Raw genomic sequence first — 115,343 nt, forward strand, 5'->3', positions numbered from 1 at the left:
GCATCCGGTTTCGTCCAGGGAGTCTGCAATCCAATGTCCACACCGTTCGACGGGTCTTTCCAGGATTTCCTGGCAACCACGCCCGATGCGCGCTTTACCGCCTGGCTGGCCGCAAGAGCGGAACCCTACTGGTCCGAGGCAACGAACCATGTCTTTACACGGGCGATCGGCGACGGGTCGATGCCGGAGGCCGCCTATGCGCGTTATCTGATCGAGGACTACACCTTCATCACCGATCTGGCCTCGACGCTCGGCTACCTGGTCGCCAAGGCGCCCTCCATGCAATCCAAATCCCGGCTCTCCGCCTTTCTCGCGCTGCTGACGTCGGAGGAAAACGACTATTTCTTCCGCTCTTTCAAAGCTCTCGGCGTTGCACCTGAAATCTATGAGACCGCCGCACAGGGCCCGGTCACACGCGCCTTTGCCGACCTTTTGCTGACGGCATCCGGCAAGGGCATCTACGCGGAAGGCCTCACCTGCCTGCTCTGCGCCGAATGGTGTTATCTCACCTGGGGCCGCCGCGAAGCTCAAAAACCGCGCCCGGGAGCATTCTACCTCGCGGAATGGATCGATCTTCATGCAGTCCAGGGTTTTGAAGACTTTGTCAGCTGGATCCAGGAGGAAATGAACCGGATCGCACCGGTTCTTCCCAACGAAACCCAGGAAAAACTGGCTCAGCTCTTCCGCCATATGAGCGCGCTGGAAGCCGCGTTTTTTGAATCCGCCTTCAGGGGAACCGCAGCGCCTCTCCCCAATGAATTTCAGCGGCCTTGACCCGCATTTCTCAAATCCGCATGCGTGCACCGGAGCCAGCGTCTCCGAAGCATCGGTCTTGAGAATACCCGGACCAATCGAAATTCAGGTTTCACTCAAATCCGGCTTCCTTGGCAGGTCGGTCACCCCAAGTTCGCTTCCGGCCGCACCGGTTCGAATTTTCCCGTTTCGGGATCCATCACCCTGAACTCGCCCGACCCGATGTCGAACCAGGCCCCGTGCAATTCCAGAACGCCCTGCTGCACCGCCTGCTCGATGAAGGGAAAGGTCAGCAGGTTTTTCAGCGACTGGCGGATCCCGGCATATTCCATCGCGAGCTGCGGATCGTCCGCCTTGTCGATCGGCATGCAGGCCATGGCGATCGCCGCCGGCTCAAGAAGCTTGATCCAGCGGCCGATGAACTTGCCGGTCGCCAACGGCGCATTGGCGTTTTCGCGGAAGGCCTTCACCCCGCCGCACTGGCCGTGGCCCATCACGACGATATGCTTGACCTTGAGCCCCTCGACGGCGAATTCTATTGCCGCGCTGGTGCCGTGCTGGCCTTCCGTGTCCTCGTAGGGCGGCACCAGATTGGCGACATTGCGGACGACGAACAGTTCCCCCGGACCGACATTGAAGATGCCTTCCGGCGTCACGCGGCTGTCGCAGCAGGAAACCACCATCACTTCGGGCGTCTGGCCGTAAACCGCGAGACGCTCATGCGTTTCCTTGTAACGGACGAAGCCCTTGCCCAGATAGCGGCCGTAGCCTTCCAAGAGATGTGCCGGAAATTTCAAGATGCCTGTCTCCATTCGCGCCGAAGATCCCCCGCGCTAGCCCGGGATCTTCCTGACGGCCATAGATAAGGGTTAGCACCCTGCGCGCCAAGGACTTTCGGAGACGGAAAACCGGCTGTGCGAAGTGACGCAATACCACCCATAAGTCAGGTGGCCACATTTATCTCGTGCGGCGCTTCATCTTCGCCGTGGTCTTCATAGGCGTGACGGACATTGCCTGCCGGAAGCCGGTCGACCGGACCGCGAAGCGGATTCACAGGCCCGTGGTCTATGCCGGGCTCAAGCACCTGCAAGGCTGTTGCCCGGTAGGCGGCAACACCGTCCAGCGTGTGGTTCACTGTGTGATGTGAGTCGATGAGAACAGCCGGACTGTCATCGGACTGTCCGGTATCGGGTTCCTGGCGCTCTGCGGAGTCACTCTTTTTTCTGCGCTCGTGGCCGGTTCCCTCACCGTCCCGATCCGCTGGATACTCTGTCGCATGCGCCACGACTTGGGCCGAGAGCGGCCTTTCGATCGTCGCCATTCCGGCCTCCTGGCCTTCACAGAATTGCCGCCTTCTGGCGGAACCCTTCCAGTCTCTCAACAAAGGGTTAACAAAGCTTTACAGAAGGTTAACCCTTTGTTTTGGGGAAGAAAAAACCGCGCCGGATCAGGAAAGCGGTCGGGCGGAGACAGCAGATGCATAAGGTTGCGGAAGCAAACCAGGAGCGCGATACGTTCTCAAAGCTGTTCCGGAGATCCGAACAAGTGCTTTGAGGTCAGGTCTGTACCTTAGGCCGCTTGCTCGGCTTTGCTTCCGACGATCCTCACCACGTCCGCCATGATATCGGTAAGCTGGAAATCCTTCGGCGTATACACCGCCGCGACGCCCATCGCCTTCAGCCGGCCGGCATCTTCATCGGGAATAATGCCGCCGACGACGACCGGGATATCGTTCGCGCCGGCCGCCCGCAGACGGTCCATCACGTCGCCCACAAGCGCCAGATGCGAGCCGGACAGGATGGACAGCCCGATGACGTGCACATCCTCCTCCACCGCCGCGTTGACGATCTGCGCAGGCGTCAGGCGGATGCCTTCATAGACGACCTCCATACCGCAGTCGCGCGCCCTGACGGCGATCTGCTCCGCACCGTTGGAATGCCCGTCGAGACCGGGTTTGCCGACCAGGAATTTCAACCGCCGGCCCAACCTGCCGCTGACCGCTTCAACCTCGCTGCGAACCGCCGCCAGATCGCCCGCATCGTTGCGCACCGCCTGTCCGACGCCCGTGGGAGCTCGGTATTCGCCGAAGACCTCGCGCAGGACGCGGCCCCATTCGCCGGTGGTGACCCCGGCCTTCGCCGCCGCGATGGACGGTTCCATGATATTGCGGCCTTCCCGCGCGGCGCTTTCCAGCCCGGTGAGCGCTGCCGCGACCGCCGTTGCATCGCGCGCTTGCCGCCAGGCCTTGAGCTTGCCGACCGCTTCTTCTTCCACGTGTTCCGCCACGGTCAGGATCGCGCCGTCCTCTCCGCCGGAAAGCGGCGAAGGCTCGCTATCGGTCCATCGGTTGACGCCGACGACGACCTGCTCTCCGGCTTCGATAGCAGCCAGCCGCGCCGAATTGGCTTCCACGAGCTGGCGCTTCATGTAGCTGGAATCGACGGCCGCGACGGCGCCTCCCATGGCGTCTATCCGGCCGAGTTCCTCGCGCGCCTCCGCCTTGAGGGCCTCGACCTTTCTGGTGATTTCCGAAGAGCCCTCGAAAATATCGCCGTATTCCAGAAGATCGGTCTCATAGGCGACGATCTGCTGCATCCTCAGCGACCACTGCTGATCGAACGGCCGGGGCAGGCCCAGCGCCTCGTTCCAGGCCGGCAATTGCACGGCGCGGGCGCGGGCGTTCCTGGATAGCACCACGGCGAGCATTTCGATCAGGATACGGTAGACATTGTTTTCCGGCTGCTGTTCGGTCAGACCCAGCGAATTCACCTGAACCCCGTAGCGGAAACGGCGATAGCGCTCGTCCTCGACGCCGTAGCGCTCCTGGCAGATCTCGTCCCACAATTCGGTGAAGGCGCGCATCTTGCACAGCTCGGTGATGAAACGCATGCCCGCATTGACGAAGAACGAAATCCGCCCCACCGCCTTCGGGAAATCCTCTTCCGGAATGGCGCCGCTCGCCTTCATGGAATCCAGGATGGCGACCGCTGTCGCCAGCGCGAAGGACAACTCCTGCACCGGTGTCGCGCCCGCTTCCTGCAAGTGGTAGGAGCAGACATTCATCGGATTCCATTTCGGCATGTTGGAATAGGTCCAGGCGATCACGTCCGTCGTCAGCCGCAGGGACGGCGCGGGCGGGAACACATAGGTGCCGCGAGACAGATATTCCTTGATGATGTCGTTCTGGGTCGTGCCGGAAAGCAGTTTGCGGTCGGCGCCCTGCTCGTCCGCCGCGGCGATGTACAGCGATAGCAGCCAGGGCGCGGTCGCATTGATCGTCATGGACGTGTTCATGCGCTCCAGCGGGATCTCGTGAAACAGGGCGCGCATGTCGCCCAGATGCGCCACCGGCACGCCGACCTTGCCCACTTCGCCGCGCGCCAGAAGATCGTCCGGATCGTAACCGGTCTGCGTCGGCAGGTCGAAAGCCACCGACAGGCCGGTCTGACCCTTGGCAAGATTACCACGGTAGAGCTTGTTCGATTCAGCGGCGGTCGAATGGCCCGCATAGGTCCTGAAAATCCAGGGACGGTCCCGTCCCGTACCGCTGCCACCTTCTGAACTCATGCCGCTCCTCCTCCTAAGGCCTTCTGCGGCCTGTTTTTTTGTGTTTCAGCGCACCCTTTGAGCCGGTTCCTCACCTTCAGGCGAAAGTGTGCCGGAGTTTGCACAACTGCGAAACCCCTAATGTGCAATGCAAAATATGCTTGGAGTCAAAACGCAAGTTAAGCAATAGTCGTATAGAGTGTAGAGCTATTTTGAACAATAGTTGCGCAAAACCGGGTTCAAGCCCGGCAGAGCCTTGTGCACTTGCGAAGGAGTGCGGCCGACAACAGCCCTGGGAGGGGGAGCAGAATGACAGCAGCAGCCGGAACCAATGACAACCGAACACGTGAGGACGCTCCGGTGAAAGACCTTTATGAAATCGGTGAGATCCCGCCTCTCGGCCACGTTCCGAAGAACATGTATGCCTGGGCCATCCGGCGCGAGCGTCACGGCCCGCCGGAACAGGCCATGCAGCTCGAGGTCGTGCCGACCTGGGAGCTCGACAGCCACGAGGTTCTGGTTCTCGTGATGGCCGCCGGCGTCAACTACAACGGCATCTGGGCCGGTCTCGGTGAGCCGATCAGCCCGTTCGACGGCCATGGCGCGCCCTATCACATCGCCGGATCGGACGCCGCCGGCATCGTCTGGGCGGTCGGCGACCGGGTCAAGCGCTGGAAGGTCGGCGACGAGGTCGTCGTGCACTGCAATCAGGACGACGGCGACGACGAGGAATGCAACGGCGGCGACCCGATGTTCTCCACGTCCCAGCGCATCTGGGGCTACGAGACGCCGGACGGTTCCTTCTCGCAGTTCACCCGCGTGCAGGCCCAGCAGCTCATGCCGCGGCCGAAGCACCTGACCTGGGAGGAAAGCGCCTGCTACACGCTGACGCTCGCCACCGCCTACCGCATGCTGTTCGGCCATCACCCGCATGAGCTGAAACCGGGCCAGAACGTTCTGGTCTGGGGGGCTTCCGGAGGTCTGGGCTCCTACGCCATCCAGCTCATCACCGCCGCCGGCGCCAATGCCGTCGGCGTGATTTCCGACGAGGACAAGCGCCAGTTCGTCCTCGATCTTGGCGCCAAGGGCGTGATCAATCGCAAGGACTTCAACTGCTGGGGTCAGCTTCCGAAGGTCAATTCCACCGAATATGCCGAATGGTTCAAGGAAGTCCGCAAGTTCGGCAAGGCGATCTGGGACATCACCGGCAAGGGCAACAATGTCGACATCGTCTTCGAGCATCCAGGCGAGGCGACGTTCCCGGTCTCGACCTTCATCTGCAAGAAGGGCGGCATGGTCGTGATCTGCGCGGGCACTTCCGGTTTCAACTGCACCTTCGACGTCCGCTACATGTGGATGCACCAGAAGCGGCTGCAAGGCTCCCATTTCGCCCATTTGAAGCAGGCTTCGGCCGCCAACAAGCTGATGATCGAGCGGCGGATCGACCCTTACATGTCCGAAGTCTTCCCCTGGGACCAGATCCCCAAGGCGCATACCAAGATGTGGAAGAACGAACATGCGCCGGGCAACATGTCTGTCCTGGTCTGCGCGCCGACCACCGGCCTGCGCACCTTCGAGGATGTCATGGAGGCCGCCAACCGTTGACCCCGGGGATAGTCCCCTCATTGCGGTAACGGATGCTCAAAAGCTCCCGAAAGGCTGTCCTGCAGCCGGACCAGCCCGCTCCGGCGGGCTGGTCATTTGTTTGAAAGGTCCCGCCCCGGCGCTCTTGAGCCGGTGAAGGACGGCATTTGCGGCTAATTCGCGTAGCCGACCCAGCCCTTGAACGTGAAAGCGCAATAGAACAGTTCGACGTCGGAAAAGCCCGCCTCGCGCAGCAGGGCGGCGTCCTCTTCAGGCGGGAGAACCGGCAACCGCTCCTTCATGGCCGCGATGCCGTTTTCGCTCTGCATGCCGGGCATGCCCGATGCCGCCGCGAAGGCCGCATAGCGGGCGAGCCACCTGTCCTTGCCCGCAGCATCGTTGGGAAAACTATGATGCGCGGCAACGAAGGCCGCGCCGGGCTTCAGGCGGCGGTGTATCTCGCGCAGTGTCCGCAAACGCTCTTCCTCAGGCAGGAAATGAAGGGTGAGAAGACAGACCGCACCGTCGAAGGGATCTTCCGGCGCGTTTTCGATATATCCGTTCAGAAGCTGCACCCGCGCAGCAAGGGTCCCGAGTTCGGTCCGCGCCTGATCCAGCATTTCCGTCGATGGATCCACACCGCAAAAACGCCAATTCGGATACATCCCTGCGAAGGCTTTCAGTTCGAGCCCGCCACCGGCGCCCAGAACCAGGATGCGTGCCTCTTCGGGAGACCGTTCGGCCAATAAAAGCGCCGTCATCCGATGCAGATCCGTGAGGCCCGGCACGAGCCGCGCCGTCCGTTGCGCATATCCTGACACCGAGACGGGGTTCGAAAATGACGTCATGGAGGTTTCCCCTGGCCGCCCTGATTGGGTCAGTTGCACAAGTGCCGCGAAAGAATGTCGTCGCACATCACGTTACTTTATATGTTACGAATCTTTTCCCCGATCAAGGATCGCCGGAGATTTTTTCGAAAGACGATACACCGGGGGCTTGATCGCCACTTTCACCGGATCGCCGCAATTCTGCTTACTTGTCGTCCCATCACCTTTCCGGCGGGGCGAATCATGTCCCTGATAAAAGCGGGAAATTCCAGACCTTGGCTGACAATCCTATCGGTTATCGATCCTTGACCCTCGCGGCAGCCGGTGCGCTGGCGCTTGCCGCAGCCGCCTGCACGGGCGATCGCATACAGACACCGTCCTTCTATCAGGACCTTGCGCGGGTTGACGGACAGGTGGATGCCGCCACCGCCGCGCAGATGATTTCCCAATACCGGATCAACAACGGTCTTGCCCCGGTCACGCCAGATCCGCGGCTGTCCGCGATCGCTGCGTCGCAGGCCGACGCCATGGCCGCCGCCGGGTCAGTCAAAGCCTCCCTTGAGCCCGGCCAGCAGCTCGCCACGCGCATGACCTCCATCGGCGAACCGAAAACGGCCGCCTCCGAAAATGTCAGCGCGGGCTACCGCACGTTCGCGGAAGCCTTCTCAGGCTGGAGGGAGTCGCCGAAACACAACGAGGTGCTGCTCAGCAAGGACGCCACCAGGCTCGGCATCGCGACCGCCTATGCGCCCAATGCCAAGCACAAGGTGTTCTGGTCGCTGGTTATGGCAGCCCCGAAACCCGCGCAATAAATCGGCAGGCACTCGCTGCTAATAAACCTGATGTTCGAAATAGCGCGGCGGATAACCCGGATAGCGCGGCCTGTAGGGAGCCGGGCGCACCGGCTGCACCACGACCGGCGGACGGCCGTAGATCGGATAGTTCCGTTCATAGCGCGGCACGCCTATATAGACGCCGGCATTCGGGATCGGACGGCCATAATAGATGCCGTCGCCGCCATAGCTGAGATATTTTCCCGAAACCCAGCCCTTCGCGTTGGTGAAGGCGGCATCGCACCATTTGAAATCGGCGGTACAGCCGAAAACCGTCACGCCGCCGCCACGCGGCACGGTTGTGATGACCGGGTAGTTGGTGCCGGGACCGGCGCGCATGTTGAGATTGGCGGTCGTATAGGCGATCGCCGGACGAGACTGGGCGGCTGCCGGCAGGGCCGTCATGGCCACCGCGACCAACGCCAGCGACAAGCGGATCAACATATTCAAAACTCCGAAAACCTGCGCCCCGACACCACCAAGAAGTGAGTATACAACGTGGCGAAAATATAGCGCTGCATTGTTTCTCCCACCTGTCTTCCCCCACATGATTGCTCACCTGGCTTGCGTCCGGCTTGCGTTCGCGGCTTGATGGGGCCGGATGCGAAGCGTTTCCCGGACCGGAAACGGTTTTCATTGATATGAAACGGGAAAGGTTACGGGGCAAAGTAGCATGCAACGAATTCAAGTGATCGCGGCCCTTTTTGCCGCGTCGGTGCTGGGGCTCACCGTCATCACCTTTCCGGCTGCCGCTTTCGACGCCCATGCGGGATATTATTATCCGGTGCCTCAAACGCGGGAAGTCTATGTCTCCGAGCTCGCCCCGGCGCCGGATACCGGCAAGAAGTCGCGGGCCGCGTTCGTGATCGGTCTGGCCGGCCAGCATGAAGAGCGCAACCGCGTTATCGGCTACCATCTCTTTGCGAAGGGCGCCGAACTTGAAAAACTGATCATAGTCGCGACCGGCGACGGTCAGTACGACACGCTGTACCGGCTGCGCGCCCTGCTGGCTTCGCTGACATCCATGGCGCGCTCAACGGAACTTTTCGCACGCTCCAACCAGCCGCAGGAACTGAATTTTCTCGATTTCTGCAAGTTGATCGGTTTCACGCAGGTCACCGTCAGCGACGGCAGGAACATTGCCCACCAGATCACGGTTCGCTAAGCCGGATCAGCGTTATCAGCGTTTGAGCTTGCCGTTCAGCCAATCGCGAAATTGCGACTTGGTACCGAAAAACGCGTTCCGGTCAACCTCGCCGCGAATGCCGGGCACGGACCCTTCCGCCGTATACTGCCAGAATACCCAGTCTTCGCGCTGCTCGTAGATGTTGTTCGGATAGGTGGCGACGGAGCGCAGCCAGAAGTGCTCGCCCTTCAGCGCGCCGACAAGCCGGTCGCGGTGGAAATCGACGGAGGAGTAAATCACCGGCCGCTTGCCATAGTGCTTTTCCATTTCGTCCAGAAAGATCTTCATGTCGCGAATGACCTGCGGCCGTTCGGGCCTCGTCCGGCAAGTCTTGGAATGGGCGTTCCATTCCATGTCCAGAACCAGGGGCAGTGCCTGCGGATCGACGGGAACGATTTCCTTGACCCAGGCAATCTGTTCCTCGACCGGCCGGCAGAAATAATAAAAGTGATAGGCGCCGCGCGGCATCCCGGCCTGGCGGGCGGTAACCCAGTTTTCGACGAAGCGCGGATCCACATGGTCGCCGCCTTCCGTCGCCTTGATCCAGGCGAAGGCGACACCGGACTGTTTGGCCCTGTGCCAATCGATATCCCCCTGCCAGCGCGAGATATCGATACCGTGGACGGCAAAGTCCTCCGGAGTCGGGTCGGGAAAGTCGTAAGCCGAACAGGAGCCTAGAAATATAAATCCAACGATTGAACAAAACGTCTTTATCAGGGGCAGCACAGCGTCCTCGACAAGGTTAAGAAAAGCTTGTTTAACGGCTCAAAATGCCTGTGATTTCCTAACGGAGCGTGGACAAAACCGCTTTTTCCCGGCAAAGGCACCTGTCCATTTGTGCCAGGAGCGCTGATTAGGGCGCGATTGCGGCCGATCAAAGACGTGGCCGATCAAAGACAAGTTCCTATCTCACTCGACATATCGCTCATATTAACTACATAGAGCGAAAATAGTTTTGAGTTTAATTGATTGCCCCACCCCAATAATCAGACGAATTTCCCGTTAAAAACGTCGTTGACAATTGTTTCAAAACGCATTTACCTATTAACCTTATGGTTGTATTGGAGGGCGATATTGATATGTGTGTTGACAAAGATGGCGAAATCCGTGTCCGAAATTTAGTCAATCATGTTAGGCAAGAACGCGTAACTCATAGACTTATTTCAGATGAAAACAATGAAGAATTCGCAGCTGCAATTATTCAAGCAATCAGCGACTTAAATTGCCCAAATAGCTCTTTAAATAAAGGAACGCCCCAAAAGTAATGTTCTAAATATACAAAAAGGGACAATTAACATGAGCGCTAAAGTCGAAAAATTTAAACAAACAAAGAAATTAATTAGGCCCGTTGTTGAAAATTGGTATTTAGAAACTAAAAAAAGTGATAAATCTTTTAAAAAAATACGTCAAAATGAAATAAGTAAAGTAGTTCGACGAGCTGCTCGATTGTACCTAGCGAGCGAAAGCAGATGAGTTACAATGAAATATTTTCAAATTTTGTTCCGAGCTGGAACAGTATTGAAAAATTTAGAAATACAATTGGGCCCAGATCGCTTTATGTAACCTATGCCGCACCCTTTTTGGTGAACGCTTTTAAAAATTCTGAAGATTGGCAATCAAATATCGAGAAAAATTCAACGATAGTCTTATCAATTATATTGCTTATTTTGTCGGATCGTATTCTCTCAACTTACAAACCTGAATATTTGAGAAGTATTAATGACAGAAATTTTAACACCCTTAAAGAGAAAAGTGAAGCCGTTGAATCTACTATGAAAAACATTATATCCATCGATTCGCACTACAAAAAATACCTTGACGAACTTGTTGAAGACGCTGTTGATCAGCCACACCATGAAGAAATGAAGAAAAAAATTCGAGAATTTAGAATAAAAGCAGATATATCAAAATTGTTAGCTGGTTTTTTGGTCGAAATATCACCAAAAGCACAAAGAACTCTAAATAAAGAAAATCCTACCCTAAGATTAATAATCTTATTCGGACTAATATCTAGCATAGCGTTAGCTACGATGGAAGCTTTGAACGCTACCGGTTATGTTCTAAATTTTTTGATTGATTTTTTTCAGAATAACTAGAAAATAACTCACCGTCTTCTGCAATACTAAGTAAATCTTTCGCGCTCTTAACGAAAAGCTCCGCGAAGTTTAGATCGATTGGCAATCCTGTTTTTTTGGAATACGCAATCGCCTCATTCACGTCGTCTGAATGCTTCAACTCGGCCTCCACACATTGGTGAGCGTAAATCACGCTAGTTGAAACTTTTCCGAAGTCAACCTTAAACTGCAGCGCAACACAGAACTATCACCGCCTATGATTCGCAAAATCATCTTACGAATCATAGGTTAACAAAATTTAAACCTGGATATCTAGTTAATTATTTAGCGATTCAATTTTTCCTGTGGAGTCAATAGATCTGATTGCGGCCAATCAAAGACGTGGCCGGCAAAAGGCCTCATGAACGCGTTATGGAAACCGCCTACATACTGATGGCCGTGGGCGCTCTGCTGCTGACCGGCATGCTGGCAGACGAAATCGGCCACAGGACCCGGCTGCCGCGGGTGACCCTTCTGATCCTGTGCGGCCTTGCCGCCGGGCCGGCATTTCTCGACCTGCTCCCTCTCAGCCTCACCGGGCTCTATGACACCCTGTCGGTGCTGGCGCTTTCGATGGTGGCGTTCCTCTTGGGCGGCAAGCTGTCGAAGGTACATCTGAAAAACAGCGGCCGGTCCGTCGCCATCATCTCCGCGTGCGCCGTGGCGGTTACGGCCGTGATTGTTTTCGCCGGCCTGTCGGCGATGGGATTTCCGGTTGCTCTTGCCCTGATCCTGGCCGCCCTTGCAACGGCGACCGACCCGGCGGCGACAAACGACGTCATCCGTCAGGATCGGGCGGAGGGGCCGTTCACCACCATCCTGTCCGGCATTGTGGCGCTCGACGACATATGGGGCATTCTGGTGTTCGCGATCTGCCTGACCGCGGCGCAGACATTCCTGGGCACCGCCGGTACCGGCGCGCTTTACCACGCTATCTGGGAAGTCATCGGATCGATCCTCCTCGGCGTCGCCATCGGTCTGCCCGGCGGTTTCCTGTCGGGACGCCTGAGGTCCGGCGATCCGACGCTCGCCGAAGCCCTCGGGATCGTCTTCCTGACCGCGGGACTGGCCTTGTGGCTCGACCTGTCCTTTCTCCTGGCCGGCATTGCCTGCGGCGCCATGGTGGTCAATTCCGGCCGCCACCATTCCCGGCCGTTTCACGAGATCGAACATATCGAATGGCCGTTCATGATCTTCTTCTTCGTCCTGGCCGGCGCGTCGCTGCAGGTGGACCTGCTTGTCGAACTCGGCGCGCTGGGAACCGGCTACGTTCTGCTGCGGATCGCCGGACGCCTGCTCGGCGGCTGGCTCGGCGGCAGGCTCACCGGCTCCCCCGGGACAAGAGACAGCTATCTCTACGGCCTGTCTCTTCTTCCCCAGGCGGGGGTCGCGCTCGGCATGGCCCTTGTCGCGGCGGAAACACTTCCGCAATTCCGGTACGAGATTCTGACCGTGGCCATCGGATCGACGGTGGTGTTCGAGCTTCTGGGCCCGGCGCTCACCCAGCAGGCCTTGCGTCTTGCCGGCGAAAGCGGCAAGGCAGCGGAAGACACTCGCGAAGACTGAAATCCGTTGCACTCCCCGGCCGAATCCGTATGACTTGGAAAATTGCAAATCTCCCCGGCAAGGACCTCATGACCGACCGTCTCAAGCTCGTCACCTGGAACATCAACTCCGTGCGCCTGCGCATGCCGATTGTGGAGCAGCTGATCGAGGAAACCGCGCCGGATGTGATCTGCCTTCAGGAAACCAAGTGTCCGGACGCCAATTTCCCGGAAAACGCCTTCCGCAAGGCCGGCTATGAGCACATGGCCATCAACGGCCAGAAGGGCTATCACGGCGTGGCGACGCTCTCCAGGCTGCCCTTGAGCAACGTCGAAAAACGCGGTTTCTGCGACATGGGCGACAGCCGCCATATTGCGGTGGATATTCCCTTCAACGGCGCCAGCCTGCGCGTGCACAATTTCTATGTGCCCGCCGGCGGCGACGAGCCGGACCGCACGATCAATCCGAAATTCGGCCACAAGCTCGATTTCATGGCGGAGATGCAGGGCTGGCTCAAGGACGAGGAAACGTCCAGGCCGGCCGTTCTCGTCGGCGACCTCAACGTCGCGCCCTTCGAGCACGACGTCTGGTCCCACAAGAAGCTGCTGAAAGTGGTCTCCCATACTCCGGTGGAAACCGAGCTGCTGGAAGAGATCCGCAAGTCCGGCGGCTGGCTGGACGCCATGCGCCAGTTCACGCCGCTGGACGAAAAGCTCTACACCTGGTGGAGCTACCGGGCGAAGGACTGGTCGCAGGCCGACAAGGGCCGCCGTCTCGACCATGTCTGGGTCTCGGCGCCGCTTGCGCCACATATCAAGGGCACGACCGTCCTGCGCGACGCCCGCGGCTGGGAAAAACCGTCGGACCACGCGCCGGTGATCGCGGAATTCTCGGTCTGATCCCCAGGCCGGTCCGTATCCACCTCAGGGCGTGACGATCACCTTGCCGCGCACCCGGCGGGCGGCGATTTCCTCCAGAGCTGCGGCAACCTGTTCCAGCGGATAGACCGCGTGGACATGCGGTTTCAGCTTGCCCTCCCGCACCCAGTCCAGCAATTGCGCCATGTTTTTCCGATGACCGTCCGGATCCCGGTTCAATGCCTCGCCCCAGAAGACGCCGCGTATGTCGCAGCCCTTGAGCAGCGGCAGGTTCAGCGGAATTTTCGGAATATCGCCGGATGCAAATCCGACCACCAGGAAACGGCCTTCCCAGGCCGTTGCTCTCAACGCCTGCTCCGACAGGTCGCCGCCGACGGGATCGTAGACCACATCCACGCCCTTGCCGCCGGTCAGCTCCTTCAGCGTGTCTTTCAGGTTCTGCCTGGAATAGTCGACTGTATGGTGGGCGCCGAGCGATTGCGCGAAAGCCAGTTTCTCTTCGGACGACGCGCAGGCAATCACCTTCGCCCCCATGATCGCGGCAATCTCGACCGCCGCCTGGCCGACGCCGCCGGAAGCCCCGAGCACCGCCACGGTTTCCCCGGCACGAAGGCCCGCCCTGTCGCGATAGGCATGCAGCGTCGTGCCGTAGGTGACCGTGAGACCGGCGGCGGTTTCGAAGGAAACGTCCTCCGGCAGCCGCACGAGATCGTCCGCGCGCACGGCGACCTTTTCCCGGGCCGCCCCCCAGCGCATATAGCCCATGACCCGGTCGCCGGGAGACAGCTCCGTCACGCCTTCACCAACCGATTCGACGATCCCGGCGAATTCGGCGCCCGGCGAAAACGGCAGGTCCGGCTTGAACTGATACTTTCCCTGAATGATCAGCGTATCGAAAAAGTTCAGGGCACAGGCCTTCACCCGAACAACCGTCTCGCCTGGCCCTGCCACCGGCTCGGATATATCCTCGACGACGAGATCCGAAGCCGGACCCGGGGATTTGCAAAGACAGGCTTTCACGGCGACCTCTTGAAGCAGCGGCAGGGCAGTCAGGTTATCAATGCCCACCCACCGCAGATATTGGCTTTCCGGATAAGGTCCGGGTTGAACGCGGCGGACATTTCCGCGGCGGACCTTTCAGCACCGCCGACTTTCCGGTATGAGGCTTTCTGAAGAAAAACAATGGAATGAGAGAATGCGCGGATATTTTGCGGTCGGGGCGGAAGGCCTCTCCAAACGGATGAACCTCGGTACGCTGATGCGCTCCGCCCATGCCTTCGGTGCGAATTTCTTTTTCACCGTCGATGCCGACCGCAAACTCCGCAAGGCACCGCCTTCCGACACCTCCAAGAGCCCCGGCCATCTGCCGGTTTTCACCTGGGACAGCGTCGAGACCATGGACCTGCCCGCGGGCTGCCAGCTTGTCGGCATCGAGCTCACCGAGGAGTCGATTGACCTGCCGAGCTTCGGCCATCCGTTGCAGGCGGCCTATGTGCTCGGTCCAGAGCGCGGCTCCCTGTCGCCGCAGATGCTGGAGCGCTGCGACCATGTCGTGAAGATCCCGACCAAATTCTGCATCAACGTCGCCATGGCGGGCGCCATCGTCATGTATGACCGCCACAGGGCCCTCGGCCGTTATGCGGACCGCCCGGTCACCGCCGGTGCGCCGAAGAGCGAACGTCCCAAGCACGTCAGCGGTGGCCCCGTGATGCGCACGGGCAGAAAAGTACCCGGAACCTGAATCGGAATCCGGACTTCACCATTTGAAAATGTTTCTCAGCGCACTGGTGGGTGAATCGAGCGTCTTATAGCGGTCGCTTCTGCTCAATTCCTCGATGATCATGTCCTGCCGCTGAACATCGAGCCCTTTGGCCGATTCCCTCAGTATCAACACCTGATTGTCCACGGACCTGCTGCTGCTTTCTTTCACAGCGTCCAGGCTGGACGAGACAGAGCGGGGGTCTTCCAGCAAATACAGGAACTCCGCCGCCTGGTAACGGATGGTCTTGTCCTCATCGGCTGCAGCCTCGACAAAATACGGAAATTCGTCGGTTGTCAGTTCATTCGAGATATCGGTTCTCAGGGTCTCGTCGGTCCGCAGCATTTCCGAAAGTATATACGTCACGCCAACCCGGATGCGGTAGTCGTCCACGCTCCCGCCGCTTGCTGCCACGAAGGCATCGGTCAGTTGATTGACGGCGGACGGACCTGCCCTGACCAACAGATCGCGGGCGTTTCGCCGCCGGTAGATTTCCTCGCTTTTCAGGTCGTCTATCAGTGTTCCTATTTCCGTTGGGTTCAGATCGAGGTTTTCCGGACCTACAGCAGCTGCTTCGGCCCGCGCGGATATCCCGAAAAGGCTAAAATCCGCTGACTGCGGTGCCTTGGGAGAAGAATCCCTTGCGAGCGTGTCTCTTTCCTCGAACAGCACGACTTCACCATCCATGACCACCCGGTTTTCGTAATCAAATGTCAACTGCAGAAACTCGTCTCCGGACGAGATGTGGCCGAGCATGCGCTCTTCGAACAAATCCGAATTCGCATAAAGCTGGTAAAATTCTCTTCCGGAATTTTTCTCGATGGTATCGACCTGCATCCTGACCCGGCGGCTCTTCAGATCCCTGCCGACATTCAAAAACCGGATCGTCGAGGTGGAGCGGTCTCTGTAGACATACATCGGATGCTCATCGATTATCCGCAGGTCCGCGACCTTTGAAAAATCTCCTTCCAGGCTTCCCTTGATAAAGTCATTGGGAACCGGAACGTCAGTGAATTGCTGGAGAACCAGAAAGAGCAAGACTGCGGTTGCGCCGGCTCCCGTGGCCGACCAGCCCGCCCAGCGTCCGGAGACCTGCGTTCCGAACATCGCCAAAACGATGCCGAAGCCCACACAAATTGTCAAAGACGAAGCGACCTGATTGCGGCCCATGAACAGGATCGTGGTGCCAAGTACGACGAGAAAAAGCCCGACGAACACGCCTGCCAGCATCTGCCGTTCGGAAATCAGCTTAGAATTCAATGCAGAGCCGGCCGCCGACGGCAGCCCGTTTGGTAAATTCGGATTATGTAAACCAGACATCTTTCCCTCCCAGAAGAAATTAAATGGAGGTCTTAATCAGCAATCCATGAACTTTACTTGCATTTCTGATTTTTTGCAATCTTTACTAGCATCGAGGCGGCCGGAAACCGGCGTTAATTGGCCCAAGTCTCCGGCATGATTTCAGTCTTCGAGACCACTACAAAGCAAATGTCTCTTGCCTTAACCGGTGCCAGAAGGTTTTCTTGGCGCATTGCTGGAGACCTCAAATGAATTTCATTTTTCAAATTGTGAACCGCTGCTGGTTGATGGCATTGCTGTTTTCCCTGCCTTCGGCCGCGATTGCGGCCGGCAAGGTCGCACTGGTCATCGGCAACGGCGCTTACCGATCGATGCCCGCGCTGGCGAACCCTTCGAATGACGCCAACCTGATCGCAGGCAAACTCACCGGGCTCGGCTTTGACGTTGTCCGGATTATCGATGGCGACCGCCGGGACTTCCATGACGGCCTCACCCGGTTCGGGCGCAGGGCGCAAGGAGCGGACGTCGCCCTGGTATTTTACGCCGGCCACGGCGTCCAGGTGAACGGCCGCAACTGGCTGTTGCCGGTGGATGCGGACATTCTGGCCTCGACGGACCTGCCGGGCCAGGCGGTCAAGGCCGACGACCTTCTGGAAATCATGGACGTTTCGGGGGCGCGGTTGAAGCTGGTCTTCCTGGATGCTTGCCGCAACAATCCCCTGCCGCGCTCCCTGTCACGGGGGACCACAAACGGCCTGGCCCGGCTGGAAGCCAACGCGGCGGGCATGATGATTGCCTTTGCCACCTCGCCCGGCGATGTCGCGCTGGACGGATCGGGTTCCAACAGCCCCTTCACCGAAGCGCTGGCCCGTCTTATCGGCACGCCCGATCTGGAAGTCCGCCATCTGATGGGCCGCGTGCGGGAAAGCGTCTACTCATCGACGGGCGAACGCCAGCTTCCCTGGCTGAACGAGGCCCTCATCGGCGAATTCTATTTCGGCGGAAAGTCGCAGGACGGCCCGCAGTCCGTTGCCGTATATACACCGGCGAACACCCCGGGGGACACGGGGTCGGAAAGCAAGAGGACCGAGAGCCTGGCGGCGACCCGTCACAATCCCCTGCCGGAGTACGCGGCGACAAGTTGCAGCCCGGCGCGCTCGGGAAGCGGCGCCTTGCAGGTCTGCGCCAGTTCCGTACTCGACCCGCAATACGGCAACCGTTACGGCCCGGGCAACCTGCTCGATGGCGAGACTTCGACCGCCTGGGTCGAGGGCGTTTCCGGAGATGGGTCAGGGGAAAAGGTCCTGTTAGCCTTTGACCGGCCGAGATGGCTCCAGGGCTTTGAAATCGTCAACGGTTACGCCAAGAACCAGGACATCTTTCACAAGAACGCCCGCATAAGGACCGCCAACATCACCCTGTCCGACGGCACGAGCCGGACCCTCAGCCTGAGCGACACGATGGACGCCGAGCGCTATGTCTTCGACGCACCTGTGGAGGCCGCATGGCTGGAGTTCGAAATCGGTTCGGTGTTCCCCGGATCCAAATACAAGGACACGGCCATCTCCGAGGTGATCCCCCTGTTTGACGAGTGATCCCAACTGTCGTCAACAGGGACCCGGATACGGCCGCCGCTACCGGCGCTCGATCGCAAAATCGAAGGCCGTGCCGGGAAACGGTTCGCCTTGAAGAGTGAAATGCCACCACTCGCCCGGATAATTCCGGAAACCGCCGCGTTGCATCAGTGCGACGAGTTTCCGCCGCAGTATCTGCGCGGAAACCGCAACCGCCGTCGACTCTGTTCGGCTGGCAGGGTCGAAGCAGTCGAACGGGGTCCCGAAATCGGCGGTCTCCCGATCCTTGCGGGCGCAGGCTGCCCGGGCATCGGGCTCATGCGCCGGGCCGGAGAGCAGTTCCAGCGCAACATCGACGGTGGACCCCCGGGCGTGGCTGCTTTTCGCGCCGATATAGCCCTGCCGGATCAACTGCGCCCTTGACACATTCGGGTAATACGCAGGGTCCGTCCCCTTGCCGGCATTGACCCAGGCCACCATGGCGTTGACGGCTCGCTGCGGCCGGTAGCAGTCGAAGACGACGAGCGAGTAACCCGCGCTCACGGCGGCGCTCTGGGTCCTGCCGAGCGCCCTGGCCGCGTCTTGCGTCAATACGCATTCCGGTGCCCCGTAGCCGGGCAGACGCTTGCGCATGAAATTGTCGCGCCCCGCGTAACGCATGTCCTGGCGGATATCGGGAACGGTATCGCGCAGATAAACGAACCCCCGCGGCAACGGGTCCGCCGCGGCGCTGGCGCCCCCTGCGCAGAAAATCAGACCGGCAACGGCAAACCGCCTAATCCACATCGACGGCCTCGTCGGTTTCCAGAAGCTGGCGCAGCCTGCCGAAGGCGAGGCGTATTCGGGATTTGACCGTGCCGAGCGGCAGTCCGGTCCGCTCCGCGATTTCGCTGTGCGACTGTCCGGTGAAAAAGGCCAGCCGGACCACCTGCCGCTGTTCCTCGGGCAATTGCTTGAGCGCGGCCCGGACTCGTGTTTCCCGCAGGCGCGCATCCATCTCGTCGACGACATCCGGCAGAGGGACCGGCTGCAGCGCCGGCTCGTCCGGGTTGAGTTCCGCGGTCTTTTGCCGCCGCAGGCGGTCAATGCGGCGGTTGCGGGCGATACGGAAGAGCCAGGTGCTGGCGGAGGATTTACCTGGATCGAACAGCTCCGCCTTGCGCCAGAGCGTTACCATCACATCCTGGGCAACGTCCTCGGCAACGGCGTCGTCCGCTCCCTGCTTCATCAGGTAACCCTTCAGGCGCGGAGCGAAATGATCGAACAATTCAACGAAGGCAGCCCTGTCCCGCTCCGCCGCAACCTTGACGATGAGGTTGGAATAATACTGCGCATCCGCCAATGGCTGCCAAACTCCCTGCCGACCTTCCGGTCATGACAAATCTTTAGCACGTTCGCCGGTTTTCGAAAGGGGGTTGAGCCACACCGCCACACTGTTGCCGTGATTAACCGCAACAGGCTGTGGGACGATCCGGGAAACGGACCCGTTCCGGCGGCCGTGCCCCGACATGAGAAAAAGAGCGTCAAAAACTCAAAAAAACCAATTGCCGTGGCTTCAACCCTTTCGTAACCCGCTTTAAGTTATCATTAAAGCAAGGTTTATATGACAAACGGCAATTGAATTGAATTTGACGGAAACTCAAAGCCAAACGGTGTGGAGATGATGAAAGCAAAATCGCTGGTTCTAGCCCTTGCAGGCCTGGCCGTTTCGAGTGCAGCGGCTTTCGCACAAACCCCGACGCTCCTGAAGCAGCATAACGACTGGGCGGCTTATGCGCTGACCAGCGGCGGCGGCAAGGTCTGCTACGCGCTGACCAAGCCGACCACCTTGCTTCCCGGGGATCGCAATCACGGGGACGTGTTCTTCTTCGTGACGTCCCGTCCGGCGGAAGGCGTCAGCTCCGAACCAAGCCTGCTTGTCGGATACCCGTTCAAGGACAAGTCCTCGGTGACGGTCGATATCGACGGCAAGGCCTTTACGCTGTTCACCAACAATGACGGCGCCTGGGTGGAAAATGCCGCGACCGAGGCGCAACTCGTCGCGGCCATGAAGGCAGGCCGGGAAATGAGCGTCAACGGCGAATCCAGCCGCGGCACCCGGACGACCTACAAGTTCTCGCTTTCCGGCGTGACGGCGGCGATCAATACCGCCGGCCAGGCCTGCCAGTAACCGGCGAAGCCTTACCCGCGATCACGACATTGACCCGGCAGGGCGCTTCTGGCGCCTTCGCCGGGCTTTTCGCTATGAATGGGCTCACTGGCCGCATGGCACCAATGCAGCCGGAAAACTTGATTTTTACCCGCGTTTGTGGTTTTGGAAACGGCTTGAGCATGCCGCGTTCGATTGAGCGCAGACAAGATGCTCCGACACTTTAAAAATCGATCAACTTTTTGACTTCCGTTTCCTGCTGGTCGGAGGTCTGTTGATCTGGAGTTTCAACCTGACGATCAGGTGACCGGCTGCCGCATCCACAAAGCTGGATACGTCACGAAAAGCGCCGGACAGGAAAACGGATCACGACATGGCGATTACGCTCGATATCGCGCGGGACAATCCGAACGCGCCGACGGTTCCAGCCGCAGCCTCCCTGCTGCCGGGCGAGGAAAAACCGGGATTGATCGGCCTCAACCGCGAAGAACTGGGCGAAGCGCTCGGCACCATAGGCGTACCGCAGAAACAATGGCGGATGCGGGCGTCCCAGCTTTGGCATTGGCTGTATGTGCGCGGCGTGTCCGATTTCGCGCAGATGACCAATATCGCCAAGGACCTGCGCCAGAAACTCGACGAGAATTTTTCCATTGCCCGCCCGGAAATCGTCTCCGAGCAGATTTCCGTCGACGGCACGCGCAAGTGGCTGTTCCGCTTTCTCCCGCGCGGCGCCGGCCGCCCGGTCGAGGTCGAGACCGTCTATATTCCCGAGGAAGGCCGGGGAACGCTTTGCGTCTCTTCCCAGGTCGGCTGTACCCTCACCTGCACCTTCTGCCACACCGGCACCCAGAAGATGGTCCGCAACCTGACCGCGGAGGAAATCCTCGCGCAGGTCCTGTTGGCGCGCGACCGTGTCGGCGACTTCCCCGACGCCCACACACCGCAGGGCGCTATTGTCCCCTCCGAGGGCCGGCTGGTCACCAACGTCGTGATGATGGGCATGGGCGAACCGCTCTACAATTTCGAAAACGTGAAGAAAGCGCTTCTGATCGCCTCGGACGGCGACGGCCTGTCACTCTCCAAGCGCCGCATCACGCTGTCGACCTCCGGTGTCGTGCCGGAAATCTTCCGCACCGGCGACGAGATCGGCTGCATGCTGGCGATCTCCCTGCATGCGGTCCGCGACGAATTGCGCGATGTTCTGGTGCCGATCAACAAGAAGTGGAACATTGCGGCCCTGCTGGACGCCTGCCGGAACTATCCGGGCCTGTCCAACGCAAAGCGCATCACCTTCGAATACGTGATGCTGAAGGGCATCAACGACAGCAACAAGGACGCGCTGGATCTGGTCCGCCTGCTGAAGGGCATACCGGCCAAGATCAACCTGATCCCGTTCAACCCATGGCCGGGCTCCGAATACGAATGTTCCGACTGGGAGCGCATCGAGGAATTCTCCGACATCGTCAACCGCGCCGGCTACGCCTCCCCGATCCGCACCCCGCGCGGCCGCGACATCTTCGCCGCCTGCGGCCAGCTCAAATCCGCGTCGGAACGCATGCGCAAGAAAGACCGGGACGCGCTGACCGCCGGTTGATGCGGTCCCGGCCGGTTCAACTTTTTCAGAGCGTGTCCCGGGCATCCATTCGGGTTCTCCTGGAAGACTTGAAGTGTGGTAACTCCAGTTTCCTCGCTCAGGCCTGAATGGACAACCTCTTGAAAGCTCACATCTATAGCGTGTTGCGTTTAAGCGGATGCATGGATTTGGGAAGACGCCCGAGGCAGCATTTGCACTGCAAACGCGTTCGGGCGATCTCCTGAATTCAATTTAACGCGAGACGCTTTGGGTCCCGAGCGTCTTCCAGACGTCCACTTGCGACCAGTCTTCCAGAAACCCGTAGGGATATGCGGGCAGGCCGGGCGAGGACACTTTCGTCAAGGTCTCCAGCTCTGACACCTCCAGGACCAGGTCCCTGGCCGCGAGATTGTCAGCCAGTTGCTCTTCGGTGCGCGCACCCAGCAGGATCGAGGCAACGCCGGGGCGGCTGCCAAGCCAGGCGAGCGCCACGTGGGCCGGAGGCCGGCCGTGACGGGAAGCGATGGACCTGAGTGCATCGAGAACGGCATGCGTCCGGCTGGTGTTGCGGAGGTCGTATGCTTCCACGCCCCGGTTCGGATCCTCTCCCAGCCGGGTCGCTCCGGTCGGCCGCGCTTCGGCGGTATATTTGCCGGTCAGCCAGCCGCCCCCCAGAGGCGACCATGGCGTCAGTGACAATCCCGCCTCCAGGCAGCAGGGCAGGACTTCCAGCTCGATCCCGCGGTCCAGAAGATTATATTGCGGCTGGACGGCCACGGGAACGGGATACCCCTGCGCCCGGGCTGTGGAGACAATTTTCTGGATCTGCCAGCCGCAGACATTCGACCAGGCGATATTGTGGATCTTCCCCGCACTCACGAGGTCGTCCAGCGTGGCGAGGCTCTCGGCGACATCGGTGTGGCGATCCCAGCCGTGAATGAAATAAACGTCGATGGCCTCGACCTGCAGCCGCGTGAGGCTGGCATCCACGGATCGCACGATAGCGCGCCGCGAGGCGCCGTGGCTTCCCGGAGGAGGCGCGAACCGTCCCTTGGTCGCCAGGATAAGATCTCCCATGCCACCGCGCCGGCGCCCCCATTTGCCGATGATTTTTTCCGAAGCCCCGCCGCCATAGACATCGGCGGTATCGAGGAAGGTTCCGCCCTGGTCGACGAAAAGATCGAGCTGCCGGAAAGACCCTTCCTCGTCCGTCTCCGCGCCGAAGGTCATGGTACCCAGTCCCATTCGGGAAACCAACGGCCCTGCCTGTCCCAAGGCGGTCGTCGCCATGCCTGGACTGCTGTTCTTGGCTTGCGTCATACATGCTCCTGTTTCGACACCGCTGAGGTTTGCGGACCCGCGTGTCTCACGGCCCGCAGAATTTTGACAATCCGCCGCCACAAGGGGTCCCCGCCCGACGCGATCCCTTCGACAATTTGAAACAGCACGACGCAACCGGCGCCGCCATGCACCTCCAGAAAGGCGTCTTCGTCACGTCGTGCCTGCGTCATCCGGGCTTGGGGAAACGGCACTTCAGCCGGTCCCAGGTTCGGGGGGCTCTTCATATCTGTCTCCGTCTATTCTCGGGCCGGTGAACATCGCTCCGTCCTTTTCTCCCGCAGAGAGCCTGCCGGAGGACGGGCGCCGCACTTGACCTGCCCCTAAAATAAAGGCCTTGTCGAAGTGTCGAAATGAAATTGTTTGAACGGATCTTTTCATGGATGAAAAGGATTTGGACTGGAGCGATCTGCATCTCTTCCTCGCGGTGGCCCGCGATGGCGGCCTTTCGGCGGCTGCGAAATCGACCCGGCGCAGTGCCGCGACCCTGGGGCGCCGAATGCACGCGCTGGAACGGACGTTGAAGCGCGAATTGTTTATCCGGCACGACCGCGGCTACGAATTGACCGCCGAGGGGCGCGACCTGATGGTGGCGCTCGCCGAAATCGAAACCCGCATCCTCCGATTGGCGGCGACGCCGGATCAGACGGAGCGGCCGCTGATCAAGATCTCCGCCGGAACGTGGACAACCCTGGCCTTGCTGGAGTGCCTCGACAGCATCACTGGCACGCCCCCGGACATCCGGCTGCGGTTCATCTCGGCGGAAAAGACCCTGAATATTCCGCACCGCGAAGTCGTGATCGGTTTCCGCAATCACCGCCCCACCGGAGAAAACCTCGCCGGCCGCAAGCTCATGCAAGTCGAGTTCGCTCCTTATGCCGTGCCCGGCGCGCCCGAACGGTGGATCAAGGTGCTGGCGGACACACCCTCGGCGCGCTGGCTGGACAGGACCGTCGGGAATGATGCCCTGTGCGAGGTCAATGCGCCGCGCAACAGTCTGGATCTGGCCCTGGCGGGCAAGGGTATCGCGCTCCTGCCGACGTTTATCGGCGATGCGCAACAGGCCCTGCACCGGACCGGAAACACGGTACAGGAATTGTCCCATGACCAGTGGCTCGTCACGCATCAGGACGACCGCCATCTTCCCGAGGTGAGGCGCGCGATCGACCGCCTCTGCCGCGTGCTGAAAAGACCCGGCCCGCCGCGTCCGTGACATCGTTCCCGGACCCGCATACCCGGCCAGGATGTGAGCTTTCGCGGGCAGGGTGTCATCTGGCGGGCGCATCTTCCGGCTGATCCGTGAGCGTCAAACCGACAAATTGCGCAAGGTGGTCCGAATTCCCCTGCGGGTCCAGTTGTTCAAACCGGTCAACCCGGATGTCGTTGCGGATCAGGAACCAGTCGTTGCGCCACAGTTTCGGCAGTTGCCCTCCGACCCGCCAGGTGGCCGGGTACACAATCGAACTGAAGGCGGCTGCGTCCTGGCTCACGGCCAGAAGTCCACGATTGTCTCCCATTGCCGGGCTGGTATTGAAATCTCCGGCGACGACCAGCGGCGATTGATTTCGCGAGACTTCCGCCGTCAGAGCCGCGAACTCGTCCTTGCGGATGGAATGACGCCGCCTGATTTCGTTGTAGAAATCCCATGACAACCAGTTTTTCTCGATGATGATCTGGATCGGCATGTGGATGTTATAGGTGGACAGGACCCGGCCGCCGACACGCACATCAACTTTCAACGCGTAAGGCGGCGGCGGCAGTTGCAGGATGGACGGATTGTCCGAACGCACAACGGCGTGTTCCGACACCGGCAGCCGGCTCAGTGTCAGCAGCGTCCCCGCCGCGATCGCCTGATATTCGGGAAAGACTTCCGCCACATCCGACAGGTCTGTCACTGGGGGCGCCGTATCGCCCACCCGCTGCATATGTTCCTGCAACAGGTAGACATCGGCATCAAGGGACCGCAGGTAAGCCAGCATGGCGTCCCTGTCTCTCGGGTCCGTGAGCGTTCCATCACGGAGCTGGCCCCAGTAGTCAGTGTTCATCTGAACGACCGAGACCGCAAGGCCGGGCTGCACGGCTTGCGCCCGGTGTGTCAGCACCGAGAAGTTAAGTCCGGTTGACGGCATCGAAACAACAAACGCGGCCAGGGCGGTCAGAAAAACGGCACCCCTGTAGGATCTGATGAACACGGTCAGGATCGCGAGAACCAGGGGAACCGCGGCAAACAGAATTGGCGGCGACACGCCGGGAACAACCCAGAGCCAGAACCTCCCGGTCAGGATTTCGTGCGTTATGGCGAAGACGAGCCAAAGAACGGCCAAGGCAAGGACTGTTTTCGACAAGGTCCCGCCCCGGCTACGCCTGTCCTTTTTCCTGTGCCAGAACTGTTTCACCCAAGATCCAACGTGGCGTTCAGACATACCGATTGCCTCAAATTTCCGGATTCAAAACATACATTTGGCCAGACCGAGCGCGCCCTGTTTCCACGGCTCCCGGCTCGTGCGGCCCGTCTGCCGGCTGGCCAGTTTCGACATGTTCTGCTGCCGCCACCACTGAAACGTCCTCAAGATGGCATGCTTGCTTGAATGTCTCGGACGGAACCCGAGGGTGGTTTCCGCGTGTTCGGTGCTGACATAGGCATCGCGGCTCAGTTTGTAGATAAGCCGCTTGTACACCGGCGAGACCCCCGAGATTTCCAGAAGGCGCAGCAACCCGATTGCCGGGCCGACCGGAAGCGGAATGACTTTCTTGCCTTTGCCCGCAGCGTCAAGAACAGCCTGGAAATCGTCGTGCAGTGTCGTGAATTCAGTCGCGGCGATGTTGAAATTATCGTTCACCTGAGCGTCCGGCAGGGTCATCGCCGCCACGATGGCCTCGACCAGATCGTCGACATCGAGCAACTGGCTCCGGTAATGGCCGCCTCCGATGAGCGGAAAATTACGTCCCTCCGCGGCCCATTCGAAAAGCATCGAGAAGATGCCAAGCCGGTGAGGCCCCAGAAACGTTTTCGGCCGCAGGATGGGAACGCACATACCCTTGGCCCGATACGCCTCGCAAATCAGCTCCGCGTCGATCTTGGCACAATTGTACGGATCGACCCGCTCTCGCGGGTGTTCTTCACTCGTCGGCACCACATCGGGCAGCCCATAGACCGCCGAAGAGGAGATCTGCAGAACCCGGCCGATCCTGGCCGCATGGCACGCATCCATGACGGTCTGCGTGCCGCCGACAGAGATGGAGCGGATGTCCTGCGGACGGTAGCTCGGCAATGCCGCGGCCGCGTGGATCACAATGTCCGCACCCGAAATGGCCTGCGCCACGGTTGCTTCATGCCGGATGTCGCCGACGATCTGCCTGCAGTTCTCGACTTCCGGCATGGGGGAAAGATCCAGGCTGGTGACGCGATGCCCCAATGCGACAAGCCGCTTTGTCAGATTTCGGCCCAGGACACCCGAGCCGCCGGTTAACGTGACTTCCATCTTCATCTCCTGATCATCGACTTTGCGGTTCGCGCCGCCGGCACGACCGGTTTGCAGGACAGCGCCACTGTGTCTCGCGCTTCGAAGTCATTCCTCGACGGCCATGGGAAGGGCGCGCCGGATATCGACGGTTTGCCTGCTCGAAAGACGCGAAAACAGCGCGGCATACCGGTCGATGCAGCTTTCCGCGCTATAGAGCGAACGTGCCTTTTCAGCCAGGGACCGCTTCTGCGCCGCGGGAAAGCCGCGCAGATCGGTCAGCGCGGCGGCGATACCCGGAACATCGCGGGGCCGGGTGAGGATGCCGAAGCCGGTCTCCACGACCGGCACCCGCCCGCCCGGCAGATCGGAGCCCACGACCGGTAGCCCGCACATCATCGCTTCGGCCTGGACGATACCGAAGGATTCGGCGACCGAGGTCAGCGCGAAAGTGTCGATCGAGGCATAGAAATCCCGCGTCTCGTCCCGTTTGAGCGGCCCCAGGAAGCGGATGCGCGGATCGCCGTCCACAAGTTCATGGAGCCGTGCGATATTGCTGCCGCCCGCAACGGTGTCGTGCTCGCCCCCCAGGAGCAGCCGGTCCTGAGGCCGCGCTGCACGGCGGAATGCCTGGATGAGAAACTCGATGCCCTTGTCGGGCACGATCCGGCCGAGGAAACCGACATGGTGCCCGTCACCGTCCCGGTAGACCGGTTTGCCGCCGCGCGGGTCCAGACACGGCGCGGCAATGGACGACCACGGGACCGAATTGATCGACGGCCAATGCAGCGAATGATGCGCCTGGTCGTCGCTGTTGACCACCACGTGGCTGCTGCGGCGAAGCGCGATCCGTGCCGACAGGTTGACCGCGGCGATCTGCAAGCGGCTGGTAAGCGATGGCGCCAGCCAGAGATCGATATGATAGGTCGAGACAACCGGAATGCGCGGAGCGATTGCCGCGATTGCTCCTGCTTCCAGCATCGGCAGATGCAGGTGCAGGGCCTTCGACCGCACCGCAATCCGCCGGGCCAATGTCAGAAAGCCCGGGCTGACCGGCCCCCGTCCGACCTTGAAGAGAACCGGTGCCCGGAAGACGTGCACACCGCCAATAATCTCTTGCTCGGGGAGGCCCGGCTCGTGGCGGGTCGCCACCACGGCCACTTTCCAGCCCCGCTCCGCCAGCCCCTCGGCCACGACACGGGCGGTCTCCGTCAAGCCTGAAACATAGGGGGCGTAATAGTTCAGCAGGACCGTGACGTCGAAATCTTGCTGCGGCATGGGAGGGTCCTTTCATTCAGGTGTGAGCATTGATCCGGCGCCCCAGCGCCAGGGCTGCGAGCCCGGTTCCGATGACGTCTCCGGCGATGATCAGGGCCCGGCTCAGCAGAGCCAGCATCAAGGCATCCGCCGGCGCCATCTGCAGGGAGAGGATCGCCAGCAATGCGCCGTCACGGATACCGACCGCGCCAGGCAGCACGGCGAAAACGATGCCGGCGATGGCCGAGAAGCTGTAGGCGGACACAAGGAATACGGCGCTTGCCCCGGTGTGCAGACCCAGTACGGCCATATGCAGTCCGGTCAGGGTCCACGCGCCCGCCATGATCGCCACCGTTGCCGCGAAAGGGACCGGAGCGGGAACGCCGATGCGCTCCAGGATCCGTGGCACCACCGGCCATTGCCGTCTCCAGCAGGCAAGCCCCAGCACCGCCGCTGTGGCAAGGACGATCGGCACACCAAGGACCCAGATATTGACGCCGATCAGGGCGCACACGGCGGGCACCCCGATCAGAGCGGCCGCGAGACAGGCGGCCAGAGCCGTGCCCATGAAGACGCGCAGCAGTAGGATGCTCCCGGCTTTCTCCGCTTGCAGAAGCCGATGCTGAATCGCGAATGCCAGCACACCCCCCGGCGTGTATTTCCCGATCCCCGAACGAAGATAGACCAGAATTCCGCGCGCGGCCGGCACACCGGGCAGCTCCCGGGCCAGAAGCCGCTGCCAGGCCAGCGCGCCCGGCAGCAGGCCCACCAGGACCCAAAGCATCGCGCTGCTCAATTCGCCCGGGTCGATTTCCGCCAGGGCCAGGACCAGTTTCTCGCGATGCTGGTTGAAGAAGGCCGCGATCCAGACAACCGCGACGAGAGTGAGCGCGGACCGGACAACGGTCAGGGCGAGACGGGCATTCAACACGGCGTCCTCCTCGCGGCCAGCGGCCGCTGCTGCGCTGCCGTCCCGCAATACCGTGGCCTTTGGCGGCCGACAGGCGCGGAACGGCCGGGCCGGTCGTTCCGCTCAGTGCGCGGCATGTGCGGCCTCCAGCGCGGCGATCCCGTCGAAGGTCCCGAAACTGTCCAGAAGCGCGGAAGACCCCAGCACCACGGCCCAGAAGACAAAGGCGACGTGGATCGTCCTGTCGGAAAGGAGCAGACGTGTGGGGTTGCCTGTCCCGGTACCGGCGAAAGCAAGCAGTAGATAGCGTTTGAAGAGATAAACCGCGAATGGCAGGCTGATGAAAAACAGCACCCGCTGGTCCACCGCGTCGAAGAACTGGATCATGGTGGCCAGGCCCGTGCCGAGACAAGCGACCGCGGCGACCAGAAGATACGCATCCAGAAGCGGCTCGGAATAGTGCCTCAACACCGGCCGGTGATCCGCGGAAGTCTTGACGCGGCGCAACTCGTCCCGCCGCTTCCCCACGGTCAGAAGCAGGCTCCCCGACAGCACTGTCGCGATCACCCAGGGGTCGGGGACAACACCGAAGGCCACGTAGCCTGATACCGTCCGCAAGGCGAAGCCGGCGGGGACGATCAGCATCTCGACGATCGGCACGTGCTTGAGCCAGAAACTGTAGCTCAGATTGCAAAGAAGGTAGAGGATGACGATTGCCGTCAGGAGAGCCGGCAGGACAAGCGCCAGAAGAACCAGAACCGCGAGCAACCCGGCCAGCATCCACAGGGCCGCCTGCGGCGTCACGACACCCGAAGCGAGCGGCCGATTACGCTTGCTCGGATGCGCACGGTCCCGGTCGATGTCCGAGAGATCGTTGACGACATACACTGCTGCCGAGGCGAGACTGAACATCGTGATCGTGCCGGCCAGGGCAAGCAGGGCGGGCCCTGTCGCATCGCCGATCATCAGAGCGGGTCCGATCGGGATCGCGATCAGCGACTTGCACCAGTGCGAGGGGCGCAGGAGTGCAAGATGCTGCCAGAGACGCCTCACCAGATGATCGGATGAAGGGCGGAAAAGGCCAATTTCATGTGTCATCTCAAAAGGCTCCGGTTAATGGTCACGAAAGATGCAAAAATCCGCTCACCGCTGCGTTGCCGCCGCGCGTGTTTGAAGTCATTCTGGCTTGGGCTTTCCGACCGGATGTCGGGTCTCGGTGTGTCGCGTACCGGTCCGTGCTAGGCCGTGTGGACGAATTGGAGATGCATTTCGCCGGGAGCCGCATCGTTCAAGATCAAGTCAATCCGGCGCAGGTGATGCGGGCGCATCATCAAGACGGATTGGCGCGGGGATTGGGCGCTGCGGGCCCGGCCGTTCGGGTGAGACAAGAGACTTCGACCTGACGCCAAAAGACCCTTGAACGTATCGCCGATATGCGCCGCGGATCTTTCGCCGCCATCTCTCGTCTCTTTTTTCACGTAATGCGTCTCCAATTCGTCCACACGGCCTAGTTCAGCAACAGGGCTTCGAAAGTCTTTCCACGGGCCTGGTCGTACGGGTAGTTGAGGTAGATTTCGATGGGGCCCTGGCGAGGCGGTTTGGCCGTCTCCTGAAGGCGCGCTTCCTCAAGGAGGCTGTAGCAGCCCTCAAAACAGCCGTAATTCCCGGTAACGCCCTGTGCTTTCACCGCGTAGTAAAGATCTTCGGGAATGAAATACTGCTTGTATTCGTCCAGGGTGGACGGCATGGCCTCCGGCGCTTCCTTGAAACAGGTTACCTTGACGACGTTTTCTTTCTCGTCCGCGTAGCGCGCCGCGAATTCGCCGGTATCCAAACCGCATTCACGGATCTGCATTGCGAAGTCGGTCACAAAATCGGCGACGCTTTTCTTGTCGACGACAGCTTCTGTTCCCAGCGCCCAGTAACCGCCATGACGCAGTTTCCGCACCTGCTTTGCCTGACATGCGAAGTATGTGTCCAGTTTCCGTAGCGCGTCGTGTGTACTCGCGACGGAGGCACGCAACAGGTCTCTTATCGCGTCGACTTCCTTCAGGGGCGCGGCCGAGCCCGGACGCAGAACCTCTTCGATTTGCGCGATCGGGACGCCGGCCTGACGCAACGATCTGATCAGAATGGCTGACTCGACGTCTTCCTCGCGGTAGACCGCCTGCCGTTTCGCATTCAGTCCCTGGACCAGCAGTCCTTTTTCCTCGTAGATGCGCAGGGCTTTTCGCGTAAGGCCTGCTTGCAACTGCAATTCCGATCTGGTCAGCATGTTCTTGCCTATCGTGAGTTCGGAGACCCATCTCCAGTAGATGCTGCATAGCACAATTTCCATTTCAAGTTGAACCGGCCCCTAGGGCCATAGCAAGAGGTTCAATGCAAAATTTTTCGACCGAGAAAGTGCCATACGTCCGCGATCCACCCACGAAACATTTGATTTAAAATATGAAATTCTCCGGAACGCCGATGCTGAAGCCCACTCCAATTTCCCCGCCGGCGACAAAAAAAGCCGCCCGGAGGCGGCCTTTTTCATTTCGCAGAGCACAAAAAGCCTACACGACACCCGTCCTGGAGAAGGGCAAGCTCGTGATCCAGTCGCCCTTCGCCGCGGCGATCGCATTGGCGACGGCCGGGCCGATCGGCGGCGTGCCGGGTTCGCCGATGCCGGTCGGCGGCTCGTTCGAGGCGACGATATGCACCTCGACCTCCGGCATGTCGGACATCCTGAGCGGCTCATAGGTGTCGAAGTTGGTTTCCTCGACAACACCGTCGACCAGTGTCACCTGGTTGCGCAGGATCGCGCCCAGGCCGTAGCCGATGCCGCCTTCGACCTGGGCAACGATGTTGTCCGGGTTGATCGGCGTGCCGCAATCCACCGCGGCGGTCACCTTCTCGACCTTTACCGTGCCGTCGTCGCGGAACGAGACTTCAGCGACTTCCGCCACATAAGAGCCGAACGACTTGTGCACGGCAACGCCCCTGAAACGGCCATCGGCCAGCGGCTTGTCCCAGCCGGCCTTTTCCGCGGCCAGTTTCAGCACATTCGCCTTGCGCGGATCGTCCCTGATCATCTCCAGGCGATAGGCGACCGGGTCCTTTCCCGCTTCCTTCGCCAAGCGGTCGATCATGGTTTCCATGACATAGGCCGTGTGGGTGTGCCCCACCGAGCGCCACCACAGAACCGGAACCTGCGTTTCCTGATACGCCTGGTCCATGTTCATGAGCGGGAAGGCATAGGACGTGTCATGCGCCCCCTCGGTCATGTTGTGATCGACACCGTCCTTCATGAGCATGGCTTCGAACGGCGTGCCCTTGACGATCGATTTCGCCGCGATGTTGTACTTGAACGCCGTGACGTTGCCCGCCGCATCGAGGCCGACCCTGATCCTGTGCGCCGACATCGGCCGGTAATAGCCGCCAGCCATGTCGTCCTCGCGGGTCCAGACGATCTTCACCGGTGCGGCTGCCATGCCGGCTGCCTGCATCGCCTTGGCCAGCGAAGCGATTTCGGCAACGGGATGGGCGTCGGCCTGGGCGCGCCGGCCGAAGGAGCCGCCTGCCCAGAGCGTGTTGATCTTCACGTTCTGGAACGGAATACCAAGCACGGCGGCCGCGACATTGTGATCGATGGTCTGGATCTGGGACCCGAACCACAGCTCCGCGCTCTCCCCGTCGAAATAAAGGGCAATGTCGAGAGGTTCCATCGCGCCATGCGCGAGGAAGGGAAAGTCGAAATCCGCTTCGATGACCCTTGCGGAGGCGTCCAGGGCCGCGTCAATGTCGCCGTCCTCGCGCACCTTGATGCCCGGCTGTGCCGTCATCTCCTTCAGTTCGGCGATCATGGCATCGCTGGACCGGGTCTCGGCCTCGCTGTCGTCCCACTCGATTTCCAGCAACGACCTGCCCTTGATCGCCGGCCAGGTGCTTTCAGCGATCACGGCGACCCCGTTCGCAATCTGCAGAACGTTGACAACACCGGGAACCTTCATGGCTTCGCCCGCATCGAACGATGCCACCTTGCCACCGAACCGGGGAGACCTGGCAACCGTTGCCACCAGGAGACCGTCCCGCTGGAAATCCATCGTATAGGTACCCGGCGCGCCGAACGTCTTGTTCTTCACGTCGAGGCGCGGGAAGGACTTGCCGATATAAACCCACTGATCCGGCGTCTTCAGCACCGGCTCGGCCGGAACCTCTTCACCGGCCGCAAGGCCCGCCAGCTCGCCCAGCGTCGCGGACTTGCCGGAACCGTGCGAGACGACACCGCCGGAAACGGTGATCTCGGAAGCCGGGACGCCCCAGTCCTTCGCGGCGGCGGCCACGATCATGGCCTTGGCCGCGGCACCGGCCTGACGGTACTGCATGAAGGAATTCGCCATGGCGGTCGAGCCGCCCGTGCCCTGTACACCGAACATCGTGTTCGCATACAGCTGCGGATTGGATGGCGCGAAGTCGACCCTGACCTGATCCCAGGAAGCATCGAGCTCGTCGGCAACCAGGGTGCTCAGGCCGGAAGCGGTTCCCTGGCCCTTGTCGAGATGCTTGGAGAGCACCACAACGGTGTTGTCCGGGCGGATATGCACGAACGGCTGGGTGAATTCGCCCTCGGCCGCCGATGCGGCGGCTCGCGGCAGGTTCATGGCCAGAACGAGACCGCCGATGGTGCCCGCGGACACCTTCAAGAAGGTCCGGCGGCTCGGTTGTGCAGCCTCGAGCGGTTTTTGCAGCATATGAAGCATGGCTCAGCCCTCCATCTTGTCTGAAGCAAGGTGGATCGCCTTGCGGATACGGGCATAGGTGGCGCAGCGGCAGACATTGCCGTCCATGGCGGCGTCTATGTCTTCGTCGGTCGGTTTTTGCGTTTCGCTCAACAGCGCGGTCGCGGCCATGATCTGGCCGGACTGGCAATAGCCGCATTGCGGTACCTCCAGCTCTTGCCAGGCGGTCTGCACGGCTTCGGCGGCCTTGCTGTCGATACCTTCGATTGTGGTGATTTCGGCGCCTTCCAGATCTCCAACCGAGGTCTGGCAGGATCTGATCGGCATTCCGTCCAGATGGACGGTGCAGGCACCGCAGGCGGCAATGCCGCAACCGAATTTTGTGCCGGTCAATTTGAGTTCGTCGCGTAACGCCCACAAAAGCGGGCTGTCGGGATCGGCATCAAGCGTGCGCGTTTCCCCGTTGATTTTCAATGTAACGGACATGAGGAGACATCTCCTTTGGCTGGCCTGATCTGGCTAAAGGGAGTAAACTACACCGTGCAGTGTAATGATTGTCTGCGCGTCTGTAAACGCCATAGTTTACATAGGGCGGAATTTTTGGGATGAAAGGGAGCGGGACCCGTCCCGCGGAAAAAATTCAGCCAGGAGAGAATTCGGGTAAGGCATGTCCGTATCAGACCGGAAGAAAAAGCAGATCATTGAAGCCGCAATCGCGGAATTTCAGGAAAAAGGCTATGCGGGCGCCAGCATGGACCGGATTTCCGAGCGGGCGCAGGTCTCCAAGCGGACGGTCTATAACCACTTCGAGAGCAAGGAAGTGCTCTTTCACGAAATCAACCAGTTCCTCGTCGACCAGGTGAATTCCGCGCTTGAAATTCCCTACGACAACACAAAGCCTGTCCGCGAAATGCTGATCGAACTGGGTTGGGCGGAAGGCGCGCTGCTGATCAATCCCTGCTTCATGAACCTTGCCCGCATGGTGATGAGCGAAACGATCCGCGACCCCTTGCTGGCGGCGGACATGGAAGCGCGCATGACCCTTCAGTCCGATTTCGAAGCTTTCCTGAGGCGGGCAGCCGAAGAAGGCCGGCTATCCGTGGACGACCCGGCGGTCGCGGCAAAGCAGTTTCTCGGCCTGATCAAGTCGCGCGGGTTTTTCCCCAACCTCTACGCCGCCCGCGTCCCGGACCGCGCGGAAGTCGACAAGATCATCACCGAAAGCGTGGACATGTTCATGGCGAAATACGGCAAAGAAGCGAACCGGGCCGGCTAGGCATCGGTCCGAATGCGGGCAGCGTCAGCTTTTTCCCTGGTCCTCAACCGGTTTTTCCAGCAGCAGTCCCCAACCGCTTCGCTCCGTCATCTGCTGACGGGTCTTCTCCGAAATAAGCCCATCGACATTTTCCGGCATCCAGCCGCCGCCGAGCCCCTTGTAGACCGCGATCAGGTTGGTCAGCACATCGGCTTGGGCCGCAATCAGCCGCTCTTCCGCAACAAGCTGCTGCCGCTGCGACTGGACCACCCGGTTATAGGGGGCGGTGCCGTCCTCAAACTGGGCATCGACTTCGCTTACGGCATTGCGCGCGGCCGTGACGGACCGGCGCAGATAGACCGCTTCCTGTTTCGATCTCAGGAACCCCGTCAGGCCGTTTTCCACTTCCGCATAGGCCGCCAGAACGGTTCGCTCGTAGTTCAGCAGGGCTTCCTGGAACTTGGCGTCCTGAACGCGGACATTGTTCTGGATCCGGCCGTAATTGAGGAAATTCCACGAAAATCCCGGATTGATGAAACCCGCCGCCGTGCCGTTGCCGAAGAGATTGGTGAAATCGTCCGCCCTGACACCGATCGCCCCGGAGATCGAGAATGCCGGGAAGAGGTCGGCCCTGGCCACGCCGATCTGCGCCGAGCGGGCCGCCGCCCTGTATTCCGCGCTGCGGATATCCGGGCGCCGGCGCAGCATGTCGGCCGGAACCCCGATGGCCACTTCCGCGGGAACGCGCGGGAAGCTCGACCTTGACCCGAGCCGGGACTTCACGCCGCCCGGCGGTTCGCTCAGGAGCAGGCTCAGCGCATTATAGGCCTGCGCCAGTTTCGCCTCGTAATTCGGGATGCTCGCCAGAGTGTTGTTGTAGAGAACCGTCGCCTCGTTCACCGCCAGTCTCGTCGCAGTTCCGTTCTCGAGACGCAACTGTGTGAGATCGAGCGACTTCTTCTGGAGCACGGCATTTCTGCGCACGGTGGCGATCAGTTGCTGCAGTTCCCGGATGGTGACGTAGACGGCCGCGATATCGCCCGTCAGCGTCACGAGCGCATCGTCATAGGAAGCGAGCCTGGCCTTCAGATCGGCATCCGCCGACTGGATGTTCCGCCGGATCTTGCCCCACAGGTCGATCTCCCAGCCGGCGTCGAAACCGGCCGACACATCGGTGAACTGATTGTCGACCAGCCCGACGCGTTCAAGGTCGCTGATAAAGGGATCCTTGGTGCTGAAGCGGGTGGTTCTGGAGCTCACATTCGCCTGCTGGACCTGCGGGAACAGGTTTCCGCCGGCGATGCCGAGCTGCGCGCGCGCCTGATACACCCGCACGCCCGCAGCCTGCAGCCCGATATTCTGGCGATAGGCCTCGGCGATCAGGCTGTTCAGCGTTTCGTCCCTGAAAACATGCCACCAGGGCACGGAATTCGCGCTGCGGCTGGTGAAACCGGTGCGGCTGTCTATCGGCAGGTTCGCGCCGCTGCTCCAGCTGTCGAGCACGGGCGCATCGGGCCGTTCGAAATCCGGTCCGACCATGCAGCCGCCGAGCATCAACAGCCCGCTCAGAACCAGACCGTGACGGAATTGCCTTGAACGCCCCATACCCGCCCCTACTCACAAATCAAACGGAATAATGAAATTCATCCAACTGTAGAGGCGCAGGTTTATTCGCCGCAAATCGGCCACCCATCCACCGCCCCCGCCGGTATAGATCGCCACCGCGCCATGCGCGCCGGCCGGATAGCGTACGAGGGCAGGATCGTCGTCCAGATCGATTTCCACGGCGAAACGGCCCTGCGGCTTCATGAACATGAATTCCGGCACAAATCCGCTTGGCAGGATCTGTCCCTGGCCCGTCCCTTCCCAGATGTTCTTCACCCTGCCCTTGAAGATCCGGCCCGGATAAATGTCCAGCGCCACTTCCACCGGCTGGCCGGATTTCACGAATTTCAGATGTTCCTGGTAGAAGGTGGCCAGAAAATAAGGATCGGCGTCGGCGATGAATGCCGCGATTGCGGCTATGCGAAGTCCGCCGACCACAAGCCCCGGCCGGGCCTGCTGAGAAATGATCGTCCCGTCTTCAGGCGCATGGATCGTTGTCTGATCGAGATAATACTGCGCCTGATCGACCTGCGCCTGGGCCGAGACAACCTGGGAATTCACCCCGTCAATCTGGGCGCCGACCGCCAGTTGCGCCTTGTTCAGGTTCGCCTCCGACTGCGCGACCTGCGCCGTTGCCGTAGCCAGCTCGGAATTCCACCTGTCCAGTGTTTCCTGTTTGGCCCCGCCCTTGGGAACCAGGTCCGCGTAGCGCGTGACCTGTTCCGCGGTGTACTGCTGCCTTGCAACCGCCTCGTCGCGCGAATCCTGGGCCAGGTCGACATCTTCCTGCAGGCTCAGCGCATTCTGCCGATTGCTGACCAGGGTCGCCATCGCCTCCTGAAGCTGCGCGACGTAAAGCGTCGTGTCGAACTGGTAGAGCTTGTCGCCTTTTTTCACCCTTTCGTTCTGCGCCACATACACCTCCTCCAGGAGCGTCGGATGAGGCAGGCGCGGGGTGATCTGGATGGTCTGCCGGATGACATGGCCGTCGATTGAAAAGGGCGTGTAGAACCTCAGGAAAACCACCAGCAGGAACAGGACATGAATGCCTACCCAGAAGGTGACGACGCCCCAGGCGATGTTGAACTTCAACCAGCGGAACTTGTAGAACACCAGCCACATGAAGATGGCGTAGGCGGCCAGAATGAGAATGGCGATTGTCATGCCCCGGCTCCATCTCCAGATGGAGCATTCGACGCCTCGCCAGAGGGAGCCTGCACGGGGGAAGCCTGTACGGGTGTAGCCGGACCCGGCCCACTGTCCGCTGCCTGCGGATTGTCACCTTCCCGCAATGGCTCCCCGTCGCTGGGATGCTTGCGGATATCGACCGTGAGGGAGTCGTGATAAGCCCAGATGAGTGCGTGGATCCACGGGAACACGGTGAAAAGCCCGATCCAGCCGCCAAGTTTCACGGACTCGGCATGCGGATGGTTCCGCTTCTCCGCGAGCTTGCCGGGCAAACCGCCCACCGTGATCATCGCATAAAAGAATGCAACGATAATCAGCACAAGGATCAGGAAGGTCAGATAATCGTAGGTGTCCAGTTCGAAGTCGATGAGGTTCATTCCGCCCCCGGCTGATTTAATCACCACATTGTCGATTTGCAGTATTGTCAAAAGCATCAACCGTCCCGCGCCCAATTGCAAGTACGCGATGCAGTGCCCGGCGCGGCTTGCTCCCTTTTCGGACGGCAACACGGCCGCCGCCGTTTCGGCGAACGGGCCGCTCTGCCGACAAATGAACGCGGGCGGAACCGCAAGGGCTTGCGCCGGGAAGAGAACCGGCTAAATTGCCGCAAATTTTCAACGCGCGGTCAAACCGCCCGGGAACTGGCCAGGAAATGGAATTTGACCCGATTTCGGGACAACTTCACCTTCCCTGCGGACCCGGAACAGCAAACTGGACCTTCCTTAAATGGCGTATGGTGACATCAAGAAAGTCGTGCTGGCCTATTCCGGCGGCCTCGACACGTCCATCATCCTGAAATGGCTGCAGACCGAGCTCGGTTGCGAAGTGGTGACCTTCACCGCCGACCTCGGCCAGGGCGAGGAACTGGAACCGGCGCGCAAGAAGGCCGAGATGCTCGGCATCAAGCAGATCTACGTCGACGACCTGCGCGAGGAATTCATCCGCGACTTCGTCTTCCCGATGTTCCGCGCCAACGCGGTCTATGAAGGCGTCTACCTGCTCGGCACCTCCATCGCCCGTCCGCTGATCTCCAAGCGGCTGATCGAAATCGCCGCGGAAACCGGTGCCGACGCCATCGCGCACGGCGCCACCGGCAAGGGCAACGACCAGGTCCGTTTCGAACTGGCCGCCTATGCCCTGAACCCGGACATCAAGGTGATCGCCCCCTGGCGCGACTGGACTTTCAAGTCCCGGACCGACCTGCTGGACTTTGCCGAAAAGCATCAGATCCCGGTTCCGAAGGACAAGCTCGGCGAAGCCCCGTTCTCCGTCGATGCCAACATGCTGCACTCTTCCTCTGAAGGTAAAGTTCTGGAAGATCCGGCCGAAGAAGCGCCGGGCTACGTCTACCAGCGCACGGTCGACCCGACAGAGGCCCCGGATGTCGTCACCGAGATCGAGATCGGCTTCGAAAAGGGCGACGCGGTTTCGCTCAATGGCGAAAAGCTGTCTCCGGCGACCCTCTTTGCCAAGCTGAACGATTATGGCCGCGACAACGGCATCGGCCGCCTCGACCTGGTCGAGAACCGCTTCGTCGGCATGAAAAGCCGCGGCATCTACGAAACGCCGGGCGGCACGATCCTGCTGACCGCGCACCGCGGGATGGAATCCATCACCCTCGATCGCGGCGCAGCTCATCTGAAGGACGAGCTTATGCCGCGCTACGCGGAGCTGATCTACAACGGCTTCTGGTTCTCGCCCGAGCGCGACATGCTGCAGGCCCTGATCGACAAGAGCCAGGAGCACGTCACAGGATCGGTCAGACTGAAGCTCTACAAGGGCAATGTCATCCTGACCGGCCGCTCCTCGCCCTATTCGCTCTATTCAGAAGAACTGGTCACCTTCGAGGACGACCAGGGCGCCTATGACCAGAAGGACGCCGCCGGCTTCATCAAGCTGAATGCCCTGCGTCTGCGCACTCTGGCCAAGCGCGACAGGCTCGGCTGAGACCCTTGCGATGACCGGACCGGCGGCAGAGTTGACCGAAAACCTCGCCGCCGCCGGGTTCCTGCGTCTGGGCGGATTTCATCCCGCCCCGGATCTTCCTGTCCCGGTGCTTTCGGCTGGCCGTCCGGCACAAAGCCTCGTGTTGATCGGCAGCACGGGTCCGGCCGTGTGGCCGGTCTTCATGAAAAGTCCGGAATATGCCGACGGCAAACCCGATCCGCTCGACCGCTACACGAAACGCGTTCTGAGCGAATGCGCCGCAAGGCACGGTTTCGAGGCGCTGTTTCCTTTCGAAGGCCCGCCGTATCATCCGTTTCAGCAATGGGCGCTGAAATGCGGCGGCTTCTCTCCGAGCCCCCTGGGCGTGCTTGCCCATGGCACCTTCGGGCTTTGGGCTGGCTTCAGGGCCGCATTCCTCAGCGCCGCGAGGCTACCAGAGGCCTCGGCAATGGCAGAAGACGGCCCCTGCCCGACCTGCGCGGACAAACCCTGTCTGTCCGCCTGTCCGGTGAACGCCATAACACTGGAAAACGGTTACGACGTGCCCGCATGCCGGGCTTATCTGGCGGCCGATCCGGCGAGCGATTGCTGGTCCGGCTGCCTGGCCAGACGCGCATGTCCTTTCGGCGCACCGCACCGGCAGGCCGCCGAAACGGCCGGTTTTCACATGAAGAGTTTTGCCGGTTAGGGTCTAAGCTATTCGACCAGTTTCACCACACCGTCCCGGTCCGGACAGGTTTCCAGCGCGTCCGCCGCCGTCCGGCCGTCACCGAGCGGCGCATCGGGCCAGATTTCCGCCAGCGGGATCAGAACGAAGGCCCGGTCGCCCATGCGCGGATGCGGGATTTCGAGATCGCTTTCCACCACCGTTTCAAGGCCATAGATCAACACATCGATGTCGATCGTCCTTGGCCCCCAGCGGACATCGCGCACCCGCCCGAGCCCGGCCTCGACTTCAAGGCAGCGCCTCAACAGTTCAATCGGGCTGAGCAGCGTATCGATCACCACGCAGCAATTGCGGTAGTCGTCCTGCGGCACCGGGCCCCATGGCGGCGTGCGATAGTCGGAGGAGCGCAGCACCAGCGTGATGCCGTCCGTCTGCTCCAGACGCCCTATGGCCTTGTCCAGGATAGCCTTCGTATCGCCGACATTGGAACCGAGCCCCAAAGCGCAGCGGGTAGGCGCGCGGCGCCTCGGTGCGCTGCCGGTTTCATCGGAGTCCGGCGTCCGGTTGGAGGATGTCATCTCAGTTGGGATTCCGTTCAAGCAGGGTCGCCTCAAGCATGCGGGCGCATTGCGCGTGCGGACGGACGTCATGTGCCCGCACGATCGCCGCACCCTTGACAAAGGCGGTCATGTGGACGGCGATTGAACCAAAAAGACGGTCTTCAATCTCTGTACCCAGCACGGCGCCGATCATCCTCTTGCGGGACGCTCCGGCAAGAAGCGGCAGCCCGTGTTTCTTCAGGGTCTCGAAGCGGTTCAGAATAATGAAATTCTGGTCGATGGTCTTGCCGAATCCGAAGCCCGGATCGAGAATCTGCTTTTCCCTGGCGATACCGGCCCGGTTCGCGAGTTCCATCGAGGTTTCAAAGAACCTGTCGATGTCGCTGAGAATATCGAGGCCGCCGTCGGCTTCGGGGCGATTGTGCATCATCACCACATGCACCCCGGCCTCCGCCACCGCATCCGCCATTGCCGGATCCTTCTGCAGCCCCCAGACGTCGTTGACGAGGACCGCCCCCGCAGCACAGCCACGCCTGGCGATTTCAGCCTTGTAGGTATCGACGGAAACCGGCGTTCCGAGGCCGATGACGTCTTCCAGGACGGGAGCAAGCCTTGCCCATTCCTCCTCCTGCGCGACCGGCACCGAGTTCGGCCGTGTGCTCTCCGCGCCAATGTCGAGAATATCCGCGCCTTCGGCGATCATCGCCCTCGCATGGGCGAGCGCGGCACCGGCCATCGTGTGCCGTCCACCGTCGGAAAAGGAATCCGGCGTCACATTCAATATGCCCATCACATGCGGGCGGAGCGTCGGCAGATGATATCCGGCGGCTTTCATCATCAGGGATCCCTCGTTCTTCGGCACTCTGATGCCCGCTCGCCCGGCAAGGGTCAATCTTAATGTGTCGAAAGGGGAAACCCTGAATGAAGCGGCTTTATTCCGCCGCCGCCGTCGGCCTCGGGATCAGGTTCCTGAAGATCAACGAGGAGACGATGCCGATGACAAGCATGGCGGGCGGAATGATCCCCATGCCCAAAAGAGGACTGCCGACGCCCGCGATGGCCAGGCTGGCCAGGAAGCCGCCGCCGAACTGCAGGAATCCAAGCATGGAGGAAGCGGCTCCCGCCATATGCGGAAACGGCGCCATGGACTCGGTGAAACTCGCCGGCAGCACCAGGGTTATGGCGAACATGAACAGGCCCACCGGTCCCATGATCGTTGCGATGGAGGGTGGCTGTGTGAGCGACATGTAACACATCAGCCCCGCCGAAATCAGCCAGAGCACCAGGCCGTAGGGAACAAGCCTGCGCGCCTCGACGACGCGCAACAACCGGCCGGTTAAAAGAGTGCCGACAATGAACGAGCCTGACTGGATGATCATCGTCAGTCCGAATTCGGATGGCGACAGGCCGACTTCATAAATCAGAACAAAGGGCAGGACGGTTGCCAGCGCATAAATGTTTCCGAGCCCTAAACCCACCAGCAGACCGGGTGCCAGAAACCGGGGATCCTTCAAAAGGGTCCCGTAGCTCGCCGCCACTTGTTTTGGATTGAGGTGACGTTTTCCGGGCTGGGGATTGGTTTCCACCTGGAAAAGCGCGACGGCGGCCATCAGCACGACTCCGTAGATCACCATGCACCAGAAAACTTCCCGCCAGCCGAACAGTTCCAGCACGATGCCGCCGATGGTCGGCGAGATTGCGGGTCCGATCGCCAGCATCGTTGCGATGGCGTTCATGACCCTCGCGGAGGTCTGGCCGGTAAACTGGTCGCGGACGATGGCGCGCGAGACGGCGATGCCCACCGCCGCGCCGATCCCCTGAAGGGCGCGGGCGACCACCATCAATTCCACCGTCGGGGCGAGGCTCGCCAGCACGCTGGAAACGAGATAAAGGGCCAGGAACATCTGCGTCACCGGCTTGCGCCCGAAAGCATCCGTCAGCGGACCGCAAACGAGCTGCGTCACCGCGAAACCCGCGAAATAGGCCGTCACTGTCAGCTTGACGGCCGCCTGCGTCGTCCCGAAGGCCTCGACAAGAGCCGGCATCGCCGGTGTATAGAGCGCCATGGATATGGGACCGACGGCAACAAGCCCGGCACCCAGCAGCGATGTACGCCGCGCACTCATGATTGAACTTTCGGAAGTCATTTTTGTTTCCCTCTGGAAACCTCCTGCAGCAGGCTGTCCTTCATCGTCTGCAACAGATCTTCCAGAACGTGCTGTTTGTCTCGCGGGATCTCTTCGACCGCTTGCGAGCGCACCGAGTGAAGCGCCAGGCCGATGCGCTCAAGAAGCGGATCGGCCTGCGGCGTCAGCTTGATCAGCTTTGCCCGTTTGTCCGTCGGGTCGGAACAGCGCTTGATCAGTCCGGCCGCTTCCAGAGAATCCAGATATCCGACCAGGGTCATCGGTTCGACGTACATGTTCTCGGCCAGCACAGCCTGCCGCTGTCCGGGACTGCGCCAGACATAAAACAGCGTTCGCGCCTCGCCAACCGTCAGTCCCGTATCGACTTCTGAAAGGGCTGCTTCAAAGCGCCGCCGGATCAATCGCGCCAAATCCACGACCAGCATGGTGACACCGACGCCAGGAAGAGGAACAGACATCGCCACTCCAATTTAGTAAGGTTACCTTACGAATTACGCCTTCCGCTACGTACTGTCAATGCGCACTTGTGACATTGCGTTGCACAATCCGTCCCGGCCACGTATAAAGGCGCCAAATTCGGCACGGTAGCCGACCTGTAGCAATCTCACATCCAGACACGATCCGGGTCCTCGAAGGGCCCGCTCTGTCTTTTGGAGCCACTCATGAACCTGCGCAATATTGCCATCATCGCACATGTCGACCATGGCAAAACAACACTTATCGATGTTCTCCTCCGGCAGTCCGGCGCGTTCCGCAACAACCAGCGCACGGAAGAACGGATGATGGACTCCAACGACATCGAGCGTGAGCGCGGGATCACCATCCTCGCCAAGGTGACGTCGCTGGTCTGGAAAGACACCCGCATCAACATCGTCGACACGCCCGGCCACGCCGATTTCGGCGGTGAGGTCGAGCGTATCCTGCATATGGTCGACGGCGTGATCCTTCTGGTCGATGCCGCCGAGGGCCCGATGCCGCAGACGAAATTCGTGCTCGGCAAGGCACTGAAGCTCGGCCTGAAGCCGATCGTCGCGATCAACAAGATCGACAAGCCCGAACAGCGGGCCGACGAAGTCCTCGACGAGGTCTTCGACCTGTTCGCCGCGCTCGACGCCAATGAAGACCAGCTCGACTTCCCGGTTCTCTATGGCTCCGCCAAACAGGAATGGATGGCTCTGGAACCGGACGGACCGCAGGACAACATGGACCCGCTGTTCGACATGGTTCTGGACCGGGTCGCCGAGCCGGAAGCCGAGCCGGGCGAATTCCGCATGCTGGCGACGACCATTCAATCCGATCCGTTCCTGGGCCGCATCCTGACCGGCCGCATCGTCTCGGGCACCGCCGTGCCGAACATGGCCATCAAGGCACTGGCGCGGGACGGCAGCGTCGTCGAGACCGGGCGTATCTCCAAGGTCCTCGCCTTCCGCGGTCTGGAACGCCAGCCTATCGAACAGGGCGAAGCCGGTGACATCGTCTCCATCGCCGGCCTGACCAAGGCCACCGTCGCCGACACGCTCTGCGCGCCCGCCGTGAACGAGCCCCTGCAGGCCCAGCCGATCGACCCGCCGACCCTGTCCATGACCTTCCGCGTCAACGACAGCCCGCTGGCCGGCACCGAAGGGGCCAAGGTCCAGTCGCGCGTCATCCGCGAGCGCCTGAAGAAGGAAGCCGAAGGCAACGTCGCGCTGAAGGTGGAAGACACGGCCGAACCGGACGCCTTCGTGGTCTCCGGCCGCGGCGAACTGTTGCTGGCGATCCTGATCGAGAACATGCGCCGCGAAGGCTTTGAACTCGGTGTCGGCCGTCCGCGCGTCGTCTACCAGTACGACGAGGCAGGCAACCGCCTGGAGCCGATCGAGGAAGTCATCATCGACGTCGACGATGAGCACTCCGGCGCGGTCGTGCAGAAGCTGCAGGAACGCAAAGCCGATCTTCTGGAAATGAAGCCCTCCGGCGGAGGCCGCACCCGGCTGGTGTTCCACGCTCCGACACGCGGTCTGATCGGCTATCAGAGCGAGCTCCTGTCCGATACCCGGGGCACGGCCATCTTCAACCGTCTGTTCCACGGCTACGAGCCCTTCAAGGGCCCGATCCAGGGCCGCCACACCGGCGTGCTCCTGTCCAACGGCACCGGCGAAGCGGTTCCCTACGCCATGTTCAATCTGGAAGACCGTGGCCCGATGATGATCGACCCGGGCACCAAGGTCTATCCGGGCATGATCGTCGGCGAGCACACGCGCGGCAACGACCTTGAAGTCAACGTGCTGAAGGGCAAGCAGCTCACCAACATCCGCTCCTCGGGCAAGGACGACGCGGTGAAACTCACCACGCCGAAGAAGCTGACCCTCGATGCGGCACTTTCCTACATCGCCGATGACGAGCTGGTGGAAGTGACCCCGCAGTCCATCCGCCTGCGCAAGGCCATGCTCGACCCGCACGAGCGCAAGCGCGCCGAACGCGCTGCGAACAAGGCAACCGCGTAAGGCGACTGCCGAACCCGCCAATTGTGCCGCCCCGGCCTCGCGCCGGGGCCTCCACCGTATTGCACGGCAGGTTCCGGATCACATCCGGGACGGCGGAAAACCGGGTTGTGAAAATTCCGGAACGTCCGCCTGCTACGGTCCGCTCCCTTGCGGGCGGGGCCGTCGCGAATGACCGGGACGTTGCGCCAAACACCCGCGTCACCCCGTGCGAGCGAAGCGAGACCCGGGGCCAACTCATTTCCAGAGAGCACGTGAATTGCACAAGCACTGCTCCCTGAAACTCCCCTGTTTCAACGAACCGCACGGCAAGTAGACCCCGGATCTGCGCTTCGCTTGTCCGGGGCGACACTCGGAGGGTCACGTCCCCGACACAAGTATCTGGTGCGACGTCCCGCTCAACTGCGACCGCCCTTTCCCGCGCGGGGAGGCCCGGTGCCATCCGCAAGCATTGCCGCAAGCCCACATCGCCCCCTTCCGCAAAGGTTTGCCAGCGAAACCACTCGCGTTGGATCAAAATATCAACCGGCTGGACAAATTTGAAACGCCATCCCTGTCTCCCGCCCGGCAATGCTCATAAATTCAGCAGCACTCAAACAGACGCGCCCGGCTGAAAGCCGGACTGCCGCTGACCAGGAAAGCTGATCCCATGAAACACTTCGCGCTCGCTTTGGCGATGGCCGCAGGTCTTGCAACCTCTGCCCATGCCGCCACCTTCGGTCCGCTGGTGGAAGCAGCCGAGCTGTCCGCGGCGCTGGAAACAGCGCAACCGGTCCTGCTCGACATCCGCAACGCGGGTTATGAGGACGGTCATGCTGACGGTGCCCTGTTCGCGCCCTATCGCATGTTCCGCGGACCGGCTGAAAATCCCGGTGGCCCCGTCGATGTAGAAAAGCTCGAAGCGGAACTCGAGGAACTCGGCCTGGAGCAGGACATTCCCATCGTGATCCTGTCCGAAGGCAAGACCGACACCGATTTCGGCGCAGCGGCCAGGGTCTACTGGACCCTGAAATCCACCGGCTTTACCGACCTGTCGATCCTCAATGGCGGCCTGGCGTCCTGGCAGGCAGCCGGCCTTCCGGTGAACAAGACCACGGAATCCGCCATGCCGAGCGACCTGGAGCTGACCTTCAACGACGCCTGGCTGGCAACGACCGCCGATGTCGCGGCCGTCGCGAACGGCGAGAAGAACGCGCTTCTGGTCGATGCCCGTCCGGCCGATTTCTTCAACGGCCAGAAGGCCCATGACGCAGCCAGACGCCCCGGCACCCTGCCGACCGCGACCAACCACGTCTATACGTCGTTCTTCGACAAGGGTTCGCCGGCCATATCGACGGCCATCGACCCGGCCGCCCTCAAGGCCACATTGGGCGTCGAGGACGGCAAGGACACGGTTTCCTTCTGCAACACCGGCCACTGGGCGGCGACCCACTGGTTCGCGGTATCGGAACTGGCCGGCGTCAAGAACGCCAAGCTCTACGCCGGATCCATGGTCGAATACTCCAATTCCGGCTATGAAATGGCCAATACGCCGGGCCTTTTCGAGAACCTGATCGTCCAGATCAAGCATGTTATCGACTGACGTGACGACGCTGACCGAAACCCATGAGGCCACCGCTGCGCCGCTCCTGCGCCGTGGCGGTCTTGTTCTGGCCGGGTTTGCCGCCGTCTTCGCGGCAGCGCTTGTGGCCGGAGGCCGCTTCGGCCTGATGCTCGCCATCGGGCTGGGTTTCGGCATCGTTCTGGAGGGTATGCGCTTCGGTTTCGCCGGCCCCTGGCGCGCCATGATCCTGCGCCGCGACCCGGCCGGCATCTGGGCGCAGCTGTTGGCAATCGGCCTGGTCACGCTGGTGGCGCTGCCGATGATTTCCGCCAGTTCCGGCGAATTGGCGGGCGCGCAGGCTCCTGTCGGCTTTGCCATGATCGCCGGGGCGTTCATTTTCGGGGCCGCCATGCAGGTGGTGCTCGGCTGCGGCTCAGGCACCCTGGTCAACGCGGGCTCCGGCAACGCGGTTGCCCTTGTGGCCCTGCCCTTCTTCGCCATCGGCAGCTTTGCCGGCGCCTATCACCTGATCTGGTGGACGGACCTGGGCGCGCTGCCGATCATCAAATTTTCCGGCTGGCAGGGCGTGGTGCTCACGCTGCTCGGTCTTTCGGCAATCGCCGGCCTCTTGTGGAAACTCGCGCCGCCCGAACACCGACGCCTGCCGCGCCGGCTGATCGTCGCCGCCGTTCTGCTCGCGGGCTTCGCCATCCTCAATCTTCTCGTCGCCGGACAGCCCTGGGGCGTCGTCTACGGGCTGGGCCTCTGGGCCGCCAAAGCGGCTTCCGCCGCCGGCGCCGATCTCTCCGGTTCGGCGTTCTGGAGCGCCCCGGGCTCGCTCGACCGCTTGCAGGCCAGCATCCTGACGGACTACACCTCGCTGACCAATATCGGCATCGTGCTCGGTGCCTTTCTTGTTGCCAGCTGGCGCGTCGACGGCCTGTCACAGAAAGTCCCAGGCCTTCCGGCCCAGGCCTGGCTGGCGGCCATCGTCGCCGGCTTCCTGCTCGGCTATTCCTCGCGTCTCGCCTTCGGCTGCAATGTCGGCGCGTTCTTTTCCGGCATTTCGACGGGAAGCCTGCACGGCTGGGTCTGGTTCGCCGCCGCCTTCGCCGGTTCGGTCTACGGCGTGCGGCTGCGGCCGCTCTTCAAGCTGGAGCCAAGACCATGACCCGGCTGGTGACCGCCACGATCGCGGTGGCGGGGATCGCCGCTCTGATAGCCCTCGACGCATCCGCGACCCCGCCCAACCCCTACAAGGCCCCGCCCCTGCTCGCCCTCGGCTCCGGCACCGCCCCCTCCGGCGGCTTCTGCGGCGCGCTGCCGGACCCGGCGGGGAAGTAAGTCTGAACTTTTTTATCTTCCGTCAATCCGGATCAGGGCCGATATCCTCCGCAAAAGGTCCAGCTTGCCTGCGTGCGCCGCAGCAGGCTTAATGCGCGCCAGTGGAATCGCAACCGGGAGACGGCGTTGAGCAAGACCGATCAGGGCAATTTTTTCGAGGATTTTGAAGTCGGCCAGGTGATCCGGCACGCGACGCCGCGCACCGTCACCAGCGGCGACCAGGCGCTTTATACCGCGCTTTACGGCTCGCGCTTCGCCGTGCAGTCCTCCGATGCCTTCGCCAAGGGGCTCGGCTACGCCCATGCCCCCATCGACGACCTGCTGACCTTTCATATCGTCTTCGGCAAGACCGTTCCGGATATTTCCCTCAACGCGGTCGCCAATCTCGGCTATGCGGGCGGCCGCTTCCTGGCGCCGGTGTTTCCCGGCGACACGCTCTCCACCGTCTCTGAAGTGATCGGCAAGAAGGAAAATTCCAACGGCAAGACCGGCGTCGTCTATGTGCGCTCCACCGGCTATACGGACAAGGGCACGGAAGTGCTGGATTACGTGCGCTGGGTGATGGTCAACAAGCGCGTTGCGTCCAACCCCGCGCCCGAACCGGTGGTGCCGGACCTGCCGGCCGCCCTCGACCCGCAGTCCCTCGGCATGGCCGTGCCCCTGCTGGACAGCGCCAAATGGGACAACGACCTGTCCGGATCGCAATACCGCTTCGGCGACTATGAAATCGGCGAGAAAATCGATCATGTCGACGGCATGACCGTGGAGGAAGCCGAACACCAGATGGCCACCCGGCTGTACCAGAACACGGCCAAGGTTCATTTCAACAAGCACACGGAAGCGACAAGCCGCTTCGGCCATCGTCTGATCTATGGCGGCCACGTCATTTCCATCGCCCGGGCGCTGTCCTTCAACGGGCTGGCCAACGCCTTCCACATAGCCGCCATCAATGGCGGCCGTCACGTCGCTCCGCTGGGTGCTGGCGACACGGTCTATGCCTGGTCCGAAGTCCTCGACAAGGCCGAAATCGACGGGCGCACGGATGTCGGCGCATTGCGCCTGAGGCTCGTTGCCACCCGCGACCGGCCCTGCCACGACTTTCCCGGCAGGAACCCTGACGGCGCCTACGTCGACAACGTCATCCTCGATTTCGATTATTGGGCTTTGATGCCGAAATAGCTTTTACGGCCTATAGCGTGTTGCGTTTAAGCGGATAGATGGTTTCAGGAAGACGCCCGAGGCAGCGTTTGCATTGCAAAAGCGTTCGGGCGATTTCCTGAATTCAATTTAACGCGGCGCGCTTTATGGCTTGGCGGCCGGCACCACTTCCGTGGTGATCGGTCCGATTCCATCGCCTTCGTCAGAGGCCTTGGGACCGAACGGCACCCAGCGCTTGAAGAAGCCGCCGACCGAACCGCCGCGCGGCTTTTCTTCAGCCACATAGGCCGTTTCAACCGCGGCTCCCGGCCGTTTCTGCGCTTCCGGAGCACCTTCGGCGTCCGCCGTGGCGGTCTGCGCCGGCTGCTCGGGGGACACAGGAATTGCCCCGGGATTAGAAGCTGCATCGGAAGCGGTCTCGACGGCGGCGGTTTCGGTTGCCTCTTCCTCCTGCCCGCTGCCGAGCACTTCCGCGATGCGGTTGGAGCGTTCTTCCCAGCGTTTCTGGCGTTTCTCGCGCGCATCGAAGCGCGCGGCAAGCATCTGGAACTTCTCGTCGTCCTTACGCTGCTTCGCCGTCACGGCGGCCTCGATCCGCGGGCTGATCCGCAGGTCCGGGCATTTCGCGCTGGCGCGGAACGGCACGCCCTGAACCAGCGTGGTCGCGTCGAAAACATATTTCCGTTCGCAGACCGCGATCTCCGGCGGTGTCTGCGTGACGTCGAAATGGTCGTAACCCGTCTTCAGCATCTTCCAGAATTCCAGATGCTCGCTGTCGCGGTGGCGCGCCATGTTTTCCGGGGTCATGCGGAACGGAAAGGCCTGAACCTGGAAGGAGCGCTGCCCGCCCTTGAAGCTGTCGCGGGCCAGCGCGTAGATATCCTGGACCTGTTCGTCCGTCATGGCGTAACAGCCGCGCGACGAGCAGGCGCCGTGCACCATGAGATGGGAACCGGTGCGGCCGTGCGCGCGGTCATAGGCGTTCGGGTAACCGAGATTGAAGGCCAGGTGATAGCTGGAATTCGGGTTCATCAGCGCCGGGGTGATCTCGTAGAACCCTTCCGGCGCCTGGCGGTCGCCTTCCTTGAATTTCGGACCGAGGTCGCCCGACCACTTGCAGATCTCGAATTCTTCCAGAAGCTTGTATTTGCCGCTGCGGGTCTGTTTCCAGACCTCCAGCGCGGAGTCTTCCTTGAAGATCCGGATCATGATCGGCGAGGTGGCGCTCATGTTGAGATCGGTCATCTTGCGCTTGATCGAGGCGCTGACCGGGCGTTGCTCCTTCGGACCGTATCCGAATTCATCGCCCTGGCAGGCGGCAAGAAAGCCGGCGGCAAGCAGGACGCAAGCCAACCTGGCGGCGTTGCCGCGCAGACTTTCCAGACCCGGCCGGATACCGATCCGCATCTGCATAAAGCGCCGAAAGACCATGATACTATCCCAAACTCGCCCAAACCCGACGGAAAACGATAACAGTCCTTCAACCGTCCGCTAAGACGGCCCGCTCGCATTTCCAGTCACTCGCCCCCGCGCAAGGCTAGGGAATGATGGTTGACGATAAGTTACTGAATTGCGTTCTTACCTGCGAACCAAATTCCGGTGATTGCAACAATTTTCGCAGGAAGACGCGATTCAAACCTTGTCCATGGCAGACTGATTGAGGGAAAAATCTGTCCAGACAATGGCAAACCCGGACGCTTTTCGCCAAGATCCTCGAATTTTCTACTGAAAATTCAGTGAATTGGCGCGGTCCGGCGGCTTCAACGGTCAGGGAGAGGCCTTTACAGCTCAGCCAAGGGTGCGGCCGATGGCGATGAATTTCTCGCGCCGCTGCTTACGCAGCTCCTCCGCGCTCAGACCCGACAATGCCTTCAGGGCGGTGTCGATGGCCTTTCCCGCGGTATCGATCACGATCTCGCGGGCACGATGAGCGCCGCCGACCGGTTCCTCGATGATCCCGTCGATCACGCCCAGCTGTTTGAGATCCTGAGCGGTGATTTTCAGCGCGGTCGCCGCGTCCTGCGCCTTGGTGCTGTCCCGCCACAGGATGGAGGCCGCGCCTTCCGGCGAGATCACCGAATAGATGGCATGCTCCATCATCAGCACCTTGTTGGCGGTGGCGATCGCGATTGCGCCGCCGGAACCGCCTTCGCCGATCACGAGGGAAACCGACGGCGTTCCAAGGCCGAGGCCGGCATCCGTCGACCGTGCGATCGCCTCCGATTGTCCGCGCTCTTCCGCGCCGCGGCCCGGATAGGCTCCGGAGGTATCGACGAAGGTGATCAGCGACAGGCCGAAGCGCTCCGCCATTTCCATGATCCGCACCGCCTTGCGGTAGCCTTCCGGCCGGACCATGCCGAAATTGTGCTTCAGGCGCGTCTCGGTGTTGTGACCCTTTTCCTGCGCGAGGACGGCCACCGACTGCCCGCGGAACCGGCCTATCCCGGCGATCATCGCGTGATCCTCGGCGAATTTGCGGTCGCCGGCCAGCGGTGTGAAATCCTCGATCAGGCCGGCGATATAATCGACGGCGTGCGGCCGGTCCGGATGACGGGCGACGAGCGTCTTCTGCCAGGGTGTCAGCTTGGAATAGAGTTCCTTCAGCGTCTGCGAGGATTTCGCTTTAAGCCGGTCGATTTCATCCTCGACATTGACTGCTTCGCCACCGACGGCGAGCGCCCTGAGCTCCTGGATCTTGCCTTCGATGTCTGCAACGGGCTTTTCGAATTCCAAATAGCTGCGCATTTACTCGGTTACCTGAGACAAGCCGGCACCGCCTGGATAGAGCGGCCACTCCGGAAAACAGTTACATGGGCATTCTTGGCCCGGACGGCATGACGTGGTGGGCTGTAACAAGAGACGCAGGGACGCGCAAGCCTTCGCTTTGCCATCCCGTCTTCAAATTCCGGCCGACACGGGACGATACGTCCACGCGCGAAGGCGCTTTCCGCTTCAGCGGGACGCCTGGTCGCTGCCGGCGCCGTCGATGTTCAGCTTGGAGGCTTCCACGACCAGACGGCCGTTCTGCGTGTCGATCGAGATCCGGTAGGGGATCAGCACGTTTTCCCGGCCCATCGGCGCGACCCAGACCTCCATATTGGCCTTGGCCATGTGCTTGACCGACTCCTTGGACGGGCGGTGACCGGCGACCGGAACCCAGCGCGCCTTGCACACCACCACCGGTCCGTCATAACCGCGCCCGGACACGTCCTTGGTGCCTTCATAGCTCAGCTTGATGTCGAACCGGGTCCAGCCGTCGAAAATCGGCAATTTGCGCGAACAGGCCTTCGGACCCAGGCTGTCCTTGGCGCGGCCGACAGGCATCAGCGCCGCGCTCAGCGGGTCGATCGCGTTGCTGGTGTGACGGTTGGTGACCTGGATGCGTTCGGCATTGGGTTTGAACTGCGGCGCCACATCCATGGAGCGGATGCTGCCGGAGCCCTGGTTCAGCTTGACGTGGAAATCGATATTGGCCGCATGGGAGGCCATGCGGTACTTGGAGGGCACGACCCGGGAGCCCACCAGCCAGCCGGAAGCTTCCGCCCCGCCTTTGCCGGTCGAAAACAGCGTCCCGATACCCGCCGGCTCCAGACTGACCTTGGCGGAATAGGCGTTGCCCTGCATGACGAGCGAGAGCGATCCCCGGCCGACCTTGAAACCTGCGATGGAGATGGAATAAAGACCGCCGACACTGCTCTTTTCCGCGTGAGCCGGTGAAATCAGCAGCGCTCCGGCAAGCATCGGCGGGGCAACCAGCCGTCCCAGGGTCAGAACCGATGAAAACATCAAACCAAACACCTCAAAACCTCCGCACTGCCTGATCCGGCAGAGAATTGCGCCCCCGCGCCAAAAGTGTTCCCTAACGGCAACGATATCACGAATTCCGCCGGTGAACGCCACCAATCATTCTAAATTATGGTAACTCACTGGTTAACGTCCGGTATCGAGATCTGTTGAAAATCGCGATAGCGGCGATGATTGTTCGTTCGATGCACATCCGGCGGACCTTACCGCGGAGAAAAATCACAGAATCTTGCCAAATCGCCGGAGATGTCTTGACGCTGGCGCGCGCTGCCAGTATAGCGGGGCAACTTTTTTCCGAGAATTGCCGGAGACGATGTCGCCGGACCTAAGGTCCGCGCCGGTTCCGGTTTGGACTTGCCGGGTTCCATGTAACGGCCCGGCCACGAAAACAAAAGGTGATATCATGGCACGCCGTTGCGAACTTTCCGGTAAAGATGTGATGACGGGCAACAACGTCTCGCACGCGAACAACAGATCCCGCCGCCGGTTCCTGCCGAACCTGTGCAACGTGTCCCTGATGAGCGACACGCTTGGCGAAACCTTCAAGCTGAAAGTTTCCGCCCATGCCCTGCGCTCCGTTGAGCACCGTGGCGGCCTCGACGCTTATCTGAGCAAGGCTTCCGACGCGCAACTCTCCGACGCTGCCCGCAAGATCAAGGTCAGCATCAAGCGCAAGCAGGCTGAAGCCGCAGCTTCTGCAGCCGCCTAAGTTCCAACCCCTTGGGGTAAAATCATGACGGATACCCGGAATTTTTCCGCGGGCCATCACGCCATCGCGATCCTCGCGATGGCGATTGTCGTTGTGGCCTCCAACTATCTTGTCCAGTTTCCCGTCGAACATATTGTCGGCGGCGTCAATCTGGCCGACACGCTGACCTGGGGTGCCTTCACCTATCCTGTCGCGTTTCTGGTCACGGACCTGACCAACCGCCGCTTCGGACCGGCCGCCGCCCGCAAGGTGGTGCTCGCCGGCTTCCTGATCGCGGTTGTCCTGTCCGTCTGGCTGGCAACCCCGCGCATTGCGATTGCCTCCGGCTCAGCATTCCTGGTGGCCCAGCTCCTCGACGTCACGATCTTCGACCGCCTGCGCCGCTCCACATGGTGGAAAGCGCCGGTCGTGTCCTCCCTGATCGGCTCCGTGGTCGACACGATCCTGTTTTTCGGCATCGCCTTTTCCGCGAGCTTCGCCTTCATCGATGCCTTTTTCGGCATGGAAGACGGTTCGCTCGCCTTTCCGGTCCCGTTCCTCGGCATTACCGAAGACCCTCAGGCATTGCTGTGGGTTTCCCTTGCAGCCGGCGATTTCCTGGTGAAGATGCTGGTCGCGGTCGCATTGCTTGCGCCCTACCGGGTTCTGCTCGGCATCTTCCAGCCTGCGCCGAACGGATCGGCGGCCTAACGCTTCCCGGGACTTCAAGCACACGAAAAAGCGCCCCGCGGGCGCTTTTTTTATGGGTACCGCTCGCACCGGCGGCAACATCTTTTCCGTTTGACGACAGCAGACTGAGGAACCGAAAACACCCCCCTCGCCTAATCCTCCAACCGGAACCTCAACAGGATCGTTCGTTGAAGAAACGATCTGTTATCGTCGGAAATCAGGGTCAGGATGGTTTCGCCGGCCTCGTTCCGGTGCACGGCCAGCGCTTCCATATTGTCGATCTGATAGCCGAAATCCGCCTCGAGCAGCAACTCGCCCTCCAAAAGGGCATCTGGCCGAATGGACTCGCCCGGGAAGCGGCGCAGCCGCAGGCCGATCAGGTCGAGCAGCGTGAAGCGGCGTTCCAAAAGCAGCAGATCGCCACCGGGCAGATAGGCGGCGTCCGTCGCGGCGAAGCCGTCCCGTCGGCGGATCCGGAACCGGTCCGTCCCGTCCGGTCCGATGATATAGCCATAAAGATCATCCCCGTCGCTGGCCGAGGTTTCGGCAACCGCAATCAGCTTTCCCGCCAGGGAACTGTCGCCGGGAGCGACCGCCAGCGCCTCCAGCCCGGCGTTGCGGGGAAGCGCGCGGATATCCTCCGCAAGCGCCACGTCGCCGAGCATGCGTTCCCTGCCCGTTGTCAGCGGCCAAGGGTAACGGTAGATCGCGTTTTTGGTTTCAGCAGTCACGTAAAGATCGGAGCCGGCCAGCGCCAGAGCCTCCGTATCGTGCCCCCAGCGGGCCTTGAGGGTCTTGCCGTCGGCTCCAAGCAGTGGCGCCATGCGGACGCCGGAAATATCCAGCGGTGCGCCGTCCGGTGTCTGCGCGATCCGGCCGCTCACCCAGTGGCCGTGATCGGTCACCGCAAGGAATGCGTTTCCCTCTTCAAGGGTGACAAGGCCGGAAAGACCGCCGATCTCCCGGTCGGACGCGAGCAGTTCCAGACCGCCGAGAAACGTCAGTTTGCCGAATTGCCGGTCTTCATGGCCGATCCGGAAGGTCTCTATTACCTTTGCCCGGACACTCACCGGCTGTCCCTGGCTCAACAGCTCGCCGGCAACCCCGGTGGCCGGTGCCGCAAGCACTGCGGCGATCGCGGCCAGGACGGCGGCGGGTTGCAGTATATGCCGGAACCGTCCTCTCGCCATGCCGCGTGCCGTATCTGTTAACGGCGGCCGGCGCGGCGGCGCCCGCGCGAATGAAGCTCCTGCTGGACATTGTCGTCAAAGAGATTGGCCAGCTGATCGGTCATCGCTCCGGCCAGTTCCTCCGCATCGACAATGGTCACCGCGCGCTGGTAGTAGCGCGTGACATCGTGGCCGATGCCGATGGCGATCAGTTCGACCGGTGATCTGGTTTCGATTTCCTCGATCACATAGCGCAGATGACGCTCCAGATAATTGCCCGGGTTCACCGACAGCGTCGTGTCGTCCACCGGCGCCCCGTCCGAGATCATCATCAGGATGCGGCGTTGTTCGGGACGCGCCATCAGCCGGTCGTGCGCCCACAGCAGCGCCTCGCCATCGATATTCTCCTTCAGCAGCCCTTCGCGCATCATCAGTCCGAGATTGCGCCGGGCCCGCCGCCACGGCGCGTCCGCGGATTTGTAGATGATATGGCGCAGATCGTTCAGCCGTCCTGGTGTCGGCGGTTTGCCGGCTCCGATCCAGCTTTCCCGCGACTGTCCGCCTTTCCACGCCTTTGTGGTGAAGCCGAGGATCTCCACCTTCACGCCACAGCGTTCCAGCGTCCGCGCCAGAATATCGGCGCAGGTCGCGGCAACGGTGATCGGCCGCCCGCGCATGGAGCCTGAATTGTCGAGCAGCAGCGTCACGACCGTATCGCGGAAATTCGTGTCCCGCTCCTGTTTGAATGCCAGGGGCGCCATGGGATCGGTCACCGCGCGGGTCAGCCGCGCCGTATCCAGAAGCCCTTCCTCCAGGTCGAAATCCCAGGCCCGGTTCTGCTGCGCCATCAGCTTGCGCTGAAGCCGGTTGGCAAGCCTGGCAACGGCGCCCTGAAGAGGGGTCAGCTGCTTGTCCAGAAACCCGCGCAGCCGGTCCAGCTCCGCCATGTCGCACAGCTCTTCCGCGGTGACGGTTTCGTCGAATTGATGGGTGAAGACCCGGTAATCGGTTTCCGGCCGGTTGCTGAAAGGAGAGTTGGACCGGTCGCTTTCGCCCGGCTCCTCGGAATCTTCCGCCATGTCCTGTTCGGCGAAGTCTTCCATATCGGATTCGGCGGCTTCCGTGTCGCCGCTGTCCTGCTCCTCGCCGGAAAGTTCCATTTCCTGGGGGGAGGCTTCCTGGTCGCCGCCATCCTCTTCGCCCTCGTCGCCGCTTTCCGCGTCGTCGTTGTCGCCCTGATCCTCGTTCTGATCGGGGTCCATGTCCTCGTCGCGGTCGCCGATCTCGTCGGCCATGTCGAGGGATCTGAGGACGTCGCGCAGGCGGGAGGCAAAGAGGTTCTGGTCTTCCACTTCCGCTTCGAGCTTGTCGAGATCGGCACCGGCCTTTTCCTCGATCCAGCCGCGCCACATATCGACGAGCTTTTGCGCGCTCTCCGGCGGCTTGGCTCCCGTAAGACGCTCGCGCACCATGAGCGACAGCGCGTCCTGAAGCGGGGCGTCCTCGCGGCTGGCGATATCCGGCGCGCCGGATTTCCGGAACCGGTCGTCCAGCATCACCGCCAGATTGTCGGCGACCCCCTGCATCCGCCGCGCGCCGACAGCCTCGCAACGCGCCTGCTCAAGGGCTTCGAAGATCGCCCGCCCTTCCGCGCCCTGCGGCATGTTCTTCGCATGCATCGCCTTGTCGTGGCAGGCGATGCGCAGCGCCATGGAATCGGAAAGACCCCGCGTCACGGCGATCTCGTGTGCGTTCACCTTGCGCGACGGTTCAGGCAAACGGGCGGAAAGCCCGCTGAGGCCGGGACGATCGCCGGAGAAAATCACCTCCAGCTCCCCTTCGCCCGAAATCGCGCGCATGGTGCCGCTCACCGATTGCTTGAAGGGTTCGGTGGTCGGTGCGGGCTTGTTGCCCGGAAGGGAATTGTTGCCCGGCCTGGCCCGTGTATCACGCAATTCCTAAGCCCTCACTTGCACTGGGTGCCATGGGACCCTCAGCTCATCACCACGTTGACGGACGATTCCGGCAGCTCTTCCCCGAAGCAGCGCTGATAGAACTCGGCAACGAGGGACTGCTCCATGTCATCGCATTTGTTGAGGAAGGTCAGGCGGAAGGAAAAGCCGATATCGCTGAAGATCTCGGTATTTTCCGCCCAGGTGATCACCGTCCGCGGGCTCATCACCGTGGAAAGATCGCCGTTGATGAAGGCGTTTCGGGTCATGTCCGCAAGACGCACCATCTTGGAGACGGTCTGACGGCCTTCATCGGTCCGGAAGTGCTTGGCCTTGGCCAGCACGATATCCACCTCGTTGTCATGCGGCAGATAATTCAGCGTGGTGACGATCGACCAGCGGTCCATCTGCGCCTGGTTGATCTGCTGCGTGCCGTGATAAAGGCCGGACGTATCGCCGAGACCCACCGTATTGGCGGTGGCGAACAGACGGAAGGCGGGATGCGGGCGGATGACGCGGCTCTGATCGAGCAGCGTCAGCCGGCCCGAGGATTCCAGAATACGCTGGATCACGAACATCACGTCCGGACGGCCGGCGTCATATTCGTCGAATACCAGCGCGACATTGTGCTGGTAGGCCCAGGGCAGAATACCGTCCCTGAATTCGGTCACCTGCTGGCCCTCCTTCAAGACGATCGCATCCTTGCCGACAAGATCGATTCGCGAGATGTGGCTGTCCAGGTTGACGCGGATACAGGGCCAGTTGAGACGGGCGGCAACCTGCTCGATATGTGTCGATTTCCCTGTGCCGTGGTAACCGGTCACCATCACGCGGCGGTTATGCGCAAAGCCGGCGAGGATCGCCAATGTTGTCGCCCGGTCGAACAGGTAATCTTCGTCTCGCTCAGGTACATGCTCGGACGGCGCGGAAAATGCCGGTACCTTGAGGCCGGAGTTGAATCCGAAAACCTCTTCCACGGAAACTTCAGTATCCGGCATGGCGATGGCCGCAGTCGTCGTCTCTGTCATCAGTCCTCCGCAGTCCCGTCATTTCCGGGAAGGGTCGATTGGGGAAAGCCGGCAGGAGCCTGCAGGCTTAAAGGAAACCGGCTTTTTTCAGGACGTTGTAGGCCTGAATGATCTCCCGCAGGCGGTCTTCGGAAGACCTGTCACCGCCATTGGCATCCGGATGGTTCAATTTCACAAGCTCCTTATACCGCGCTTTTATCTCGGTGCCACGGGCTGTGTAGGACAGATTGAGCACATCAAGCGAGCGTTTTTCAAGCGCCAGCAGCTTTCTCTGGCGCGGACGGTGCGCTTGCGCGGCCCTGCGCTGCGCATTTGTCCGCGTGTCGGCGCGGGTGTCATGCCCGTCCGGTCCTTCGGCCGCCTCCCGGTTCACGCCCATCTTCCAGGTCGGGCGATGGCCGGTCAGGCTGTCCTTGTGATAGGACCGCACGTCGTCGTCGCCCATCCCGTTGAAATAATTGTAGGACTTGTTGTATTCACGAACGTGATCGACGCAGAAATGAAAATACTGGCCTTCCCGGTCGCGCCCTTTCGGTGCCTTGTGCGTTCCGGGCCTCTTGCATCCCGGATGTTCACAGACCGGATGACGGTCCTGCGTCGCCCGTTCCTTGTCCGGCTTGACCCGAATACTGTCGAAGAGTTTGGATTCCAGTTTCATGCGGTGGGATATTAAGATCCATGAGGCTGCGGACACACCGCAAGCGATTGCGTTGAACCGGAGGCCGGAGCCGAAGTGGCGCCGCGACTCCCGGAAGTCGAAAAGCCCGTTACTTTATCAGCCACAAATGGACCAGCAAAGACTTGAACTTTGAAAACAGGGGCTCCACGTTAAAAACATGAGCACAAAAGAGATTATTGTCGGCAAGCTGACCTCAGCCTTCGCGCCTTCCTACCTGAACGTCATTGACGAATCCGAAAAACACCGCGGCCATGGCGGCTGGAAAGAGGGTGGGGAGACCCATTTCCGCGTCCAGATCGCCGCTTCCGCGTTTGAAGGCCTGAACCGTCTGGCGCGCCACCGCGCCGTCAACGACGTTCTGGCGGAGGAACTGGCGAACGGCGTCCACGCCCTGGCGCTGGAAATCCGTGCCGACAGCGAACCGGACCCCCGCTCGGCGCGTGCCGCCGGCTGACAGCGCTGACTTTCGAGGTTTCCCGCTCACGAAGGTGAGACCTGCGCGGGCGCGCGAACGGCCTCGCTGCCGGCCAGCGCACGCGTCTGCCCGAGCGGCATGATCCTCAGCCGGGTGATCCGGTTTTTCTCCCGTCTGAGAACCGTGAAACGGAAACCGTGGAAAGTGAAGATCTGCCGCTCCTCGGGAATCATCCGCGCCTCGTGAATGACCAGACCGGCGATCGTCGTCGCCTCGTCATCCGGCAGGTTCCAGTCGGCGGCGCGGTTGAGGTCGCGGATCGGAACGGACCCGTCGACGATCACCGAACCATCCGCCTGCGGGCGTAGACCTTCCAGTTCGACATCGTGCTCATCCGCGATCTCCCCGACGATTTCCTCCAGAATATCCTCCAGGGTCACCAGACCCATCACCTCGCCATACTCGTCAACGACGAGCGCGAAATGCGACTTGTTGCGCAGGAAGGCATTGAGCTGGTCTTTCAGGCTGGTCGTGTCCGGCACGAACCAGGCAGGGGTCGCGATATCCAGAATATCGATCTTCCCGGCGTCTCCGCCAACCGCGTGCAGGGCCCGCAGCAGGTCCTTGGCGTGCAGGACGCCAACGAAATTGTCGCTCTCGCCCTGCCACAACGGAATGCGCGTGTAAGGCGACGCCAATATGGCGTTCACCAGATTTGCGGCACTGTCCTCCGCGCTGAGCGCCACCATGTTGGTCCGGTGCACCATCACGTCGGACACTTCCAGCTCGGCGAGATCGAGCAGGCCGCCGAGACGGTCGCGCTCGCCCTTTTCGATAGCGCCTTCGATATGCTGCAGATCGACAGCGCCGCGCAGCTCGTCAAGGGCGGAGAGAATGGACTTGTCGTCGCCGACATTGACCCCGACGAGCTTCAGGAGATGGCGGACGATCCACTCCACGCCGATCACCACCGGTCCGAAGACCGCGACGACCAGGCGCACAATCGGCGAGACGGCCAGGGCGAACCGCTCCGGGTTGGAAATCGCCCAGGTTTTCGGCAGAACCTCCGAAAAGACCAGCACCAGCACGGTCATGACCAGGGTCGCAAGCGCCACCCCCGACTTGCCGAACAGGCTCAGGAATACACTCGTTGCCAGGGCCGAGGCCAGAATGTTGACGAGGTTGTTGCCGAGAAGCAGCGCACCGATCAGGCGCTCCCGCGACGCCATCAGCCGGTTCGCCACGCCCGCCCGCCAGTCGCCGTTTTTTTCAAGCTGATGCAGCCGGGCACGCGACGCGGCGGTCAGCGCCGTTTCCGAGCCGGAAAAGAAACCGGAAAGAACCAGAAGCACAAAGATGGCGGCAATCGCCAGCCAGATAGCTGTTTCCATCATCCCGCGAGTTTCTCCTTGAGAAAGTCCAGAACCTGCGCGGGATCCACACCCTTTTCGACAAAGGCCTCGCCGATGCCGCGGGTCAGGATGAAGGTCAGCGCGCCCCGGCTCACCTTCTTGTCCTGCGCGATGATATCCATGAGCGTTTCCGCGGGTGGCAATTGCCCGGGAATCTCCCCGGTCCGCACCGGCAGGCCGACATCCGTCAGATGTCTGCGCACCCGCATGGTCGTCTCTTCATCGAGCAGACCGAGCCGCTCGGAAAATTCATGCGCCAGCATCATGCCGATGGAAACCCCTTCGCCATGGACCAGGCGTTCGGTTTCATAGGAGACCGCCGACTCAAGCGCATGGCCGAAGGTATGACCCAGATTGAGCAGCGCCCGGCGTCCCGATTCCCGTTCGTCGGCGGCAACAACGTCGGCCTTGGCCTGGCAGGACCGGGCTACCGCTTCTTCCCGCTCGCTACTTCCGGCAAAAACCGCCTGCCAGTTGGTTTCGAGCCAGGCAAAGAAATCCGCGTCGCCAAGCAGGCCGTATTTCGCGACTTCCGCATAACCCGCGCGGAACTCGCGGAGGGACAGCGTATCGAGAATGGCCGTGTCGGCCAATACGAGCGCCGGCTGGTGAAAGGCGCCGATCAGGTTCTTGCCGTGCCGTGAATTGATGCCCGTCTTGCCGCCGACGGAGCTGTCCACCTGGGCCAGAAGTGTCGTCGGCACCTGAATGAAGGCCATGCCCCGCCGTACCGCCGAGGCCGCGAAACCGGTCAGATCGCCGACCACGCCGCCACCCAGCGCGACAACCGCATCGCCGCGTTCCAGCTTCGCGGCCAGAATTTCGTCGCACAACCGCTCGAACTCGCTGAAACACTTGGTGCTCTCGCCGGGCGGAACGACAATCACCGAATGCTCCAGCCCGGCGGCGTTCAGGCTTTTCGTGAAATCCCTCAGGTGCAGTCTTGCGACGGTTTCATCAGCTACGACCGCCAGGCGCGCTCCGGGAAGAACAGAAGCGATATCCGCTCCTGCCGTTGCCAGCAGGCCGCGCCCGATTTTGATGTCGTAGCTGCGTTCGCCAAGATCGACGCGGACGACATTCGCGTCCTGCCCGGAACCTTTTTCTGCGTCTGCTAGTGCCGTGTCTGCCATACTGTCACGCTTTGAAATTCAGGAATTGGAAGTCTTCGAAATGGCGCCGCCCACATCCTGCAACAGGTGGTCGGCAAGAGTGAGGACGATCTGGTCCACCACAGCCTCGTGCGGAACGTCTCTGGACCGCACCGTCATCGCCGCCCTTGCATAGACAGGTTCCCGCTCGGCCAGCAGTTTGCGCATCGTCATTTCCGGATCCGGGTTCTGCAGCAGCGGCCGGGTCGCGCGGCGCCGCACCCTGGCCATGGCGGTCTCCAGATCCACCTTGAGCCAGATGGAAAGGCCCTGTTCAGTGATCGCCGCACGCGTCGCCTCGCTCATGAAGGCACCGCCACCCGTCGCCAGTACCTGGGGACCTTCGCGCAAAAGCCGGGCGATCACCCGCTCCTCGCCGCTGCGGAAATAGTCTTCGCCGTGCTCGGCGAAAATCTCGGAAACCGTCATGTTGGCGGCGCGTTCGATTTCGCTATCCGCATCGACGAATTCCAGTCCGAGCCGGTGCGCGAGTCGCTTGCCGACGGTCGATTTCCCGCACCCCATAATGCCGACAAGAACGATCGACCGGCGCCCGAGGGCCTGAACGAGCCGGGCGCGGTCAACGGATTGCGCTGTCATTCCCGCGTCGCCTTCTTCATGGCTCCGCATCCTGTCGTTTTCTCTCATTGCGGCGTTGTAGCATATTCGACGGAAAAGACACGGGGGGAACGCGGGAAGTTGTCGTTATCTGATCCCTTGCATCGTCCTCTCGCTTGCTGAGACAATTCGGCATCCGATTCGCCGAATGTTACGATCCGGGAGATCCGACGTGCCGACCCTGACACGATTGCTGTTTGCGCTCCTGCTGCTGGGCGCCCTCGGATACGGGGCGATTTATTCGCTGGCGAATTTTGTCGATCCGCGTGAGCGGGAAATAACGGTTCGTGTCAAGAAGGACGGTTTTGGCCGCTGATGGCTACTGGCTTCGATCTGGAAAATTTTCTGGAAATGCTGGCCGCCGAACGCGGCGCGGCCGAAAACACCCTTGAGGGATACCGCCGGGACCTGGAGGATTTTTCCGGCTTTCTCGGCGGCGGAACCCTGGCGGCCGCCCGCTCCGAGGACATCTCCGCCTATCTGGGCGACCTCGTACGGCGCGGGTTTGCCGAAACCTCCCAGGCGCGCCGGCTTTCCGCGCTGAAACAGTTCTACAAGTTTCTTTATGCCGAAGGCAGCCGGGAAGACGATCCGACCCGCACCCTGTCCGCGCCCAAGAAGCGCGGCAGCCTTCCCAAGGTGCTCTCGATGGACGAGGTCGACACATTGATCGAGACGGCGCGGGCCGAGACGGAAAAGCCGCAGAAGAGCGCGGCCGCCCGTTTGCGCGTCCAGCGCATGTACACGCTGATCGAAACCCTTTACGCAACCGGCCTCAGGGTGTCCGAACTGGTCGCCCTGCCGGTGTCGGCCGCCTTGCGCGACGCCCGCCTGATCGAGGTCAGGGGCAAGGGCGGCAAGGAGCGGCTGGTGCCTCTGTCCCGGGCGGCTCAGGCGGCCATGAAGGATTACGTCGGGCTGCGCGCCGCCGAAGGCGCTCATGAAAAAAGCCCCTGGCTTTTCCCTTCACACGGCGGCAGCGGACATCTGACCAGGCAGCATTTCGCACGCGACCTGAAGGACCTGGCAGCCGCCGCCGGGCTCGACACCGCGAAGGTTTCCCCCCACGTCCTGCGCCACGCCTTCGCCTCGCATCTCCTGCAGAACGGTGCGGATCTGCGCGTGGTGCAGCAGCTCCTGGGGCATGCGGATATCTCCACCACGCAGATCTACACCCATGTTCTCGATGAGCGCCTGCGGGAGCTTGTGGAGAGCGCGCATCCGTTGGCCAAAAGGTGACGCTCCGCATCTATTGCGCTGCAGCATTCTCCGCACTAAACTCCGCTGCCTAATTTTTTAGCACTGGAATCCGATCTATGCTGCAGCCCGCCGGCGACTATGACTCGCTGAATGCCCGTTTCCGTTGGTCCTTGCCCAATACCTACAATATGGCCGGCGCCGTGAGCGACCGGTGGGCCGCAAGGGACCCGCACCGGCTGGCCATCCGCCATGTGCTTTCCGACGGCTCGCAGCAGGACTGGAGCCACCAGGCCCTGAACCGGGCGGCGAACCGGTTTGCCAATGCGCTTCAGGGGCAAGGCATCCGGCGTGGAGACCGGGTGGCTCTGCTCCTGCCGCAGATCCCGCAAACCGCGATTGGTCATCTTGCCGCCTATAAGCTCGGGGCGGTGGCTGTGCCGCTGGCGTCCCTTTTCGGACGGGAAGCCTTGCGCTACCGCCTGTCGGATTCCGGGGCCAGAGCGCTTGTGACCGACAGCGCGGGCCTGGCCAAGCTGGCGGAAATTCACGACGACCTGCCCGGCCTTGAGCTGGTTGTCTCGGTGGATGGGCCCGAAACCGGGGTTCAGGCCTTCGAAGAGCTTCTGGCCGCGGCCTCCGACAGCTTCGACACTTTGCAAACCACGCCGGACGATCCGGCGCTGATGATCTACACCTCGGGCACGACAGGCCAGCCAAAGGGCGTTTTGCATGGCCACCGCGTGTTGCCCGGCCATATGCCGGGCATCGAACTGTCGCAGAATTTCCTCGGCCGGAGCGGCGATATCTTATGGACACCCGCCGATTGGGCCTGGGCCGGAGGCCTTTTGAACGCGCTTTTCCCCGCGCTGGCGCTCGGCGTGCCGGTGGTTTGCCATGCCACCAGGAAATTCGATCCGGAATTCGCCTTTCGTCTTCTCGAAAAACAGGCCATCCGCAACGTGTTCATACCCCCAACGGCCTTGAAGATGCTGCGCGCCGTCGACAGCCCGAAAAGGCGGTTCAAGCTCGCCTGGCGCAGCGTCGGCTCGGCCGGCGAAGCCCTCGGCCGGGAAACCTATGACTGGTTCGCCGAGGAATTCGGTTTTCCGGTCAACGAGTTTTATGGCCAGACCGAATGCAACGCGGTTCTGGGATCGGCGTCGGAGATCGGCGTCAGCCGGTCCGGCGCCATTGGCAAGGCGACACCCGGCCACGAGGTGGCGATCGTCGACGACACGGGAACGCCCCTGCCGCCGGAAACGCCCGGCCAGATCGCCGTCAGACGGCCCGACCCGGTGATGTTCCTGAAATACTGGAACAAGCCGGAGGCGACCGCCGAAAAGTTCATCGGCGACTGGATGATCACCGGAGACCAGGGCGTGATTGATGAGGATGGCTATGTTCATTTCATCGGCCGCGACGACGATATCATCACCTCGGCCAGCTACCGGATCGGACCGGGTGAAATCGAGGATTGCCTGATCAAGCACCCGTCCGTGGCCCTCGCCGCGGCCATCGGCAAGCCGGACCCGCTGCGCACGGAAATCGTCAAGGCTTATGTGGTATTGAAACCGGGCGAGACCGGCGGCAAGGCGCTGGAAGACAGCATCCGCGCATTCGTCCGCGAGCGTCTGTCCGCCCACGAATATCCGCGCGAGATCGCATTCGTGGAAGCCTTGCCGATGACCACCACCGGCAAGATCATCCGCCGGGAGCTTCGCGAGCAGGCGAGGCTGGAACGGTAGCTCCTTCGGACACTCAGGTCCTTGCAAGGCGTTTCTTGATCGCGCGGACGCTGCGGCGCAGTCCGCGTTTTGCCGTCAGGTCCGCTTCGCCGAGGACTGTCATCAGACGTCCCACGGCGCCCTGCGAGGCCAGCAGCGTTGCGGTTTCCACGCGCCCCCGCCAGAGCGGCTCGATCATGGAATGGCCTGGAACCGCCAGGGAATCGGCTCCCTTGAACCCCGGCATCGCGAGATTTTCCCGCAGCGCATGCAACGCGATCTGTGCACCTGGAGAAAAGCGCGCCCTGTTTTCGTCAAAGGCGATCTTCCAGGAAAAAACATGACCGCGGTCCTGAATGAGCACAAGGGCCGCCACCAACGTGTCGCCCGCCCGGAGCTGATCGATGCGCACGCCGTTCCCGGCCGCGAGATTGGCGATCGCGGATCTGGCGAAGGCCTCGCTCTGCGGCCCGCTTGACAGAGCCGTTCCCGACCGGCCTTTCCACCCCGAAACTTCCAGGCGGAGAAAAGCGTCGAACGCGGCCGGCACGTCCGCACCGGTCACGCTTTCGAAGCTTGTTGCATGTTCATCGCCGAGGCGGCGCAACAGCCGGCGCATCTCCTTGCGCCGTTTGCCGCTGAAGGCTGCCTCCAGTTGCTGCTCGCCGGCGGGACCCGCATCGTGACCGGACCGCTTTTCCCGCGCCGCGACCGTGATCCGCGCTTCGGTGGCCCCGCGCAGGCGCGAAGCTGTTTGCGTGGCGAGCGGCAGATAGGGAATGGCAAGCAGCGCCCCGGATCCGGCAGCGCCCTTGAGAAAGGCGTCGACGGCATCCGGCCCTGCCCGCGGATGCATGAGGGGCGTGCCGAGCGGGGAATAATCCGTCGCCCAGACCGTGGCGGTTGGAAGCGCGACGCCGAGACGGCGCCGGCCCACGGGGGCCGCCAGCAGCCAGACACCCGTCTTGCCCTCACGGACGACGGCGAGACGGACCTGCCGGTGTTCCATGTGCCTCAGGTAAGGACACAAAAACGCCGGGCTGAAAAACGGGTTCGGATCAAGGGCGGCATCGCACAATTGCTGCCAGGCTCCTGCCGGCAGATCTTCATTCAAAGGATCGAGGAAACAGAACTCCGGCCCCGCGTCTGCGTTCGGTTCACTGGTCAACCGGCCGCTCCCTGGATGCGAAGAGAAGGGGCACGATGAATGTCGTGATCTGGAGCTTGCGTTTTGCCGTCAGCGCTAGCGCAGTCGCCTCGAAGAAGATGGCGCAACTTGTGGCGATTGCCGCGCCGGCAAGACCCAGGAGCGGGATCAGAGCCAGATTGAAGACGACGTTCATCAGGAAGGTTGCCGCATAGATCACGGCACAGGATTTCTGATGTCCGGTCATGGTCAACAGCGCATCCGCCGGACCGACCGACGCCCGAGCGAGCACACCGATCATCAGGAGCGCGATCAGCGGATAACCGCTTTCAAATCCGCCGCCGAACAAGCGCAGCAGCAGCGGCGCGATCAGCAGCAGCCCGGCCCCGGCGGCAAGAGACGGCCAGAAGGTCCAGTGTGTCGCCTTGCGGACGTAGGCGGCAAGACCGGCCTGGTCCTCATTATGGAGGTAGCCGGAAAACCGGTGCGCGGAAGCCGATCTCACCGCGAAATAAACGAAATGGACAAGGGCAAGCGTTTTGGAGGCAGCGAAGTAGACCGCCACCTTGTCCGGATCCTGAAAGAAACTGATCATGATGACGTCGGCGCTGGTGATCAGTTGCAGGAAACCGTCCACCAGAAGCATCGGCGCGGAGATTGCCAGCCAGTATCTCAGGTCTACCCTGCGTGGACCGGATGGAACCCTCGGCGCCAGCCGCCCCTTCAGGTGAACATATTGATAAAGGGCGATAACGATGGTGGCCGATACGACCGCGAACGTCGCCGTCAGGGCATCGGCGCGCCACCCCGCGAGCACAGCAAGGACAAGCAGCAGCAGAATAGCCAGAGGCCGCCAGATGTAGGTGGGCACCATCGCCAGCGACGGCCAGTCATAGCTGCGGGCGATACCGTCCTGCACCTGGCCGAAGGTGAAAAACGGCAGGGCGAACAGAACGACGATCAGCGGCAGAACATAATCGGCGTCGATGGCCGTTCGGAATACAAAAACAAGGCCAATCCCAAGCACCCCGGCCAAAGTCCCGAGGAAAAAGGCCGTTTGCCGGCTCACGCGCAGAAAGCCGCGCAGGCCGTCCATGTCGCCTTTCTGGAGATATTGCGGGATGAACCGGCTGACGGAAGTTGAAAATCCGCCACATGTCATAGCGCCGATGACGATCAGGAAGGTCCAGGCAACGGAATAGATACCGTAGTCATGCGCGCCCAGAAGCCGCGCCAGAACAATCTGCGAGAGATAGGCAAGCGCCGCGCCGCCAACACGGATCGCGAATGTCGAGACCGCCATGCGGCCCGCGGTGCCCTGGTCCGTCCCATCGCCCCGCAGCAACCCGGCAGCGTTCGCTGCCCTGCCCAGAGCCTGAGACAGGGCGGTGCTTTGGAAAGGTTTTTCCCAGAAAGCGGAAAATCGCAAACACAGATCCTTTTTGAAATCCTGTCCGTATTTGTGACATGAAGGCCTTAATATTCAATGGCGATCGGAATGCCGAAAGCTCTATCGATTCACAGATGCGTGAAATCGGCAGGCTGGCGAATATGACGTCCTCTGTTCAAGACCGAAAGACACCGGACGCGGATTGAGATCCCGGCTTGACGTGCTTTGTCGAATATGGAACAAATAGTGAACATTGATTCGAACGACCTGCCGGCTACACAGTATCGGCCCTGTCTGTTTGAAAAAAGTGCAACAGCATTGCGGATGTCGAGGGCTGCCTCCCCTTCTATCCGCAGTTTGGTCCGGCCCCTGCTCCCGCCGCCATCCGCAGGGGCCGGACATTTTTCTCCAAGGAAATTCGAAACGGTCTGCCGGTCCGTTACTCCGGCACGGCCTCCGCATAATACCAGCGTCCGGCTTTTTTGCGGAAACGACTGAGTTCCCGGTGCGTACGCAGCGTACCGCCGGAAAGGTATCTTGCTTCGAAAAGCACCGTGCCTTCACGGTCGCCTTTCGCGCCTTTTTCCGTTGCCAGGACGCGCAAGCCGGTCCAGTGGTTTTCAGCCGCCCATCTGGCGGTTTCCAGTTCGTCAAAGCCATCCTGGTGTTTCGGCCAGAGCGTCTCTTTCAGGTAGGCAATGTTCTGCCGGACATAGGCGGCGTAACGCGAGCGCATCAGCGCCTCGGCGGTTTCGGGAACCGCCGCGCCACCAAGAAAACGTCCGCAGCAGCGATCGAACGGTTCACCGCCACCACACGGACAAGGGTCATCGGCCATGCCGGTCTCCTGAAATCAAACTTTTTGTTCTCTACCACTGGTTCACAGAACTGTCCCGCCGCTAAGGTGTCGGTCCACGTTCCATACGGTCTGGCCCGGCACAATGAAACTTGCAACCTTCAACATGGAATCCTTCGGTGCCGACCGTTTCGAGGCGGAGGCTCTTCAACCCCGGCTGGACGCCTTGCGGCCGAGGCTCCTGGAACTGGATGCCGATATTCTGTGTCTTCAGGAAGTGAATGCGCAAAAGGTAAAGGGAGCCTCCAAAAGGCGGTTCCAGGCGCTCGACCTGCTGCTGTCGGCGACGCCCTACCGTGACTACCACTTTGCCGCCAGCGAACGGGCGCCCGGCAAGGGGCCGGGCGACAGGCACAATCTGGTGGTTCTGTCACGCTTCCCCATCGCATCTTCGAAAAGCCTCTTTCAGACCCATGCCCATCCGCCCTTGTGGCAGCCGGGAACGGCCGACCCGGCATATGATGCACCGCAGGCGATCGAATTCGACCGGCCCGTGCTGAAAACCGAAATCGATATCGGCGCCGACAAGCCGCTGCATCTTTTCACGCTTCACCTGCGCGCACCGATTGCCGCGAATATCCGGGGCGGCAAGACGGACAGCCGTACATGGAAAAGCGTTTCGGCCTGGGCGGAAGGCTATCAGCTCTCCGTCCTGAAACAGATCGCGCAGGCCCTGGAACTGCGTCTTGCGGTCGAGGCGCTGCTGGATGCGGATGAGGAAGCGCTGGTGATCCTGGCAGGGGACTTCAATGCAACGGGCGAGACCGGAACCATGCGCCTCCTGCGCGCCGATCCGGATGACACGGCTTCGCCTGACCTCGCCCCGCGCCGGCTTTTTCAGCTTGATGCCTCGCTACCGCTCGAACGGCGCCAGACCATCCTGCACAAGGGAAAGGGTCAGGCGCTCGATCATATCCTTGCAAGCGCCGCGATGACCCACAGGACCGTTGAGGTCCGGGTCTTCAACGACGATCTTCCCGATGAAATCTTCGACGCCGGCGACCCAAGCCTTGCAGGCTCTTTCCACGCCGCCATGCGTGCGGAATTCAACATATGAGACCGCGTAAATCCTACTGCTTCAGCGAAGTGATATAGGCCGCGAGATTGGCGATCTCGATATTGCCCAGGCTCATGTCAGGCATCGCGGGATGCGGATCCACGAGGAACGTCGCCAGACTTTCTTCGGTCCACTCCGGGTCCCCCGCTATGTCGTAAAAGCTCGGTAGCGACGTGCTTGAAACGCTCGGCTGATCCTCGGCAACCAGATGACAGGCGGCACACCAGCGCAGCGCCAGCGTCTTTCCGGCCAACTCATCGGCCGCCTGCGCGGATGTCACCCCGCCGGACGGAGCCAAACCAAACACCGCAGCGCCGCAAACGGTAAACAGCGCCCACAGCAGTGCGGCAGAAGCCTTGCGTAAAAATATGCGTCCCATGAAGCCTCCTTGTGACACACCGAATCCGCCGGAATCCCCGGCCCACGCGGCGTCAGTGCCGCCACTTTGCGCGTTTTGCGGAAGTCCGGCCTTGCGTTGAATCAATAGCAGCAGTCGCGGACAATCCGTTTCACTTTCTCGTTTGTCTATTGCCTCCTTTCCCGGCCTTCTGCACACTTGCCGTCTAGCAAAAATGCCGGAGAAAATCATGCGCCGCCACCTAGAATCCGTTGTCTGTACGCTCACGCTGGCCGCCGCACTCGCCTTTGGACAGGCAGCCCCCCTGACGGCTCAGGAAGCCGCTATCTACTCGCTGAAGGACCGGTTCCAGCCGGTCGTCGCGCAAAGCGGCATGGTGGCGAGCCAGGAAGCCGTGGCGACCGGTGTCGGCGTCGAAATCCTGAAGAAGGGCGGCAATGCGGTGGATGCCGCCATCGCCACCGGCTTCGCCCTTGCGGTAACCCTGCCGCGCGCCGGTAATCTCGGCGGCGGTGGTTTCATGCTGGTTCACATGGCCGAAAGCGGGAAGACCGAAGCGCTGGACTACCGGGAAAAGGCGCCTGCCGCCGCCTTCAAGGACATGTTTCTGGGAGAGGACGGCGAACCGGACAACACCAAATCCCGGTTCTCGGGTCTGGCCATCGGTGTTCCGGGAACCGTCGCCGGATTCGCCGAAGCCCATCGACAGCACGGCAGCGGAAATCTGACCTGGGCGGAGCTGATCGCTCCGGCAATCGAACTGGCCGAAGAGGGCATCACTGTAACGCCCGGTCTGTCGGCTGCCCTGACGGCGGCCATGCCGCGCCTGACCAAAGACCCGGCAACCGCGGCCGTTTTCTACAAGCTGGGAATGATCCCGCCTCTACCCGGCGAGGTCTTGAAGCAGCAGGATCTGGCTTCAACCCTGCGCCTGATTGCGGACAAGGGAGCCGACGGGTTTTACCGGGGCGAAGTTGCACAAAGGATCGCCTCCAGGGTTCAGGAAGGCGGCGGCGGCATGACGGCCGCGGATCTGGCCTCCTATCGACCGGTCTGGCGCAAGCCCGTCACGGGCATCTACCGGGGCTACGAAATCGCATCCATGCCGCCGCCGTCCTCCGGCGGCGTTCACATCGTCCAGATCCTCAACATGCTGGAACGCTTCCCGGTTGCCGAATACGGCCTGAATTCCGCCGACAGCATCCACGTCATGTCCGAAGCCATGCGCCGTGCCTATGCGGACCGGTCAAAATATCTCGGCGACCCGGATTATGTCAGCGTTCCCGTGACCGGCCTCACCTCGCCGGACTATGCGGCGGGACTGGTGAAGACCATCAGCATGGACTCAGCAACCCTTTCCGAAGAGATCGGCCCCGACAATCCGCTTCCCTACGAGAGCAACGAGACAACGCATTTTTCCGTCGTCGACAAGGACGGCAACGCGGTTTCGAACACCTATACGCTGAATTTTTCCTATGGTGTCGGCATGATGGCGGAGGGGACAGGGGTTCTGCTCAACAATGAACTGGATGACTTTTCCGCCAAGCCGGGTGTTCCCAACGCTTACGGACTGATCGGCGGCACCGCGAACGCCGTCGAGGCCGGCAAGCGTCCATTGTCCTCCATGAGCCCGACGCTCGTCTTCAAGGACGGTGAGTTCTTTCTGGCGACCGGTTCGCCGGGCGGCAGCCGCATCATCACCACCACCTTGCAGATCATCCTCAATGTCGTCGACCACAAGATGAACATCGCCGAGGCGACGGCGGCACCGCGCATTCATCACCAGTGGCTCCCGGACGAAATCCGCATCGAGGAAGGGATTTCACCGGACACGATCGAGCTTCTGGAGAAACGGGGACACAAGATCGAGGTCCGCAATGCAATGGGATCCACCCAGTCGGTCATGAAGGCCGACGGTGTGCTGGCCGGTGCCTCCGACCCGCGCCGTGTCGGCGCCTTGAGCGCGGGATACTGAGTTTGCCTCCGCGCCGGGTTGGCCGACTGGCGGCCCAACCGATTGACAGGTCCGCAAACCGATGTTAGCGCTATCCAAAGCGCTTTGAACCGTTCTCTGCAGCACGCGATTTCTTCAAAATTTCCGCTAACCGGGAGGAGCCGTCATGGCCATCAGGACCGTGGTCTGGGGCGAGAACGTCCATGAACAGCACAACAGGATCGTTGCCAGCCTCTATCCGGACGGCATGCACCAATGCATCGCCGATGCACTGAACGCCGATCCGGATATCAGCGCGACGACGGCAACGCTCCAGGACCCAGAGCACGGTCTGACGCAGGAGCGTCTCGCCGAAACGGATGTTCTGGTCTGGTGGGGCCACGCCGCGCATGGCGACGTCGCCGACGACGTCGTGGAGCGCGTCTGCAACGCCGTCTGGTCCGGCATGGGCATGATGTTTCTGCATTCGGCTCATTTTTCCAAGCCGTTCAAGCGCCTGATGGGCAGCCCCTGCAACCTGACCTGGCGCGAGGCCGGCGAGCGCGAGCGGCTCTGGGTCACCAGCCGCAACCATCCCATAACCCGGGGCCTGCCGGACAGTTTCGAACTGGAGATGGAGGAAATGTACGGCGAGCCCTTCGGTGTGCCGGAGCCGCTGGAAACGGTGTTCATCAGCTGGTTCCAGGGCGGCGATGTCTTCCGCTCCGGCCTGACCTACAAGCGTGGCGCGGGCAATGTCTTCTATTTCCGCCCGGGCCACGAAACCTACCCGACCTACCACGATGCCAATGTGCACACCGTCCTGAAGAACGGGGTGAGGTGGGCCTTCAATCCGATGGCGCGCGTGAAGGATCCCAATGAGGCCCCGAACGTGCCTGTGGAAGCCGCCCCGGAAAAAATCGAGGAGCGCGGACCGAAGCTTCACGCGGAAGGCGAGGAAGGTTTCCGCTGATTTTTCTTTCCCCGGCCGGAAGTGTCGAAAATCCGGCCAACGCTCCCTTCGCGATGGAGACTATTTATGGCGTCTGCCGCAACTCCGGTCCGGATACTGATCCTTGGCACCGGCAACATGGCCGTCAATCATGTCACGGCCTTTCAGAAAATTCCCGGCGTTGAAATCGTTGCCGGCGTCGACCGGCGGCCGGAGGTCCTGTCGGATTTTTGCGACCGCTTCGCGATTCCGCACAAGTTCGCGACCCTGGAAAAAGCGATAGCCTGGGGGGAATTCGACGCGGTTTCCAACGTCACCCCCGATGCAGCGCATCATGCAACGACCCTTGCCCTCTTGAATGCCGGAAAGCACGTCCTTTGCGAAAAGCCGCTGGCGACCAATGCCCGGCACGCGCTTGAGATGGCGGAGCTGGCGCGGGAAAAGAACCTGGTCGGCATGGTCAACCTCAGCTACCGCAATGTCGCCGTGCTGCAGAAGGCGGCTTCCCTTGTGGCGGAAGGCGACATCGGGACATTGCGCCACTTCGAAGCCTCTTATCTGCAAAGCTGGCTGACCCAGCCCGCATGGGGAGATTGGCGCACGCAAGACCAGTGGCTCTGGCGGCTCTCGACACGTCACGGGTCCAAGGGCGTCCTCGGCGATGTCGGGATTCATATCCTGGATTTTGCCACATATGCCGCCGGCAGCAGGATCGATGCGCTGTCCTGCCGTCTGAAAACCTTCGACAAGACGGAGGGCGGCAAGATCGGCGAGCATGTTCTGGACGCCAATGACAGTTTCACGCTTCAGGCGGAGCTGGAAAACGGTGCGCTCGGCACCATCAGCGCCACCCGTTTCGCCTCCGGCCACCTGAACGACCTTCGCCTCAGGCTTTACGGCGATGGCGGCGGTCTGGAAGTCAGGTTCGAAAAGCGGATCGAAACCCTGCGGATCTGCCGGAACCCCGACCTTGAAACGGCCGACTGGTGTGAGGTGACCGCCGATCCGGTTCCCACGGTCTATGACCGTTTCGTGTCCGCGATCCGGGAAGGTGCGCCTGCCGAGCCGGGCTTCCGCCATGGCGCGGACCTTCAAAAAGCGCTGGATGCCGCCGAGCGGTCGCATGCGGAAGGCAGCCTGTTCCTCAAGATCGGTGATTGACCTTGTCCCGGCCCCGGAATGCCGTTCCGGATAGAAGCTGCAGCGGAGCCTCCTGGCCCCGCTGCAGAAGTGGTACTTGAGGCAGTGCAACCACGGGCAGGACCGTTAATCCGGTCCCTTCCGTATATGCCTGCTGACCCTAGCCCCCATCCTCCTGAAACTTCGTTCAGCTCGTGGCGTAGGTTTGCCTCAATTTTTAGGCTAACCGGGTTATATCCCGCTCGCTTGAATGGAACACCGAGGTTTCGCCTCGAAAAAGTTCAAACTCTCTCCCGAATCCAGCGCGGTTTTCCGGGCGAAACCGCGCCCGGGGGAACAGCGAGTCGTTTGCAACAGCTGCGGGATTTTGCTAAGAGCTGTTTTCGGGATATCATTACGTCTTCCGCTTGTATTTTCACTAGGATCGCCCGGAGAACCGCTCATGTATTTTGCCATGGTGCTCTATCTTTTCGCGGCTGCCATCGTCGGTCTGATCGGTCGGAATACAGCTGCCGGTTTCATCGGGATGTTTCTCCTTTCCATCATCGTCAGTCCGCTCCTTGCACTGATCTTTCTCTTTCTGCTGCGCCCCAACAAGCGCGAGCGGTTGAGGCTTGAGCAAGCCAGGCTGGATGAAGAAATGCGCCAGACCCATCGTCAGACTTTATGATCGTTTCAACGGGACAGGGACGAAGCAGATGGCTGTGAGCAGTGGTGCTTCGAACGCCGGTGGTGCGATCGGCCCGGCGCCCGGAAGCCATACGTTTGGCAACCGGTTCAGGTCATGGAGAAAGCGGCATACCTTTTCCCTAGGTCTGTCGATACTGACCCTCTTGTTTGTGATCGCCATTACGGTGCCAATGGCCGTCGTGAATGTTCCTGCCGGCCATGTCGGCGTGCTGTGGAAACGGTTCGCGGGCGGAACGGTCACCGATTTTCACTTCAACGAAGGCATTCATCTGATCTTCCCGTGGAACAGGGCCTTTATCTATGATGCCCGCCTGCGGACAATCGTGCGCAATTATGACACGATCTCCTCCAACGGCCTGACGATGAAGGTCGAGATTGCTACCCGGTACCGCATCAACAGGGATTCGGTCGGCTCGCTGCACAAGCAGATCGGCCCGAACTATCCCGAGGTGCTGCTCATTCCTGAAATCGGCTCCAATGCCCGCGAAGTGATTTCGCGCTACACGCCGGAACAGCTTTATTCGGATGCACGGTCTTTCATACAGGCTCAGATACTGGAGCGGATGGTCACGCAGCTGGGGTCTTCGCTGATCTCGCAGAGCCCGTCCGGACAGCTTGTCTATATCGAAGACGCCCTGATCCGTTCCGTCAGTCTGCCCGCATCGGTCGTTGAAGCGATTGAACGCAAGGCCCAGCAATATCATGTGATGCTCGAATATGATTTCCGGATCGAGCGGGAAGAACTGGAGCGCCAGCGAAAGAATATCGAGGCGCGCGGGATACGTGAGTTTCAGGAAATCGTTTCCGGAACAATCACCGACGAATATCTTCGCCTGCGGGGAATTGATGCGACATTGGCCATCGCCTCCTCCAACAATTCCAAGATCATCGTCATGGGCGGGTCCGACGGGCTTCCGGTTATCCTGAATACCGGTGAATTCAACGCCGGAGCTTCTCAGAGTGGCGACGAGGATACGCTGGAACGGATTTCCTCACCGCTCGTGCCGAATGCCTCCAAGACGGAAGTGCAGTCGACCAATGCGATTCAACCGGATTCTTTCCGTTTTCAACCTTCCCCCACTATCGTAGCACCGGTCCCGGCAACCGGCAGCCCAAGTCCTGACACTCCCGGCCTGTCCACCACACAGATCGACACCACACGCAGTACAGTCGCCCCGGAAACGACCCCCATCGCGCAGGAGCCGGCGATGGCTCCGGACATTGAGGAACCCCAGTCGCGACCGGACAGCTCCGGCGCTTTCAGCACGCCTTCGACAGTCATCCCCCCAGACAGACAATAGGACAATGCAGCTATTTGCACTCCTCACGCGTACAGCTGCACTCCCCCTCAAGGCGCTGATCATCATCGCGGCCGGTTCCAGCCTGTTCAATGTCGGCATCATGATACTCGTGAACCGGGCAGCCCAGGATATCGCGGCGGACGGGGTCGACGATGTCAACTGGCTCATGGCGGGTCTGTTTTGCGCCGCCATTGCATTTTATCTGGTTTTCGAACTGCGCCTGCTCTCCAGGTTCGCCGTGCTGGTCGAAGACGCGATCCATGCGGTGCGGTGCGATATCATACAGCTTCTGCGCGACCTGAATCTGGCCGACAGGGACCGGATCGGCGATGCGGAGCTTTACGATGTAGTTACTCAAGCGTCTGATACGATTTCGCAGAACAGCCAGTACATTGCCATTGCGTTCCGGTCCGCCATCCTGGTCGTCGCCATTCTTGCCTATATCTTTGTGACGTCGAAAACGACGTTCGTCATGCTGACATTCGCAATCGGGCTCGCCGGGTTCGTCTATATGCGCCGCGGACAGCGGGTCATGCAGTCTCATATGAGCGTTGCCCAAGACGATCAGAGAATGTTCGACCGGATTACCGATCAGCTTGACGGCTGGAAGGAAGTCCGGATGCTGCGGCCGCGCCGGATCGAATTGGCCGACGCTTTCAACGCATCCGTGGACCGGGCCGCCGAAGGCAGGATCACCGTTCAGAACGCCAGTTTCGATCTCTATATTTTCGGTCAGCTCGCCCTGTTCATTCTGCTCGGTGTCGTGGTTTTCGTGGTCCCCAGCTATACGGACATCAGCACCGGGAACCTCGCCAAAACGGCCACCGCGGTGCTGTTCATCATCGGACCCATAGGGATCATCATTCAGGCGGTTGCGGTCCTCGGATCGGCGGAGGCATCGGCGGCCCGTATTCTGAACCTGGAGAACCGTCTGGAGGAGTTTTCTTCCGCTACGGACAGCCGCAAACCGGTCAATCCGAAAGCCTTTGCCGGTTTCAGCAGGATATCCCTGGAGGCTGCCGAATACGAATATACCGCCGAATCCGGCGTCGAACCCTTCCATCTCGGCCCTGTCGCTCTTCATGTGGACCGGGGAGAAATCCTGTTCATCTCCGGAGGCAACGGCTCCGGCAAGTCGACGCTGATGCGTATCCTGACCGGTCTCTACGCCCCCTCCGCCGGGCAGCTCACGGTGGATGGACGAACCATCGGCGCCGTCAACAGGCGCGACTACCGGGCGCTGATTGCGTCGGTACTGTCGAACTATCATCTGTTTCCGGAACTGTTCGGCCTGCGCGACGTATCGAAGGACGCAGTCATGGAACAGCTCCGCTACTTCGAACTCGACGACGTCGTCGGCATGGAGAACAACCGTTTCGTCACTCTTGATCTGTCCACCGGGCAGAAGAAGCGTCTTGCCCTCGTTGTTGCCCTGCTCGAGGACCGGCCGGTTCTCGTGCTCGACGAATGGGCCGCCGATCAGGATCCGCAATTCCGCAAGAAATTTTACCGCGAGCTTCTTCCCAGGCTGAAGGCGCAGGGAAAGACGATCATCGCCGTGACTCACGATGACGCCTATTTCGATCTCGCCGACCGGCGGGTCCATTTGAGCGAGGGCATGCAGATCGAGGCCGGCCCGGCGCCGGCTGCGGAGGCCTGACCGCCATGGAGATGCTGCGACAGCTGCTGCGCGATCTGGACATGGACAAGGGCAAGTTCCTGCTGATGCTTGTCCTTTCGGCCCTCGGGACCACGATGACGATTGCCGTCGTCAACATGGCGCTCAAACGCGAAGCCGGTGACGGCGAGTTCATGTTCGCGGTGTATTTCCTGCTGAGCATCTTCCTCTACAGCAGCGCCCAGCGCTTCGTGATGATGGAAGTCGCGAAAGGCGCGGAGCGGATGATCGCGGAGCAGCGCCGCGATATTCTCGCGGCGACCCGTGCCGCCGACTACACCTCGCTACAGCGCATCGGCCGCGCACCCATATACAAGGCTGTCACGCAGGAAACGCAGACAATCTCCAACACGCTGCCGATGATCGTTGTGGGCGCGCAGCAAAGCGTGCTTCTGATTTTCATGTCGTTCTACATTGCCTATCTCTCGGGCGTTGCCTTCGTGCTGATCGGTCTTTTCGGGATATTCGCGGTCTGGTTTCACGTCACCGGACTGACCGGCCTCAGGAAGCGGACCGAGGCTCTGAAACGCACACAGAACAGACTGTTCGAAGCATTCAGCGGCATGCTTGCGGGGCGCAAGGAGATTGCCTTCAACGAAGCGCGCGGCCAGGATGTCGTCACCCATATTCAGGCACAGTCTGGCAGAACACGCGCGAACACCGGCCGGATCCGGCGCCACTGGGCAAAACAGTATGTGCTGACGCAAACGCTGTTCTACATCCTTCTGGGCGTGATGGTTTTTGTCGTTCCCATGTTCACCGAAACCTATCACGACGTGGTCATCCAGGCGACAATGGCGGCGCTGTTCATGATCGGCTCCCTGTCGAACGTGGCACAGGGCATCCCCGCCGTGAACGACACCGCGCGGGCCCTGAGAACCATCCACGCTCTGAACGACCAGTTGCGGGCCTGCGAGCAGGCGCCCGACGATGAAGAACCGCTGCCCGCTGAAAGACACCCGCGGACGCTGGCCCTGGACGCAGTGGGCTACGCCTTCCAGGACAGCCATGGCAGTCCGACCTTCACGTTGCAACCGGTCGACGCCACCTTCCATCGCGGCAAGATCGCTTTCATCACAGGCGGCAACGGCTCGGGAAAATCGACGTTGTTCCGCCTGATGACGGGTTTGGTTCATCCGCAAGAAGGTCGGATCCTGATTGACGGGGAACCGGTCCCCCCGGAAGGATTCGGCGCTTACCGCGACCGCATAGGCGTGGTATTTTCGGATTATTACCTGTTCCGGTCGCTGCTCGGCCTTGACGATGTCGACCCTTCCCGCGTCTCCGAGCTGCTTGCGCGGTTCGAACTGACCGGCAAGGTGGAACTGTCCGATGGAGCGTTCACGACCACGGACCTGTCGTCCGGTCAGCGCAAACGCCTCGCGCTGATCGTGGCCCTCCTGCAGGATCCGCCGATCCTCATGCTGGACGAATGGGCGGCGGATCAGGATCCGCACTTCCGCAAGGTCTTCTATCGCGACATCCTGCCGTCTCTCGCCGCGGAAGGACGGATTATCATCTGCATCTCGCACGACGAACAATATTTCGATATCGCCGATTCACTTTACGCCATGGCGGACGGACGCATGTCGAAGGTAAGATGACGGGGCACGAACAGCCTTGTTATCGCGATGCGATGGTATGTAATGGAAAGGTTGAGACAAGTATGCCGGGAAAGCCATCATGATCCGATTTGCCCTGCTTTGCGCACTCATCTGTTCGCCCCTGCTTGTCTCGCAGCCCGCCAGTTCGCAGAATACACAGTGGCTTGAAAATGTTCCCTATAATCCCAATACCGTCCCTGTGATCACCGAGAACGGCGCGCAATATGCCGATCGGCTGTCTGATGCGCGCCGGCTGCCGGAGTGGTTCATCGGCATTTATTCGGGCTCGACGATCAGCAACAACTACTATGTCGCCGCCGGCATATGCGAGGTCATGAGGGCGACGTTTCCCCAGCACCGCATCCATTGCGCACCGCTGCGCTCCGAGGGGTCGAACGACAATATCCACCTGATGAACAGCGGCAAGGCGCAATCCATTCTGGTGGAAGCGGGGCTGGACCTCGACCTGACACATGATTTTTCGCCCATGCCGCGCACTCGCTACGGTCTCTCCCTGATCAGTCATCCCGGCGTGATGATCGTGGCGCGAAACTCGGGCATCGACTCCATCGCGGATCTGCCGGGAAAGAGGGTCAATCTGGGGATTGAAGGATCGGAGACGCGCCGTCTGTGGCACGCGCTTCTGGAGGCCAATAACCTGTCTCCCGACGATCTGGAAGAGGTTATCACCGCGACCGCGGACGACGATCTGCGGGCGCTTTGCGAAGGCGAGATCGATGTTTTCCTGAGCCTCGTGGGTCTGGTTTCACCGGCCCTGATCCAGACAGGATCACGCTGCGGAGCACGTGTCGTCAGCTTCGACGTCGAAATGGAAACAAACGAATCCGGCATCCAGCCCGGCGTGTCCGAATTGAATGACAACCCGGATATCGCGGAGGTCGACCAGGAGCCGCCGGTCGTTCTCGATATAGAAGTTGCCCTGCTTTTCCACGAAGAGGTGCCAAATTACGTGACCTGCCACATCGCAAAGGCCCTGTTCGAACACCCGCAGCTGGTCCTGCTGCAGCACCTTGAGCTTGCCAATCCCGGAGAGGAAGAAATGTTCGACTTTGGGCAGGTTCTGGCGTTTCACCCCGGCGTTGCCCAATATCTGCTGAAACGGACTTGCGCCGAAGTGCCAACAAAACCGGCGGATTTTCCTGCCCGCCTTGGCATCATTGAGGTGCTTCCGGCAAACTAGGGCGCGTCGCGTTTAAGCGGATTCATGGTTTCAGGAAGACGCCCGAGGCAGCGTTTGCATTGCAAATGCGTTCGGGCGATTTCCTGAATTCAATTTGACGCGACACTCCTTAGGTCTGTTCAGTCCCTAAACTGCTATTGATCTCAGTCCGGTTTCCGGGAAACCGCGGATAATGTGGTGTCCAGGACCGCGGATCCTCCCTTGCCTTCGTCAAGAATTCTCTCGACGATTTCGCTGTTCGCCGGACCGCTGGTCGGGTCGAGCATGTCCGCATGGTTCCCGAATCCCTGGCGGACCCTGTAGCAGCCGCTTGTCAGTTCGCCCCAGCGTTCAAACGCGGCATCCGTCTGCCAGGTCTGTTCGGAGCGGACCTGATGAATATTGGCGGCAATCCTGCCCGCCGTCACCAGGGGATCGAGATAGGTGATGAAGCTGCGCATTTTGGCGACCAATGCCTCATAGGCTTCGGCATTCCGGATTGCCCGGCCATAGCTCCCGTCCTCTGAAACCATCCGGTCGCGGAAATAAGCCAGGTCGCTGGCGATTTTCGCCTCAACCTCCTTCTTCGAACGCACGATCGGATCGAGATTTGCCGGCGTATCCAGAATGACCAGATCGGCGACCCGGTGTCCGGCGGCCTCCAGCTGCTTCACCACCTCAAAGGCCAGCAATGCGCCTCCCGAAAGCCCGACAACCCGGATCGGACTGTCACCGCAGATGGCGGTGATCGCGTCGGCGTAACGCTCCAGCCTGTCTTCGGCCTCGATGAAATCGAAGGCGTGCAGCCGTATATGCCTGAGCGCTGTGGCCATCTGCGTGAATGCGGAACCGTAACCCAGCAGGGGCGGCATTGCGAAGAGATCGGGGCCTGACCCGGCATTCAGCAGGACCGGCGGGTCGGATGGAGGGACATCATACGGCCGCATCGGCTTTGGCTGTGCCGTGTGTGCGATGGTTTGCAGCTCCCGCGATGCGGCCTTCTGCATCATGTCGTCCAGCATCGCTTGAAGCAGGTGCGGTGCGATCACCTCCGGATTGGCGCGCAGCGTGACCGAAAGACGCCCTCTCTGCACCACCGCGAGGCAATCGACGGGAGCCAGGGACGAAGCGGCAGGATCGGTCATGGTGCCGTGCGAGCCGATCACCGCCGGACCTTGCCGACCGGTTTCCGTAGTTGGCGCGCCGAACTCGCCAAGGTAATTGAAGACGATCGCGCCGCGTATCCGCTCCGCGAGCACAGGATCGTCCCGCAACAGCCGCAGGAACCCGGCGCCGCCGGCCGGCAGAGCGAAGATCGCCGCGGCCACAGCAGCCGGCGTATCCTGCGCGCCGGCGGGAAGAGCCAGGGGAAACATCGTTGTGCACCAGCCGACTGTGTCGGAAAGATCGGCGGCGCGCACCAGGGGGGTCCGGCCATGTCCTTCAAGCAGGAACAGGAGATCCCTGACCGGCAGGTGCGTACGAAGCACTGCCGCGAGGGCACCGAGAAGGATGCTTTCCATTCCTCCGGGCCCCGCGTCCCGCAGCATGCGTCCCGTTGTTTCACCGGACAGTGTCAGAGTGACCTCGCGCGTCTCGTCCTGCCGGCAGGGCGCAGCACAAGCCCACGGCGGCGCGGAGACGGAACCGAGCAGCCGCATCCACTGGGCACGCTCGCGCAAAAGGGAAGGCATTGCGCGCAGATCCTGCTCGGCACGGGCGAGATCTCCCATCGTCCAGCCATCATGCGGAGCCGGTTGCCGGCCCGTCATAAGATCGGTCAGATCCCGCAGGATCAGCCGCCAGCTGTAGCCGTCCACCGCCAGATGATGGATCACGAGAACCAGCAATTCGCCTTCGACTTCATGGCTGATACGCGCCGCGCCGATCAGGCGGCCCTTGCAGATGTCCAGCCCGCGCTGAATATCCTCGGCGATATCGTTCGCCTCAGCGTCACTCACCACCCGGTGCTGTTCGACCGGTCCGACGGCATCGCTTGCCTGTCCCTCGCGATCCTGGTTCCAGGTACCGGCGATCCTTCGGAAGCGGGTCCGCAGGGCCGGGTGTTTTTCGGCGAGACTGACCAGTGCCTCACGAATCTCGTTGCAGGAAACATCGCGGTCCAGCCTCAGCGTGACCGACTGGTTGAAGTGATTGAGGTTGCCGTCGAACCGGGAAAAGAACCAGCTTTGGATCGCCGTCACCGGCGCCGGGCCGTCATCAGCCGCGCGCCGGTCCGCGGTCACCGGTGCCGGAGCACGCAGATGCTGCGCCAGCATTTCGACAGTCCGGTAAAGATAAAGATCGGCGACACCGACGGCAAAGCCGCGTTTCTTGAGCGCATTGACGAGAAGGACGATCTTCAGGGAGTCCGCCCCCACGTCGAAAATGTCGTCATGGCGGCCGATCTGTCCGGTGCCAAGCACCTGCATCCAGATTTCGGCGATTTCGCTCTCCAGGCCCGGTAGCGGGACGGCATGTTCCCGCGGGCTTTGGGAAGCCGGCTCGGGCAGTCTTGCCCTGTCGATCTTTCCGCTGGACGTCAACGGCCAGGCATCCAGCACGACAATGCGTGCGGGGACCATTGCCGAAGGCAGTTCTGCGGCGGCATAGCGGCGCAATTCGCGCTCCTGCCCGGTACCGACCACATAGGCAAGCAGAGCTTCGCCGCGCAGCAGGACGAGCGCCTGTTGCACCCGCGGATGCTGTTCCAGTATCGCCGTGATCTCGCCCAGCTCGATTCGCTGTCCGCGGATCTTCACCTGCGCATCGTCGCGGCCCGCATAGAGGATCGTGCCTTCGGCGGCCCAGGTCCCGCGATCGCCCGTGCGATAGAGGCGGTTGCCATCCGGCCCGGTGACAAAGCGCGCCGCCGTTTGCCCGGGATCAAGATAGCCCAGCGCAAGTCCGGCCCCGGCAACGCAGATTTCCCCCGGGATTCCGATGGGAACGGGGCGCAGATCGGCGCCGAGAATATGGGCCTGGGTGTTGGCTATCGGCCGGCCGATGGGAATTATAGAACCGGCGGATTTCACGCGCTGTATCGTCGAACAAACCGCATTTTCCGTCGGGCCGTAGGCATTGAAATAATCAAGCCGCCCGGCATAGTGCGCGACATCCCTGATCAGCGGCGCTTCACCTGCGGTAATCAACACGCGCAGATGCGGCAGTTCCGGCTGGTCGAGGGCCGCCAGATAGGCCGGTGGCAGAGTTGCGACGCTGATCCGCTCACGTGTCATCCAGCTGGCGAACTCCGCGCCGTCGCGGATCCGTTCAGCCGTTGCCGGAACTAGCGCCGCGCCGCTGGTCAGGCAGGTGAACAACTCCGCCAGGGACGCATCGAAGGCGGGTGAGGCAAACAGCAGGACACGATCCTCGGGCACGATCCCGAAAGTCTCGACCTGCGCGGCGACCATATTGAGGAAAGCGGCATGTCCGACCCTGACCCCCTTGGGCCGGCCGGTGGAGCCTGACGTGAAGATCAGATAGGCGCTCTCAGGATGGAGACCGGGCGCTCCGGTCGCGCGGCCGCCCAGTATCAGGTTCTTGTAGCGGGCAACGGGCGGCGCCACCGAAGACACGCCCTGACCGGCCGCATCGTAAAGGACGAACCGGCATCCCGCTTCAGACAGCGCCTTGTCCATCCGCGTTTCCGGATGAGCCGGATCGAGCGGCAGATAGACGCCGCCCGCCTCCATCACCGCCAGAATGGCAGTCACGAGGTCGGAGCCGCGCTCCATGCACACACCGACCGCCTCCCCGCGCACCAGCTTGCCGGTATCGACCAGCCAGGCGGCAAGGTCCTGCGCGTCGGACTTGAGCCGGGCATAGGTAAGAGGCTCGGAACCGGCGACGGCCACCCGGTCCGGCGTCCGCGCCACCTGTACCCAGACTGCATCGTGGATCGTACCCGTCGGCATGGGAGCGGCAGGTCCGGTGGAAAAGGCCGAGAGCAGCGCCCGTTCCGGTGGCGGAATCATGTCGAGGGCAGAGACCGAGCGATCGCCGGCTTCCACCACGCTCCGGGCAAGTTGCAGCAGATGCTCGATCAGCCGCGTGACCCTGTCGGCGTCGAAAAGACCGGTATTGAATTCGATAGCACCCGAAAGGCAGTCGCCGTCCCGCGAGAAGTGCACGGTCAGGTCGAAACGGGCAATGTCATCGGCAAGCGGCACGGGCGTGAAGGACAGGTCCTTCATCCCATCCGGCTGGGCTTCGCTCACGTGATAGACGATCATCGCGTCGAAAAGTCCGGCCCGGCTCGTATCGCGCGGCACGTTGAGTTCGGCGATCAGATTGTCGAGCGGATAGGCGGCGTGGGTGGTGGCCTGCACGATGGTTTCCGCGACAGCGTCGACAAGCGCGGCGAACGGCATGTTCCCCGACACCTGGTCTCTCAGCACCACGGTCTGCACCTGGAACCCGACCTGGGCCGCCCGCTCCACCCCCTGGCGCGCCGTGATGGCGGCTCCAAGCCAGATATCCTCCTCGCCCGTGTAGCGATGAAACAGGGTTTTCACGAGAGCGGTGAGAAGCGGAAAGAGGCCGCCCTGCGCGGACGCCGCCCGATCCGTCAGCGCCTTTGCAAGGGCGCGATCCACGGTGAACGGGATCGTACGCCCGGCACTCGTCTTGACCTTGGGCCGCGGACGGTCGGAAGGCAGATCGAGACGGATCGGTCCTCCCGCAAGCTGCTGATGCCAATAATCGCGTGCCGCCGAAAGCGGGCTTTTCTCTCCAGCCTCGAGCCGTGCAAGCAGGCCGTTCTCATGGACGGCGATGTCGTGCGCCTGGAGTGCAAGCGGTTGAAGCGGTGACGTCTCGCCCGTCCCAAGGGCATCGTAGACAACGCAGATCTCGTTCAGGACCAGGTCGAGCGACCCGGCGTCGCCGACGATGTGATGCAGACTGAGCAGAAACAGCGCCCGCTCATCCGCACTGCGCCAGAGCTGCAGCCGCAGGGGCGGTCCTGTTTCCAGATCGAAAGGCGTCTGTGCCGCCTGCCGCAGCGCATCCTGAAGCCGGCTCTCGCTCCAGCCGCGCGCATCGTGTTGCGACAGCCCTGTCTCGCAGGCGGCCGGGATCTGTCTTGGCGCACCGCCGGCTGTGACGAACCGGGTCCCGAGCGCCGAATGCCGGGCGCCGACCTGCGCGCAGGCCTGTGCCAGGCGGTCGGGATCGAGCGGCCCCTCGATCCTGACGGCAACATTGAGGAGATAGGCTTTCGGATCGATCTCGTTGAGAACCCAGAGCCTGCGTTGTGCCGGAGACAGCGGATAATCGGCGGCCGGCGGCGCGGGCCGGATTTCATCTGCGGTGCCCGCCTCCAGGCTGAGCGCGGCAAGTCCCGCCACTGTCGGACGTCTCAGGAAGTCCGCCAGAGGCACGGTGACACCTGTCTCCCGCTCCAGTGCGGTCAGCAGGCGGATCGCGGCCAGACTGTGCCCGCCACAGCGGAAGAAATCGTCCTCACGCGTGACCCTTTCCATGCCGAGAATACGCGTCCACAGGACGGCGATTTCCGTTTCCCGGCCGGGTCGGGGCGGCGTGCCGGCGGCGACCGGCTCGCCGGGCGCTGGAAGCCGGCTGCGGTCCAGTTTGCCCGATGCATTCAGCGGGATCTTGTCGAGCCGGACATAGCGTTCCGGCACCATGTATGCCGGAAGAACCTCGGCCAGCGCCTGCCGTACAGCCTCCGCATCCAGCGTTCCGGCGACAACATAGGCCACCAGCTCACGTCCCGCCGGTCCCTCCGGAGCCGTCACAACGGCCGAACGAATGTCAGGCAGAGCGGTGAGCTGCCGTTCGATCTCCAGAAGCTCGATGCGATAGCCGCGGATTTTCACCTGCTGGTCCCGCCGGCCGCAAAACATCAGAACCCCATCCTCGCGGCGGTAGCCGAAATCTCCCGTCAGGTAGAGCCGGGCGCCGGGCCGCTGCGGATGCGGCACAAAAGCGGCGTCCGTGAGTTCGGGCGCGTTGAGATAACCGCGCGCCAATCCCGGGCCGCCGATACAGATCTGCCCGACGATCCCAGGCGGCAGTGCGCGCAAATTCGCATCGCAAATCAGCACCTCGGCCCCGTCAATCGGCATCCCGATCGGAGCCGCGCTTTCGCGTGTCAGGTCGGCTTCGAACTCGTGCCACGTTGCTTCGACGCAGACCTCGCTGGGGCCATAGAGATTGAAAATGCGTAAATCCGTCTGCTGTGCGGCCTTGCGAACCGCTTCGACCATCGGGATCGGCAGTTCCTCGGCACCAAGCAGGAGTGTGCGGACCGGCCAGGCCGAATCGATCTGACCAGCGTCCAAGAGAATGGAAAGAAGGCTTGGGGTCAGGCTGAGCGAGGTAATGCCGTCTCCGGCTATTTGCGCGGAAAGGCCGCGCGGATCGGTTTTGATCTCATCCGGGATGATGTGCAGGGTATGGCCGAACAGTAGCGCGGCGTAGATCTCGTGTACCGAAACGTCAAAGGCGAGCGACGCGAGGGCGGCGTGATGGCCCGGCACCGCGTCTCTGCCACCATGAATTGTTCCGTTCATCCAGCGGATCAGGTTTGCCACGCTGCCGTGTTCGATCATGACACCCTTGGGCGCACCGGTGGTGCCGGACGTGAACAGGACATAAGCCAGGTCATCCGGCCCGACAGAAGGCAGAGCGGCTGTCGCGTCCGTCCTGTCCGCAACGGTTGCCACACGTGCCGTGAGGAATGCCTTGGCGCGGGTCTCCTCCTCCTCACCGGTCACCACAAGAGCGATACCCGCCTGTTCCGCGATTTGCCGGAGCCGCGCATCCGGCAACTTCGGATCGAGCGGAACATAAGCCGCGCCCGCGTGCTGTATCGCAAGAAGGGCGATCACTGCGTCGGCCGACCGGGACAGAAACAGACCGACCCGGTCTCCCGGTGCGGCACCGTGACTTGAAACCAGCGCCCGCGCCAGGGTCTGAACCTTGTCGGCGAGGCTGCGATAGGTCAGGCTCCTGCCCGCCTCAACCAACGCTGTTGCTTCGGGGGTTCGGGCCACCTGCCTGGCAAACATGTCGGTGAGCGTATCAGGCGCGATTACTTCAGGCTCTTCAGCCGAGACTTGCGGCAGGATAGCCAGGTGATCGAGCGGGATCGCAGCCGTCTCGACCATCTGACGGGCGACATGGCACCAGCTCCGAGCCAGACGTTCGGCGCGCGCGGCGGGAACAACGCTTTTACGATAGCTGAGTTCAAGGTTGAAACAGCCTTCCTCGCGCTCCACCACATCGAAGGTCAGGTCGAAACGGGCCGACCGGCCGGCATGCGGCAGCGCGTTGACGGTCAGCCCGTCGAATTCAGCCCGGCTTCGCGTCAGGCGTTGCAATCCGACCATCACCTCGACAAGCGGCGTACGCGCCGGATCGTGCTGGATCGGCAGGCTGTCGATCAACCGGTCATAGGGATAGTGCTGATGCTCAAGCGCACCAAGCACGACGGCGTGCGCCGCCGACAGGAAGCTATCCGTGCTCTTGTGGCCCGCGACGCTGAAACGGAGCGGCACCATGTTGACATAAAGGCCGATCTGGCTCTCCAGTTCAACCAGATCGCGTCCGGCGACCGCGGTGCCGACAACAACTTCGTCCTGCCCCGACCAGCGTGTCAGGGTAAAGGCGGTGATGGCGGCGACAAAGGAAAACAGGCTGATACCCGCTGCCTGGGCCCGTTGCTGCAGCGCCAGCGACAGGTCCGGATCGAGACCGCTGCTGACGATTTCTCCCGCATCGGAAAGGTTCGCCGGGCGCGGGCGGTCAAGCGGAAGGTCAAGCCGGGGAACCGGCCCTTTCATCGTCTCCGCCCAATAGGCTGCCGCTTCGCTCATTTCCGGGCCGTCCGACCGGCCGCTGATCCAGCGGGCGATATCCCGCTGCTGCAGCGGCAGGGCTTTCAGCGCATCGGCGCGCATCGCCTTTTCAGAGTTGTAGAGCCGGGAAAGATCCCGGGCGATCACGTCCAGCGAAATGGCGTCGCCCACAATATGATGGAGCGCGAACGCCAGGACATGTTCTTCCTCGTCGATCCGCACGAGAAGTACCCGCGACAGGTAGCCTTCGGAAAGATCGAACCCGCGCGCCATGAAAGCGGCAACGGCGTCCTGCGCGCTTGCGAGGTCCGGCGCGTCCCCCTGATCGAATGCGTGAGGCCGTGGCGGCTGGACGACCTGACGCGGCCCATCGTCCTTGATCACGAAGGCCGTGCGCAGACTTTCGTGACGCTGCATCACCCCGTCGAGCGCCCGGCGCAGGGCGGGTACGTCAAGGGAGCCGTGAAGCGAGAAGGCGGTGGATACGACATAATCGGCCCGCCCGGGCCTGATCCGGTCGAGCACGAAGAGCTGCTGCTGCGCGGGTGTCAACGGATCGTCGGCAGCCTGCGGCGCGGGCTCGATCCGCGTCCCCTGCGCTCCGCCGCGCACGCGCACATGCCGTGCGAGACCGGCAACGGTCGGCTCGGCGAAAAACTCACGGATCGACAGGGAGCATCCGAAATCGCGGCGGATGCGCCCGATCACCCTGGCCGTCAGCAGGCTGTGCCCTCCGGCAGCAAAAAAATCCTCCGTTCGCCCGAAAGCCGGCCTGTCCAGAACCTCCGCGAAGATACGGGCTATGCCTGTTTCCGTATCGTCCCGCGGCGGATCGATCCCGGTTTTTGCGGCTGGTGCCGTTCCCTGCATCTGTCTCAGGGCGGTGCGGTCAATTTTCCCGCTGGCCATGAGGGGCAGCTTCGGCAGCGCTATCAGCGCCGAAGGTATCATGTAGGCGGGCAGGCGGCCCGCGAGCTGGTCGAGCACCGTTTCGGGTTCAGCCCCCTGACGGAGGACGGCATAGGCGGTGAGCGAGCGGACCTCGCCCGACGGTCCATGTTCGGCAAGGACAACCGCTTCGTCCACGCTCGAAAGCTGCCGCAAGGCGGCTTCGATCTCGCCAAGCTCGATCCTGTGGCCGCGCAGTTTCACCTGATCGTCCAGACGCCCCAGCACTTCAAACCGGCCGTCGGCGCGCCGGCGCGCCAGATCTCCGGTGCGGTAGTATCTGGCAGACACCGCGAACGGGTGGCCGGGATAGCGCTCCGCCGTGAGTTCGGGCCTGTCGTGATAGCCCACACCCAGCCCGGCGCCCGTCAGGCACAATTCCCCAACGGTGCCCACCGGCATGATCTGCCCGTTGCGCCCCCGGATGAAAGCCCCTTCGCCGAGAAAAGGACGGCCGACACATAAAAATCCGTCCGAGAGGTCCTGCGCAGTCGACCAGATGGTGGTTTCCGTAGGCCCGTAGACGTTGATCGCGCGCGTTTTCGGAAGGGCGCGAAGCCCGTTGAAAAGATCGGCGGGCAATGCCTCGCCGCCGACCAGAACCGTCCCCACATCCTCAAGACTTTCCCAGCCAGCGGCATCGACCAGCGTGCGCAGGCGGGAAGGCGTGACCTGCAGCACGTCGATAGAGCGCTCGCGGATCAGATCGCAGATTGCCAGGGGGTCGGCTGCGGTATCGTCGTCGGCGAGAACCACTTCCAGGCCGAGCGCAAGACCGGAGATCAGTTCAAGAACCGAAATGTCGAACGTGTGCGTCGTCAGCCCGAGGATACGCTCACCGGATTTGAGACCGAGCGTGGCGGGCAGGCTTTCGGTGAAGGCCGAAACGCTGCGATGAGCGATCTCGACGCCCTTGGGCTGCCCGGTGGAACCCGATGTATAGGCGACATAGATCAGATCGTCCGGCAAGGGGACCGGCCCTTCGAAAGCAGCCTCGGGCAGAACGGTTTCCGCACCGAGCCGCAGGACGGGACCCTCGTACCCTGAAGGCAGAGAGGCCTCATTCGCGGCGATGAGCGCGCTCACACCCGCATCGCCCACAATGAACCCGGTGCGCGCCGCCGGGTCGCGCGGACCGAGCGGCACATAGGCGGCGCCGATGCGGATCAGCGCCAGCATGGCCGTCACCAGCCAGGAATTGCGGGGCAGCATCAGACCGACCCTGTCTCCACGGTGCACGCCGAGCGTGGAACCGAGATGCGCCGCGAGCCGATCGGCCCTGCGGGACAGCTCCGCATAGGTCAGGGTTTCGCCGCCGGCCGTCAGTGCGGCGGCGTCCGGCATTTCCGCTGACCGGGCCGCAAGCAGCCCCGCCATGCTGCCGGGAGAAGGCAGATCCTCCGGAGGCTGGCTGAGCGCACGGGCCTCCTGCGAGTCCAGCAGGTGATGCTCGTTCAGTGGCCCTTCGGCCTCCGCGATCAGTCTCTCGAGAAGATCCGCGAAATGGCGGGCAAACTGCGTCAGCATGTTCCGGTCATGACATTCGGGATTTGCGGAAAAATGCAGGTGAAGGGACCCCGCCAGGGAAACCTGCAGTGTCAGGGGCGCATGCGTTTCTTCGGTAAGCGCTTCCGGGATCGCCTGCAGCCCGCTCGCGGCTTCCGCCTCGGACGCACCGCCCAGAGGATAGTTCTCGACGATCAGCAGCGTATCGAAGACGCGGGCAGCCTGCGGGGCGGCTCCCTGAATGCCGGCAAGCGGCACATGCTCATGGTCCGCGCGCGCCAGCATGTCGGCATGAACCTGTCGGGCGGTGTCCGCGAAGCTCTCTACCTCGCCAAAACGCACCCTGACCGGCACCGCGTTGATCAGAAGACCCATCATCCTGTCCGCACCCGGCAGATCCGAAGGGCGGTTGGCGATCACAGAGGTAAACAGCGCATCGCTTGTGTCGGTATATTTGGCGAGAAAAACGCCCCACGCGGCGTGGAGCAGAGCACCCGGCGTCAACCGCAACCGGCTGGCGAGCTCCTCGAGCGCGCGCAAAACCTCGGGATCAAGGGTGCGCTCGACATCTGCCGTTCCCGCACCTGAATGCGGCGCATCGCCAGAAGGAAGCGCAGGCATCGGTTCGTGACCGTCCAGATAGGTTTTCCAGTATGGCAGCGACTTTTCAACCGGCCTGTCCTGCACCCATTTGATGAAATTGCTGTAGGCGCGGGCCGGCGCGAGTCCGGATGGCCGGCCGGCGCAGAGGGAGGCATAAAGCGATGAGAATTCCTCGGCCAGCAACCCGAGACACCAGCCGTCGAGCAACACATGATGATGCGTCCAGATCATCAGGTGTTCCTGCGGTGATCGCCGCACCAGCTGAATCCGCGAGGGCGGTCCTGCCTCCAGGTCGAAGCCCCGCACCCGTTCCGCCAGACAAAGCCGGGCGGTCCGGGCCTCCCGGTCCCGCGGATCCAGAGCGCTCAGATCATGCGCGGTTACCTCCGCAGACGCCTGTTTCAGGACAATCTGGAGAAACCGCGGCGTGTTGCGCAGGATGAAGGCAGTCCTGAGTATCGTGTGACGGTCGATCAGCTGCTGCCAGGCTGCATCGAAGGCAGCCCGGTCCAGCGGACCTTTCAGCGCGATGCGGATCTGCTGGGTATAGGCGGTGGAATCGGGTGCCCGCAGGCCCGCCACCACCATGGCTTCCTGCATGGGAGAAAGCGGGTAGATATCCTGGATGCGGTCCTTGCGGATCATGCAGCGCTCTCCCCCCGGAAAGCAGAGGCAAACCGCAGATTGGGCTGTGGTGTCATTCGTCCAGCAATGCCTCGAGCTCGTCCTGCGACAGACCCGACATGGCAACATCAGATGCGGTGAGCTCGGTCCGGCCCAGGCCCTGGCAGTGATCGCAAAGGCGGCGCAGATCGGCCTCGATTTCGACTGCGAGGCGTCTGATCTTCGCTTCTTCCATTGCCTTGCCGTTCCACGTCAGGGTCAGCGCGACTTCCGAGCCATGGGCAACCACGGCGATATCTAGGGGACAGACACGGCGATGCTGCCCCGCCACGACCGGGCCGGCTGGCGCATCCACGACCGACCAGGCTCCCTCGTCCGCCCCTGATCCGCCGCCGAGGAAATTGAAACTCACCTGCGGTACGAGATCAGCGAATACCGGGTCCGCATCGGCGGCAAGCGCAGCGGGCAGATAGCTGGCGCCGTTGTCGGGAACCGAGCGGAGGGTTTCCTTGACCGCCTTTATCCGTCGATCGGCTTCACCTTCAGCCGAGGCCAGAACCACCGGATAAAGGGTCGTGAACCATCCGACCGTGCGCGAGACATTGCGCGGGCTCAGTGCGGGTTCGCGGCCGTGGCCTTCCAGAAGCAGCATCGTCGCGCCCGGTGACCACACGCGGTCAAGGGCGTGGACGAGCGCGGTCAGGATCAGTTCCTGCGGGCGGGTCGAATAGGCCTCGTTCGCCGCGCCCGTGACGGCGAGTGAAAGATCGGCGGGCAACGTGAACGCAAGGCTCTCGCCGTCGCGATAGAGACCGGGATCGGCAGGAGTGAGCGCGCGCGCCGGACGCGCGGCCATGTCGCGCCAGAAGGAACCGGTTTCCTTCACAAGCCTCGGGGCAGCCTCCTCGATATCCCGTGCCCACGCATTAACCGGATCGGTTTTGGCGTCGAATACGATAGGCTTGCCGGAAGCCGCCGCGCTATAGGCCCGGTCGAAATCCGCGATAAGGATCCCCCAGGAAACCCAGTCCACCGCCGCATGATGCACGCAGATGACGAGATCGTCCGCCGCCGGTCCACGCAGCAGCAGTGCCGCCAACATTTGCCCGGCTCCGGGGTTCAAACTTTCCTGCAAGTCGGCCAGTGCCGTGCCGGCATCAGAATCATCCGGTGTGACTTCCGCGAGCGGCACGGACCCGACGGCGTCAGCGAGTTCGATCTGCGGCAGAGGCTCGGCGGGATCGAAGCGGCTTCTCAGCGCGTCGTGATGCTCGGCGAGCGCGGCCAGCGCGGTCTCGACCGCCGCCCGATCCGCCCGGCCCTGCAGACGCAGGCGCATTGCCTGATTGAAATGGTCGCGATGGTCTTTGAAAGACGAGAAGAACCATTTCTGCGCGGGCAATGCGGGCATCCGGCCGGTCACGCGGCCCTGATCCGCCAGGGAGGCGTCATTGCCGCGCAAGACGGTCTGCGCCAGACATTCAACGGTACTCTCGCTCAGGATATCGGTGGCGGTCGTAACGATACCCTCGTTGCCCAGCCGCGATGCGATCTGGATGGCCGATATCGAATCGCCACCGGCGGCGAAGAAATCGGAGGTCACGCCGATTTCATTGGCGCCAAGCACAATCTGCCAAACCGAAAGGATCGCGGTTTCCAGCGCGTCGCGGGGAGCCACATACGCCTGAACGGCGGGGCGTGGCAGGGCAGCCGTATCGACCTTGCCGCTGGGTGTCAGAGGCAGATGGTCGAGCGGGACGACTTCCGCCGGAAGCATGTAGTCCGGCAGACGGGTGGCAAGCCAGTCGCGCAACTCGGCCGGTCCCGCGGCCGGCGCAACCGGCACCGTTGACCCCGACCCGAATACCGTCCGATGCAGAGACGTCGCAAGGAAACCATCGGCGGCATGCGGCGCGGCGCAACTGAAATGCTCCCTCGTCCCGTCGATGCGCCGGCAGACCCCTTCGATCGCAAAATCCGGATTTCTGCCGTTCGCCGAAACGGTGCGTGTGACCGTCCCTTCAAGCACATCCCCGACTTGAAGTCCTTCCAGGGGCCCCTCGAGAGGCAGGATTACCGGCAGCCAGCTGGAGGGGTTTTCCAGAATGTCCACAGCCTCGTCGGGATGATCCGCATCCACAACCAGATGAAGCCAGGCGAGCAAGCCGTCGATGCGTCCGCAAGCATTTACCTCAAGCCGTATCCGATGCGTGTCTTCCAGCGCCATCGGCGCTCGGAAGTCGAGATCTTCCAGCACGTCATGGCTTGTCAGAAGCCGGTCATGCGGCAGGTTTTTCAGGCACAGGCGCAGGTCGAACGGACGTCCGACCTGCTCGAAAATCCGCTCGACATAGGCCGCCGCCACCGGCGCGAATCCCGGTCTCTCTATCAGTCCGGCGAGATCGACGCCGGCGAGCCGTGTCACGCTACGCGCCGGGATCTGGCATTGCGGGGTCCGCATCAGGCCATGGGCGTGATTTACGAGATAGGCCGCGGCCTCCGACCCGCCGATGCTGCCGACGATCTCCGCCACCAGGATATCGGCGGGCTCGGGCAAGGTCACCGACATGATGTCACCGGTGATGATCTCGACCCGGTCCCGCATCCCCGCCGCGTGGATGCGCGCGCGCGCCTTTTCGGCCGTGACGGGATCAATCTCTACCGAATAGACCTTGCGCGCCCCGGCCTCCACGCACATGCGTGTCAGTACCGCCTCCGCGCCCGGACCGATCTCAAGCACGACCTTGCCCGTGACCTGGCGCGTCATCGCGGCGCGATAACTGAGGTTGCGCCGCGTATCGCCCGCCATAGCGCCATAGGCGAGAGTGTCGTAGACGAAGAATTCGGCGATCGAAGGCCAGACCTCCACCGGATCACGGCGGACGGCATAGGCCAGAAGCGGGCCGCCTTCGGCCGGAACCGGTACATGCGCCTGAGCTACAGCCGGGTGCGCCGCCAGCGCGGCCTCGATTTCTCCCCGCTCGACGCGGTAACCGCGCAATTTGATCTGCCCGTCGCGGCGGCCCAGATAGACCAGCGCGCCGCCGGCATCATGGATACCGTAATCCCCGGTGGCGTAGATTCGCTCGCCCGTTTCCTCATTCCGTCCGAAAGGCGGCTCACCGGCGTCGCGGCCAAGATATCCCCGGGCGACACCTGGACCCGACACCACGATCTCTCCCGGCAGTCCCGCAGGCAGGGGACGCCCGGTCGCGTCTCGCACTTCCACCTTGTTTCCCGCAATCGGATGTCCGATGGGAAGGACACGGATCGCCTCGTCCCCGGGTTCCACCTTGTACATCGTCGCGCAGACCGAGCACTCCGTCGGACCGTAGGCGTTGAAGACCGTACACTCCCTGGCGTAGCGTCCGATCAGCGCGGGCGGAGCCGTATCTCCCGCCGTCAGGAGCGCGCGCAGGGTCGGCAGCGGTGCGCCATTCAGCGTTTCCAGAAGGCGGGGCGTGAATGTGGCCACCGTCACGTCATGCCGCGCGAAGGTTTCCCGCAGCTGGTCGGGCATCCGCAATGTTTCCGCCGGAAGCAGGGCGAGCTTCGCACCGGCAAGCAAGGCCATGAAAATCTCGGAAAGCGACGCATCGAACGTTGCGGCCGCAATCTGTGCGACCGTATCCGCCGGACTGTTTTCGAGACGCCGGATCTGATCCCGGATCATGACGGTAAACCCGTGATGGGCGACCTTGACGCCCTTGGGTGTGCCCGTGGAACCCGAAGTAAACAGTAGATAGGCTATGTCGTCCGGCCCGGGGCCATCCGCGTGGAGATCGCAGTCGACCGGTGTGATCGCGTTAATCCGCAGCACCCGGCCGGAAAACGCCTCCGGCACAGTTCCTGCCGCCAACAGCTGGCTGGGCCGCGCCTGATCCAGAATGTCGGCTGTCCGGGTCTCCGGTTGTTCCGGGTCGAGCGGCAGATAGACGGCGCCGTGCGCCATGATGCCGATCAGTCCCGCGATCCAGTCGGGTGTGCGATCGACGAAAAGGCCAACCACATCGCCGGGTTGAACGCCAAGTTCGCGCAGACGGGCCCGGACACCGCCGGCACGCGCCGCCAGCGCATCGTAGCTGACGGTTTCCTCAGCCGTGATCAAAGCGGCGTTCTGGCCGTGCCGGGCGACAACTTCCGCGAACAGGCTTGCAATCGTGTCCTCCGGCGTCCCTGCAGGTGCCGGACCTTCGACGACGGCCCTGGCCGTCTTTCGATCTGAAACGAGATCGAGGGAGGCAAGCGCGGCCCCGGTATCCGCGAACTGGCAAAGCAGATGCGCGGTCAGATCCGACAGCGCGCGCAGATAAAAATCGGGAAGTATCCCGGCCGGGCTGGACAGACGCAGGGTGATCCTCTCGCCCCTGACGATCTCCGCCAGAAGCGCGGCCTCTGTGTGCGGCGTCAACGGCACATGGTTCGCGGGGTCAACCAGAAGCACGTCACTCGACAGGCCCGCGGAATTGGGCAGAAAGGTATCGACCGGCCAGTCCTGATGGCGATAGGCTTCGGCAATACGGGTATTCACCGCGCCAAGAAACTCACGCACCGTTCCGGTCACCATGGCGGGAAGCACCAGGGGCACGGTTTCATGGCCAGCCGGAAGGGCCTCGCCCGATGCAAGCGCCGGCGTCCGTAAAACGATGTGGTCGTCTTCCAGATGCGTGCAAAGGGCGAGGCTCATGGCAGCCGTGATGACGACGAACTGCGGAAGCGGAGCACCCTTCGAGATCCGCGCAAGCACGGCGTCCGCCTCTGAGCCGAGCACAACCTCGTGAGACCCGCCACCGGCACCGAGGGAGGCGAAACCCGGGATGCCGGAAAGTTGGAAAGGCGTCTCAACCTCGGCGGCACAGCCCTGCCAGAAGCTGCGATGTCCCTGATAGCTGCGGGCCGTGTACTGACCGGCCTCGGCGGCATCGGCTATGCGGGTTTGAGACAAGGTCATGAAATTCTCAGATATCCAGTATGCTTACGATGTCAGCGGCTTCGGTGCGTGCGAACGTGCTTTCCTCGATGCCGATGCCCAGATCCATGATCGGGTTTTCCGGAGCGGCAGCCATTTCTTCCAGCACACGATCCAGCAGACCGGCCAGATATTCTATGTCGGTTTGGCTGTAGAGGTCACTTCGATATTCGATGGCGCAGGCGATGCCACCGGACTCCGCGGGGGAAAATACGAACAGCAGGTCGTATTTCGCAAACGGCGATGCGGGGCTCACATCGGTGATTGGAACGCCAGCGAAATCGGCCCTCGCCGTATGGTCCAGTTCGTTCCAGGTAACCGCAATGTCAAAGAGCGGCGAGCGGCCGGACGTTCCGGCTGCCTGCGTCTCTTGAACGATCTGCTCGAAGGGAACATGACCGTGCCGCAGGCTTCCGGTGATCACTTCTCTGGCCTGCACGATCAGCGCACTGACCGGCAGGTCGGCCGTAGGCCTCATCCGAAGTGGCAGCACATTGACGAAACAGCCGATCATCGCGTCGAGCGCCACATGCTCGCGGTTTTCAGAAACCGTTCCGAGCACCATGTCTTCTCGTCCGGTCAGCCGCTGCAACAACGCGCTTACCGCGGCAAGGAATACCGCGAACACGGTGGCGGACTGTCTTGCCGCGAGTTCGCGAAGTGCCTTTGCCTGTTCCGCATCGAAATCCTTCCGGAAGGTCTCGCCTCTGGTGGTCTGGCGCGAAGGCCGGGTGGAAGCGAAGGGCAGGTCGAGCGGAGCGGGTAAGGTCGACAGGGTTTTCCGCCAATAATCGCGATCCGCCTCGATGGACGGCGCTTCAAGGACCTGACGCTCCCAGCGCGCGTAATCCGTGAACTGGATGTCCTGCGCCGGAAGCGTGCAGTCCCGTCCGTCAATTGCCGCGCTGTAGGCTGTCTCCAGATCGCTCATGAGCAGTTCAAGCGAGCGGCCGTCGGCGACCGCGTGATGCAGTGAAACAGATAGCACCGATCTGCTTTTCTTCACGTCGATCAGCCGTGCACGGAACAGCGGCGCCTGCGCCAGATCGAATGGTTCCGAAGCGTCTTCAGCCAGCAGTTTCGCCAGCATTTTCTCGTCATCGGCCCGGCTGCGGACAAGCGTGAACGGGACATCGTCGTGGATGACCTGCCGCGGACCTTCGATCCCGGTCAGAAACGCCGTTCTGAGAGCCCCGTGCCGGGCAACAACAGCGGAAAATGCCTTTTTGAGCGCTCTGATCCGCACCGTCCCGTTGAAACGCAGCGCCGCATGAATGACATAGGCCGCGGACTCTTTCGAAAGTTGCTGCGCTGTCCAGATCCGCCGCTGGGCGTGGGTCAGAAGGCAGGCATCCATGTTCCGGGATGCGACGAGCGGAGGCCTGTCGGCCTGCCCGCGCTGACGCAGGGCTTCACCAAGCGCGCGTACCGACGGCATTGCGAACAGATCACCGAGATCTACCTTGCAGCCCAGCCTGTCGCGCAATTGCCGCACCGCCCGCGCGGCCAGAAGGCTCTGGCCACCCATATCGAAAAAGCTCGCGTCGGCATCCACCATCCGTGTCTTCAGGAGAGTGGCGAATACAGCGGCGATCTCGGCTTCAATCTGATTGAAGGACACCTCGGCGGACGGGGCACCTGTTTCAGCGAACTCGGACAGGCCGGTCAGCGACAGGGCGCGCCGGTCGATCTTGCCGGACGGCAGCAGCGGCAATTGCTCATGAGGGACAATCTGTCCCGGCACCGCCGCGGCGGGCAGTTTCGCGCGCAGCGCCGACAGGAGCGATTGCGGATCCACGGCGTCACCGGCCACATGCGCGACCAGCATCGCTTCCGCCCCCGCGCCCCGCAATTCGACCGCCGCGTGGCGGATGCCCGGCTGCGCCGACAAAGCCGCCTCCACTTCGCCGATTTCGATCCGGTTGCCCCTGAGCTTGATCTGGCCGTCCGTCCGGCCAAGGAACTCCAACCGCCCGTCGGCGCGCCAGCGCGCCTGGTCACCGGTACGATAGAGCCTGCCTGCGACCGGATGGAGACGTTCCGGAAAGGCTTGAGCGGTCCGCTGCCTATCGTCAAGATAGCCGCGGGCCAGTCCCGCGCCGAAAATAGCGATTTCGCCCGGAGCGCCGATCGGTTGCAGGGCACCGCCAGGTGAAAGCACGGCCACCCCTTCGCCCGGCAGCGGACGACCGAGATCGGCCTGCGACGTTTCCGTGATCCGCCGCGCGCAACTCCAGATCGTCGTTTCTGTCGGGCCGTAAACCTCGTAGACGCTCAGGTGGTCAAGCGCTGCCAACCGCTCGCGGAGAGGCGCCGGCAGCGCTTCTCCTCCGGTAAGCACGGTGCGCAGCGCGGAGCGTGGCGCGAACACCTGCGTCCCGCAGAACGTGTCCATATCCAGCAACAGCGCAAGACGCGTCGGTGTCGCCTGAAGCACCGTCGCTTTCCGTTCGGCAAGCGCTTCCAGCGCGCATTCGGGCTCCTGTGCATCTTCGGCGGTGATCGCAAGCACGCAGGCACCAAAGGTCAGAGTGCCGAGGAGTTCCAGGATCGAAATATCGAAACTGATATTGGTCAGCGCCGCGACACGGTCTTCGGATCCAAGACCGAATGCGCCAGGCAGCGACTGGCAGAATGCCGCCAGTGCGCCGTGCTCGATCATCACCCCCTTCGGCTTGCCTGTCGACCCGGAGGTGAACAGGACATAGGCGAGCATTCGCGCGCCGATCTTCGGCAGGATAACGTCGCTTCGCGGCGCATCCAGCAGCGCTGTCAGGTTCTGGCGCAGCTTGCCCTGCGAGAAATCCGTCAGAACAAGAGCGCAGCCGGCTTCCTCGATCAGCACCTTGCGCCGTTCTTCCGGCAAGGCCGGATCCAGCGGAACGAAGGCGGCACCGGCCTTCAGCACACCCAGAAGGGCGACAGGCAGACGCGCATCCCGCGGAAGTTCGATACCGACCCGCGTGCCGGGCTCGATGCCGAGCTGAACGAGCTGGCCCGCCAGATGATCGGACAGGCCGGCAAGAGTTTCGTAGCTGAGGGTTCGCACCCGGTCCGTTGTTGCCGGAGCCTGCGGTGTCCGTTTGACGAATTCTCCGACCGCGTTGAGGATCGTGCCGTTCGCGGATTTCAGGTTCAAGGAGAGTCCGCCCCGGTCCAGAAGCGCCTGCCTCTCCTCTTCGCAAACGATCTCGAGCGCACCGAGCGGAACGGACGGATCGGCGGTTACGGCATCGACCACCTGACCGAAGGTGCCGATCATCCTTTCGATTGTATCGTGATCGAACAGAGCGGTGGCATATTCGAAATAGGCCGTGATTTCATCATCTTCAGGTTCGATGATCAGGGTCAGGTCGGTCTTGGCCACAGCCGCAGCCTGCATCCGGCGGACCACGCTCACATCTCCAAGGCTCAATTGGGCGTGATCCGGATCCTGCATGACGATCATCGCATCGAAAAGGACGCTGCGGGAGACGTCACGGGGCAGGTCGAGCGCCTCCACGATCCGGTCGAAGGGTATATTCTGGCGGTCAAGCGCTTCGCTGATTGTGGCGCCTGTCGCCTGCAGAAGAGTGTCGAACCCGGCGTCCGGATCGAGCGTCACGCGCAGCGCAAGCTGATTGAGAAACAAACCCACCTGATCGCCATAGTCGGGATGCTCCCGCCCCGCGACCGGCGTACCCAGGGTAAGGTCATCCTGACCGCTGTAACGGTGAAGCAACGTCTGGAAGACCGCGGCAAGCACGGCAAAGAGCGTGAGGTTCCGTTCCGCCGCCAGCGACTGCAACCGGGCTGTCCGGACTGTATCCAGTTTGAACGAGGCCATTGCCCCACGTATGTCCTGGCGTTTCGGGCGCGGCCGGTCGGTCGGCAGGTCCAGCCGGGCCGGCGGGCCGGCAAGCTTGCCGCGCCAGTAATCCAGCTCCTCCGGTGCGTCCGCGCGCTCGGCCTGATGGGCCGCGCAATCGCGGAACTGCCGTTGCAGCGATGCCGGCTTCGGCCCGATCCTCTTTGCGGCGGCATAGAGTGCCGACAGATCGCGGACCAGAACGCCCATCGACCAGCCGTCGGCAATGAGGTGATGCAGGCAGAACCCGAGCAGGTAACTTTCAGGGCCGGTCCGGGCAAGTCCGATGCGGAAAAGAGGCTCCTGCTCCAGATCGAAGGGCCGCGACAAAAGCGGTGCGAACCAGATCTCGGCGTCGGTTTCCGGCGACTTGCTGCCGCTGAGATCTATCGTGGCGAGCGGGGAGCCCGAGCCCAGTATCTTCTGGCGCGGCTCACCCTGCGGATCCGTCGTGATTACCGTGCGCAGGCTCTCGTGGCGCTTGCACAGCGCTCTGACGGCCATGGCGAAAGCCGATTCATCCAGCGGGCCATCCAGCCCGGCCATGCCCGGCAGCAGACCGTATCCCTGTTGCCCTTCAAGTTGCTCAAGCACCCAGAATCGACGCTGCGCGGGCGACAAGGCATAGTCTGCGGCTTTGGGCAGCCGCTTGACCCGATCGGCACTCTCCGGGGCCTGTTTGCCTACATACCCGGCCAGGGCCGCAGCCGTCGGATTGCGCATGACATCGTTCAGCCGCAGCTTGGCGCCGAAATCGGCGTAAACCCTTTGAACCAGCCATGCGGCCGTCAGGCTGTGACCGCCCGCCGCAAAGAAATCGTCGTCGGGCCCGAGCGTGGGCAGACTGAGAACCTCACGCCACAGATCGAGCATCCGGTCCGATCCGCCCGCCGGTCCACCCGTAGATGTTTCCACCTCTTGCGGTGGGCTTTCAGCGGCGCGGGACAGAAGGCGTGGATCGGGCCGTGGCAGCGATTGAAGCGGCAGATCCGTCAGCCCGGCGCAGGTTTCCAGCAAAGACAGGACATATTGCCCGATCCCTTCCACCCTCGCGGCGTCGAACAGCGCATCGTCATATTGCAGGGAAAGCGTCAGCGACCCGGGCGTTTCGGCAAACAGCAGGGCAAGGTCCAGCTGGCTACCCTGCACCGGCAGCGGCAGCGGCGTGACTTCCAGCTCCCCGGGCACGGCCATTCCCTCGCTCAACCGATAACTTACCATCGCGTCGAAAAGCATGGAGCGGTCCGGCCTGCTCGGTGGTTTCACCGCGTCGACAATCCGGTCGAAGGGGCAGTCCAGACGGTCGAGCGTGTTCGCCAGTCCGGATCGTACCTGTTTGACGAGCGCAGCGAATGTCGCCCCGGGCTCAAGCGTAACGCGCAGGGGAATCGTCTCCGCGCACAGACCGATTACCGTCCGGCTGTCGCGGTCGGGCCGCCCTTCCACGGGTATCCCGAGGATCAGATCGTTCTGCCCCGACAGGGCATGCAGGGCAAATGCGCTCAGCGCGGTCAGGATCGAAAACGGTGTCGTGCCATGCATGCGGGCAACGGCGGCGAGGCTTTCCCGGACGCTCTCACCGGCAGTCAGATCAAGGGATGCGCCACTCTGGTTGCGCACCGGGGGTCTCACCCGATCCGTTGGCAGATCGAGCGGGTCAGTCAAGGGTGTGAGGACTTCTTGCCAGTAGCGCAGGTCCGACTGCGCCTTCGGCCCACGCGCCCGCGCCTGCATTCTGGCCACATGCGCGCGATATTGCGGGGCAGGCCGAGCAGGATCGGGAACCCGGCCTTCCACCATCGCTGCATAGACCGGCCAAAGTTCCGCGGCCAGAAGATCCAGCGAGTGGCCGTCCGCGATGATGTGATGCAGGTTCACGAAGAGAACGTGTTCATTCTCGGCGACAGTCCAGAGCCTGACGCGCAGCAGCGGGCCGTTCTCCAGATCGAAGGGCCGCGCGACCTCCTGCGCGCAGCGCGCGAGCGCTTCGGCCATCGGATCGTCCCCGGACGGGATTTCCTCTGTCGAGAAATCGACAAGCGCCGCCGCATCGATCACCTGAACAGGCTGACCCTCCTGCATTTCAAACCGGGTGCGCAGCGCTTCGTGCCGCATGGCAACCTTGTCGATCGCGCGTCTGAACACTTCGGGATCGAACCGCCCGCAAATCCGCCACGCGGCCGGCATGGCGTAACCCGGGCTCTCCTCATGCATCTGATCGATAGCCCACAGACGGTATTGCGCCGGCGACAGGTCGAAAGTCCCTCCTTCAACCGCAGGGTCTGCCGAGATGGTTTCGGCGTCCGGTGCGACATCGATCAGCGCGCACAATCCCTCCGGGGTCGGCTGATCGAAAAAAGCCCTGAGCGATACCGTGACGCCGAAGGTTTCCTCCACCAGGCCGATAAGCCTCGCGGCGGCAAGACTATGGCCTCCGCATGCAAAAAAATCGGCTGTCATGTCGTCGGTCGGCCTGTCGAGCACATGCGACCAGATTTCAAGAACGCTGCGTTCGCGCGTGTTGCCCGGACGCCGGGCCGGAGGACCCGTTCGCTGTGCGGGAACATAAAGAGCCGCCAGCGCGCGCCGGTCGATCTTGCCGCCCGGTGTCGACGGCAGGGTATCGAGACAGACGATTTCAGAAGGGACCATGTAGTCGGGCAGGATCCCGGCGGCGGCCGCGCGCAGATCCGAACCGGTCTCCCGCGCGCATTCGACGAAGCCGATGATCTGCGCCGTTTCTCCCTGCCCCCTCAAGATGCCGGCCCCGCGCCGGACACCCGGTATCCGGTTCAGACCGGCATCGACCTCCGCCAGTTCGATGCGATAGCCCCGCAGCTTGATCTGATCGTCACGCCGCCCGAGGAAATGCAGGGATCCGTCCGCGTCCCAGACTCCCAGATCGCCTGTCCGGTAAAGGCGCCCGAACTCCGCATGCCGGATAAACCGCTCTTCCGTCAGGGAGGGATCGAGATAACCCCTCGCCAGTCCGGGTCCGCCCACATGGATTTCGCCAGGCGAGCCGACGGGCGCGGGCTCTCCGGCAGGATCGAGCACCAGCAGCCGCGCCCGGCCAAGAGGACGCCCTATGCTGACAAGCCCGGTTTCCTTCAGGTCCGCGGGAGTGAGCCTATGCGCACTGCAGTCGACGGTACACTCGGTCGGACCGTAGACATTTGTAAGCTTGAGCCGCGTACAGGAAGGCGCGCTCAGTACCGCCTGCGCCAATTTGGCGGGCAGCGCTTCGCCGCCGACGAGAATATGACGAAGCGCCAGATCTTCGCTCTGGGCAAAGCCCAGGTTCAGCAGCAGGGACAGGAGGCTCGGGGTTGCGTCAGATACGCTGACCCCTTCCCTTGCGAAAAGATCGATCAGGTCGCGGCCGTCGCGGCGCGTCTCCCCATCCACGACGACAAGCCGGTGCCCGCCGCAAAGCGCTGCAAAGATCTGCTGGACCGAAGCGTCGAATATGGGAGGCGCGACGAGCGCCACGGACTGCGGGCCTTCCAGCCCCGCATAGACTTCCTGCTGCAGCGCCTCGACAAGCCCCGTCACCGAGCCATGCTCGATCATCACACCTTTCGGACGTCCCGTTGAGCCTGAAGTGAAGATCACATAGGCAAGATCGTCCGGCCGAACCTCGACATCCGGCGCGGCTTCCGACCGGTCGGAAAGATCTTCCGCCGCGAGCATCCTTTCCGTAAAGCCCCAGCAATCGGCCGGAGCACTTCGGTCGCAGATGAGCGCGGCACAGCCGGCATCCGCCAGAATTCCCGCTACACGCTCCGCCGGCGCGGCCGGATCGACCGGTACATAAGCCGCACCCGCCTTGAGGATACTGAGCATTGCCGCGATCAGCCGGCTGTCCCGCGGCAGGGCCAGCCCCACACGTGAACCGGCCTCGATCCCGAAGCGATCCCGCAGGCTGTGAGCGATTGCGTTGGACGTCTGGTCCAGGTCGCGGTAGCTGAGTGTACCGTCGCTTCCGCAGACCGCCGCGGCGTCCCCCCTGCCCGCAACCTGCTCCGCGAAACGCTCCAGCACGGTTGCCTCCGTCTCGACGGCTGGTGCCGAGGCACATGCGAAATCCCGCACAAGCCGTGTTCGTTCCACCGTATCCTGCAGCGGCAGGACGCCGAGCCGCGTATCGGCCTGCGCTGCTGCGGCGGACCGGATCAGATGTCCGACCGCCGCCGCGATCTGGCCGGTACGCTCAGCCGTGAACCGCGCCGGATGCGCATCGAGCTGCAGGCTCAGAGCGCCGTCCGGGCCGCGAAGATAGGTGAAACTCAACCCCGTTTTCGGTCCCACCGGGCCCGCATCGAAAGTGCTGAGAGACAGTCCCGGCAGATCCGGCACCGCCGGAATATCCTCCAGGGCGACAATCGTGTCGAAAAGCGGTTGATCGCGATTCAGGCCGAGTTCGCGGACAATCTCGTCAACCGGCACATCCTGATGACTGAGCGCTTCCCTTACAAGATGGCCCGTCCGTTCGACCAGTGAGGCAACGGTCATCTGCGTATCGACCGCTGCCCGCAGGACAACCATGTCGGAGAGGTAACCGACCTGGCCCTCGAATTCCGGCAGGTTGCGGCCGGCAACCGGAGTCCCGATCCACAAATCCCTCTGACCGCTCAGCCGGTGCAGCACCGCTGCGGTGAAGGCCGTAAGGGTGCTGAAAAGGCTGGCACTGTGCCGCGAGCCCAGGGTTTGCAGTTTTTCTGTCAGGCCGTCGAGAGCGACGACGCTGCGATGGGCGAAGATCGCGTCCGGATCAAGATCGCCCGCCCGTCCCGGATGGAGATCGAACCGCGCGGGTACGCCGTCCAGCCTGGCGGTCCAGTAAGCGAGATCGGCGCGGCCGTCAGGTCCCTCCCGGCGGTCGGACTGCCAGGCGGCGATTTCCTTCGGCTGACAGGGCAGCACCGGCAAGTCGGCTGGCGGTCCGCCGCAGGCGGCGCTGTAGGCCGCCGTGATTTCCCGGGTCAGGACGTCCATGGACCAACCGTCGCAGATCGCATGATGGAGCGACAACAGGAAAAGCGAACGCTGCGTCCCCGTCCTGAACAGGCAGGCACGCGCCAGCGGTCCGCGTTGGAGGTTCCATCCCTCGGCGGCCAGGACCTGTGCTGCCTGGACCGCGGCAGGCGCCGGATCATCCTCTTCCGTGAAATCGCGGCGCTCCAGGGCCAGATGGCCTTCGGCCTCGATGCGCTGGCGCACTTCTCCGCGCCGGGTGACAAATCGTGTCCGTAGAGCCTCGTGCCGTCTTGTCACGGTCTCGAGAGCCGATTGCAGGGCAGCCTCGTCGAGCGGACCGTCGATCCAGTACCCACCCATAACAGTATAGTCCGGCCGAGGCCCGTCGAGCTGCTGCAGGAAACACAGCCGTTGTTGCTGCGCCGAGGCGGGATAACTCTCGGAGGCAGGCAATGCGGATAGTGGAGATGTCACCCGCGGTGCACCGCCCGCCAGTCCGTCAATCACTCGTGCGGCCAGCCCCGCGACGGTCGGTTTCTCGAAGAGATCGCGCAGGCTTACGACCGGACCATAGCGGGTCTGAATCCGGTTAATGAGCCGTACGGCAAGCAGGCTGTGCCCGCCGAGCATGTAGAAATCCGCGTCCATGTCCCGGACCGGCGCGCCCAGCAGCGCCGCCCAGTCTTCGGAGATCTCGGTTTCAATCCGGTTGGCCGGTCCCCGGACCGGTCGGGCAGCCGCGTCAGCAGCGGTGGCCGGCTCGGATGCGGGCTCGGGCAGTGCGCGCCGGTCAAGTTTGCCGTTGCCGTCGATCGGAAGGCTGTCCAGGGAAATCAGATGCGCCGGCACAAGCGGAGCCGGAAGCTGTTGTGCAAGCTTCGAGCGCAGCACTTTCAGATCGACGGCGCCCTCGACCACAATATAGGCGGCAAGCTCCGGACCCGCCGGGCCGGGCCGGGCGATCACCGCGGCCTGGCGCACACCGTCCTGCGCTTCCAGGACCGCTGCGATTTCCCCGGGTTCGATCCGGTGACCGCGGATCTTGAGCTGATCGTCGCTGCGCCCCAGATACCGCACGGTACCATCCGCCCGCCACAGACCCAGATCGCCGGTCCGGTAAAGCCGGCCGAATTCGGAGTGACGGACAAACCGTTCTTCCGTCAGGTCCTCGCGCCCCAGATATCCGATCGCAAGTCCGTCGCCCCCGACCCAGATTTCACCCGGCATGCCGATGGGCACCGGCGCTCCGGTCGAATCCAGGATGAAGAGGGTGCTGTTTGCGATCGGCCGTCCGATAGGCATGTCCGCGCCCGGTTCGGGAGGCGTTTCAATCCTGTACGTCGCGGAGAAGGTGGTGTTTTCGGTCGGGCCGTAGCCGTTGACCACGGTGAGTAAGGGATTTGCGGTCATGGCGGCCGCGACATGACTTGCGGAGATCCGCTCGCCGCCTGTCAGGACCGTCGTCAGCGATGCAAAGACGCCAGGATTGAGATCGGCGAAAGTGTTGAAGAGCGTCGCCGTGAGCCACATGACGGTAACCCCCTCCCGTGCGGCGATATCCGCAACGGCCCAGGGGTCAAGCAGGGCTTCCCTGTCGGCGAGCACCAGGCACCCGCCGTTCAGGAGCGGTCCCCAGATTTCGTAAGTCGTCGCATCGAAGGACAGCGCGCCAGTGAGGAGCAGCCTGTCGTCCGGTCCCAGCGGAACGACGTCGCTGTCGCGCACCAGCCGGACGATGGCGCGGTGGGGGACCACAACGCCTTTCGGCGTGCCCGTGGAGCCGGAGGTGAACATGACATAGGCGGGCGTCTCGGCGCCGGATTCCGGCAGCGCGACGCCTTCCGGATCGGCCTCCACCGCCTTCAGCGTCACCGCGAATTTCGCCTGTGCGGCTTCCGTGTCGCTCAGCGTCAGTTTCGGCCTGGCGATATCAAGCAGGGTGGCGATCCGGTCCGCCGGATAGTCCGGATCGATCGGGACATAGGTGGCCCCGGCCTTCAGAACCCCCAGCATCGCGGCGACCAGCGCCGGCCTGCGATGCGCGATCAGGCCGACCAGATCCCCCGGCGCGACACCATGACCTGCCACGAGACCCGCCGCGATGCGGTCGGACCACCTGTCGATCTCGCCGTAGCTGACGCTTTTCGCCTCGTGACGCAGGGCGGTGGCCTCCGGCATTTTACCCGCAACCTGCCGGAACAGATCCACGACGCTGGCTTCCCGCGGATAAGCGGTACCCGTGTCGTTGAAGAGGCGGACAACCGTGTCCCGTTCCTCGTCTCCAATGAATTGCAGCGCCGGCAGAAGGCTTTCCGGAGCTGCCGCCACGGCCGACGCGAGCTCACCGAGATGATCGGCCATTCTCTGGACAGTTCCAGAGTCGAAAATGTCGGTGTCATATTCCAGTTCAAGATCGATTCCTTCCGATGAAGGAAGAAGGTAGAAGATCAGATCGGCGCGGGAAACGCTGCCCGGCAGATCCGCCGCCGTCGCCGGCCGGCCGTCGAAGGACAGGCTTTCTCCGGCGAATTCCTCCACCGTGACGATGACATTATAGAGGCCGAGCCGGCCGCCCCGGCCGGTGCCGCCACGCGCCTGACCCAGATGTTCGACCGGATAATGGCTGTGCTCCTGCGCTTCGCTCAGCCTTTCCCGTGTCTGGTCGAGCAGCGCCGCGAACGTCGTTTCCGGATCGAGTTTCAGCCGCAGGACGAAATTCTCGATGAAGCAGCCGACCTGATCGAACTCCTCCTTGCTGCGCCGTCCCGCCGCAACACTGCCTATCACCAGGTCTCCCTGCCCCGAATAACGATGCAGAAGCGCCGCGCTGAGGGCCATCAGCACGTGGTAGAGCGTACCGCGATGCTTCGCTGCCAGCGCACGCAAAGCCTTCGACATTTCCGGCGTCAGCCTGCTGTGGACCGTGCCGCCCCGATAGCTCTTGACCGCCGGTCTGGGGCGGTCGGTAAAGAGTTCGATCTGACGCGGTGCATCCGCCAGCGTCTTTTCCCAATAGGCGCGGCTTTCCGTTCCGGCGGGGCTGTCGAGCAAAAGGCGTCTCTGGGTGGCGTGACCGCTATAGGTACCGGTGGGAGCGGCGAGTGCGCCACCTCCATAGGCCCTGGACAGATCCCGCATCAGCACGGCGACGGACCAGCCGTCGGCAATGGCATGATGCAGACAGATAACCAGCAGGCTGCGTGCCCCGGCCTGTTCGACATGCACGCGCCAGAGCGGTGCTTCCGCCAGATCGAACCCCTCTCCGGCCAACTCCGAAGCGCGTGCTAGCGCATCGGCTTCGCTCGACGCGGCCCCGCTCGTCAGCACAGGCTCGATCCGGTCGGCGATTTTCAATTGAGGAGTGTCGGAACCCGTATCCTCGAAGGCGCAGCGGAGCGCCTCGTGCCTTTGCGCCACCGCGCCAAGCGCCGCGCGCAACCGGTCTTCATCCAAAGGCCTATCGACCCAGAAGGCCCCGCAGATACAATAGGCGGAGCGGTCCGCCGCCATTCTGTCCAGAAGCCACATCCGTTCCTGCGCCGGGGAAAGCAGTGCGGGACCCTCCTGGTCCGCTGGCGATAACCGGACCGACTGCGGCTCTCCCGCGCCACCGAGCAGGCCCTGCATCTCCGCGACACTCGGCCGCTCGAACAGATCCCGCACCCCAAGATCCACATCGAAGGCGTCCCTCAACTGGGCGACAATCTGGACCGCCCCCAGCGAATTGCCGCCAAGTGCGAAAAAACTGTCCTCTGGGCCGGGGAAAACGCCTGTAGGCAGATAGGCGCGCCATATCCCTAGCAGCCGATCCGTAACGTCGCCGCTGCCCCCTGGCCAGGAAACCTGATCCTCCGTCTCTGCCGGCTCCACCGCAAAAACGAGACCTTCGCCCGGCTTGAATTGCGCCCTCAGGCCCGTGTCCCGGATCCATCCCTCCGGCAACACTTCGGCGGGGATCGCTTCCGGCGTATCACGCGAACAGCTCTCGAACACGGCGCCTTCAATGCCGGGCGGACAAAGGCTCAGCCTGTCGTCCAGCACGAACCGGTGCGGCTCCGGTGAACCGGCACCGGCCTTGACCTGTTCCATTTCGGTGGCACTGGCGACAGGCAGGAGCGCGAGCGGCATGGTGGGTTGCGCCGTGCAGGCCGACAGCAATATCTCCAGATGCCGGCCCATCCGGACGATCCGCTCCGCGTCGAACAGGTCGGAATTATAGGTGACACGCAGAAGGGTCTCGCTCTCGTCCGCAGCGATTTCGAAATAGAGGTCGAATCCCGATGCCGGCGGCGTCAGATCGGCGACGGCTTTCCCTTTCACGCCGCCCAGCCTCAGCTCCGGCCGCGCGATGTCGGCGGCGCTGACCAGAATGTCGAAAAGAGCGGCCCGCGCCACGTCCCGGGGTCTGCCGAGGCGTGACAGGATCGCATCGATGGGCGTATCTCCGTCGGCAAAGGCTTCGGTGGCTGTCTCGGCCACCCGCCCCAGCAGAGCGGCGAAACTGTCCGCCCCGCGAACGCGGTCCCGCAGCGCCAGCGTGTTCACGAAATTGCCGATCTGACCGAGAAGATCGGGATGTCCGCGTCGCGTGATGGCCGACCCGAAAGTTATGTCGCTCGCCCCGGTATAACGGTGGACCAGCGCCTTGAGACCGGCCACCGTTGCCAGATATGGCGTCGTGCCGGACTGGCGGGCCAGGTCCTGCAGGGCGGACGTTGTTGAGGATGACAGCCGGATATCGTGCCGTGCCGCGGTGAAACTCTGTATCCGCGCCCGCGCTCGATCCCTTGGCAGTTCGGACTGTGGTGGCATGTCCTCAAGGCGCGCGGCCCAGCGCTCCAGCGCGGCGCGGCCTTCGGGCTCATGCAGTCTCGCATCCTGCCACAAACAGGCATCGATATGCTGTACGGACAGGTCGGGCAACTCTGCGGCGCGCGCCTCAAGGGCGGCTTCGTAGAACCCGGTCAGATCCGCAATGAACGCCTCTTCCGACCAGCCGTCGAAAGCGATGTGATGCATCGCGTAGACCAGGACGTGACGGGTATCCTCTCCGGTTTCAAGACGCACAAGCGACGCCCGGAAGACCTGGCCGGCCTGCAGGTCATAGGGAGCCGAACCGAGCCTGTGAACAGCGTCGGCCAACAGCAGCTCCGGTGTGCCGGTGCCTGTCACCGTCTCTTCGGCCAACTCGCAAGGCTCACTCGCGCGAACCGTCTGCCACAGCACACCATCGTTCAGTTCATAGCCGGTTCTCAGGATGCTGTGACGCTGTAGAAGACCGTCGAGAGCGGTCCGCAGCGCCTTCGAGTCCAGCAGACCGTCAAAGACGAAGGCCCCCGACAAGACGTAGAAAGCCTCCTGGCCCTCGAGTTGCGAAAGCGTCCAGATACGGCGTTGAGCGGGAGACGCAGGTGCGCGCGTCAGCCCCGTGGAAGGGATGGCGGCCGACGCCGCTCCCTTGTCCTGCGCCAGATGCGCCGCGATACCCGCAGGCGTCAGCTCGCGGAAAAACACCGACGCTTCCAGATGCCGCCCGGTCCGCCGCTCCACCTCGGCGGCGATACGCAGGGCGGTCAGGCTCGTGCCGCCCAGCTCGAAGAAACTGTCCCGGGCCGATACGTTCGGCTCGCCGAGCAAGGTGCGAAACACCTCCACGACGGTGTCGAGATGCTCCCCCCGCGACGAAGAATGATCCGGCGACCGGCCATTCCAGTGCTCCTCCGCCCGGCCTTCCGCCCGCAAACTTATGCGGCGGGGCATCGCGGGACCGCGCAGCACGCGCGCGAGACCGGCCGCCAGATCCGCTAACTTGACATCGGAGCCATTGCAAAGCGTGACAATGAGATCCTCAAGCGGGCCCTCGACATGAGCCACTTCCGGCCGCGACAGCAGCAAGGCCCGTGCAACCGCGCTCTCCAGCGGATCGGAAACCACGGTAAGACCGCCGTTCGCGGCCAGCACCGCCGTCAGTCCGGTCGCCCCGCCGTCGACATGCAAATCACCGGGACAGCCGACAGGGGCCTCCAGCCCGGCCGTATCCAGAACAGAAACCGCGACCCCCGCAAGAGGCTCGAACCTTGCAAGGCTGCCTTCGACAGGGCTGGAAAAGCAATGGCTGCCCAAGGCCAAGCCGGAAAAAAGCGGCCGCAGGACCAGCCGCACGCTGCTGCCTTCCGCGAGCGTCGCCGCGATCGACTGCGCATAATTGTCATAGGGCGAACCGGTGCAATCGACGATCAGGCGAACCGAACTGCGTGTCTCTCTTCCGGCGATCCAGTTCCGCACCATCCGCTGCGGAAGCACTATTGCCTGAACCGGCTCGGGAATATCGCCGATGCGCAGCCGGACCGCACCCAGAAGTGCAGCGGCAAGCGCCTCCGGCGACGGGGTCCCGGCAGGCAGTGTCACCACCGCGCCCTCTTCCAGAGCGCAGGCGCTCCGCCACGCGGCGATGCTCCGCGTGGAAAGCGGAAGACTATCTGGAACCGGCAGCTCCAGACGTTCCGCCAGCGCCGTCACGGCTCCGGAGAATCCGGAAGCACCGACCAGCGAAGCAGCTGTGATTTCCCGCCCATGCGCATCGACCGCCAGAACACGTTCCGGCGCGTTACTCAAAGCTGCCGCCACGGCTTCAGCCAGGTCCTCGATCCGTTCAGCGTCCTCCGGCTGCCGCCGTCCGAGCTTGCCGATAGCCTGCGCCGGTTTCCCGCAGAGATCGCTCAGGATGGAGGTGTATTCCTCCGCCCATGCCGTAATGGTGTCCGGGTCATGGCTGCCTGAATCGAAATCGAAATCCAGCAGGATTTCGTCGTTCTGGACAATAGCGTTCAGAGAGAGCGCATATTTCGGATCGCCGACCGGAACCGGACGGACGCTCACCGGATGCCCGCCGAATGCCGTCAATCCGGGGTCGCGATCCAGATTAAAGCCGACCGTGAGAGCAGGCAGAACAGCCGCATCCGTGAGGGCATCCTGCGGACGCACGCTCTGGTGGTCGAGCAGCGCCATGATTTCGCGTTTGATCCGTTCGAGAAGCACCTCGCCCGGTTCGCCGCCATCGACTTCGAGTATCAGCGGCACGGTCATTGCGCACTGGCCGACCAGTCCTTGCGCATCCATGGCGGCCTGGCCCGGCACGGGAATCCCGATCGCCGGCCGCGCCGCGCCCGAAAGTCTGGCAACAAGTGTCGCATAGGCGGTTAGCAACACGGCGAAAAGCGAAGCATTCCGCGCTTCGCCGAAGGCCTCCAAGGCCTGGACGGCCTTGGTGTCAATCACATGTCGCAGACGCTGCCCTGTCCGGGAACCGCCCCGCAGCGCAAGACGGTCGGACGGAAGCACAACCGGCTCGCTCCCGGTCTCCAGCTGCTTTTCCCAGTAGTCACGCGCTGACACCAATGCAGCCGGATCGGGCTTTTCTGACCAGCGTACGAAATCCGCAAACGATGGTGCGGGCAGCAACGATGTGCCCGTTTTACCCTCATAGAGCGCTGCCAGTTCCGATATGACCACGCCCATGGACCATCCGTCGCAGATGAGCGGATGCGCGCGCATCGCAACCAGCGTGTGTCCGTTATCAAGATCGAGCAGGTCACAGGCCAGCAGGGGCCCATGCGAAGCGTGCATCCGGCTCGCCGCCAGGTCCGCCACCCATCGCGAGCCGTCCGTATCGCGCTGATCGGCAGGAAGCTGCGAGAGAACCGACGTATTGACGCCGGGCATCTCGCCACCTGGAACCAGCAGGCCGTCGCGCACGCATCTCGTCTGCAGGATATCGTGACGCGAAACCACGGTTTGGAGGGCATCCCTGAGCCGGTCCGCGTCGATACGTCCGGCGACATCGACAACCAGGGTTTCCACCCGTTCTCCGTCCCCGTGCTTGAGAGCCAGAAGCCGCATCTCCCGCTGGGTGGCCGTCAGCACCAGAGACCCGGGCAGCGCCTCATTTTCCGCCGTTTTCTTCTTGCCGGAACCGTCGTTGCCACCACCGAAGAAGCCACCCTTCAGCAGGTCGCGCGCGGCTGCTTCCATCGCCTTTTCGATGGCCGCGATATCGGTGTCGCTATGAGCGGTCGACAGGAAACATGTCCGCCGTTCCCACGTGTAGACACCCTGCAGCACCAGCGAGAAGAAGAAGAGCGAAAGCTCCAGCGTCTGATAAACCTCCCCCTGAGCCGTCACCTGGCGCAACTGGAACTGCGACGCGAAGAAGGCAATGCGGAACGGAATGCCGAGGCGTGCGAACATCGCGTTCAGCCTGCCGGTCATGTCCCGGGTGCGGGCGCTGAGGTCGCGTTGGAGCGCCGGACCCTGCATCTTCAGATGATTGAGCGTGGCGCGCGCGCTCGCCATGGCCAGCGGATGGCGGCAGAATGTCCCGCCAAAGAAGATTTGCGTCGTTGTCGGCCCGCTGTCGTCGCCGTACGTCCACGCCCCGCCATCCATCGGATCGATGAAACGCGCCTTGCCCGCGATGGCGCTGATCGGCAGACCGCCGCCCAGGACCTTGCCATAGGTGACGATATCCGCCTTGACGCCGAAATACGCCTGCGCGCCGCCGGGATGGCAGCGAAATCCGGTGATCAGCTCATCGAAGATGAGCGTGATGTCCCGCTCGCCGGTCAGTTTGCGCAAGGCATGGAGGAAGTCCCGTGGCTGCAGTTCCGGATTGCGGCTCTGGACCGGCTCCACCAGCACGCCCGCCAGTTGATCGGCCTCCGCCGCGATTGTCTCCAGCGCCGCTTCGGAACCGTAATCGAGCACGATCACGTCCTCGATCTGGTTTTGCAGGATACCCAGCGAGGCGGACATGGTTCCGAGCGGACTGCCGAATGCCATCGCTCCATCATAGGACCCGTGGAAAGAGCCCCGGAAAATCGCGATCCTGGATTTGCCGGTCACGGCACGCGCCAGACGGTACGCGGTCATCACCGCCTCGGTCCCGGTGTTGCTGAAGGCGACCCGCTCGCAGCCTGTCAGATCGCACAGCAGCTCCGCCGTTTCCTCGGCCAGGTCGC

Annotated in this window: 80 protein-coding genes (1 of these 80 cut by a window edge); 36 read left to right on the forward strand and 44 right to left on the reverse strand. The window is 62.2% G+C overall.

Features of this window, described 5'->3' with window-relative positions; genetic code table 11:
- Positions 1 to 33 precede the first annotated feature (33 nt).
- Positions 34 to 774: a TenA family protein gene (locus CLV41_RS15215; protein WP_103223268.1), complete on the forward strand. Its 741-nt coding sequence runs from the start codon at positions 34 to 36 to the stop codon at positions 772 to 774.
- Between the two features lie 122 nt (positions 775 to 896).
- On the opposite strand, the gene CLV41_RS15220 is transcribed toward CLV41_RS15215, so the two are convergent.
- The 3 genes from CLV41_RS15220 to CLV41_RS15230 all read right to left on the reverse strand — a co-directional run bounded on the left by CLV41_RS15220 (position 897) and on the right by CLV41_RS15230 (position 4,320).
- On the reverse strand, positions 897 to 1,553 hold the full coding sequence (locus tag CLV41_RS15220; protein WP_235867147.1) for a carbonic anhydrase: 657 nt from the start codon (positions 1,551 to 1,553) through the stop codon (positions 897 to 899).
- Between the two features lie 143 nt (positions 1,554 to 1,696).
- Positions 1,697 to 2,074 (reverse strand): hypothetical protein, encoded by a 378-nt coding sequence (locus CLV41_RS15225; protein WP_103223270.1) that lies wholly within the window; start codon positions 2,072 to 2,074, stop codon positions 1,697 to 1,699.
- 248 nt (positions 2,075 to 2,322) lie between these two features.
- Positions 2,323 to 4,320, reverse strand: a complete 1,998-nt coding sequence (locus CLV41_RS15230) for a protein meaA (protein ID WP_103223271.1) — start codon at positions 4,318 to 4,320, stop codon at positions 2,323 to 2,325.
- A gap of 288 nt (positions 4,321 to 4,608) precedes the next feature.
- Between CLV41_RS15230 and ccrA the strand changes: the two genes are divergently transcribed.
- Positions 4,609 to 5,904 carry a crotonyl-CoA carboxylase/reductase gene (gene ccrA / locus CLV41_RS15235; RefSeq protein ID WP_103223272.1) on the forward strand — a complete coding sequence of 432 codons (1,296 nt, stop codon included), beginning with the start codon at positions 4,609 to 4,611 and terminating at the stop codon, positions 5,902 to 5,904.
- Between the two features lie 152 nt (positions 5,905 to 6,056).
- Here the strand turns inward: ccrA and CLV41_RS15240 are convergent, their stop codons facing one another.
- Positions 6,057 to 6,731, reverse strand: a complete 675-nt coding sequence (locus tag CLV41_RS15240) for a class I SAM-dependent methyltransferase (RefSeq protein WP_103223273.1) — start codon at positions 6,729 to 6,731, stop codon at positions 6,057 to 6,059.
- 254 nt (positions 6,732 to 6,985) lie between these two features.
- Here CLV41_RS15240 and CLV41_RS15245 point away from each other — a divergent pair, with 254 nt between their 5' ends.
- Entirely contained in the window at positions 6,986 to 7,522 is a 537-nt protein-coding gene (locus tag CLV41_RS15245) for a CAP domain-containing protein (RefSeq protein ID WP_235867142.1), read from the forward strand.
- Positions 7,523 to 7,540: 18 nt separating this feature from the next.
- Here CLV41_RS15245 and CLV41_RS15250 read toward each other — a convergent pair whose 3' ends face one another.
- A complete protein-coding gene (locus tag CLV41_RS15250; protein WP_170107207.1) occupies positions 7,541 to 7,987 on the reverse strand; it encodes an SH3 domain-containing protein in 447 nt (148 codons plus the stop codon).
- A gap of 229 nt (positions 7,988 to 8,216) precedes the next feature.
- Here CLV41_RS15250 and CLV41_RS15255 point away from each other — a divergent pair, with 229 nt between their 5' ends.
- Positions 8,217 to 8,708 (forward strand): hypothetical protein, encoded by a 492-nt coding sequence (locus tag CLV41_RS15255; RefSeq protein WP_170107208.1) that lies wholly within the window; start codon positions 8,217 to 8,219, stop codon positions 8,706 to 8,708.
- 15 nt (positions 8,709 to 8,723) lie between these two features.
- On the opposite strand, the gene CLV41_RS15260 is transcribed toward CLV41_RS15255, so the two are convergent.
- Positions 8,724 to 9,455, reverse strand: a complete 732-nt coding sequence (locus tag CLV41_RS15260; protein WP_103223275.1) for a glycoside hydrolase family 25 protein — start codon at positions 9,453 to 9,455, stop codon at positions 8,724 to 8,726.
- 570 nt (positions 9,456 to 10,025) lie between these two features.
- Here CLV41_RS15260 and CLV41_RS27790 point away from each other — a divergent pair.
- The 4 genes from CLV41_RS27790 (at position 10,026) to xth (ending at position 13,287) form a co-directional block, all read left to right on the forward strand.
- The gene (locus tag CLV41_RS27790) at positions 10,026 to 10,202 is read left to right on the forward strand and encodes a hypothetical protein (RefSeq protein ID WP_170107209.1); all 177 of its coding nucleotides are present in this window, start codon (positions 10,026 to 10,028) and stop codon (positions 10,200 to 10,202) included.
- Complete coding sequence (locus CLV41_RS27570) at positions 10,199 to 10,825, forward strand: demethoxyubiquinone hydroxylase family protein (protein WP_146048573.1); 627 nt, start codon at positions 10,199 to 10,201, stop codon at positions 10,823 to 10,825. The genes CLV41_RS27790 and CLV41_RS27570 overlap by 4 nt, the downstream gene beginning before the upstream one ends.
- Before the next feature lie 390 nt (positions 10,826 to 11,215).
- The gene (locus tag CLV41_RS15270) at positions 11,216 to 12,409 is read left to right on the forward strand and encodes a cation:proton antiporter (protein WP_103223277.1); all 1,194 of its coding nucleotides are present in this window, start codon (positions 11,216 to 11,218) and stop codon (positions 12,407 to 12,409) included.
- A 68-nt stretch (positions 12,410 to 12,477) separates the two neighbouring features.
- Entirely contained in the window at positions 12,478 to 13,287 is an 810-nt protein-coding gene (gene xth, locus CLV41_RS15275) for an exodeoxyribonuclease III (RefSeq protein WP_103223365.1), read from the forward strand.
- A 24-nt stretch (positions 13,288 to 13,311) separates the two neighbouring features.
- Here xth and CLV41_RS15280 read toward each other — a convergent pair whose 3' ends face one another.
- A complete protein-coding gene (locus tag CLV41_RS15280; RefSeq protein WP_103223366.1) occupies positions 13,312 to 14,286 on the reverse strand; it encodes an NADPH:quinone oxidoreductase family protein in 975 nt (324 codons plus the stop codon).
- A 175-nt stretch (positions 14,287 to 14,461) separates the two neighbouring features.
- Here CLV41_RS15280 and CLV41_RS15285 point away from each other — a divergent pair, with 175 nt between their 5' ends.
- The gene (locus CLV41_RS15285) at positions 14,462 to 15,007 is read left to right on the forward strand and encodes an RNA methyltransferase (protein ID WP_103223278.1); all 546 of its coding nucleotides are present in this window, start codon (positions 14,462 to 14,464) and stop codon (positions 15,005 to 15,007) included.
- Positions 15,008 to 15,022: 15 nt separating this feature from the next.
- Here the strand turns inward: CLV41_RS15285 and CLV41_RS15290 are convergent, their stop codons facing one another.
- A complete protein-coding gene (locus CLV41_RS15290) occupies positions 15,023 to 16,345 on the reverse strand; it encodes a hypothetical protein (RefSeq protein WP_146048574.1) in 1,323 nt (440 codons plus the stop codon).
- A 227-nt stretch (positions 16,346 to 16,572) separates the two neighbouring features.
- Between CLV41_RS15290 and CLV41_RS15295 the strand changes: the two genes are divergently transcribed.
- Complete coding sequence (locus CLV41_RS15295; protein ID WP_103223280.1) at positions 16,573 to 17,919, forward strand: NADase-type glycan-binding domain-containing protein; 1,347 nt, start codon at positions 16,573 to 16,575, stop codon at positions 17,917 to 17,919.
- A gap of 39 nt (positions 17,920 to 17,958) precedes the next feature.
- On the opposite strand, the gene CLV41_RS15300 is transcribed toward CLV41_RS15295, so the two are convergent.
- Together CLV41_RS15300 and CLV41_RS15305 are read right to left on the reverse strand one after the other, a co-directional pair.
- Positions 17,959 to 18,684, reverse strand: a complete 726-nt coding sequence (locus tag CLV41_RS15300; RefSeq protein WP_103223281.1) for a M15 family metallopeptidase — start codon at positions 18,682 to 18,684, stop codon at positions 17,959 to 17,961.
- A complete protein-coding gene (locus CLV41_RS15305; protein WP_103223282.1) occupies positions 18,674 to 19,240 on the reverse strand; it encodes a sigma-70 family RNA polymerase sigma factor in 567 nt (188 codons plus the stop codon). The genes CLV41_RS15300 and CLV41_RS15305 overlap by 11 nt, the downstream gene beginning before the upstream one ends.
- A gap of 318 nt (positions 19,241 to 19,558) precedes the next feature.
- Between CLV41_RS15305 and CLV41_RS15310 the strand changes: the two genes are divergently transcribed.
- Together CLV41_RS15310 and rlmN are read left to right on the forward strand one after the other, a co-directional pair.
- Positions 19,559 to 20,068, forward strand: a complete 510-nt coding sequence (locus tag CLV41_RS15310) for an invasion associated locus B family protein (protein ID WP_103223283.1) — start codon at positions 19,559 to 19,561, stop codon at positions 20,066 to 20,068.
- 352 nt (positions 20,069 to 20,420) lie between these two features.
- Positions 20,421 to 21,641: a 23S rRNA (adenine(2503)-C(2))-methyltransferase RlmN gene (rlmN, locus tag CLV41_RS15315; protein ID WP_103223284.1), complete on the forward strand. Its 1,221-nt coding sequence runs from the start codon at positions 20,421 to 20,423 to the stop codon at positions 21,639 to 21,641.
- A 231-nt stretch (positions 21,642 to 21,872) separates the two neighbouring features.
- Here rlmN and CLV41_RS15320 read toward each other — a convergent pair whose 3' ends face one another.
- Positions 21,873 to 22,940, reverse strand: coding sequence for an aldo/keto reductase (locus tag CLV41_RS15320; RefSeq protein ID WP_235867143.1), 1,068 nt, complete (start codon positions 22,938 to 22,940; stop codon positions 21,873 to 21,875).
- Positions 22,937 to 23,185 (reverse strand): hypothetical protein, encoded by a 249-nt coding sequence (locus CLV41_RS15325; RefSeq protein ID WP_103223285.1) that lies wholly within the window; start codon positions 23,183 to 23,185, stop codon positions 22,937 to 22,939. The genes CLV41_RS15320 and CLV41_RS15325 overlap by 4 nt, the downstream gene beginning before the upstream one ends.
- A 152-nt stretch (positions 23,186 to 23,337) precedes the next feature.
- Between CLV41_RS15325 and CLV41_RS15330 the strand changes: the two genes are divergently transcribed.
- Positions 23,338 to 24,171 (forward strand): LysR family transcriptional regulator, encoded by an 834-nt coding sequence (locus CLV41_RS15330; protein ID WP_103223286.1) that lies wholly within the window; start codon positions 23,338 to 23,340, stop codon positions 24,169 to 24,171.
- Positions 24,172 to 24,226: 55 nt separating this feature from the next.
- Here CLV41_RS15330 and CLV41_RS15335 read toward each other — a convergent pair whose 3' ends face one another.
- The 8 genes from CLV41_RS15335 to CLV41_RS15375 all read right to left on the reverse strand — a co-directional run bounded on the left by CLV41_RS15335 (position 24,227) and on the right by CLV41_RS15375 (position 33,793).
- Positions 24,227 to 25,303: an endonuclease/exonuclease/phosphatase family protein gene (locus tag CLV41_RS15335; protein ID WP_170107210.1), complete on the reverse strand. Its 1,077-nt coding sequence runs from the start codon at positions 25,301 to 25,303 to the stop codon at positions 24,227 to 24,229.
- 102 nt (positions 25,304 to 25,405) lie between these two features.
- Positions 25,406 to 26,440, reverse strand: a complete 1,035-nt coding sequence (locus CLV41_RS15340; protein ID WP_103223368.1) for an NAD-dependent epimerase/dehydratase family protein — start codon at positions 26,438 to 26,440, stop codon at positions 25,406 to 25,408.
- 87 nt (positions 26,441 to 26,527) lie between these two features.
- Positions 26,528 to 27,697 carry a glycosyltransferase family 4 protein gene (locus CLV41_RS15345; RefSeq protein WP_103223288.1) on the reverse strand — a complete coding sequence of 390 codons (1,170 nt, stop codon included), beginning with the start codon at positions 27,695 to 27,697 and terminating at the stop codon, positions 26,528 to 26,530.
- A gap of 16 nt (positions 27,698 to 27,713) precedes the next feature.
- On the reverse strand, positions 27,714 to 28,607 hold the full coding sequence (locus tag CLV41_RS15350; protein WP_170107211.1) for a lysylphosphatidylglycerol synthase domain-containing protein: 894 nt from the start codon (positions 28,605 to 28,607) through the stop codon (positions 27,714 to 27,716).
- Positions 28,608 to 28,709: 102 nt separating this feature from the next.
- Positions 28,710 to 29,684 (reverse strand): UbiA prenyltransferase family protein, encoded by a 975-nt coding sequence (locus CLV41_RS15355; RefSeq protein WP_103223290.1) that lies wholly within the window; start codon positions 29,682 to 29,684, stop codon positions 28,710 to 28,712.
- 409 nt (positions 29,685 to 30,093) lie between these two features.
- Entirely contained in the window at positions 30,094 to 30,924 is an 831-nt protein-coding gene (locus tag CLV41_RS15365; RefSeq protein WP_103223292.1) for a MerR family transcriptional regulator, read from the reverse strand.
- A gap of 217 nt (positions 30,925 to 31,141) precedes the next feature.
- On the reverse strand, positions 31,142 to 33,328 hold the full coding sequence (locus CLV41_RS15370) for a xanthine dehydrogenase family protein molybdopterin-binding subunit (RefSeq protein ID WP_103223293.1): 2,187 nt from the start codon (positions 33,326 to 33,328) through the stop codon (positions 31,142 to 31,144).
- A gap of 3 nt (positions 33,329 to 33,331) precedes the next feature.
- Complete coding sequence (locus tag CLV41_RS15375) at positions 33,332 to 33,793, reverse strand: (2Fe-2S)-binding protein (RefSeq protein WP_103223294.1); 462 nt, start codon at positions 33,791 to 33,793, stop codon at positions 33,332 to 33,334.
- Between the two features lie 181 nt (positions 33,794 to 33,974).
- Between CLV41_RS15375 and CLV41_RS15380 the strand changes: the two genes are divergently transcribed.
- A complete protein-coding gene (locus CLV41_RS15380; protein ID WP_103223295.1) occupies positions 33,975 to 34,583 on the forward strand; it encodes a TetR/AcrR family transcriptional regulator in 609 nt (202 codons plus the stop codon).
- A 24-nt stretch (positions 34,584 to 34,607) separates the two neighbouring features.
- Here CLV41_RS15380 and CLV41_RS15385 read toward each other — a convergent pair whose 3' ends face one another.
- Genes CLV41_RS15385 through CLV41_RS15395 form a run of 3 tightly spaced genes read right to left on the reverse strand, consistent with a single transcriptional unit; the run spans position 34,608 to position 37,789 of the window.
- Positions 34,608 to 36,167, reverse strand: coding sequence for an efflux transporter outer membrane subunit (locus CLV41_RS15385; protein WP_103223296.1), 1,560 nt, complete (start codon positions 36,165 to 36,167; stop codon positions 34,608 to 34,610).
- A gap of 12 nt (positions 36,168 to 36,179) precedes the next feature.
- Entirely contained in the window at positions 36,180 to 37,331 is a 1,152-nt protein-coding gene (locus tag CLV41_RS15390) for an HlyD family secretion protein (RefSeq protein WP_103223297.1), read from the reverse strand.
- The gene (locus CLV41_RS15395) at positions 37,328 to 37,789 is read right to left on the reverse strand and encodes a DUF3302 domain-containing protein (RefSeq protein ID WP_103223298.1); all 462 of its coding nucleotides are present in this window, start codon (positions 37,787 to 37,789) and stop codon (positions 37,328 to 37,330) included. The genes CLV41_RS15390 and CLV41_RS15395 overlap by 4 nt, the downstream gene beginning before the upstream one ends.
- A gap of 292 nt (positions 37,790 to 38,081) precedes the next feature.
- Between CLV41_RS15395 and CLV41_RS15400 the strand changes: the two genes are divergently transcribed.
- On the forward strand, positions 38,082 to 39,302 hold the full coding sequence (locus CLV41_RS15400; protein ID WP_103223299.1) for an argininosuccinate synthase: 1,221 nt from the start codon (positions 38,082 to 38,084) through the stop codon (positions 39,300 to 39,302).
- A gap of 10 nt (positions 39,303 to 39,312) precedes the next feature.
- Positions 39,313 to 39,990, forward strand: coding sequence for a hypothetical protein (locus tag CLV41_RS15405; protein ID WP_103223300.1), 678 nt, complete (start codon positions 39,313 to 39,315; stop codon positions 39,988 to 39,990).
- 8 nt (positions 39,991 to 39,998) lie between these two features.
- Here the strand turns inward: CLV41_RS15405 and folK are convergent, their stop codons facing one another.
- The 4 genes from folK to CLV41_RS15425 all read right to left on the reverse strand — a co-directional run bounded on the left by folK (position 39,999) and on the right by CLV41_RS15425 (position 43,134).
- Entirely contained in the window at positions 39,999 to 40,547 is a 549-nt protein-coding gene (gene folK, locus CLV41_RS15410) for a 2-amino-4-hydroxy-6-hydroxymethyldihydropteridine diphosphokinase (RefSeq protein ID WP_103223301.1), read from the reverse strand.
- 1 nt (position 40,548) lies between these two features.
- The gene (gene folP / locus CLV41_RS15415) at positions 40,549 to 41,367 is read right to left on the reverse strand and encodes a dihydropteroate synthase (protein ID WP_208987531.1); all 819 of its coding nucleotides are present in this window, start codon (positions 41,365 to 41,367) and stop codon (positions 40,549 to 40,551) included.
- A 94-nt stretch (positions 41,368 to 41,461) separates the two neighbouring features.
- Positions 41,462 to 42,676, reverse strand: coding sequence for a multidrug effflux MFS transporter (locus CLV41_RS15420; RefSeq protein WP_103223302.1), 1,215 nt, complete (start codon positions 42,674 to 42,676; stop codon positions 41,462 to 41,464).
- On the reverse strand, positions 42,673 to 43,134 hold the full coding sequence (locus tag CLV41_RS15425; protein ID WP_103223370.1) for a MarR family winged helix-turn-helix transcriptional regulator: 462 nt from the start codon (positions 43,132 to 43,134) through the stop codon (positions 42,673 to 42,675). The genes CLV41_RS15420 and CLV41_RS15425 overlap by 4 nt, the downstream gene beginning before the upstream one ends.
- Positions 43,135 to 43,338: 204 nt before the next feature.
- Here CLV41_RS15425 and typA point away from each other — a divergent pair, with 204 nt between their 5' ends.
- From typA to CLV41_RS15445, 5 genes are all read left to right on the forward strand, one after another.
- Complete coding sequence (gene typA, locus CLV41_RS15430; RefSeq protein WP_103223303.1) at positions 43,339 to 45,162, forward strand: translational GTPase TypA; 1,824 nt, start codon at positions 43,339 to 43,341, stop codon at positions 45,160 to 45,162.
- A 646-nt stretch (positions 45,163 to 45,808) separates the two neighbouring features.
- On the forward strand, positions 45,809 to 46,741 hold the full coding sequence (locus CLV41_RS15435) for a sulfurtransferase (protein ID WP_103223304.1): 933 nt from the start codon (positions 45,809 to 45,811) through the stop codon (positions 46,739 to 46,741).
- Positions 46,728 to 47,873: a YeeE/YedE family protein gene (locus tag CLV41_RS15440; protein WP_103223305.1), complete on the forward strand. Its 1,146-nt coding sequence runs from the start codon at positions 46,728 to 46,730 to the stop codon at positions 47,871 to 47,873. The genes CLV41_RS15435 and CLV41_RS15440 overlap by 14 nt, the downstream gene beginning before the upstream one ends.
- A complete protein-coding gene (locus CLV41_RS27795) occupies positions 47,870 to 48,046 on the forward strand; it encodes a hypothetical protein (protein WP_170107212.1) in 177 nt (58 codons plus the stop codon). Before CLV41_RS15440 ends, CLV41_RS27795 begins: the two co-directional genes overlap by 4 nt.
- Positions 48,047 to 48,172: 126 nt before the next feature.
- A complete protein-coding gene (locus CLV41_RS15445; RefSeq protein WP_103223306.1) occupies positions 48,173 to 49,225 on the forward strand; it encodes a MaoC family dehydratase in 1,053 nt (350 codons plus the stop codon).
- Between the two features lie 123 nt (positions 49,226 to 49,348).
- Here CLV41_RS15445 and CLV41_RS15450 read toward each other — a convergent pair whose 3' ends face one another.
- The 3 genes from CLV41_RS15450 to CLV41_RS15460 form a co-directional block, all read right to left on the reverse strand.
- Complete coding sequence (locus CLV41_RS15450) at positions 49,349 to 50,635, reverse strand: L,D-transpeptidase family protein (protein ID WP_103223307.1); 1,287 nt, start codon at positions 50,633 to 50,635, stop codon at positions 49,349 to 49,351.
- Positions 50,636 to 50,992: 357 nt separating this feature from the next.
- Positions 50,993 to 51,949 (reverse strand): acetyl-CoA carboxylase carboxyltransferase subunit alpha, encoded by a 957-nt coding sequence (locus CLV41_RS15455; RefSeq protein WP_103223308.1) that lies wholly within the window; start codon positions 51,947 to 51,949, stop codon positions 50,993 to 50,995.
- Between the two features lie 207 nt (positions 51,950 to 52,156).
- The gene (locus CLV41_RS15460; protein ID WP_103223309.1) at positions 52,157 to 52,990 is read right to left on the reverse strand and encodes a DUF3108 domain-containing protein; all 834 of its coding nucleotides are present in this window, start codon (positions 52,988 to 52,990) and stop codon (positions 52,157 to 52,159) included.
- A gap of 421 nt (positions 52,991 to 53,411) precedes the next feature.
- Here CLV41_RS15460 and rpmB point away from each other — a divergent pair, with 421 nt between their 5' ends.
- Both rpmB and CLV41_RS15470 read left to right on the forward strand, forming a co-directional pair.
- Positions 53,412 to 53,717 carry a 50S ribosomal protein L28 gene (rpmB, locus tag CLV41_RS15465; protein ID WP_103223310.1) on the forward strand — a complete coding sequence of 102 codons (306 nt, stop codon included), beginning with the start codon at positions 53,412 to 53,414 and terminating at the stop codon, positions 53,715 to 53,717.
- A 24-nt stretch (positions 53,718 to 53,741) separates the two neighbouring features.
- Complete coding sequence (locus CLV41_RS15470) at positions 53,742 to 54,407, forward strand: VUT family protein (RefSeq protein ID WP_103223311.1); 666 nt, start codon at positions 53,742 to 53,744, stop codon at positions 54,405 to 54,407.
- Positions 54,408 to 54,538: 131 nt separating this feature from the next.
- On the opposite strand, the gene CLV41_RS15475 is transcribed toward CLV41_RS15470, so the two are convergent.
- The 4 genes from CLV41_RS15475 to CLV41_RS15490 form a co-directional block, all read right to left on the reverse strand.
- On the reverse strand, positions 54,539 to 55,576 hold the full coding sequence (locus CLV41_RS15475; RefSeq protein WP_103223312.1) for an esterase-like activity of phytase family protein: 1,038 nt from the start codon (positions 55,574 to 55,576) through the stop codon (positions 54,539 to 54,541).
- A 17-nt stretch (positions 55,577 to 55,593) separates the two neighbouring features.
- The gene (cobT, locus tag CLV41_RS15480) at positions 55,594 to 57,510 is read right to left on the reverse strand and encodes a cobaltochelatase subunit CobT (protein WP_103223313.1); all 1,917 of its coding nucleotides are present in this window, start codon (positions 57,508 to 57,510) and stop codon (positions 55,594 to 55,596) included.
- A gap of 38 nt (positions 57,511 to 57,548) precedes the next feature.
- Positions 57,549 to 58,535, reverse strand: a complete 987-nt coding sequence (gene cobS / locus CLV41_RS15485) for a cobaltochelatase subunit CobS (RefSeq protein WP_103223314.1) — start codon at positions 58,533 to 58,535, stop codon at positions 57,549 to 57,551.
- A 67-nt stretch (positions 58,536 to 58,602) separates the two neighbouring features.
- On the reverse strand, positions 58,603 to 59,193 hold the full coding sequence (locus tag CLV41_RS15490; protein WP_103223315.1) for a DnaJ domain-containing protein: 591 nt from the start codon (positions 59,191 to 59,193) through the stop codon (positions 58,603 to 58,605).
- Between the two features lie 178 nt (positions 59,194 to 59,371).
- Between CLV41_RS15490 and CLV41_RS15495 the strand changes: the two genes are divergently transcribed.
- Positions 59,372 to 59,668, forward strand: a complete 297-nt coding sequence (locus CLV41_RS15495) for a BolA family protein (protein ID WP_103223316.1) — start codon at positions 59,372 to 59,374, stop codon at positions 59,666 to 59,668.
- A 26-nt stretch (positions 59,669 to 59,694) separates the two neighbouring features.
- Here the strand turns inward: CLV41_RS15495 and CLV41_RS15500 are convergent, their stop codons facing one another.
- Genes CLV41_RS15500 through CLV41_RS28130 form a run of 3 tightly spaced genes read right to left on the reverse strand, consistent with a single transcriptional unit; the run spans position 59,695 to position 62,792 of the window.
- The gene (locus CLV41_RS15500; RefSeq protein WP_208987538.1) at positions 59,695 to 61,020 is read right to left on the reverse strand and encodes an HlyC/CorC family transporter; all 1,326 of its coding nucleotides are present in this window, start codon (positions 61,018 to 61,020) and stop codon (positions 59,695 to 59,697) included.
- Positions 61,020 to 62,174 (reverse strand): 3-dehydroquinate synthase, encoded by a 1,155-nt coding sequence (aroB, locus tag CLV41_RS27800; RefSeq protein WP_103223318.1) that lies wholly within the window; start codon positions 62,172 to 62,174, stop codon positions 61,020 to 61,022. The genes CLV41_RS15500 and aroB overlap by 1 nt, the downstream gene beginning before the upstream one ends.
- Before the next feature lie 18 nt (positions 62,175 to 62,192).
- Positions 62,193 to 62,792 carry a shikimate kinase gene (locus CLV41_RS28130; protein ID WP_235867144.1) on the reverse strand — a complete coding sequence of 200 codons (600 nt, stop codon included), beginning with the start codon at positions 62,790 to 62,792 and terminating at the stop codon, positions 62,193 to 62,195.
- A 190-nt stretch (positions 62,793 to 62,982) separates the two neighbouring features.
- On the opposite strand from CLV41_RS28130, the gene CLV41_RS27805 reads away from it, so the two are divergent.
- The 3 genes from CLV41_RS27805 to CLV41_RS15520 all read left to right on the forward strand — a co-directional run bounded on the left by CLV41_RS27805 (position 62,983) and on the right by CLV41_RS15520 (position 65,755).
- Complete coding sequence (locus CLV41_RS27805; protein ID WP_170107213.1) at positions 62,983 to 63,126, forward strand: hypothetical protein; 144 nt, start codon at positions 62,983 to 62,985, stop codon at positions 63,124 to 63,126.
- Complete coding sequence (gene xerD, locus CLV41_RS15515) at positions 63,126 to 64,049, forward strand: site-specific tyrosine recombinase XerD (protein ID WP_103223320.1); 924 nt, start codon at positions 63,126 to 63,128, stop codon at positions 64,047 to 64,049. Before CLV41_RS27805 ends, xerD begins: the two co-directional genes overlap by 1 nt.
- Positions 64,050 to 64,126: 77 nt before the next feature.
- Positions 64,127 to 65,755: an AMP-binding protein gene (locus CLV41_RS15520; RefSeq protein ID WP_103223321.1), complete on the forward strand. Its 1,629-nt coding sequence runs from the start codon at positions 64,127 to 64,129 to the stop codon at positions 65,753 to 65,755.
- Positions 65,756 to 65,768: 13 nt separating this feature from the next.
- Here CLV41_RS15520 and CLV41_RS15525 read toward each other — a convergent pair whose 3' ends face one another.
- The 3 genes from CLV41_RS15525 to CLV41_RS15535 all read right to left on the reverse strand — a co-directional run bounded on the left by CLV41_RS15525 (position 65,769) and on the right by CLV41_RS15535 (position 69,109).
- Positions 65,769 to 66,902, reverse strand: a complete 1,134-nt coding sequence (locus tag CLV41_RS15525) for a GNAT family N-acetyltransferase (RefSeq protein ID WP_103223322.1) — start codon at positions 66,900 to 66,902, stop codon at positions 65,769 to 65,771.
- Entirely contained in the window at positions 66,892 to 68,310 is a 1,419-nt protein-coding gene (locus CLV41_RS15530) for an oligosaccharide flippase family protein (RefSeq protein WP_208987532.1), read from the reverse strand. The genes CLV41_RS15525 and CLV41_RS15530 overlap by 11 nt, the downstream gene beginning before the upstream one ends.
- A gap of 400 nt (positions 68,311 to 68,710) precedes the next feature.
- A complete protein-coding gene (locus CLV41_RS15535; protein WP_103223323.1) occupies positions 68,711 to 69,109 on the reverse strand; it encodes a YchJ family protein in 399 nt (132 codons plus the stop codon).
- A 103-nt stretch (positions 69,110 to 69,212) separates the two neighbouring features.
- Here CLV41_RS15535 and CLV41_RS15540 point away from each other — a divergent pair, with 103 nt between their 5' ends.
- Entirely contained in the window at positions 69,213 to 70,184 is a 972-nt protein-coding gene (locus CLV41_RS15540) for an endonuclease/exonuclease/phosphatase family protein (RefSeq protein WP_103223324.1), read from the forward strand.
- 13 nt (positions 70,185 to 70,197) lie between these two features.
- Here CLV41_RS15540 and CLV41_RS28135 read toward each other — a convergent pair whose 3' ends face one another.
- The gene (locus CLV41_RS28135; RefSeq protein ID WP_235867145.1) at positions 70,198 to 70,773 is read right to left on the reverse strand and encodes a c-type cytochrome; all 576 of its coding nucleotides are present in this window, start codon (positions 70,771 to 70,773) and stop codon (positions 70,198 to 70,200) included.
- Here CLV41_RS28135 and ggt point away from each other — a divergent pair.
- The 8 genes from ggt (at position 70,772) to CLV41_RS15585 (ending at position 81,041) form a co-directional block, all read left to right on the forward strand.
- Positions 70,772 to 72,517 (forward strand): gamma-glutamyltransferase, encoded by a 1,746-nt coding sequence (ggt, locus tag CLV41_RS15550; protein WP_103223373.1) that lies wholly within the window; start codon positions 70,772 to 70,774, stop codon positions 72,515 to 72,517. The genes CLV41_RS28135 and ggt overlap by 2 nt on opposite strands.
- Before the next feature lie 145 nt (positions 72,518 to 72,662).
- On the forward strand, positions 72,663 to 73,448 hold the full coding sequence (locus CLV41_RS15555) for a ThuA domain-containing protein (protein ID WP_103223325.1): 786 nt from the start codon (positions 72,663 to 72,665) through the stop codon (positions 73,446 to 73,448).
- A gap of 66 nt (positions 73,449 to 73,514) precedes the next feature.
- The gene (locus CLV41_RS15560; RefSeq protein WP_103223326.1) at positions 73,515 to 74,588 is read left to right on the forward strand and encodes a Gfo/Idh/MocA family protein; all 1,074 of its coding nucleotides are present in this window, start codon (positions 73,515 to 73,517) and stop codon (positions 74,586 to 74,588) included.
- Positions 74,589 to 75,009: 421 nt separating this feature from the next.
- Complete coding sequence (locus CLV41_RS15565; RefSeq protein ID WP_103223327.1) at positions 75,010 to 75,237, forward strand: hypothetical protein; 228 nt, start codon at positions 75,010 to 75,012, stop codon at positions 75,235 to 75,237.
- Positions 75,238 to 75,265: 28 nt separating this feature from the next.
- Entirely contained in the window at positions 75,266 to 76,558 is a 1,293-nt protein-coding gene (locus tag CLV41_RS15570) for a prohibitin family protein (protein WP_103223328.1), read from the forward strand.
- Positions 76,559 to 76,562: 4 nt separating this feature from the next.
- Positions 76,563 to 78,218 carry a cyclic peptide export ABC transporter gene (locus CLV41_RS15575; protein WP_103223329.1) on the forward strand — a complete coding sequence of 552 codons (1,656 nt, stop codon included), beginning with the start codon at positions 76,563 to 76,565 and terminating at the stop codon, positions 78,216 to 78,218.
- Positions 78,219 to 78,223: 5 nt separating this feature from the next.
- A complete protein-coding gene (locus CLV41_RS15580) occupies positions 78,224 to 79,840 on the forward strand; it encodes a cyclic peptide export ABC transporter (protein WP_103223330.1) in 1,617 nt (538 codons plus the stop codon).
- 79 nt (positions 79,841 to 79,919) lie between these two features.
- Entirely contained in the window at positions 79,920 to 81,041 is a 1,122-nt protein-coding gene (locus tag CLV41_RS15585) for a TAXI family TRAP transporter solute-binding subunit (RefSeq protein WP_103223331.1), read from the forward strand.
- Positions 81,042 to 81,184: 143 nt separating this feature from the next.
- Here CLV41_RS15585 and CLV41_RS15590 read toward each other — a convergent pair whose 3' ends face one another.
- The 3 genes in view from CLV41_RS15590 to CLV41_RS15600 are tightly spaced (at most 52 nt apart) and all read right to left on the reverse strand, a layout consistent with a single transcriptional unit that may run on beyond the window.
- Positions 81,185 to 92,551: a non-ribosomal peptide synthetase gene (locus CLV41_RS15590; protein ID WP_170107214.1), complete on the reverse strand. Its 11,367-nt coding sequence runs from the start codon at positions 92,549 to 92,551 to the stop codon at positions 81,185 to 81,187.
- Between the two features lie 52 nt (positions 92,552 to 92,603).
- Positions 92,604 to 97,481 (reverse strand): non-ribosomal peptide synthetase, encoded by a 4,878-nt coding sequence (locus CLV41_RS15595; RefSeq protein ID WP_103223333.1) that lies wholly within the window; start codon positions 97,479 to 97,481, stop codon positions 92,604 to 92,606.
- Between the two features lie 7 nt (positions 97,482 to 97,488).
- Positions 97,489 to 115,343 carry the 3' portion of a hybrid non-ribosomal peptide synthetase/type I polyketide synthase gene (locus tag CLV41_RS15600; RefSeq protein ID WP_103223334.1) on the reverse strand. The gene runs 4,888 nt beyond the window's last position, so only the last 17,855 of its 22,743 coding nucleotides appear in the window; its start codon lies off the right edge, out of view — the gene reads right to left on this strand; its stop codon occupies positions 97,489 to 97,491.

It is taken from the genome of Roseibium marinum, from assembly GCF_002906165.1.
GTDB classification, from domain to species: domain Bacteria; phylum Pseudomonadota; class Alphaproteobacteria; order Rhizobiales; family Stappiaceae; genus Roseibium; species Roseibium marinum.

Bases quoted from the DNA above. Each gene is read 5' to 3' on its own strand.
- CLV41_RS28135 (WP_235867145.1), bottom strand. From the start codon at position 70,773: ATGATTTTCTCCGGCATTTTTGCTAGACGGCAAGTGTGCAGAAGGCCG.
- CLV41_RS15575 (WP_103223329.1), top strand. From the start codon at position 76,563: ATGCAGCTATTTGCACTCCTCACGCGTACAGCTGCACTCCCCCTCAAG.
- CLV41_RS15355 (WP_103223290.1), bottom strand. From the start codon at position 29,684: ATGACACATGAAATTGGCCTTTTCCGCCCTTCATCCGATCATCTGGTG.
- CLV41_RS15385 (WP_103223296.1), bottom strand. From the start codon at position 36,167: ATGGGGCGTTCAAGGCAATTCCGTCACGGTCTGGTTCTGAGCGGGCTG.
- CLV41_RS15405 (WP_103223300.1), top strand. From the start codon at position 39,313: ATGACCGGACCGGCGGCAGAGTTGACCGAAAACCTCGCCGCCGCCGGG.
- CLV41_RS15295 (WP_103223280.1), top strand. From the start codon at position 16,573: ATGAATTTCATTTTTCAAATTGTGAACCGCTGCTGGTTGATGGCATTG.
- CLV41_RS27570 (WP_146048573.1), top strand. From the start codon at position 10,199: ATGAGTTACAATGAAATATTTTCAAATTTTGTTCCGAGCTGGAACAGT.
- CLV41_RS15475 (WP_103223312.1), bottom strand. From the start codon at position 55,576: ATGGCGAGAGGACGGTTCCGGCATATACTGCAACCCGCCGCCGTCCTG.
- CLV41_RS15215 (WP_103223268.1), top strand. From the start codon at position 34: ATGTCCACACCGTTCGACGGGTCTTTCCAGGATTTCCTGGCAACCACG.
- CLV41_RS15565 (WP_103223327.1), top strand. From the start codon at position 75,010: ATGTATTTTGCCATGGTGCTCTATCTTTTCGCGGCTGCCATCGTCGGT.
- xth (WP_103223365.1), top strand. From the start codon at position 12,478: ATGACCGACCGTCTCAAGCTCGTCACCTGGAACATCAACTCCGTGCGC.
- CLV41_RS15230 (WP_103223271.1), bottom strand. From the start codon at position 4,320: ATGAGTTCAGAAGGTGGCAGCGGTACGGGACGGGACCGTCCCTGGATT.
- CLV41_RS15395 (WP_103223298.1), bottom strand. From the start codon at position 37,789: ATGCTTTTGACAATACTGCAAATCGACAATGTGGTGATTAAATCAGCC.
- CLV41_RS15375 (WP_103223294.1), bottom strand. From the start codon at position 33,793: ATGTCCGTTACATTGAAAATCAACGGGGAAACGCGCACGCTTGATGCC.
- CLV41_RS15540 (WP_103223324.1), top strand. From the start codon at position 69,213: ATGAAACTTGCAACCTTCAACATGGAATCCTTCGGTGCCGACCGTTTC.
- CLV41_RS27790 (WP_170107209.1), top strand. From the start codon at position 10,026: ATGAGCGCTAAAGTCGAAAAATTTAAACAAACAAAGAAATTAATTAGG.
- CLV41_RS15590 (WP_170107214.1), bottom strand. From the start codon at position 92,551: ATGATCCGCAAGGACCGCATCCAGGATATCTACCCGCTTTCTCCCATG.
- CLV41_RS15455 (WP_103223308.1), bottom strand. From the start codon at position 51,949: ATGCGCAGCTATTTGGAATTCGAAAAGCCCGTTGCAGACATCGAAGGC.
- CLV41_RS15380 (WP_103223295.1), top strand. From the start codon at position 33,975: ATGTCCGTATCAGACCGGAAGAAAAAGCAGATCATTGAAGCCGCAATC.
- CLV41_RS15325 (WP_103223285.1), bottom strand. From the start codon at position 23,185: ATGAAGAGCCCCCCGAACCTGGGACCGGCTGAAGTGCCGTTTCCCCAA.
- aroB (WP_103223318.1), bottom strand. From the start codon at position 62,174: ATGGCAGACACGGCACTAGCAGACGCAGAAAAAGGTTCCGGGCAGGAC.
- CLV41_RS15310 (WP_103223283.1), top strand. From the start codon at position 19,559: ATGATGAAAGCAAAATCGCTGGTTCTAGCCCTTGCAGGCCTGGCCGTT.
- CLV41_RS15570 (WP_103223328.1), top strand. From the start codon at position 75,266: ATGGCTGTGAGCAGTGGTGCTTCGAACGCCGGTGGTGCGATCGGCCCG.
- CLV41_RS15580 (WP_103223330.1), top strand. From the start codon at position 78,224: ATGGAGATGCTGCGACAGCTGCTGCGCGATCTGGACATGGACAAGGGC.
- ggt (WP_103223373.1), top strand. From the start codon at position 70,772: ATGCGCCGCCACCTAGAATCCGTTGTCTGTACGCTCACGCTGGCCGCC.
- CLV41_RS15300 (WP_103223281.1), bottom strand. From the start codon at position 18,684: ATGTGGATTAGGCGGTTTGCCGTTGCCGGTCTGATTTTCTGCGCAGGG.
- CLV41_RS15270 (WP_103223277.1), top strand. From the start codon at position 11,216: ATGGAAACCGCCTACATACTGATGGCCGTGGGCGCTCTGCTGCTGACC.
- CLV41_RS15285 (WP_103223278.1), top strand. From the start codon at position 14,462: ATGCGCGGATATTTTGCGGTCGGGGCGGAAGGCCTCTCCAAACGGATG.
- CLV41_RS15225 (WP_103223270.1), bottom strand. From the start codon at position 2,074: ATGGCGACGATCGAAAGGCCGCTCTCGGCCCAAGTCGTGGCGCATGCG.
- CLV41_RS15450 (WP_103223307.1), bottom strand. From the start codon at position 50,635: ATGGTCTTTCGGCGCTTTATGCAGATGCGGATCGGTATCCGGCCGGGT.
- folK (WP_103223301.1), bottom strand. From the start codon at position 40,547: ATGACATCCTCCAACCGGACGCCGGACTCCGATGAAACCGGCAGCGCA.
- CLV41_RS15240 (WP_103223273.1), bottom strand. From the start codon at position 6,731: ATGACGTCATTTTCGAACCCCGTCTCGGTGTCAGGATATGCGCAACGG.
- CLV41_RS15520 (WP_103223321.1), top strand. From the start codon at position 64,127: ATGCTGCAGCCCGCCGGCGACTATGACTCGCTGAATGCCCGTTTCCGT.
- CLV41_RS15490 (WP_103223315.1), bottom strand. From the start codon at position 59,193: ATGAAACTGGAATCCAAACTCTTCGACAGTATTCGGGTCAAGCCGGAC.
- CLV41_RS15400 (WP_103223299.1), top strand. From the start codon at position 38,082: ATGGCGTATGGTGACATCAAGAAAGTCGTGCTGGCCTATTCCGGCGGC.
- CLV41_RS15330 (WP_103223286.1), top strand. From the start codon at position 23,338: ATGGATGAAAAGGATTTGGACTGGAGCGATCTGCATCTCTTCCTCGCG.
- CLV41_RS15390 (WP_103223297.1), bottom strand. From the start codon at position 37,331: ATGACAATCGCCATTCTCATTCTGGCCGCCTACGCCATCTTCATGTGG.
- CLV41_RS15435 (WP_103223304.1), top strand. From the start codon at position 45,809: ATGAAACACTTCGCGCTCGCTTTGGCGATGGCCGCAGGTCTTGCAACC.
- CLV41_RS15370 (WP_103223293.1), bottom strand. From the start codon at position 33,328: ATGCTTCATATGCTGCAAAAACCGCTCGAGGCTGCACAACCGAGCCGC.
- CLV41_RS15585 (WP_103223331.1), top strand. From the start codon at position 79,920: ATGATCCGATTTGCCCTGCTTTGCGCACTCATCTGTTCGCCCCTGCTT.
- xerD (WP_103223320.1), top strand. From the start codon at position 63,126: ATGGCTACTGGCTTCGATCTGGAAAATTTTCTGGAAATGCTGGCCGCC.
- CLV41_RS15340 (WP_103223368.1), bottom strand. From the start codon at position 26,440: ATGGAAGTCACGTTAACCGGCGGCTCGGGTGTCCTGGGCCGAAATCTG.
- typA (WP_103223303.1), top strand. From the start codon at position 43,339: ATGAACCTGCGCAATATTGCCATCATCGCACATGTCGACCATGGCAAA.
- CLV41_RS15595 (WP_103223333.1), bottom strand. From the start codon at position 97,481: ATGACCTTGTCTCAAACCCGCATAGCCGATGCCGCCGAGGCCGGTCAG.
- CLV41_RS15255 (WP_170107208.1), top strand. From the start codon at position 8,217: ATGCAACGAATTCAAGTGATCGCGGCCCTTTTTGCCGCGTCGGTGCTG.
- CLV41_RS15440 (WP_103223305.1), top strand. From the start codon at position 46,728: ATGTTATCGACTGACGTGACGACGCTGACCGAAACCCATGAGGCCACC.
- CLV41_RS15425 (WP_103223370.1), bottom strand. From the start codon at position 43,134: ATGTCTGTTCCTCTTCCTGGCGTCGGTGTCACCATGCTGGTCGTGGAT.
- folP (WP_208987531.1), bottom strand. From the start codon at position 41,367: ATGATGAAAGCCGCCGGATATCATCTGCCGACGCTCCGCCCGCATGTG.
- CLV41_RS15250 (WP_170107207.1), bottom strand. From the start codon at position 7,987: ATGTTGATCCGCTTGTCGCTGGCGTTGGTCGCGGTGGCCATGACGGCC.
- CLV41_RS15365 (WP_103223292.1), bottom strand. From the start codon at position 30,924: ATGGAAATTGTGCTATGCAGCATCTACTGGAGATGGGTCTCCGAACTC.
- CLV41_RS15560 (WP_103223326.1), top strand. From the start codon at position 73,515: ATGGCGTCTGCCGCAACTCCGGTCCGGATACTGATCCTTGGCACCGGC.
- CLV41_RS15345 (WP_103223288.1), bottom strand. From the start codon at position 27,697: ATGCCGCAGCAAGATTTCGACGTCACGGTCCTGCTGAACTATTACGCC.
- CLV41_RS15470 (WP_103223311.1), top strand. From the start codon at position 53,742: ATGACGGATACCCGGAATTTTTCCGCGGGCCATCACGCCATCGCGATC.
- CLV41_RS15535 (WP_103223323.1), bottom strand. From the start codon at position 69,109: ATGGCCGATGACCCTTGTCCGTGTGGTGGCGGTGAACCGTTCGATCGC.
- CLV41_RS27795 (WP_170107212.1), top strand. From the start codon at position 47,870: ATGACCCGGCTGGTGACCGCCACGATCGCGGTGGCGGGGATCGCCGCT.
- CLV41_RS15290 (WP_146048574.1), bottom strand. From the start codon at position 16,345: ATGTCTGGTTTACATAATCCGAATTTACCAAACGGGCTGCCGTCGGCG.
- CLV41_RS15320 (WP_235867143.1), bottom strand. From the start codon at position 22,940: ATGACGCAAGCCAAGAACAGCAGTCCAGGCATGGCGACGACCGCCTTG.
- rlmN (WP_103223284.1), top strand. From the start codon at position 20,421: ATGGCGATTACGCTCGATATCGCGCGGGACAATCCGAACGCGCCGACG.
- CLV41_RS15555 (WP_103223325.1), top strand. From the start codon at position 72,663: ATGGCCATCAGGACCGTGGTCTGGGGCGAGAACGTCCATGAACAGCAC.
- CLV41_RS15495 (WP_103223316.1), top strand. From the start codon at position 59,372: ATGAGCACAAAAGAGATTATTGTCGGCAAGCTGACCTCAGCCTTCGCG.
- CLV41_RS28130 (WP_235867144.1), bottom strand. From the start codon at position 62,792: ATGACAGCGCAATCCGTTGACCGCGCCCGGCTCGTTCAGGCCCTCGGG.
- CLV41_RS15420 (WP_103223302.1), bottom strand. From the start codon at position 42,676: ATGACTTCCGAAAGTTCAATCATGAGTGCGCGGCGTACATCGCTGCTG.
- ccrA (WP_103223272.1), top strand. From the start codon at position 4,609: ATGACAGCAGCAGCCGGAACCAATGACAACCGAACACGTGAGGACGCT.
- cobS (WP_103223314.1), bottom strand. From the start codon at position 58,535: ATGACAGAGACGACGACTGCGGCCATCGCCATGCCGGATACTGAAGTT.
- CLV41_RS15460 (WP_103223309.1), bottom strand. From the start codon at position 52,990: ATGTTTTCATCGGTTCTGACCCTGGGACGGCTGGTTGCCCCGCCGATG.
- rpmB (WP_103223310.1), top strand. From the start codon at position 53,412: ATGGCACGCCGTTGCGAACTTTCCGGTAAAGATGTGATGACGGGCAAC.
- CLV41_RS15500 (WP_208987538.1), bottom strand. From the start codon at position 61,020: ATGGAAACAGCTATCTGGCTGGCGATTGCCGCCATCTTTGTGCTTCTG.